The organism is Streptomyces sp. NPDC045967, from assembly GCF_056430495.1.
In genome coordinates this window covers 27,184-142,526 of record NZ_JBWKLE010000014.1, presented here as the reverse complement: position 1 = coordinate 142,526, position 115,343 = coordinate 27,184, and the positions used below count along the sequence as shown (strand labels likewise).

The 115,343-nt window shown below is 74.3% G+C and carries 68 protein-coding genes and 3 pseudogenes (1 of these 71 running past the window's edge); 57 read left to right on the top strand and 14 right to left on the bottom strand.

Annotated features, from left to right (window positions below):
• From AC07FY_RS24525 to AC07FY_RS24515, 3 genes are all read left to right on the top strand, one after another.
• Positions 1–178, top strand: partial view of a hypothetical protein gene (locus AC07FY_RS24525; protein ID WP_479009686.1) — the 3' portion only. The gene continues 68 nt to the left of window position 1, outside the view; 178 of the gene's 246 nt are visible here — the last part of the coding sequence; its start codon lies off the left edge, out of view; the stop codon is at positions 176–178.
• Complete coding sequence (gene rsgA / locus AC07FY_RS24520; RefSeq protein ID WP_479009683.1) at positions 178–1,278, top strand: ribosome small subunit-dependent GTPase A; 1,101 nt, start codon at positions 178–180, stop codon at positions 1,276–1,278. The genes AC07FY_RS24525 and rsgA overlap by 1 nt, the downstream gene beginning before the upstream one ends.
• 113 nt (positions 1,279–1,391) lie before the next feature.
• On the top strand, positions 1,392–3,719 hold the full coding sequence (locus tag AC07FY_RS24515; protein WP_479009681.1) for a helix-turn-helix transcriptional regulator: 2,328 nt from the start codon (positions 1,392–1,394) through the stop codon (positions 3,717–3,719).
• Positions 3,720–3,728: 9 nt separating this feature from the next.
• On the opposite strand, the gene AC07FY_RS24510 is transcribed toward AC07FY_RS24515, so the two are convergent.
• On the bottom strand, positions 3,729–5,468 hold the full coding sequence (locus AC07FY_RS24510) for a 3-hydroxyacyl-CoA dehydrogenase family protein (protein ID WP_479009678.1): 1,740 nt from the start codon (positions 5,466–5,468) through the stop codon (positions 3,729–3,731).
• Positions 5,465–6,823, bottom strand: a complete 1,359-nt coding sequence (ccrA, locus tag AC07FY_RS24505; RefSeq protein ID WP_479009675.1) for a crotonyl-CoA carboxylase/reductase — start codon at positions 6,821–6,823, stop codon at positions 5,465–5,467. Before ccrA ends, AC07FY_RS24510 begins: the two co-directional genes overlap by 4 nt.
• Positions 6,824–7,007: 184 nt before the next feature.
• Here ccrA and AC07FY_RS24500 point away from each other — a divergent pair, with 184 nt between their 5' ends.
• From AC07FY_RS24500 to AC07FY_RS24405, 20 genes are all read left to right on the top strand, one after another.
• A complete protein-coding gene (locus AC07FY_RS24500) occupies positions 7,008–7,775 on the top strand; it encodes a thioesterase II family protein (protein ID WP_479009672.1) in 768 nt (255 codons plus the stop codon).
• Positions 7,772–8,794: a 3-oxoacyl-ACP synthase III family protein gene (locus tag AC07FY_RS24495; RefSeq protein WP_479009669.1), complete on the top strand. Its 1,023-nt coding sequence runs from the start codon at positions 7,772–7,774 to the stop codon at positions 8,792–8,794. Before AC07FY_RS24500 ends, AC07FY_RS24495 begins: the two co-directional genes overlap by 4 nt.
• 141 nt (positions 8,795–8,935) lie before the next feature.
• Positions 8,936–10,201: a beta-ketoacyl-[acyl-carrier-protein] synthase family protein gene (locus AC07FY_RS24490; protein WP_479009666.1), complete on the top strand. Its 1,266-nt coding sequence runs from the start codon at positions 8,936–8,938 to the stop codon at positions 10,199–10,201.
• The gene (locus AC07FY_RS24485) at positions 10,198–11,442 is read left to right on the top strand and encodes a ketosynthase chain-length factor (RefSeq protein WP_479009664.1); all 1,245 of its coding nucleotides are present in this window, start codon (positions 10,198–10,200) and stop codon (positions 11,440–11,442) included. The genes AC07FY_RS24490 and AC07FY_RS24485 overlap by 4 nt, the downstream gene beginning before the upstream one ends.
• A 94-nt stretch (positions 11,443–11,536) precedes the next feature.
• Positions 11,537–11,803, top strand: coding sequence for an acyl carrier protein (locus tag AC07FY_RS24480; RefSeq protein WP_479009662.1), 267 nt, complete (start codon positions 11,537–11,539; stop codon positions 11,801–11,803).
• Positions 11,804–11,939: 136 nt separating this feature from the next.
• Entirely contained in the window at positions 11,940–13,595 is a 1,656-nt protein-coding gene (locus AC07FY_RS24475; protein WP_479009659.1) for an FAD-binding oxidoreductase, read from the top strand.
• An 18-nt stretch (positions 13,596–13,613) separates the two neighbouring features.
• Positions 13,614–13,907, top strand: coding sequence for an antibiotic biosynthesis monooxygenase family protein (locus AC07FY_RS24470; protein ID WP_479009657.1), 294 nt, complete (start codon positions 13,614–13,616; stop codon positions 13,905–13,907).
• 159 nt (positions 13,908–14,066) lie between these two features.
• A complete protein-coding gene (locus AC07FY_RS24465; protein ID WP_479009654.1) occupies positions 14,067–15,065 on the top strand; it encodes an ATP-binding cassette domain-containing protein in 999 nt (332 codons plus the stop codon).
• Positions 15,062–15,910 carry an ABC transporter permease gene (locus AC07FY_RS24460; RefSeq protein ID WP_479009651.1) on the top strand — a complete coding sequence of 283 codons (849 nt, stop codon included), beginning with the start codon at positions 15,062–15,064 and terminating at the stop codon, positions 15,908–15,910. The genes AC07FY_RS24465 and AC07FY_RS24460 overlap by 4 nt, the downstream gene beginning before the upstream one ends.
• A 45-nt stretch (positions 15,911–15,955) precedes the next feature.
• Positions 15,956–18,814 (top strand): DEAD/DEAH box helicase, encoded by a 2,859-nt coding sequence (locus AC07FY_RS24455; RefSeq protein ID WP_479009648.1) that lies wholly within the window; start codon positions 15,956–15,958, stop codon positions 18,812–18,814.
• Positions 18,814–20,139: an SWIM zinc finger family protein gene (locus tag AC07FY_RS24450; protein WP_479009645.1), complete on the top strand. Its 1,326-nt coding sequence runs from the start codon at positions 18,814–18,816 to the stop codon at positions 20,137–20,139. Before AC07FY_RS24455 ends, AC07FY_RS24450 begins: the two co-directional genes overlap by 1 nt.
• A gap of 101 nt (positions 20,140–20,240) precedes the next feature.
• Entirely contained in the window at positions 20,241–21,764 is a 1,524-nt protein-coding gene (locus AC07FY_RS24445) for an AMP-binding protein (protein ID WP_479009643.1), read from the top strand.
• Position 21,765: 1 nt separating this feature from the next.
• On the top strand, positions 21,766–22,029 hold the full coding sequence (locus AC07FY_RS24440; protein ID WP_479009641.1) for an acyl carrier protein: 264 nt from the start codon (positions 21,766–21,768) through the stop codon (positions 22,027–22,029).
• Positions 22,030–22,031: 2 nt separating this feature from the next.
• Complete coding sequence (locus AC07FY_RS24435; RefSeq protein WP_479009638.1) at positions 22,032–23,102, top strand: anthranilate phosphoribosyltransferase; 1,071 nt, start codon at positions 22,032–22,034, stop codon at positions 23,100–23,102.
• Positions 23,095–23,943, top strand: coding sequence for a tryptophan synthase subunit alpha (trpA, locus tag AC07FY_RS24430; protein ID WP_479009635.1), 849 nt, complete (start codon positions 23,095–23,097; stop codon positions 23,941–23,943). The genes AC07FY_RS24435 and trpA overlap by 8 nt, the downstream gene beginning before the upstream one ends.
• A complete protein-coding gene (locus tag AC07FY_RS24425; RefSeq protein WP_479009633.1) occupies positions 23,940–24,314 on the top strand; it encodes an ectoine synthase in 375 nt (124 codons plus the stop codon). The genes trpA and AC07FY_RS24425 overlap by 4 nt, the downstream gene beginning before the upstream one ends.
• A 9-nt stretch (positions 24,315–24,323) precedes the next feature.
• On the top strand, positions 24,324–25,463 hold the full coding sequence (locus AC07FY_RS24420) for an acyl-CoA dehydrogenase family protein (protein ID WP_479009631.1): 1,140 nt from the start codon (positions 24,324–24,326) through the stop codon (positions 25,461–25,463).
• A gap of 59 nt (positions 25,464–25,522) precedes the next feature.
• On the top strand, positions 25,523–26,218 hold the full coding sequence (locus tag AC07FY_RS24415; protein ID WP_479009628.1) for a transglutaminase-like domain-containing protein: 696 nt from the start codon (positions 25,523–25,525) through the stop codon (positions 26,216–26,218).
• Entirely contained in the window at positions 26,218–26,880 is a 663-nt protein-coding gene (trpF, locus tag AC07FY_RS24410) for a phosphoribosylanthranilate isomerase (protein ID WP_479009625.1), read from the top strand. The genes AC07FY_RS24415 and trpF overlap by 1 nt, the downstream gene beginning before the upstream one ends.
• Positions 26,880–27,581 (top strand): beta/alpha barrel domain-containing protein, encoded by a 702-nt coding sequence (locus AC07FY_RS24405; RefSeq protein WP_479009622.1) that lies wholly within the window; start codon positions 26,880–26,882, stop codon positions 27,579–27,581. The genes trpF and AC07FY_RS24405 overlap by 1 nt, the downstream gene beginning before the upstream one ends.
• A 17-nt stretch (positions 27,582–27,598) precedes the next feature.
• On the opposite strand, the gene AC07FY_RS24400 is transcribed toward AC07FY_RS24405, so the two are convergent.
• On the bottom strand, positions 27,599–28,207 hold the full coding sequence (locus tag AC07FY_RS24400; protein ID WP_479009619.1) for a hypothetical protein: 609 nt from the start codon (positions 28,205–28,207) through the stop codon (positions 27,599–27,601).
• A 170-nt stretch (positions 28,208–28,377) separates the two neighbouring features.
• On the opposite strand from AC07FY_RS24400, the gene AC07FY_RS24395 reads away from it, so the two are divergent.
• From AC07FY_RS24395 to AC07FY_RS24375, 5 genes are all read left to right on the top strand, one after another.
• Entirely contained in the window at positions 28,378–29,193 is an 816-nt protein-coding gene (locus tag AC07FY_RS24395) for a TetR/AcrR family transcriptional regulator (protein WP_479009617.1), read from the top strand.
• A 97-nt stretch (positions 29,194–29,290) separates the two neighbouring features.
• On the top strand, positions 29,291–30,175 hold the full coding sequence (locus tag AC07FY_RS24390) for an NAD(P)H-binding protein (protein WP_479009614.1): 885 nt from the start codon (positions 29,291–29,293) through the stop codon (positions 30,173–30,175).
• Entirely contained in the window at positions 30,172–31,233 is a 1,062-nt protein-coding gene (locus AC07FY_RS24385) for a zinc-binding dehydrogenase (protein WP_479009612.1), read from the top strand. Before AC07FY_RS24390 ends, AC07FY_RS24385 begins: the two co-directional genes overlap by 4 nt.
• 38 nt (positions 31,234–31,271) lie before the next feature.
• Positions 31,272–31,739 (top strand): ester cyclase, encoded by a 468-nt coding sequence (locus AC07FY_RS24380; RefSeq protein ID WP_479009609.1) that lies wholly within the window; start codon positions 31,272–31,274, stop codon positions 31,737–31,739.
• Positions 31,736–32,677, top strand: a complete 942-nt coding sequence (locus AC07FY_RS24375; RefSeq protein WP_479009606.1) for an MBL fold metallo-hydrolase — start codon at positions 31,736–31,738, stop codon at positions 32,675–32,677. The genes AC07FY_RS24380 and AC07FY_RS24375 overlap by 4 nt, the downstream gene beginning before the upstream one ends.
• 81 nt (positions 32,678–32,758) lie before the next feature.
• On the opposite strand, the gene AC07FY_RS24370 is transcribed toward AC07FY_RS24375, so the two are convergent.
• From AC07FY_RS24370 to AC07FY_RS24360, 3 genes are read right to left on the bottom strand one after another with little or no spacing between them, the layout of a single operon-like run.
• A complete protein-coding gene (locus AC07FY_RS24370) occupies positions 32,759–33,628 on the bottom strand; it encodes an NmrA/HSCARG family protein (protein WP_479009604.1) in 870 nt (289 codons plus the stop codon).
• 33 nt (positions 33,629–33,661) lie between these two features.
• A complete protein-coding gene (locus tag AC07FY_RS24365) occupies positions 33,662–34,501 on the bottom strand; it encodes an SDR family oxidoreductase (RefSeq protein WP_479009602.1) in 840 nt (279 codons plus the stop codon).
• A 1-nt stretch (position 34,502) separates the two neighbouring features.
• The gene (locus tag AC07FY_RS24360) at positions 34,503–34,937 is read right to left on the bottom strand and encodes a SnoaL/DnrD family polyketide biosynthesis methyl ester cyclase (RefSeq protein ID WP_479009599.1); all 435 of its coding nucleotides are present in this window, start codon (positions 34,935–34,937) and stop codon (positions 34,503–34,505) included.
• A gap of 256 nt (positions 34,938–35,193) precedes the next feature.
• On the opposite strand from AC07FY_RS24360, the gene AC07FY_RS24355 reads away from it, so the two are divergent.
• Positions 35,194–36,069 carry a class I SAM-dependent methyltransferase gene (locus tag AC07FY_RS24355; protein WP_479009596.1) on the top strand — a complete coding sequence of 292 codons (876 nt, stop codon included), beginning with the start codon at positions 35,194–35,196 and terminating at the stop codon, positions 36,067–36,069.
• A gap of 84 nt (positions 36,070–36,153) precedes the next feature.
• Here AC07FY_RS24355 and AC07FY_RS24350 read toward each other — a convergent pair whose 3' ends face one another.
• The 3 genes from AC07FY_RS24350 to AC07FY_RS24340 form a co-directional block, all read right to left on the bottom strand.
• Complete coding sequence (locus tag AC07FY_RS24350) at positions 36,154–36,921, bottom strand: SDR family NAD(P)-dependent oxidoreductase (RefSeq protein ID WP_479009594.1); 768 nt, start codon at positions 36,919–36,921, stop codon at positions 36,154–36,156.
• 4 nt (positions 36,922–36,925) lie between these two features.
• Positions 36,926–38,002: a serine hydrolase domain-containing protein gene (locus tag AC07FY_RS24345; protein ID WP_479009591.1), complete on the bottom strand. Its 1,077-nt coding sequence runs from the start codon at positions 38,000–38,002 to the stop codon at positions 36,926–36,928.
• A 130-nt stretch (positions 38,003–38,132) separates the two neighbouring features.
• Positions 38,133–38,585: a nuclear transport factor 2 family protein gene (locus tag AC07FY_RS24340; RefSeq protein WP_479009588.1), complete on the bottom strand. Its 453-nt coding sequence runs from the start codon at positions 38,583–38,585 to the stop codon at positions 38,133–38,135.
• 182 nt (positions 38,586–38,767) lie between these two features.
• Here AC07FY_RS24340 and fabG point away from each other — a divergent pair, with 182 nt between their 5' ends.
• From fabG to AC07FY_RS24230, 22 genes and pseudogenes are all read left to right on the top strand, one after another.
• Entirely contained in the window at positions 38,768–39,553 is a 786-nt protein-coding gene (gene fabG / locus AC07FY_RS24335; RefSeq protein ID WP_479009585.1) for a 3-oxoacyl-ACP reductase FabG, read from the top strand.
• A gap of 23 nt (positions 39,554–39,576) precedes the next feature.
• Positions 39,577–40,539: an aromatase/cyclase gene (locus AC07FY_RS24330; protein ID WP_479009583.1), complete on the top strand. Its 963-nt coding sequence runs from the start codon at positions 39,577–39,579 to the stop codon at positions 40,537–40,539.
• A gap of 235 nt (positions 40,540–40,774) precedes the next feature.
• Positions 40,775–43,270, top strand: coding sequence for an FkbM family methyltransferase (locus tag AC07FY_RS24325; RefSeq protein ID WP_479009581.1), 2,496 nt, complete (start codon positions 40,775–40,777; stop codon positions 43,268–43,270).
• Positions 43,271–43,285: 15 nt separating this feature from the next.
• Positions 43,286–44,137, top strand: a complete 852-nt coding sequence (locus tag AC07FY_RS24320; RefSeq protein ID WP_479009579.1) for a 3-hydroxyacyl-CoA dehydrogenase family protein — start codon at positions 43,286–43,288, stop codon at positions 44,135–44,137.
• 76 nt (positions 44,138–44,213) lie between these two features.
• On the top strand, positions 44,214–44,468 hold the full coding sequence (locus AC07FY_RS24315) for an acyl carrier protein (RefSeq protein ID WP_069924400.1): 255 nt from the start codon (positions 44,214–44,216) through the stop codon (positions 44,466–44,468).
• A gap of 21 nt (positions 44,469–44,489) precedes the next feature.
• On the top strand, positions 44,490–45,671 hold the full coding sequence (locus tag AC07FY_RS24310) for an acyl-CoA dehydrogenase family protein (protein ID WP_479009577.1): 1,182 nt from the start codon (positions 44,490–44,492) through the stop codon (positions 45,669–45,671).
• 3 nt (positions 45,672–45,674) lie between these two features.
• The gene (locus AC07FY_RS24305; RefSeq protein ID WP_479009574.1) at positions 45,675–46,814 is read left to right on the top strand and encodes an HAD-IIIC family phosphatase; all 1,140 of its coding nucleotides are present in this window, start codon (positions 45,675–45,677) and stop codon (positions 46,812–46,814) included.
• An 82-nt stretch (positions 46,815–46,896) separates the two neighbouring features.
• Positions 46,897–58,680, top strand: a complete 11,784-nt coding sequence (locus AC07FY_RS24300; RefSeq protein WP_479009571.1) for an amino acid adenylation domain-containing protein — start codon at positions 46,897–46,899, stop codon at positions 58,678–58,680.
• The gene (locus tag AC07FY_RS24295; RefSeq protein ID WP_479009569.1) at positions 58,673–59,533 is read left to right on the top strand and encodes an alpha/beta fold hydrolase; all 861 of its coding nucleotides are present in this window, start codon (positions 58,673–58,675) and stop codon (positions 59,531–59,533) included. The genes AC07FY_RS24300 and AC07FY_RS24295 overlap by 8 nt, the downstream gene beginning before the upstream one ends.
• 15 nt (positions 59,534–59,548) lie before the next feature.
• Positions 59,549–60,844: a cytochrome P450 gene (locus AC07FY_RS24290; RefSeq protein WP_479009566.1), complete on the top strand. Its 1,296-nt coding sequence runs from the start codon at positions 59,549–59,551 to the stop codon at positions 60,842–60,844.
• 7 nt (positions 60,845–60,851) lie between these two features.
• Positions 60,852–61,415, top strand: a complete 564-nt coding sequence (locus AC07FY_RS24285; protein ID WP_479009563.1) for an antibiotic biosynthesis monooxygenase — start codon at positions 60,852–60,854, stop codon at positions 61,413–61,415.
• 67 nt (positions 61,416–61,482) lie between these two features.
• The gene (locus AC07FY_RS24280) at positions 61,483–61,995 is read left to right on the top strand and encodes a DinB family protein (protein ID WP_479009560.1); all 513 of its coding nucleotides are present in this window, start codon (positions 61,483–61,485) and stop codon (positions 61,993–61,995) included.
• A 125-nt stretch (positions 61,996–62,120) separates the two neighbouring features.
• On the top strand, positions 62,121–63,305 hold the full coding sequence (locus AC07FY_RS24275) for a macrolide family glycosyltransferase (protein ID WP_479009557.1): 1,185 nt from the start codon (positions 62,121–62,123) through the stop codon (positions 63,303–63,305).
• Positions 63,306–63,515: 210 nt separating this feature from the next.
• Positions 63,516–65,153, top strand: a complete 1,638-nt coding sequence (locus AC07FY_RS24270; RefSeq protein WP_479009554.1) for a glycoside hydrolase family 1 protein — start codon at positions 63,516–63,518, stop codon at positions 65,151–65,153.
• Positions 65,154–65,239: 86 nt separating this feature from the next.
• A complete protein-coding gene (locus AC07FY_RS24265; protein WP_479009551.1) occupies positions 65,240–77,158 on the top strand; it encodes an SDR family NAD(P)-dependent oxidoreductase in 11,919 nt (3,972 codons plus the stop codon).
• A gap of 222 nt (positions 77,159–77,380) precedes the next feature.
• A pseudogene (locus AC07FY_RS24260) lies at positions 77,381–88,207 on the top strand (type I polyketide synthase); the annotation flags it as partial.
• Entirely contained in the window at positions 88,204–100,386 is a 12,183-nt protein-coding gene (locus AC07FY_RS24255; RefSeq protein ID WP_479009548.1) for an SDR family NAD(P)-dependent oxidoreductase, read from the top strand. The pseudogene AC07FY_RS24260 and the gene AC07FY_RS24255, both read left to right, overlap by 4 nt.
• A gap of 160 nt (positions 100,387–100,546) precedes the next feature.
• Positions 100,547–102,133, top strand: a complete 1,587-nt coding sequence (locus AC07FY_RS24250; protein WP_479009546.1) for an MFS transporter — start codon at positions 100,547–100,549, stop codon at positions 102,131–102,133.
• Between the two features lie 104 nt (positions 102,134–102,237).
• Complete coding sequence (locus AC07FY_RS24245; RefSeq protein ID WP_479009543.1) at positions 102,238–102,420, top strand: DUF5302 domain-containing protein; 183 nt, start codon at positions 102,238–102,240, stop codon at positions 102,418–102,420.
• Positions 102,421–102,754: 334 nt separating this feature from the next.
• Positions 102,755–103,189: an acyl-CoA carboxylase epsilon subunit gene (locus tag AC07FY_RS24240; RefSeq protein ID WP_479009541.1), complete on the top strand. Its 435-nt coding sequence runs from the start codon at positions 102,755–102,757 to the stop codon at positions 103,187–103,189.
• A gap of 228 nt (positions 103,190–103,417) precedes the next feature.
• Entirely contained in the window at positions 103,418–104,083 is a 666-nt protein-coding gene (locus AC07FY_RS24235) for a DUF4097 family beta strand repeat-containing protein (protein ID WP_479009538.1), read from the top strand.
• 316 nt (positions 104,084–104,399) lie between these two features.
• Positions 104,400–104,564: a hypothetical protein gene (locus tag AC07FY_RS24230; RefSeq protein WP_479009535.1), complete on the top strand. Its 165-nt coding sequence runs from the start codon at positions 104,400–104,402 to the stop codon at positions 104,562–104,564.
• A 125-nt stretch (positions 104,565–104,689) separates the two neighbouring features.
• On the opposite strand, the gene AC07FY_RS24225 is transcribed toward AC07FY_RS24230, so the two are convergent.
• Positions 104,690–106,120: an MFS transporter gene (locus AC07FY_RS24225; RefSeq protein WP_479009532.1), complete on the bottom strand. Its 1,431-nt coding sequence runs from the start codon at positions 106,118–106,120 to the stop codon at positions 104,690–104,692.
• Positions 106,121–106,268: 148 nt separating this feature from the next.
• Between AC07FY_RS24225 and AC07FY_RS24220 the strand changes: the two are divergent.
• From AC07FY_RS24220 to AC07FY_RS24200, 5 genes and pseudogenes are all read left to right on the top strand, one after another.
• A pseudogene (locus AC07FY_RS24220) lies at positions 106,269–107,297 on the top strand (DMT family transporter); the annotation flags it as partial.
• A 48-nt stretch (positions 107,298–107,345) separates the two neighbouring features.
• Positions 107,346–107,780: a VOC family protein gene (locus AC07FY_RS24215; protein WP_479009748.1), complete on the top strand. Its 435-nt coding sequence runs from the start codon at positions 107,346–107,348 to the stop codon at positions 107,778–107,780.
• 189 nt (positions 107,781–107,969) lie between these two features.
• Positions 107,970–108,545: a hypothetical protein gene (locus AC07FY_RS24210; protein WP_479009530.1), complete on the top strand. Its 576-nt coding sequence runs from the start codon at positions 107,970–107,972 to the stop codon at positions 108,543–108,545.
• Positions 108,546–108,745: 200 nt separating this feature from the next.
• The gene (locus tag AC07FY_RS24205; protein WP_479009527.1) at positions 108,746–109,675 is read left to right on the top strand and encodes a M15 family metallopeptidase; all 930 of its coding nucleotides are present in this window, start codon (positions 108,746–108,748) and stop codon (positions 109,673–109,675) included.
• A gap of 191 nt (positions 109,676–109,866) precedes the next feature.
• Positions 109,867–110,790 carry a hypothetical protein gene (locus AC07FY_RS24200; protein WP_479009524.1) on the top strand — a complete coding sequence of 308 codons (924 nt, stop codon included), beginning with the start codon at positions 109,867–109,869 and terminating at the stop codon, positions 110,788–110,790.
• A gap of 158 nt (positions 110,791–110,948) precedes the next feature.
• Here the strand turns inward: AC07FY_RS24200 and AC07FY_RS24195 are convergent, their stop codons facing one another.
• From AC07FY_RS24195 to AC07FY_RS24185, 3 genes are all read right to left on the bottom strand, one after another.
• Positions 110,949–111,659: an AAA family ATPase gene (locus tag AC07FY_RS24195; RefSeq protein ID WP_479009521.1), complete on the bottom strand. Its 711-nt coding sequence runs from the start codon at positions 111,657–111,659 to the stop codon at positions 110,949–110,951.
• A 54-nt stretch (positions 111,660–111,713) separates the two neighbouring features.
• Positions 111,714–112,004 (bottom strand): hypothetical protein, encoded by a 291-nt coding sequence (locus AC07FY_RS24190; protein ID WP_479009518.1) that lies wholly within the window; start codon positions 112,002–112,004, stop codon positions 111,714–111,716.
• A 387-nt stretch (positions 112,005–112,391) separates the two neighbouring features.
• The gene (locus AC07FY_RS24185; RefSeq protein ID WP_479009745.1) at positions 112,392–113,435 is read right to left on the bottom strand and encodes an aldo/keto reductase; all 1,044 of its coding nucleotides are present in this window, start codon (positions 113,433–113,435) and stop codon (positions 112,392–112,394) included.
• A 475-nt stretch (positions 113,436–113,910) separates the two neighbouring features.
• Here AC07FY_RS24185 and AC07FY_RS24180 point away from each other — a divergent pair.
• Positions 113,911–114,212: pseudogene (locus AC07FY_RS24180) on the top strand (dienelactone hydrolase family protein); the annotation flags it as partial.
• 146 nt (positions 114,213–114,358) lie between these two features.
• Here the strand turns inward: AC07FY_RS24180 and AC07FY_RS24175 are convergent.
• On the bottom strand, positions 114,359–114,769 hold the full coding sequence (locus tag AC07FY_RS24175; protein WP_479009515.1) for a hypothetical protein: 411 nt from the start codon (positions 114,767–114,769) through the stop codon (positions 114,359–114,361).
• Between the last annotated feature and the right edge of the window lie 574 nt (positions 114,770–115,343).

Genomic DNA, 115,343 nt, shown 5'->3' with positions numbered 1-115,343 from the left:
CGCCGGGACCAGCGCCGCCCCGGCCGCGGCTGCCGCGCCGCGTCGCCGGTTCACCGTGCAGCGCGGTGGCTGCGGCTGCGAGGGCAAGCCCTCCCCGACCGCCGCTTCCACGGCCACGACGGTGTCCGCTCCCGCGGCCGCGTCCACGTCCGTGCCCGCGTCCACGGAGAACAGCTGATGCCGTCGGAGCCCGACTCCGCCGCCCTCGCCCCGCTCGGCTGGCGGGCCGACCTGGCCGGGGCCTGGCCCGAGCACCTGGCGGACCTCGGCGGGCACACGCCCGGCGAGACCCGCTTCCCCGGCCGCGTCGGGCAGGTCGACCGCGGCGCCGCGACCGTCCTGACACCGGACGGCGAGGTCCGCGCCCAACTCGGCCCCCGGCTCTTCAAGGAGGGTGAACCACCGCTCGGCGGAGCCCATTTGGCCACCGGCGACTGGGTCGTCGTGGGCGGCCCCGCACCCCACCTCATCCTCGACGTGCTGCCGCGCCGCTCGGCCTTCGTCCGCGGCAGCGCCGGCCGCAGGACCGAGTCGCAGATCGTCGCCACCAACGTCGACACCGTCTTCGTCGTCGCCGCCCTCACCGGTGAGCAGCGGCTGCGCCGCATCGAGCGCTACCTGGCCGTCGCCTGGCAGAGCGGCGCCCAGCCCGTCGTCATCCTCAGCAAGGCCGACCTGCACCCCGATCCGGCCGGCGCGGCCGAGGAGGTGGAGCGCATCGCGCTCGGCACCCCCGTCCACACCGTGTCCTCCCGTACCGGTGAGGGCCTCGACGCCCTGGACCGGTACGTCGGACCGGGCCGCACCGTCGCCCTGGTGGGCCTGTCCGGCGTGGGCAAGTCCACGCTCACCAACCGGCTGCGCGGCGAGGAGGTGCTCTCCACCCAGGAGGTCCGCTCCGACTTCAAGGGCCGGCACACGACCACGCACCGCGAGCTCGTCCCGCTGCCCGGCGGCGGCCTGCTCATCGACACCCCCGGGATGCGGGCGCTCGCCGTGTGGGACGCCGAGGAGGGCATCGACAAGGCGTTCGCCGACGTGGAATCCCTGACCGGCGGATGCCAGTTCCGCGACTGCCGCCACCAGGACGAGCCGGGCTGCGCCGTCCGGGACGCGGTCGTCACCGGCTCCCTGGACGCCGACCGGCTCGGCAACTGGGAGAAGCTCCGGCGCGAGCAGCGGATGCTCGAACTGCGCCAGGACGCCCGCGCCCGCTCCGAGGACAAGCAGCGCATCCGCACCCGCGCCCGCGCCCTGAAGAAGCGCCCGCACCGCTGACCCGGCCCCGCACCCCCCGGTGCGGGCTCGAGCGGGCCTCAGGCGGTCCACCAGCGGCATTTCCCCGGACCCCGGCACACTGCCGGGAGCGGCACCGCACACGGGGAGGGCCGATGACACCAAGGCCGCGGGAACTGGTGCGGCGGGACCGGGAACTGGGCAGGCTCCGGGAGCTGCTCGCGGTGACCCGGCGCGGCGAGGGCCGGGCCGCGCTGGTCACCGGCAGCCCCGGCACCGGCAAGACCGCGCTCGTGCGGGCCTTCGCCGCCGAGGCGGCGGCATCCGGCGCGCTCGTCCTGCACGCCTGCGCCTCTCCGGCGGAACAGGGCATCGCGCTCGGCGTCGCCGGGCAGCTGCTGAGCGCCGTACCGGGATTCACCGGGCCCGAACCCGACCCGGCCGCCGCGCTGCCGGCCGTCCGGGACGTCCTCACGGAACTGGCGGCCACCGCCCCGGTCGTCGTCGCCGTCGACGACATCGAGTACACCGACGAGCTCTCCGCGCGCTGCCTGCTGTACCTGTGCGGACGGATCGGAGCCGCCCGCATCATGCTGCTCGGCACGGGCTCCGCCCACCAGCCGCCGCACCCGCCCGCCGCGCTTCCGGTCGCCGAACTCGCCCGCCACCCCCGGTGCGCGGCCCTCGCCCTCACCACCCTCGACGAGGACGGCGTCGCCGCGTTCCTGCGCGCCCCCTACGGCGGGGCGGCCGACCCGGCCGAGGCCCGCCGGCTCGCCCCCGCCTGGCACCGGGCCACCGGCGGGAACCCCCGCCTGCTGCACGCCCTCGCCGAGGACCGGTGGCAGCGCGGACCGCTGCGCTCGGACCTGCCGGTGGCCGCCGCCGCCTTCAAACGGGCCGTCACCGGCTGCCTGCGCCCCGGTGGGACCCTGGAGGCGGCCCGGGCACTGGCCGTACTGGGACCCAGTGCCACCCTCACGACCCTCGCCCGGCTGCTCGGCGTCCACGAACGGGCCGCGGGGCCGCTGATGGACGTGCTCACCGACACCGGGCTGCTCGCATCCGGCCGGTTCCGCCACGAGGCGGCGCGGGCCGCGGTACTGGAGGAGCTCCCGCCGGGGGAGAGCGCCCGGTTGCACACCGAGGCCGTCGCGCTGCTGCGCGCCGGCGGCGCCCCGGCCGAGACCGTCGCCCGCCACCTGGTCGCCGCCGGCGGGCCGGTCCCGGCGGCGGAGCGGTGGGCCGTCGACGTCCTGGCCGAGGCGGCCGGACAGGCCCTGCGGACCGCCCGGCCCAAGGCGGCCGCCCGATTCCTCGACGCCGCGCACCGCCGCTGCCCCGACCCGGTACGCCGGGCGGCGCTGCTCGACGCGCTGGCCGGCGCCGAGTGGGAGGACGACCCGGCAGCCGTGACCCGCCATCTGCCCGCCCTGGAACAGGCCCTGCTGGCGGGGCGGTTCACGGTGGAGCGGGCCGCGGGCCCGCTCGGGGCGCTGCTGTGGCACGGCCGCCCGGCAGCCGCGGCCCGCGTGCTCGCCGCGCTCTCCCCGCAGCCGGCCACCGCCCCCGCCGACGGGGGCGCCGCTTCCGCCGACGGGGCCGACGGCCCCGGCGGAGGGCGGGCCGGCCGGCTGCTGCGAGCCGAAGCGGCGTACGTCTACCCGGAGCTGGGCTCCCCGCGCGGCGCGGCGGACCGGTCGGAAGGCCGCACGGCCGCCGTGGAGCGGGCGGCGGCGGCCCTGGTGTCACGCCAGCACCCGGCTCCCGGTGTGACGGCAACCCTGTGCGCCCTGCTGCACGTGGCCGAGAGCGACCGGACCGAGCACTGGCACGCGCTGCTGCGCGAGACGCGGACCACGCCGGGCGCCCTGGACACCTCCGCCCGCCGCGCCGTGGCCGCGGCGGCCGCCGCCCTGGTGCACGGCCGCCTGGACCGGCACGCCGAGGCTGCCGCGGAGGCGGAACGGGCGCTGGCCCTGCTGACGCCGGAGGGCTGGGGGATCGCCGTCGGCATTCCGCTGGCCGCAGCCGTGCGCGCCGCGACCGGACGCGGCGCGCACGAAGAGGCGGCGCGGCTGCTGCGCGTACCCGTGCCGGAGGCGATGTTCCGCAGCCGGGTCGCTCCCCACTACCTGCTGGCCCGCGGCCGTTTCCGGCTGGCCGCGAACCAGCCGGTGGCCGCCCTCGGCGACCTGCACGCCTGCCGCGACCTGCTGGCCCGCTGGGACATCGCCCCGTGCGAGGCCCTGGACTGGAGCACCCCGGCGGACCACTGCCGGGACCCGGCGGCACGGCTGAGCCGGGCGGAGCGGCGGGTGGCACTGCTGGCCGCCCAGGGCTGCACCAACCAGGTCATCGCAGCCCGCCTGTTCGTGACCCCGAGCACGGTCGAGCAGCACCTGACCAAGGTCTACCGCAAACTCCGCGTCCGCTCCCGCACGGACCTCGCCGAACTGGTCGGCGAGGTCCGATCCTCCTAGGCCCTGTCGTCACGTGCGGGGTTCGCCCGTGCGGAGGCCGCGTTGGTTCTTGCGGCCCAGGGCGCCCGACGCGACCAGTTCGGCCAGGGCGGGGGAGGGGGCCAGCTCCGGGAGGTGGAAGGCCGCGAAGAGGCGTTGCTGGATGGCGAGCGAGACGTCCAGGCCGATCGTGTCCAGCAGGGCGAACGGGCCCATCGGGTAGCCGTAGCCCCGCTCGACCGCCGCGTCCGTCGCCGCGATGTCCGTGTCCGGCCGCTCCAGCAGGGCCAGGGCGTCGCCGAGGTAGGGGAACAGCAGCCGGTTGACGATGAACCCGGTGCGGTCCGGGCACTCCACGGCCGTCTTGCCCAGGTCGCGGCAGAGCCGCCGGGCGGTGGCCAGCGCGTCGGGGTGCGCCTCGGCCGTGTACGCCAGCTCCACCAGCCGCATCACCGGGGCCGGGTTGAAGAAGTGCAGGCCGATCACGTCGGCCGGGCGGCCCGAGGCCGCGGCGCAGGCGGCGACGGACAGGCTCGAGGTGGTGGTGGCCAGGACCGTGCCCGGTGCGCAGACCTCCCCGAGGCGGGCGAACAGCGCCCGCTTCGCGTCGAGGTCCTCGACGACGGCCTCCACGACCAGGTCGCGGTCGCCGAGCGACGCCATGTCGTGGGAGGTCTCCAGCAGGGCCAGGGCCGCCTCCCGCTGCGCGGGAGTGATCCGGCCCCTGCGCACCCGGCGGGTCAGCGAGTCGCCGATGGCCGCCAGGGCCCGCTCCGCCTGCTCCGCTCCGCGCGCCACGAGCAGTGTGCCGCGGCCGCCGACCGCCATGACCTCCGCGATGCCGCGGGCCATGGCCCCCGAGCCGACCACGCCGACGCGGGTGACCGGCCGGGCCGTGCCCGGCTCCGGTCCGCCGGCCGGCGCGACCACGGCGGCGCCCAGTTCGTCGTACGTGGCGAAGCCCTCGCCGCTCTTGCGGCCCAGGCGGCCGGCCGTGACCATCCGGCTGAGCAGCGGCGCCGGTTCGAAGGCGCAGTCCCCGGTGCGCCGCCAGCGGGCGAGCAGCGCCGCGTGGACCGAGTCGACGCCCATGAGGTCGAGCGTCTCCAGCGGGCCGAGCGGCAGACCGCAGCCCAGCCGCATCGCGGTGTCGATGTCGCGGGCGCTCGCGTGGCCCTCGTCGCACAGGATCGCGGCCCGGTTGAGGTAGGCCAGCACCAGGTCGTCGGCGTCGGCGGCCGAGGCGGCGGTGACGGCGGCGGGCCGCAGGCCGAGCTGCGCCACCAGGGTGTCCAGGGCCGCCGCGGTGGCGGCCGAGGCCAGCGGGGAGTGGATGGGCAGGACCGGTCCGCCGGCGGCGGGCGGCGTGAAGAACCGCAGGCCCGCGACGGATCCGGGAGCGCCGGAGGCGATGGCCAGCCGCGGCACGGACAGGGTCGTGGTGGTGGTCAGCACGGGCACGCCCGGCGCCCACCGCGTGACGAGCTCGCCCAGCACGGCCCGCTTGACGGCCGCGTCCTCCGTGACCGCCTCGATCACCAGCTCCGCCCGGGACAGGGCGGCCGGGTCCGTGGTCAGGGTGACGGCCGGACCGGCGGAGCCCGTGGCCGCGTCGGCCGCCTTGAGCCGGCGGGCGGTGCGGTCCAGCGCGTCCAGGGCGGTGTCGACCGCGATGACCTCGTGCCCCGCTTCACGGGCCAGCCGCAGCAGGGCCTCGCCGAGCGTGCCCAGTCCGACGATCCCGGTGACCGGGGTGCGGCGCGCGGTCACCGGCCGGCCTCCTGCCCGCCGTCGCCGCGGAAGCGGTTGATGGCGTCGAGGTGCGTGGCGCGCAGTTCGTGGTCCCGGACGCCGAGGCCCTCCTCGGGCGCCAGGGCGAGCACGCCCACCTTGCCCTGGTGCAGGTTCTGGTGGACGTCGTAGGCGGCCTGGCCGGTCTCCTCCAGGGAGTAGACCTTCGACAGGGTGGGGTGGATCCTGCCCTTGGCGATGAGGCGGTTGGCCTCCCACGCCTCGCGGTAGTTCGCGAAGTGCGAGCCGATGATCCGCTTCAGCGACATCCACAGGTAGCGGTTGTCGTACTCGTGCCGGAAGCCGGAGGTCGAGGCGCAGGTGACGATGGTGCCGCCCTTGCGGGCGACGTAGACGCTGGCGCCGAACGTCTCGCGGCCGGGGTGCTCGAAGACGATGTCCACGTCCTCGCCGCCGGTCAGCTCGCGGATGCGCTTGCCGAAGCGCTTCCACTCCCTCGGGTCCTGGGTGTCCTCGTCCTTCCAGAACCGGTAGCCCTCGGCGCTGCGGTCGATGACGGCGCTCGCGCCCATCCGCCGGCAGATCTCGGCCTTCTGCGGGCTGGAGACCACGCACACGGGGTTGGCGCCGCCGGCCAGGGCCAGCTGCGTGGCGTAGGAGCCGAGGCCGCCGCTGGCGCCCCAGATCAGGACGTTGTCGCCCTGCTTCATGCCGGCGCCGTTGCGGGAGACCAGCTGGCGGTAGGCGGTGGAGTTGACCAGGCCCGGGGAGGCGGCCTCCTCCCACGTCAGGTGCTCGGGCTTGGGCATCAGCTGGTTGGACTTCACCAGGGCCAGCTCGGCCAGGCCGCCGAAGTTCGTCTCGAAGCCCCAGATGCGCTGCTCGGGGTCGAGCATCGTGTCGTCGTGGCCCTCGGCGGACTCCAGTTCCACCGACAGGCAGTGCGCCACCACCCGGTCGCCGGGCCGCCAGCGGTTGACGCCCGGACCGGTGCGCAGCACCACACCGCACAGGTCGGAACCCAGCACGTGGTAGGGGAGGTCGTGGCGCCGGGTCAGCTCGCTGAGCCGGCCGTAGCGCTCGAGGAACCCGAAGGTCGCCAGCGGCTCGAAGATCGAGGACCAGACGGTGTTGTAGTTGACGGCGCTCGCCATGACGGCGATCAGGGCCTCGCCGGGGCCCGGTTCGGGGGTCGGCACGTCCTGCAGGTGCAGGGACTTGCGGGGGTCCTTGTCCGCCGTCGCCATGCCCTCGAACATGCCGGTGTCCTCTTTGCGGACCACGTTGCCGCGGTAGCTCTCCGGCAGCCGGAGGTGCTGGACGTCACCCGGGGCCGCGTCCTCCGAGAGCAGAGCACTGATGATCTCTTCCACGTGATGTCCCTTGAAAGTCGAGGAGCGCCTCAGCCAAACGTAGGAACGGCCCGCCCCTCCGCGGCACCCCAGACGCTCCCCTAGGCGCGGGCGGACCGGGGCCAGGGGGGTGCCAGGGGATCCGGACCGGGCCGCCCCGCCCGCAGGCTGGGTTTCGAGCTCTGCCCTGGAATGAGGAGATCCGATGACGCGAACGACCGACCGCAGTGCCTGGTTCAGGAACTACCGGCTCGCCCCCCGGGCGCCCGTCCGGCTGTTCGCGCTGCCGCACGCGGGCGGGTCCGCCAGCTACTTCCACCCGCTGGCCACCGCGCTCTCCCCGGCCGTGGACGTGTACGGGGTCCAGTACCCGGGCCGCCAGGACCGCCGGGCCGAACCCGGCGAGACCTCCCTGGAGCGGCTCGCCGACCGGATCACCGCCGAGCTCCTCGCGCTCGACGACGGCCGCCCCTACGCCCTGTTCGGGCACAGCATGGGGGCGATGCTGTCCTTCGAGGTGGCCCGCAGGACGGAGGCGGCCGGGCGGGGCCCGGCCCACCTGTTCGTCTCCGGCCGCCCCGCCCCCTGCCAGGACGAGTACGAGGCGTGGCTCCCCCGCACCGACGAGGAAGTCGTCGCCGAGCTGCGCGCGTTGAACGCCACGGACGACGGGCTGCTCGACGACCCGGAGGTGCGGAGCATGCTGCTGCCGCCGCTGCGCACCGACTACCGTGCGGTGCGCGAGTACCGCTTCCGGCCCGGCCCGCCGCTGCGCACCCCCGTCACCGCCCTCACCGGCGACGCCGACCACATGGCCGAGGTCGGCAAGGTGGACCGGTGGCGCGACCACACCCGGGGCGGCTTCGAGCTGTGGGTGCTGCCGGGCGGCCACTTCTTCCTCAGCGACCGCCTGGAGGAGGTCGCGGCCGCCGTCACCGACGCGCTCACCCGCCCCGCGGCGGTGGCCGCATGAGCGTCCACTCGCCCGCACTGGGATCCGTCGGCGTCCTGGGCACCGGCTCCTACCTGCCCGAGCGGGTCGTGCCCAACGAGACGATCGCCGCCCGCGTCGGTGTGACCCCGGCATGGATCGAGCGGAAGACGGGCATCAGGGAACGGCGGTACGCGGCCCCGCACGAGGCCGCCTCCGACCTGGCCTCCGAGGCCGCCCGGCGGGCCCTGGAGGACTCCGGCACCGACCCCGCGGACCTCGCCTGGATCGTGGTCGCCACCTCCACCCCCGACCACACCCAGCCGGCCACCGCGGCGCTCGTGCAGCACCGGCTCGGCGCCCGGCACGCGGCGGCCTTCGACGTCAACGCCGTATGCAGCGGCTTCGCCGCGGCCCTGCACACCGGCGCCCGGCTGCTGGCGGCCCCCGAGGCGGACGGCCGGCGCCGCCCCGTGGTGGTCGTGGGCACCGACGTCTACTCGCGCATCGTCGACCCCGCCGACCGCCGCACCGCCCCCCTGTTCGGCGACGGCGCCGGGGCGGTCGTCCTCGGCCCGGTCCGCGAGGGCCACGGGCTGCTCGGCACCGGCCTGCGCACCGACGGCAGCCTGCACGGCCTGATCGGCGTGGGCGCGGGCGGCAGCCGCAGGCCGGCCGCCCTGGGGACGGTGACCCGCGGCGAGCACTACTTCGCGATGCGCGGGCGCGAGGTGCGCGAGTTCGTGGAACGGGAACTACCCGGCGCCGTCGAAGAGGTCCTGCGCGCCTTCGGGGCCGCCCCCGAGGACGTGGCCCACTTCGTACCGCACCAGGCCAACGGGGAGATGCTCCGCGCCCTTCTGGAGCCGCTCGGCCTGACCCGGGCCACCGTCCACCTGCCGGTGGAGTTCCACGGCAACACCGGCGCCGCCTCCATCCCGCTGGCCCTGGACCACGCCGTGCGCGGCGGGAACGGACCGGCCGACGGCGACCTCGTCCTGCTGGCCGGATTCGGCGGCGGCATGAGCATGGGGACGGCGCTGATGCGCTGGGGTGGCTGATCGCCCCCTTGCACGGATCTTCTAGCCGTGCTCCAGACCGAGCGGCCAGGCTCGCAGTACCGAAGCCGTCCTGCGGTGCAGCCGCCGCGCGGCGCGAGCCCGCCCGGCCCCGGCCTGGAGGAGAACAGTGGGGGACAGTCGATGAGACGGGTAGTCATCACCGGTATAGGGGTCGTCGCCCCGGGAGGAGTGGGCACCAAGGAGTTCTGGGAGCTGCTCACCGCCGGCCGTACGGCGACCCGGGCCATCACGCTGTTCGACGCCTCCTCCTTCCGCTCGCGGATCGCCGCCGAGGCCGACTTCCACCCCGCCGCCCACGGATTCGACGCCGAGGAGGCCGCCCGCCTCGACCGGGCCGCCCTGTTCGCACTGACCAGCGCCCGCGAGGCCATCGCCGACAGCGGGGTCGCCGACGGGCTGGACCCGCTGCGCACCGGTGTCAGCCTCGGCAGCGCCGTCGGCTGCACCACGGGGCTGGACAACGAGTACGCGGCCGTCAGCGAGCTGGGCGGCCTGTGGAACGTGGACCACTCCCGGGCCGTCGCCCACCTCTACGACTACTTCACCCCCAGCTCCCTGGCCGCCGAGGTGGCCCGGGACAGCGGCGCGCAGGGACCGGTCGCGCTCGTCTCCACCGGCTGCACCTCCGGACTCGACTCCATCGGCCACGCCGTCGAGCTGATCCGCGAGGGCGCCGCCGACGTGATGGTCACCGGCGCCACCGAGGCGCCGATCTCCCCGATCACCGTGGCCTGCTTCGACGCGATCCGCGCCACCTCCACCCGCAACGACGACCCGGCGACCGCCTCGCGGCCCTTCGACCGCACCCGCAACGGCTTCGTCCTCGGCGAGGGCTCCGCCGTCCTGGTCGTCGAGGAGCTCCAGCGGGCCCGCCGCCGCGGCGCCCGGATCTACGCCGAGATCTCCGGCTTCGCCAGCCGCAGCAACGCCTACCACATGACGGGACTGCGCTCCGACGGCGCGGAGATGGCGGCGGCCATCACCGCCGCCCTGGACGAGGCCCGGCTGGACCCCTCCGCCGTCGACTACGTCAACGCCCACGGCTCGGGCACCAAGCAGAACGACAAGCACGAGACCGCGGCCTTCAAGCGCAGTCTGGGACAGCGCGCCTACGAGGTGCCGGTCAGCTCCATCAAGTCGATGATCGGCCACTCGCTCGGCGCCATCGGCGCCCTGGAGGTCGCCGCCAGCGCCCTGGCCATCGCGCACAACACCGTGCCGCCCACCGCCAACCTGCACGAGGCGGACCCGGCCTGCGACCTGGACTACACCCCGCTCACCGCCCGCGAGCAGCGCACCGACGCCGTCGTCAGCGTCGGGAGCGGTTTCGGCGGGTTCCAGAGCGCCATGGTCCTCAACCGCCCGAGCCTGAAGGAAGCCGCATGACCGCGCCCACGCTCGACCCGTCCGGCGCCCCGGCGCGGGCCGCCACCGCCGTCTTCACGGGCGTCGGCGTCACCGCTCCCAACGGGCTGGGCGCCGAGGCGTGGTGGGGCGCCGTCCTGCGCGGCGAGAGCGGCATCCGGCCGCTGACCCGGTTCGACGCGAGCGGGTATCCCGTACGCCTGGCCGGCGAGATCCCCGGCTTCGTCGACGCGGACCACGTCCCCAGCCGGCTGCTGCCGCAGACCGACCGCGTCACTCGGCTCTCCCTCGCCGCCGCCCAGGAGGCCCTGCACGACGCGGGCGCCGACCCGGCCCGGCTGCCGGAGTACGGCGCGGGCGTGGTCACCGCTTCCTCCGCGGGCGGCTACGAGTTCGGCCAGCGCGAGCTGGAGGCCCTGTGGAGCAAGGGCGGCCAGCACGTCAGCGCCTACCAGTCCTTCGCCTGGTTCTACGCCGTCAACTCGGGCCAGATCTCCATCCGCCACGGGCTGCGCGGCCCCAGCGGCGTCATCGTCACCGAGGGCGCTGGCGGTCTGGACGCCGTCGCCCAGGCCCGGCGCCAGCTCCGCAAGGGCGCCACCCTGATGGTGACCGGCGCCGTCGATGCCTCGCTGTGCCCGTGGGGCTGGGCCGCGCACCTGGCCGAGGGCCGGATGAGCACGGTCGCCGACCCGGCCCGCGCCTACCTGCCCTTCGACGCCGAGGCCGCCGGCCACGTCGTCGGCGAGGGCGGCGCCCTGCTCGTCCTGGAGGACGCCGAGAGCGCCCGCGCCCGCGGCGCCCGCGCCTACGGCTCCTTCGCCGGATACGCGGCCACCTTCGACGGCCCGGGCACCCCCCGGCTCGCCGACGCGGCGCGCCTCGCGCTCGCCGACGCGGGCGCGGACGCCGCCGAGGTCGACGTGGTCTTCGCCGACGCCGCGGGCGAACGCGCCGCGGACCGCGCGGAGGCCGAGGCGATCACCGCCGTGTTCGGCCCGCGCGGGGTCCCGGTCACCGCGCCCAAGTCGATGACCGGACGGCTGCTGTCGGGCGGGGCCTCCCTCGACCTGGCCGCCGCCCTGTTCACCCTGCGCGACCAGGTGATCCCGCCGACCACCGGCACCGTGCGCCCCGCCGACGACTGCCCGCTCGACCTGGTCACCGGCGGCCCGCGCCGCGGCGCCGCCCTGCGCACCGCCCTCGTGCTGGCCCGCGGCCGGGGCGGCTTCAACGCCGCCGCCGTCATCCGCGCCGCCTGAGGCGGCGCACCGCGCACCGAACCGCGCACCGCCCACTGGACCGCACCCGCCCGCCCGTCCCAGACCCGAACCCGAACCGCCAAGAGGAGATCCCATGCGGCACCTGGAGCTGACCGACCTGACCCGCCTGCTGCGCGAGTGCGCCGGTGAGGACGAGGGCGTGGACCTGGACGGCGCCGACGTCCTCGACACCCTCTTCCTCGACCTCGGCTACGACTCGCTGGCGCTGCTGCAGACCACCGGGCTCATCGAGCGCGAGTACGAGATCGCGCTCGACGAGGAGGCCATCGACGAGGCGGAGACCCCCCGCCAGTACCTCGAGCTCGTCAACCGGGTGCTTTCCGCCCGCGTCACCGCCTGAGCCCGCGTCACCGCCTGAGCCCGCGTCACCGCCTGAGCCCGCTCCCGGCCCCCCGGCCCCCCGGCCTTCCGGCCGCCCCCGCCCCGCTCTGCCCCGCGCCCTGTCGCCACCGGGTCCGCACCGAAAAGGAAGCATCATGACCGCTCCAAGCCGTCGGCGCTTTGTCGCCGGGACGATCACGGCCGGCGCCGTCGCCGGGCTCGCCGCGGCGGGTGTGACGCCCGCCCAGGCCGCCCCGAGGCGGCCCGCGGGCACGGCCGGCGCCACCGCCGGCGGCGGTGCGGACGCGGCCGCGGACATCACCCCCGCCGATCCCCGCTACGAGGACCTGGCCACCCGCGGCAGCAACAAGCGCTTCACCGCCCGGCCCACCGCCTTCCGCCTCGCGACCACCACCGAGCAGGTCGTCCAGGCCGTCGGTGAGGCCGCGCGGTCGGGCCGCCGCGTCGCCGTGCGCAGCGGCGGCCACTGCTACGAGAACTTCGTCGGCGACACGGCCGTCCGCCTGGTCATCGACCTCGGCGGGATGAACGCCGTCCGCTTCGACGAGGACAAGCGCGCCTTCATGGTCGAGGCCGGCGCCCGCCTGATGGACGTGTACAAGACGCTGTACCACGGCTGGGGCGTCACCCTGCCCGGCGGCGCCAGCGCCACCGTGGGCCTGGGCGGCCACATCACCGGCGGAGGCTACGGCGCCCTCTCCCGCCGCTTCGGCCTCGCCGCCGACCACCTGTACGCCGTCGAGGTCGTCGTCGCCGACCGGGCCGGCCGCGCCCGCGCGGTCGTCGCCACCCGGGAGCCGAACGACCCGCACCGCGAACTGTGGTGGGCGCACACCGGGGGCGGCGGCGGCAACTTCGGCGTCGTCACCCGCTACTGGTTCCGCACCCCGGGCGCCACCGGCAGCGACCCGGGCCGGCTGCTGCCCCGCCCGCCCGCCACCGTCCTGAGCAGCGCCGTCCTCTTCCCCCGCGAGGGCATGGACAAGGCCGCCTTCCGCCGCCTGGTGCGCAACCACGGCCAGTGGCACGAGCGCAACAGCTGCGCCGACTCCCCGTACGCGGGCCTCTACGGCGGCCTGGTGCTGTTCGGCCGGCTGAAGGAGAACGACCCCGGTCAGAGCGCCATCAGCTTCGCCCACATGGACGGCACGCGCCCGGACGCCGAGAAGCTGCTCGCCGACTACACCGCCGCGCTCACCGAGGGCGTCCCCGTCACCCCGTACGACATGGGCATCACCCGCGACTCGTGGCTGAACGCCACCGTGGCGCTGGGCGAGTCCCAGGACATGGACAAGGGCCGGCAGAAGATCAAGTCGGCGTACCTGCGGCGGGCCTGGACCGACGCGCAGACCGACGCGCTGTACGCTCACCTGAACAGCACCGACCACAGCTACGAGTCGGCGTCCGTCTCGCTGCAGTCCTACGGCGGCCGGGTCAACACCCCGCACGCGTCGGCCACCGCCACCGCGCACCGCGACGCCGTCCTCAACGTGATCTTCATGAACACCTGGCAGGACGCGGCGGGCGACGCCGAGAACATCGGCTGGCTGCGCCGCGCCTACCGCGACGTGTTCGCCGGCACCGGCGGTGTCCCGGTGCCCGGCCGCGGCAGCGACGGGTGCTACATCAACTACCCGGACGTCGACATGGCCGATCCGGCCTGGAACACCTCCGGCGTGCCCTGGCACCGCCTCTACTACAAGGACAACTACCCGCGCCTGCAGCGGGTGAAGTCGGCCTGGGACCCGCGCGGCGTCTTCGGCCACGAGCTGGGCATCAGCCCCGCCTAGGGAGAGGGAGACACCGGCGTGATCGCCTTCATCAACCGTTTCGAGGTCACCGGCTCCCGCGCGGAGTTCGAGGAGGCCTTCGACCGGACCTCCGCGTTCTTCGCCGCGCAGCCCGGCTTCATCCGCCACCGGCTGCTGCACCACGTCAACGACCCCGACCTGTACGTCAACGTCGCGGACTGGGAGGACGAGGACTGCTTCCGCCGGGCCCTGGCGCAGCCGCAGTTCGCGGAGCACCGCACCGCGCTGCGCGCGCTGAGCAGCAGCGACCCCAACCTGTACACCCCGTTGCTGGAGCGCGTCGCGCGCTGAGCGGCGGCTCCACCACGGCTCGAGGAGCGCTGCGGGAGGGACTGCCAGGATCGAGCGGTCTGCGGGAAGTGGAGCGGAAACGCACCCCACTTCCCGCAGACCGCTTACCGGGCGGGCCTGACCGTCCGACTCCCGCACGCACCACAGAAGGAAGCTGACGTGGACTCGACCAGGCCGGCAGTGATCGCTGAAGGGCTGCGCAAACGGTACGGCAAGCGGTACGTGCTCGACGGTTTCGACCTCACCGTCGAACAGGGCACGGTGCACGGGCTCCTCGGCCCCAACGGTGCGGGCAAGACCACCTCCGTGGGGATCCTGTCCACCCTCATCCGGCCCGACGAGGGCCGTGCCCGGGTGGCGGGGTTCGACGTGGTGTCCCAGTCGGCCGAGGTCCGCTCCTCCATCGGCATGGTCGGCCAGTACGCCGCCGTCGACGAGGTCCTCAGCGGCCGCCAGAACCTGGTGATGTTCGGCCGCCTGCACCACCTCTCGCCGCGCGGCGCCCGCCGCCGCGCCGACGAGCTGCTGGAGCGCTTCCGGCTCCACGACACCGGCGGCAAGCCGGTGAAGAACTTCTCCGGCGGCATGCGCCGGCGCCTCGACCTCGCGGCCAGCATGGTCCTCGCCCCGCCGGTCCTCTTCCTGGACGAGCCCACCACCGGCCTGGACCCGCGCAGCCGCAACGAGGTCTGGGAGGCCGTACGGGATCTCGTCGGCGGCGGTACCTCGGTCCTGCTCACCACGCAGTACCTGGAGGAGGCCGACCAGCTCGCCCACGGCATCTCCGTGATCGACAGCGGCAAGGTCATCGCCAAGGGCACCCCCGACCAGCTCAAGAGCCAGGTCGGCGGCGACCGCATCGACGTCGTGGTGCGCCGCGCCGAGGACCTGTCCGCCGCCGCCGGCGCGCTGGGCCGGATCGCCGAGGCCGCGCCCGACGTGGACCCCGACACCCGGCGGGTCAGCGTCCGCGTCACCGAACGCACCAGCGCCCTGGGCGAGACGGTGCGCGCCCTGGACCACGCGGGCATCGAGGCGGAGGACATCGCCCTGCGCCGCCCCACCCTGGACGAGGTGTTCCTGCACCTCACCGGCCGCACGGCCCACCCGGCCGCCGACGCGGCCGCCGAACCCGGCCGAAAGGCAGTCGCAGCATGAGCGCCACCACCCCGCTCCAGCTCCCCCAGATGCCGGCCATCCCGCGCGGCCCGCTCGCGCGGCTGCGCTGGGCCGCCGCCGACGGCTGGACGGTCACCCTGCGCGGGATGACGCACTGGGTGCGCGAACCGGGCACCCTGGTCGGCGCGCTGACCTTCCCCATCCTGATGGTCCTGATGTTCGGCTACTTCTTCGGTGGCGCGATGCAGGTGCCGGGCGGCGGCGACTACAAGGAGTTCCTCGTCCCCGGCATGTTCGTGATGACGATGGTCTTCGGCATGGGCGAGACGGTCACCGCCGTCGCCGCCGACAAGAACCGCGGCATCACCTCCCGCTTCCGCACCCTGCCGATGTCCCCCTCCGCGGTGGTCGTCGGACGCGCCGTCACCGACATGATCAGCTCGGTGCTCGCGCTGGCCGTCCTGATGGGCGTCGGCCTGCTGATGGGCTGGCAGGCCCACGGCAGCGTCGGCGACACCGCCCTGGCCGTCGGCCTGCTGCTGCTCCTGCGCTTCGCGCTGGTGTGGGCGGGCGTCTACCTCGGCCTGCTCATGAGCGGACCCGAGGGCATCACCATGGTGCAGACTCTGGAATTCCCGATCGGCTTCCTCACCAGCGCCTTCGTGGCCCCCTCCACGATGCCGGGCTGGCTCGGCACGATCGCCGAGTGGAACCCGCTGTCCTCGACCGTGCTCGCCACGCGTGAGCTGTTCGGCAATCCCGGCTTCGGCGGGGACTCCTGGATCGCCCAGCACTCCCTGCTGATGGCGGTGGTGTGGCCGGTGGTCCTGTGCGCCGTCTTCTTCCCCCTGTCCGTACGCCGGTTCAGGAATCTGACAACCTGATCACCGACGGGGACGGCGGACCGGACGACCGAGGAAAGCGGACGCATGGTGTGGATTGCTGAACAGGCCGGCCTCCTGGCGCGATGCGCCGCCGTCTTCGAGCCGGGGGACCCGGCCAGGACCGGCGCCGTCCTGCTGTGGAACCCGGACGGCTCCCCACCGCCGGACGTGCCCGGGGGCCGGACCGGGGAGGCCGTCCTGCTGACCGCGGACGGACCGCGCACCCTGCCGGTGCTGCGCCTGGACCTGGCGGACGCGCTGCCCGTGCTCGCCCACGCCCGCCGGACCCACGAGCAGGCCGCCCGGCCGACCGCGGCCGCGGACGGTGACGCCGACGCCGGAGCCGTCCACCCGGCCGCCGCCTTCTGGGGCGGAGCCCTCGCCCTCGCGCTGCACCTCGCCGCCCGCGAACGCCTCCTGCCGGGCGTCTCCCCCGGCGGCTACGACGCCTGGCGCACCGGCCCCTACGACCCCGAGGACGTGCTGCGGCTGCGCGAACTGGCCGCCGCCGCGCCCCCCGAGGCCCTGGCCCTGCCCGCCGCCCCGGGCAGCGGGCTCCTGCCCGAGGCCGACACCGCCCTGCGGGCCTTCCTCGACGCCGTCGCCGACGTGCTGCCGCGCACCCCGGCCGCCGAGGCCGCCACCGGACGCGCCGCGTTCGCCGCGACCGCCCCCCAGCACGTGCCCCGGCTGCGCGCCTGGGCCGAGGAGATCTCCCAGGGCGTCGACTCGGGCGTCCGGGTCTCCCTGCGCGTGGTCGTCGGCGACGGGGACGCCGAGCCGAGCGTCCGGATCGAGCCGCGGGTCGCGAGCCTCGCCGACCCCACCGTGGCCATGGCCGCCGCCGAACTCTTCGACGGCGCGCCGCACGCGCTGGGCCCCCGCGCCCAGGCCGACACCGTCCTCGCCGTACGCCGCGCCGCCGGCGTCTGGGAGCCCCTGCAGCGGCTGCTCCCCGTGCCCCGCGAGATCGTGCTCGACGACCGCGAGACCACCGCCCTGCTCGGCGAGGCCGGAGCCCGGCTGCGCGCCCACGGCGTCGACGTGCACTGGCCGCAGGGCGCGGCCCGGGCCCTGAGCGGCGCCCACGCCCTGGTCGGCTCCGACCGCGAACCCCCCGCCGACCTGCGCGCGTTCATGGGCGACGGCACCGTGGACCTGCGCTGGCAGCTGCGTCTGGACGGCGAGCCGCTCACCGAGGCGGAGACCGCCCGGATCGCCGACGAGGGCCGCCCGGTGCTGCGGCTGCGCGACCGCTGGGTCTTCGTACCGGCCGAGCTGGCCCGCAAGGCCCGTACCCGCGAGCTGAAGCCGCTCACGGCCATCGAGGCCCTCTCCGTCGCCCTCGGCGGCTTCGCCGAGATCGCCGGCGAGCGGGTCCCCGTCGTACCCGGCCCCTGGCTGGTGGCCCTGCGCGCCCGCCTCGCCGAACCCGACGGCGGCGACGAGCCGATGGCCGCCCCCGCCGCCCTCCGGGCCACCCTGCGCGACTACCAGCTGCGCGGACTGCGCTGGCTGGACCGGATGACCTCGCTCGGCCTCGGCGGCTGCCTGGCCGACGACATGGGTTTGGGCAAGACCGTCCAGCTGATCTCGCTGCACCTGCTGCGCCAGGAGGACCCCCGCAGCCAGGGCCCCACCCTCGTGGTCTGCCCGGCCTCGCTGCTGGGCAACTGGGAGCGGGAGGTGGGCCGGTTCGCGCCCGGCACCCCCGTCCGCCGCTTCCACGGCCCCGGGCGCACCCTGGACGGCGCCGAAACCGGCTTCGTCCTCACCACGTACGGCACGATGCGCCTGGACGCCGAGCTGCTCGCCGCCCACTACTGGGGCATGGCCGTCGCCGACGAGGCCCAGCACGTCAAGAACCCCGCCTCGGCCACCGCCCGGGCCCTGCGGCGGATCCCGGCCGGCGCCAAGGTCGCCCTGACCGGCACCCCCGTCGAGAACAGCCTCTCCGAGCTGTGGGCCGTCCTCGACTGGACCACCCCCGGACTCCTCGGCGGCTACGCGCACTTCCGCCGCCGCTGGATGGCCCCGATCGAGGCCGAGCGCACCGGCGCCGCCGAAGCCCCGGGAGGGACGGACACCGCGACCCGGCTCGCCGGACTCGTACGGCCCTTCCTGCTGCGCCGCCGCAAGTCCGACCCGGGCGTCGCCCCCGAGCTGCCGCCCAAGACGGAGACCGACCGTCCGGTCGCGCTGACCGCCGAGCAGACCGCCCTGTACGAGAAGCTCGTGGGGGAGGTCATGGCCGAGATCCGCGCCACGGACGGCATCGCCCGCTCCGGCCTGGTCCTGAAGCTCCTCACCGGGCTCAAGCAGATCTGCAACCACCCCGCCCAGTACCTGAAGGAGGGCGAGGGGGCGCGGCTCACCGGCCGCTCCGGAAAGCTGGAGCTGCTCGACGAACTGCTCGACACCATCACGGCGGAGGACGGGGCCGTCCTCGTCTTCACCCAGTACGTCGCCATGGCCCGGCTGCTCGAGGCGCACCTGCGCGACCGCGGCGTACCGGCCCAGCTGCTGCACGGCGGAACGCCCGTGCCCAAGCGCGAGGAGCTGGTCCGCCGCTTCCAGGAGGGCCGGGTGCCGGTGTTCCTGCTCTCGCTCAAGGCGGCGGGCACCGGGCTCAACCTGACCCGCGCCGACCACGTGGTGCACTTCGACCGCTGGTGGAACCCGGCGGTCGAGGCGCAGGCCACCGACCGCGCCCACCGGATCGGGCAGACCCGCCCCGTGCAGGTCCACCGGCTGATCGCCGAGGGCACCGTCGAGGACCGGATCGCCGCGATGCTGGCGTCCAAGCAGGAACTCGCCGACGCCGTGCTCGGCTCGGGCGAGCAGGCGCTGAGCACGCTCGGCAACGATGAGCTGGCGAACCTGGTCGAGCTGAGGAGCACGTGATGGCCGAAGGACACGACAGCGCACGGGGGTTCCCCGCCTTCGCCGCGCGGAAGGGCGGCCGGGCGCGCGGCCGGTCCTGGTGGGGCGGGGAGTTCGGGCAGGCCGTGGAGGACCTCTGGCCGGAGGAGGACCCGCTCAAGCGGGGCCGGACCCTGGCCCGCTCCGGCCGGATCGGACCGCTCACCGTCAGCCCCGGCCGGATCGCCGCGCAGGTCCACGGGGGCGAGGACGGCCCCTACAGCGCCGAACTGACCTTGCGGGTGTTCGAGGACGAGGACTGGGACGCGCTGTGGGAGAAGACCGCGGACCGGCCCGCCGAGACGGAGGCGCTCCTCGCGGGTGACCTCCCGCCCGACCTGCTGGAGGCGGCCGAGGACGCCCGGCTCGGCCTGCTGCCCGGCTACGGCGACATGGAGCCGGACTGCGACTGCGACGATCCCGACCACCCTTGCGCGCACGCGGTCGCGCTGGCCTACCAGTTCTCGTGGCTGCTGGACGAGGAGCCGGCGCTGCTGCTGCTCGTGCGCGGCCGCGACGCCGAGGAGGCCGCGCAGGAGCTGGGGTCGGTGGTGATGCTGCGGGCCATGATGGCGATGGACGGCTCCGACGCCGGGGACGACGACCCCGAGGAGGCGGAGCCGGCCGGGGACGCCGGCCCGCCGCGCGCCGACGCCGGCGCGCAGCCGCGCGGCACCCCCGCCGCGGTGGCCTACGCCCGCCCGGCCGCGCCGCTGCCCCCGCTGCCGCCGCTGCCCGCGGCCGCCGCGCCGCCGCAGGAGCCCGAGCAGGTCACCGGGCTCGCCGCGGACCCGCTGGAGCGCCTGGTCGCCGACGCGGCCGTCCGGGCCCGCGCCCTGCTCGCGTACACCCACGGCATCACCGGGGAGCCGCCCGCCCCCCTGGACCTGTGGCAGGACACCGTACGGCTCGCCGCCACCCACCCCGACCCGAGGGTCCCCGAGCGGCTGCGCGCGGCCTGCGACCGGGCGGCCGAACTGGACCGTGCCGCGCAGGCCTGGCGCCACGGCGGCGCCGAGGGGCTGCGCACGCTCGAGGAGTCCTGGGAGCCGCCGGCCCAGGAGACCGCACGGGCCCGTACGGCCCTGGCGGCCGCCTGGGAGGGCGACGAGCTGCCCGGGCTGGAGGTGTCCGGCAACCACTGGACGCTGACCGGTCGCGGCCTGCAGCTGCGGCGCGGCCGGGACGGGCGCTGGTACCCCTACCGCGAACGCGCGGGCCACTGGTGGCCGGCCGGGCCGCCCGACACCGACCAGGCCCTCGTCCTCGCCGGACTCCTGGAGAACGAAGGCGCGTTCTTCAGCTAGCCGGGCTCGGGCCGCCAGCGGGACTCCGATGATCCTCCAGTCGCCGAAACCACGATCGGGACGAGAGTTTCGACCGCGAGGACCGGAAGGAGTCCAGGCCCGTGAAGAGCGCCGGTACCACGGCCGACCTTGCAGCCCGCTCCCTCGCCGACGCCGTCTTGGACCGGGCCCGGCGCAGTCCCGGGGCGCCCGCGCTGGTGTGGCGCGAGCAGGAGATCGGCTACGGCGCGCTGCTGCACCGGGCGGACGCGGAGCGGGCCCGGCTCGCCCGCCTCCCGGGGGACGCGCCGCTGGGCGTGCCCGCCGCCACCTCGCCCGCCGTCATCGCCCTGGTGCTGGCCGCCCTGCTGGAGCGGCGGCCCGTGCTGCTGTCCTCGCCGGGGCTCGGCGCGGACGTCACCGGGCGGCTGTACGCCCGGGCGGGCGTCGAGCACGTCCTCACCCCGCTCGACACCCCCTTCGAGGAGCCCGGGGCGGCGGCCCGGTTCGCCGACGCCGCGCCGCCCGCCACCGGGTGCGGCGCGCACACCGCCCCCGCGCTGCTGCTGACCACCTCCGGCTCCACCGGCACGCCCAAGGTCGTGCCGCTGCGGGCGGACGCCGTCGACCGGTTCACCCGGTGGGCCGCCGGCCGCTTCGGGATCGGACCCGCCACCACGGTCCTGAGCTACGCCCCGCTCAACTTCGACCTCTGCCTGCTCGACGTCTGGACCACGCTCGCCCACGGCGGCCGGGTCGTGCTCACCGACACCGACCGGGCGGCCCAGGGCGGCTACCTGCTGGACCTGCTGCTGCGCCACCGGCCCGAGGTCGTCCAGGCCGTCCCCATGTTCTACCGGCTGCTCGCCGACGCCGCCCGCGAGCGCGGCGCGGCCGTCCCCGGCGTCCGCCACGCCCTGTTCACCGGCGACGCCCTGCCCGCCCCGCTGCGCGCGGAGCTGCCCGGTCTGCTCCCCGGCTCCCGGCTGTACAACCTCTACGGCTGCACGGAGACCAACGACAGCTTCCTGTACGAACTGACCGGCGCCGAGGACCCCGCCCTGCCGCTGCCGCTCGGCTCCCCGCTGCCCGGCGTCGGCGCCCTGCTCGTCGACCCGGAGCGCCGCGTGCTCGAGGGCCCCGGCACCGGCGAGCTCTACGTCACCACCCCCTTCCAGACCGAGGGGTACCTGGGCGCCGCGGCCGGCCCGCCCGTGTTCACGGACCATCCGGCCGGGGACGCCGGCGACGGCCGGCGCTGGTTCCGCAGCGGCGACCTCGTCACCCGCTCAGCGGACGGCACGCTGCGGCTGGCCGGGCGCAGCGACTTCCAGGTGAAGGTGCGCGGGGTGCGGATCAACCCGCAGGAGACCGAGCACGTCCTGCTCCAGCACCCCGGCGTCCTCGAAGCGGCCGTCGTGGCGCTGCCCGACCCGCTGGCCGGCCGGCTGCTGCACGCGGTGGCCCGACGGGCGCCCGGCTCCGGCCTCAACAGCCTCACCCTGCGCGGGCACCTGGCCCGGGGCCTGCCCCGGGCCGCCGTCCCCTCGGTCCTGCGGATCACCGACGGCCCGCTGCCCCGGACCTCGACCGGCAAGGTCGACCGCGACCAGGTCGTCCGAACCCACTTCACCAAGGAGAACTGACATGTCACGGATCCAGGCCATCAAGGAGTTCATGGTCCGCGAGTTCCTGCCGGACGTACCCGCCGGTGAGCTGGACGCGGACCTCGACCTCCTGGAGAACGGCGTCGTCGACAGCCTCGGCCTGCTCAAGGTGATCGCGTGGCTGGAGGACGTCCACCACATCAACACCGACGAGTTCGACCTGGACCCGGAGTTCTTCCGCTCGGTCGCGGCCATCGACGAGTTCATCACGGACGCGTCCCGGCAGCAGGCGGAGGCCGCGTAGCCATGCACGACGCCGTCGCCGCCGTCATCGGGCAGGACCGGCCGGTGGACCTGCCCGTGTGGCGCTCGTTCTGGGACGCGCTGCACGAGCGCGGTCCGCAGAGCGAGCGGGCGCTGCGCCGGGGCGAGGCCGTCGCCCTGCTCGCCTCGCTCTCCACCGAGCTGCCCGGCCGCACCACCCTCACCGCCCTGCTCGACTCGCTCGCCGAACGCCGCCCCGCGCACGGGGGCCGCTCGGCGGGCGGCCCCGGTGCCTTCGACGGCGCGGTCAACATCGTCGGCACCGGTGGCGGACCGGGCACCTTCAACATCTCCACCGCGAGCGCCCTGGTCGCCGCCGCGATGGGCACCCCCGTCGTCAAGACCGGCTCCCGCGCGTACACCTCCGCGCTGGGCTCCGTGGACCTGCTGGAGCGCCTCGGGATCCCGCTCACCCGGTCGTACGAGGAGACCCACGAGACGCTGGAGGACTGCGGCATCGCCTTCGCCGGGCCCTTCGTCTACCCGGCGGAACTGGCCCTGCTGGCCCGCGCCGTGCTGCCCCTGGACATCCGCGCGCTCGGCCGCTGCGTCAACGCGCTCGGCCCCTTCCTCGCCGACATGCCGGTCTCCGCGCAGGTCACCGGGGTCTCCGACGCGCGCCTGCGGCCGGCGCTGCGCACCGCCGCGGCGCACACCGCCCGCCGCACCCGGCGCCGGGTGTGGCTGGCCGCCAACGACCCGGGCGCCGACGAGCTCCTGTCCTGCGCCGTCAACCGGGTGCACTCCTACGAGCCCGGCGGCGAGGACGAGTTCACCCTCGACCCGGCCCCGCTCGGGCTGCGGCCCGGCACCCTGGAGGGCCTGCGCCCGCGCGGCGCCGACCCGGTGGCGTACTTCCGCGCCGTCCTCGGCGGCGGGGGGACCCGCGACGCCGAGGACACCGTCTGCCTCAACGCCGCCGCCCTCGCCGTCGCCGGCCGCACCACCGGCGACTGGCACGAGGCACTGGCCGGCGCCCGGGCGGTGATCCACGACGGAGGCGCGCTGGCCCTGCTGGAGCGGCTGCGGACCCGGGCGGCCGTCCATGCCTGAGCCGGACGCCTTCTTCGCCCGGCGCCGGCCCGGCCGCCCCGGCCTCGCGGTCTTCCTCAACGCCGGGGACCCGCCGCTGGAGCGGCTGGCCGACCTCGCGGCGATGCTCGACGAGAACGAGGTCGACTGCCTCGAACTCGCCGTGCCGTTCCCCGACTCCGTCACCGACGGCCCCGTCGTGCGCCGCTCCGCCGACCGGGCGCTGGCCGCCGGCGCCGACCTGGAGCAGACCCTGGCCGCGGTCGCCCGGATCCGCCCTGCCCTGCGCCGGCTGCGGATCGCGCTGCTCGCCGACTGGAGCCACACCGTGCGGGGCACCACCCCCGCCGACTTCGCGGCCGCCGTGCGCGACGCCGGCTGCGACGGGCTGCTGCTGCACGGCGTGCCGCCGCGGCTGCGCACCGAGCACTACGAGGCCGCGCACCGGGCCGGGCTGCCCCTGGTGACCACCTGCTACGCCGTCTCGGGTCCCGAGGCCGTCGCCGAGGCGGCCCGGCACGCCACCGCCTACCTCTACCTGGTCGCCCACTACGGACGCAGCGGAACCTCCGCCGCACCCGACGACGCCCGGCTCGCCCGGGTGCTCACCACCCTGCGCGGCGCCGCCTCCGCGCCCGTCGCCGTCGGCTTCGGGGTCAGGACGGCCGGGGACATCGCCCACCTGGCCGGCCTGGGCGCCGACGCCGCCGTCGTCGGCAGCGCCGGGGTGGCCCGTATCGAAGCGGCCCTCACCCAGGGCCGTGATCCCGTCGAGGAGTTCGCCTCCTTCGTACGGGAGCTGCGCACGGCCGGCGGGCCCGTCCGCCTGCCCCCACCAGACGCAAAGGAGTCCCACTCATGATCGTCCGCAAGCTTGACGAGGTTCCCGCCGTCGACTGGGGCAACGGCCTCAGCCGCCGCTTCCTCACCCAGCAGGACGGCGTCGGCTACACCGTCACCGACACCATCGTCCGGGCGGGCACCAAGTCCCGCCTGGAGTACCGCAACCACATGGAGAGCTGCTACTGCATCGAGGGCAGCGGCGAGGTCATCGACACCGCCGGCAACTCCCACCCGATCACCCCGGGCACCCTCTACGCGCTCGACCGCCACGACGCCCACTGGCTGGTCGCCTCCCCGCACGAGGACCTGCGCCTGGTCTGCATGTTCACGCCCGCCCTGCGCGGCGACGAGGTCCACGACCTGGACTCCGCCGAGTACTCCCACTACTGAGCCGAGCCGATGACCCACTGGACCGCGGACCAGCAGGCCCTGCGCGACGGCCTGGCGCCCTGGCTGGAGAAGCTGAGCGCCGGGCACGTCGAGCGGGACGCCGAGGCGTCCTTCTCCCGGGAGAACTGGGCCGCCGTGGCGGCGACCGGCATCCTGGGCCTGCCCTTCGACGAGCGGTGGGGAGGGCTCGGCCAGTCCCTGCCCACCACCATGTACGTGCTGGAAGGGCTCGGCGAGGGTTGCCGGGACGCCGGCCTGAACTTCTCGGTGTGCACGCACATCGTCTCCACCGGGGTGCCGCTGCACCGCTTCGGCTCCCCCGAGCTCAAGGACCGCTTCCTGCCGGGCATCTGCTCGGGCGAGCTGATCGGCGCGCACGCCATCAGCGAGCCCGAGAGCGGCTCCGACGCGCTGGCCATGCGCACCCGCGCGGTGCGCGACGGCGACCACTTCGTGCTGAACGGCAGCAAGGCCTTCGTGAGCAACGGGCCGGTCGCCGACCTGCTCACCGTGTACGCCCGCACCAGCGACCGCCCCGGCCCGCTCAGCATCACCGCGTTCTTGGTGGAGCGCGACACCCCGGGCCTGACCGTCGGCGGCCCCATCGCCAAGATGGGCCTGCGCACCTCGCCCCTGAGCGAGCTGTACTTCGACGACTGCCGGGTGCCCGCCTCGCACGTCGTCGGCCGGGTCGGCGGCGGCTTCCTGGTCCTGGACCACGTGATGCGCTGGGAGATCCTGTGCTCCTTCGTCATCAACGCGGGGGAGATGCGCCACCGGGTGGCGCGCTGCGTGGAGTACGCCCGCTCCCGCACCCAGTACGGGCAGCCGATCGGCTCCTACCAGGCCGTGTCCCACAAGATCGTGGACATGGAGGTCGGGGTGGAGACGGCCCGCCACTGGCTGTACGCGACCGCCGCGAAGATGGCGGCGGGTGAAAACGTCACGCGGGACATCGCCATGGCCAAGCTGGTCACCAGCGAGGCCAACGTCGCCTCCGCGCTGAATGCCGTGCAGATCTTCGGCGGCAACGGCTACATGGCCGAGTACGGCATCGAGAAGGAACTGCGCAACGCGGTCGCCGGGACCATCTACTCCGGCACCTCCGAGGTTCAGCGCAACCGCATCGCCTCGCTGCTCGGCCTGTGACCCGGGCCGTCCCCGGCGCGGCCGTCCTCGCCCCCGAAACGAAAAAGCGGAGTCCACCCATGAGCACCACCACGACGACCGGGCACGCCACGCTGGCCGCCACCGAGTTCATCGACCACGGCTCGCCCGAGGTCCGGGAGTTCGTGGCGCGGGCCGTGCCGGCCGACGCCACCACCGCGACGGCCCGCGCGGTCGCCCTGTACTACGCGGTGCGCGACACGATCCGCTACGAGGTGTACGGGGCGGACCTGTCCCGCACCGGGCTGCGGGCCGGCAGCGTGGCCACCGCCCGCTCCGGCATGTGCCTGCACAAGTCGGTGCTGTACACGGCGGGGCTGCGCGCCCTCGGGATCCCCGCGCGCCTGGTGCTGACCGACGTGCGCAACCACCTGGCGTCCGACCGCCTGAAGGAACTGCTGGGCGGCGACGTCTTCCACCAGCACTGCCTGACCTCGATGCGGCTGGAGAACGGCTGGGTGAAGGCCACCCCGGTGTTCAACAAGACGCTGTGCCGGCTCTACGGGATGGCGCCCCTCGACTTCGACGGGACCGCCGACAGCCTGCACCACCCCTTCGACCTCCGGGGCAGGCGCCAGATGGAGTTCCTGCGCTTCCACGGGGAGTTCGACGACCTGCCCTACGAGGCGGTGCTGGCCGACCTGCGGGCCGCCCACCCCGGGCTGATCGGCCCCGACGGCACGGCGTTCACCGCCGGTTCGCTCGTCCGCGACGCCCGGCGCACGGCGGCGGCGTAGTGCTCGTCAAGTTCTGCGGGGCCACCACGGCCGCCGAGGTCGCCGCCATGGCCGAGGCCGGGGCGGACCTGGTGGGGCTCTGGTACCGGGTGCCGGGCGGCCCCGCCGAGCTGACCTCCGGGCAGCTGGCCGGGCTGGCCGCCGCGGCCCTGGAGCGGGGCGTCGCCCCGGTGCTGGTCACCTTCGCCGCCGAGCCCGCGCCGCTGCTGGCGGCGGTCGAGGCCGCCTCGATCCCGTGGGTGCAGCTGCACGGCTACCAGCCGCCGTCCGTGGTGCGGGCGCTGCGCCGCGGCGGCCCGCCCGGCCTGCGGATCGCCAAGGTGCTCCACCTCAAGGACGGCGCGTGCGCCGAGGACGGACTGACCGCCGCCTACGAACGCGCCGGTGCCGACTGCTTCCTGTACGACGCGGTCGCGCCCGACGGCCGGATCGGCAGTACCGCCCGCACCCTGGACGACGGCGCCGTCACCGCGCTCGCCGACCGCACCGGACTGCCGTTCCTCCTCGCCGGAGGGCTGCACGCGGGCAACCGGGACGCCTTCGCGGGCGCCGTGGCGCACCCCCGCTTCCTCGGCATCGACGTCGACTCGGCGGCCCGGGGCACCGACGGGATGCTGCACGCGCGCGGCGCCGCCGCGATCACCCGAGCCTGGAGAGCGTGATGACCGCCTTCACCGCCGCCCTCGCCGCGGCCCGCCGCCCGCTGATCATGGAGGTCAAACGGCAGGACGCCGACGGCCGCGACCTGACCGGGGGCCGGACGGCCGCCGAGATCGTGCGCGGCTACGAGGAGGCGGGCGCGCCCTGCGTCTCCGTCGTCACCGGCCGCTGGTTCGGCGGCAGCGAGGAGCTGCTGGCGGAGGTCGCCGGGCTCACCGGCCTGCCGCTGCTGCGCAAGGACTTCCTCACCAGCCGCCGCCAGCTGGAGCGCAGCCGGGCCCTCGGCGCCTCGGCCGTGCTGCTGACCGCCAAGGTGCTCCCGGCGGGCTCGCTGGCCCGCCTCACCGACCACGCCCTGGACTGCGGCCTGACCCCGTTCGTGGAGGTCGCCGACGCCGCCGAGGCGGCCGCGGTGCACCGGGGCGCCGAGTGCGTCGTCGCCGTCAACAACAAGGACATCGCCACCCGCGAGCGCCTGCCGGGCGACGTGGAGCGCGGCACGTCCCTGCTGCCGGGCCTGCGCCGCACGGGCACCCGCTTCCCGGTCAGCGCCAGCGCCATCGACACCCCGGCCCGCGCGGCCGGCCTCCTGCACGCGGGCTTCACCGCCCTCCTGATGGGCACGACCCTCCTGACCGCCCCGAGCCTCCCGGCGTGGTGCGCCGAGTTCGACGCGGCCCGCGCCGCGGTGCCCGCGCCCTGACGGCACGGGCACCGGGGTCAGGCGCTCTTCGGGCGGCGGCCCGCCGGCTGGGCGGACTTGCCTCGGGAGGTGCGGCCCCAGGGCTTGTAGACCGAGACCACCGCGGCCACCGTGAGCAGGACGAACAGGGCGGGCACGCTCCACAGCAGGAAGTCGCCGGCCGCGCCCGGGTCCGGTGCGGCGCCGCCGGCGGTTGCGGTGCGCTCGCTGGCCTCCATGACCGTCGGGTGGATCACGAACCAGGCGAAGAAGGTCATGAACAGGGTGATGACCCACTTGACGATGATCCACCAGTGCAGCAGCAGGCCCCACTTGGTCCCGCAGGACAGCAGGATGCCGGTGATCGCGGCGGTCAGGCTGAAGACGGTCACGCTGGTGTCGTCGAAGACGTACATCGCGTAGTAGACGCCCTTGGCGATCGCCGCGTCCTTTGTGGTCACGCCCATGACGGCGAGCACGACCATGGACAGCGAGAGGCCGACCCAGCCGACCGAGGTCACCACGTGGACGGCCAGGGTCAGCTTGCGGGCGCCCCGGCCGAGTTCGAACTTCTTGCCCTTGGGGCGGGGGGCGGTCTCGCGCGCCGTACGGGGGGCAGCGGCGCCGTGGTCGGTGGTGGAGGACAAGGCGGCTCTCTCTCTGCTGCGTATGGGAAAGTCACTGCCGCGGCCGCCGCGGGGGAGTGACCACCGCGGCAGTGACTCTGTACACCGTACAGAGTCAATCTGTACGGTGTACAGAGTTACCTCGTCGGAAAGGGGCTGAATCAGCCATGGGCCGAGAAGTTGGCCGAAAGATGGACCCCGCACGGACGTTGGCCCTGCTGTGGCGCCCCCGCGGCACCGACCCGGCGGCCGCGCCCGCCCGGACGGCCCCCGGCCCGCGGCAGCAGCTGACCGTCGACCGCGTCGTACGCGCCGCGATCGAGCTGGCCGACGCGCAGGGCCTGGCGGCGCTCTCGATGCGCAAGGTGGCCGAGCCGCTCGGCGTCTCCACCATGTCGCTCTACACCTACGTCCCCGGCCGCGCCGAACTGGTCAACTGCATGCTCGACGAAGTGCTCGGCGAATCGCCCTCCCTCGCCGGCGCCGCCCACTGGCGCCAGGCCCTGGAGACCTACGCCCGCGGCAGCCGGGACATCGCCCGGCGCCACCCCTGGGTGCCGCCGCTGTTCTCCTCGCGCATGCTGATGGGCCCGCACGAGACCGCCGTGTGGGACGCGGTGCTCGGCGCGGTCGCCCCCACCGGCCTGCCCGAGAAGGACCTGCTCACGGTCGTCCACCTGGTCAACGGCTACGTCCGCGGCGCCGCCCAGCAGTCGGCCGACGCCGAGGGCGACGAGCGCCGCTCCGGGCTCAGCTACGAAGAGTGGTACGAGCAGAGCGGCCCGCTGCTGGAGCGGCTGATCCCCTTCTCCCACTACCCCCACCTCACCCGCGTGTGGCAGTCCGGCGTCTTCGAGGAACCCGGCGCCGGCCTCGGCGCCGACGACGGCTTCGAGTTCGGGCTGCAACGCGTCCTCGACGGCATCGAACAGTACGTCGACCAGCGCGCGCCGCGGGGTCCGCGGCGCCGTGGCGACCGGCGTGAAGCCACCCTAACCACCGGCTGACACACCGCCCGGTCGTCCTCGACCCGCCCTCCAAGCCCCCTCCAGAACCCCGCCCGAGGCTGGCAGCACAACCGACCGAGACATCCGGGGCGACCGGGTGCGAGCAGGGTGGAGCAGCCGAGTGACAGTTCTGGTGACAGGAGCCACGGGTTCCGTGGGCCGCCACGTGGTCGACCGCCTCCTCTCCGCGGGGGTTGCCGTACGCGCGCTCACCCGCACGCCGGCCACCGCGGGACTGCCGGACGCCGTCGAGGTCTTCGAGGGCGACCTCGACCGGCCCGAGACGCTGCGCGCCGCGCTCACCGGGGTCGAGCGCCTCTACCTCTTCCCGGTCCCCGAGACCGCGCGCGAGGTCGTGGCCGCGGCCAAGGAGGCCGGGGTCCGCCGGATCGTCGTGCTCTCCTCCTCCTCGGTGCTCGACACCTCCGGCGACAACCACAGCGGTGAGCACCACCGCGCCGTGGAGCGCGCCGTGGAGGAGTCGGGCATCGAGTGGACCTTCGTGCGCCCGGACGAGTTCGCCACCAACGTGCTCTGGAAGTGGGCGCACTCCATCCGCACCGAGGACGTGGTCCGCGCCCCCTACGGCAACGCCCCGCGCGTGCTGATCCACGAGGCCGACGTCGCCGCCGTCGCCGCGACCGCGCTGCTCGGGGACGGCCACGCCGGCCAGGCGTACGTGCTCACCGGCCCCGAGGCCGTCACCCAGGCCGAGCAGGTCGCGCAGATCGCCGAGGCCATCGGCCGCCCGGTCGCCTTCCAGGAGATCACCCCCGACCAGGCCCGCCACTTCATGGGCCAGGCCATGCCCGCCCCGGTCGTCGAGATGGTCCTCGGCTACCTCGCCGACGCCGTCGCCCACCCGCCCGTGCCGGTGGACACCGTCGAGAAGGTCACCGGCCGCCCCGCCCTGACCTTCGCGCGCTGGGCCGCCGACCACGCCGCCGACTTCGCGCCGCTCGCCCAGGAGGCGGCCGCGTGAGCACCACCTCCGCCGAGCGCGCCGCCGACGCACAGCGCGCCGCCGCGGCCAACGCGCTGGTGCGGATGACCGGCAGCGGCGCGCCCGAGCAGCACGTCGTCACGGCGAGCGGCCCCCGCCCCACCGCGGGCAAGGGCAAGGTCGTCGTCGAGGTGCAGGCCGCCGGCGTCTCCTTCGCCGAGGTGCAGATGCTCCAGCACCTGCACCCGTTCCCGCCCAAGTTCCCCTTCGTGCCCGGCTACGACCTCGTCGGCACGATCACCCAGGTCGGCCCCGGCGTCACCGGCTGGAAGGAGGGCGACCGGATCGCGGCCATGCCGCGGCAGGGCGCCTGGCAGCGGTACGTCGAACTGCCCGCGAAGTCCCTCGCCGCGGTCCCCGCGGAACTGGACGCGGCCGTGGCCGTCTCGCTGGTGACCAACGGCGTCACCGCCTACCAGATGCTGCACCGCCTGACGAAGCTCACCGCCGGCCAGACCGTCCTCGTGCACGGCGCCAGCGGCGGGGTCGGCGCGCTGCTCACCCAGCTCGCCGTCCACCACGGCCTGCGCGTCATCGGCACCGCCTCGCCCGCCAAGCACGAGACGGTACGGATGTTCGGCGCCGAGCCGCTCGACTACCGCACCCCCGACCTCGCCGCGGCCGTCCGCCGGCTCGCGCCGGGCGGCGTCGACGCCGTCTTCGACCACATCGGCGGCTCCGGACTGGACGCGGCCTGGCAGGTGCTCGCCGAGGGCGGCACGCTCGTCTCCTTCGACTCCTCCGTCGCCGGCTACCGGCCCGGCCAGTGGTTCCGCCCGCACGTCCCGGCCCTGCGCCGCACGGTGGCCCGCTGGTTCGCCCGCCACCTCGGCCTGACCGGCGGCCGCCGCATGACGATGTACTACGTCAAGCCCGGCGCGGACTTCGACGCCGACTTCGCCGAGCTGTGCCGGCTGACGGCCGAGGGCGTCCTGCGTCCGCAGATCGCCGGCCGCCACCCGCTGGACGGGGCCGCCGCCGCCGTCCGGGCCCTTCTCGACGGCGCCACCGTCGGCAAGCACGTCCTGCTCCCCTGACCAGCCCCCGCACGCGTACCCAGAGAAGGAATCCGGCCATGTCCCTCACCCTGACCGAGCCCGCCGACGGCTCCACCGCCACGCAGAGCGTCCAGGAGCGCAACAAGCGGATCGCGCTCGACTGCGCCGCCGCCTGGAACCGCTGGGACCTGGACGGCATCCTGAAGCACTGGTCCCCGGACATCCGGCACTTCTCCGAGGACCGCCCCGTCGACACCCAGCAGATGATCGGCGCCATGCGGGGCGGCCTCGCCGCGTTCCCCGACCTCCACCTGGACGTCAAGAGCGCCGTCTCCGAGGGCGACCGCGTCATCCTGCGCATCACGGTCACCGCGACCCACCTCGGCCAGTTCTTCGACAAGGCCCCCACCGGCAAGAAGGTGACCTGGTTCATGCTCGAGGAGCTCCGCTTCGACGAGGAGGGCCGGATCATCGAGCACTACGACGTCTTCAACTACCTTCCGATGCTGAAGGAGCTGGAGTTCGTCCCCGCGGACGTGATGTGACCGCGCTCGCCGCGGCTCCCCCCGCCACCGTCGCGGACGCCGTCACCCGGGAGATCGCCGACGGCGTGTACGCCTACGTCCAGGGCGACGGGGGCTGGTGCCTGAACAACGCGGGCCTGGTCACCGGCGAGAACGGCCAGAGCCTGCTCGTCGACACCGTCGCCACCGAGCGGCGCGCCCGCGCCCTGCGCGCCGAGGTCCTGCGGCTGGCCCCCGGGCCTCCGCGCGCCCTGGTCAACACGCACTTCCACGGCGACCACACCTTCGGCAACCACCTCTTCCCCGAGGCCGTGGTGATCGCCCACGAGCAGACCCGCACCATGATGGACCTGGCCGGACTGCACCTGACCGGCCTGTGGCCGGACGTCTGCTGGGGCGACCTGGAGCTCGCGCTGCCCGACGTCACCTACCGCGACGCGCTGACCCTGCACATCGGCGGCGTACGGGCAGAACTGCTGCACCTGGGGCCCGCCGCGCACACCACCAACGACACGGCCGTGTGGCTGCCCGAGCAGCGGGTGCTGTTCGCCGGCGACCTGGTGATGTCGCACACGGCCCCGTTCTGCCTGATGGGTTCGGTCTCGGGGTCGCTGGCCGCGATGGAGCGGCTGCGCGCCCTGGGCGCCGAGACCGTGGTCCCCGGCCACGGACCGGTCGGCGGACCGGAGCTGATCGACGCCAACGAGTCCTATTTCCGGTGGATCTCAGGGCTCGCCGAGCGCGGGGCGGCGGCCGGGCTGACTCCGCTGGAGCTCGCCGCCGAAGCCGACCCCCCGGCGCCGTTCGCGGACCTGCTCGACGCGGAACGCCTCGTGCCGAACCTGCACCGGGCGTACGCCGAGCTCGCCGGTGCGGCCCCCGGTGCCCCGCTCGACGTGGGCGCCCTCTTCGCCGAGATGGCCGAGTTCAACGGCGGGCTGCCCGCCTGCCACGCCTGATCCCCGCCCACGGGAACACGCCCGCGGGGCCGCGCCCACTGCTCGTGGTCGCGGCCCCGCGGCTTTGCGCCGTCCGCCCGCTCAAGCGGAGGGGACCTCGATGCCCTTCAGGTACGTCGCGAAGGACTGCAGCCCCGGGTGCTCGGCCCGCAGCGCCGGGATGTCCGCCTCGTACCCGTGGTACTGGAACCACTCGAACATCAGGGCGATCTCCGGCCCGTTGGGGATGTACGGGTTGTTCGCGACCGCGTCCAGCGGCACCTCCTCGAAGCGCGCCGGCAGCCCGCTGCGCTCCGCGAACGCCTGCGCCACCTCGTCCGCGGTCAGCTCGTCGCCCGCGATCTCCACCGCGCGGCCGGCGTACTGCTCGGGCTTGTCGAAGGCCTCGGCGGCGAAGAAGCCGATGTCGTCGACCGCGATGAACTGCACCCGGGTGTCGGGCTTCAGCGCGAGCGCCACCACCAGCGTGCCGTCGACCACCTGCGGGCCGTGCGCCGTGAAGTTGTCCATGAAGAACGCCGGGCGCAGCACCGTCAGCGCCATGCCCTTGCTCTCCAGGTACCGCTCGATGCCCCGCTTGGAGTCGAAGTGCGGGATGCCGCTGTGCCGGTCGGCGCCGCCCACCGAGCTGTAGACCACGTGGCCGATGCCGGCCGCCTTCGCGGCCCGGGCCAGCGCGCGGCCCTGGCGGACCTCCCCGCCGAGCCCGGCCGGCGTCATGAAGGTCTGCACGGAGAACAGCCCGTGGAAGCCCTCCAGCGCCGGACGCAGCGAGGCCTCGTCGTCGAGGTCGCCGCGGACCAGGTTCACGCCCAGGTCCGCCAGCGCCCGCGCCGGCCCGGACTCCGGGTCGCGCACCAGCGCCGACACGGACCGGCCGCGCCGCACCAGCTCGCGGGCCACGGCGCCGCCCTGCAGACCGGTGGCACCGGTCACCAGGATGTCAGTCATCTCAAATCCCCCTGAGGTTCGGTTCCGGCCGTGTCAGCCGAAGAGGGCCGCGTTCTCCACGGCCCATTCGCGGAAGGAGCGCGGCTCGCGCCCGGTCAGATCGCGCACCGCGGTCGTGGGCTTGGCCCACGGCACCTCGGGGCTGTGCAGCGCCGCGACGTTGGTCTCGGCGGCCGGGCGGTCCCCGGTGATCCCGGTGAAGACCTCCACGACCTCCTCGGCCGGCGCCACCGAGAAGTCCAGCTCCCGGCCCAGCACCTCGCCCAGGATCCGCGCCTGCTCCTCGGAGCTCAGCGTCTCGGGGCCGGTGAGCAGGTACGACCTGCCGGTGTGGCCCTCCTCGGTCAGCGCGACCACGGCGACCGAGGCGATGTCGTACTCGTCGATGGGGGCGCCGGGGTTGTTGCCGATCCAGCAGCGCACCGCGCTGTCCTCGCGCACCGTCCTGATCCACCAGGAGGTGTTGGCGTGGAACGGGCCCGGCCGCAGGAAGGTCCACGGCACGCCGGACTCCTCGATCGCCACCTCGGCGGCCCGGTGCTCATCGGCGATGCCGTGCGGCAGCGGGTGCTCGATGCCGCCCGAGGAGAGCAGCACGACCTTGGAGGTGCCGGCCGCGCGGGCCGCGGCGGCGACGTTGGCCGCCTCACCGCCCACGTCGCCCGAGAGCACCACCAGGGCGGCGCGCACGCCCTCGAAGGCGGCGGTGAGCGAGTCGGGGTCCGCGGGGCTGCCCGCGACGACCTCGACGCCCTCGGGCAGGTTCGCCTCCTCGGGCTTGCGGCTCAGCGCGCGGACCGGGTGGCCCAGCGCGAGCAGTTGGCCGACGGCCTCGCGGCCGACCTTGCCGGTGGCTCCGGTGATCAGGAACACGTCAGGCCCTCCAGCCCTGCGGCTCGGGCCACGGGGAACCGAGCTGACGGTAGGTGCCCTGGTAGTCGGGCCAGTCGCGGTGGTCGCGGATCTTGCCGTCGACGAAGCGGATCAGGTGGATCTGCTCCCCGGAGAACACCCGCCCGGTGGGGGCCATGCCGACCAGCTCGCCCACGTGGCGGCCGTACAGCACGAGGTTGGCGCGCACCCAGTCGCCCTTCTCCTCCAGCAGCACCGTCTCCAGGCGCGCCTCCTCGGAGAAGGTCATCCGCAGCCACTTGACGGCCATCGCGAACGAATCGGGGCCGCGCAGGTCCATGTGCTCCATGGTCGCCGGATTGAGGTAATCCGCGTGAATGTATTCCGCCACGTCCGCGGTGTTCCCGGTGTTGTACGCCTCGATCATCCGGCGTACCGCGTCTATTTGGGCGCTCATCGAATTCCCTTCACGGATTTCCTCCAGCTGTGCGGGTCCCGCGCCATCCTGCTGCGCAAGGCGGTGGCCGGACAAGCTCTGGAATTCCGAAAAGTCCCTGCCACCACCGGAATTCGACGCGTTCCATGGAATTCCTGGGCACGGTCCGTGCCGTGCGTCGAGCCGGTCTCGAAGACAGCTCCACCGCCACCCGGGGCGCCGCCCCCACGATGGGTGCGCACGGCCCTACGGCCACCCGACCACCCCGGAGCTGAATGTGGACACCGCCCCCGCCACCGACACCTACAAGACGAAGGTCACCGCCGCCTTCAACGGGGCGGCGGCCACCTACGACCGCCTCGGCGTGGAGTTCTTCACCCCCATGGGCCGCCGCCTGGTCGACCTGGCCGCGCCCGGCCCGGGGGAGCGGGTGCTGGACATCGGCTGCGGCCTGGGCGCCACCCTGCTGCCCGCCGCCGAGAGGATCGCCCCGGCCGGCACCGCACTCGGCATCGACATCGCCGACGCGATGATCGAGGAGGCGGGGCGCGAGGCGGAGCGCCAGGGCATCACCAACGTCGAACTGCGCGTGATGGACGGCGAGCACCCCGACCTGCCGGCCCGCTCCTTCGACCTGGCGCTCGGCAGCTACAGCGTCATCTTCCTGCCCGACGCGCGCGCCGCCCTCGCCCGCTACGCGGACCTGCTCGCCGACGGCGGCCGGATCGCCTTCACCAGCCCGGTCTTCACCCGCGACACCTTCCCCTTCCTGCCGCCGCTGTTCACGCCGCTGATCCCGTTCGAGCTGCTGGAGTACCTGCCGGAGTCCTGGCACCCCGAGCAGCTCCACCGCCAGCTGCACTCCTGGCTCGAGGACCCCGCGGACCTCACCGCGGCGCTGGAGAAGGCCGGGTTCACCGACGTGGAGATCACCGACGAGCCGGTGCTGATGACGGCCGAGTCCGGCGAGGCGTGGGTCGACTGGTCCCACACCCAGGGCATGCGGCTGCTGTGGCAGCACCTGCCGCAGGAGGAGGCCGCGACCCTGCGCGCGCGCCTGATCACCGCCCTGGACGCGCTGCGCACCGCCGACGGCGGCCCGGTCGTCATCGAGGTGCCCGTCCGCTACGTCACCGCTGCCGTCGCCCGCTGACCCGCGCGGCGCCGCAGCCGCACGCGAAAGGGGCCGCCCGCGCAACGCGCGGGCGGCCCCTTCCCGTCTCCTCGCCGGTGCCCGTCAGGTCACCGACAGGGCGCCGTCCACCGCCAGGACCGTCCCGTTGGCGTACGCCGCCTCCGGACGGGTCAGCTGGACGATCCACCAGGCGATGTCCTCGGGGCGGCCGACCCGGCCCGAGGGGATCCGCCCGGCCACCTGCTCCAGGAAGCCGCGGTAAGCCTCCTCGGGCATCCCGGCCCGGACGCCGACACCGGTGTCCACCACGCCCGGCGCGATGCCCACCGAGCGGATGCCGCGCGGCGCGAGCTCCACGGCCCAGGTGCGGGTGAGGAAGTCGAGCGCCACCTTGGCCATGCCGTACACGGAGTTCTCCGGCCAGGCCCGGCGGCCCAGTGAGCCCGCCGAACTGACGTTGACGACCACGCCCTTGGCCGCCTCCAGGGCGTCCAGGGCGGCCTGGGTCAGGAACACGGGCGCGATCAGGTTCGTCCCCAGCTGGGCGCGCACGGAGTCCCGCTCCAGCCCGTCCAGTGCGGCGAAGCCCGTCACGGCCGCGTTGTTGACCAGCACGTCGAGCCGGCCGAATGCGCGCAGCGCGGTCTCGACGATGAGTCGCGGCGCGTCGTGGTCGTGGACGTCCGCGACGAGCACGCGGATGCGCTCGTGGCCGTCCGCGGTCTCCTTCAGCGTGGCCTCGCTGCGGCCGACGACCAGCACGTGCGCGCCGTCCTCGGCGAAGGCGCGGGCGGTGGCCGCGCCGATGCCCGTACCGCCGCCCGTGACGACGACGGCCTTCGTGACGGACGCGTGGATGTCCCCGGTCACCGGCTCAGAAGCCCAGCGCGATGTTGACGCCGCGGATGACGGCCTGCTCCGCCTCGTGGCCGAAGTCCTTGTCGCCGATGGTGAACGACAGCTGGACGCGGTGCTCGAGGTCGCGGGTGGTGGCCGCGAAGGTGGCGTAGCCGGGGATGCCCGCGCCGTGGCCCCACAGGTCGAGGTCGCCGTCGTTCTCCAGCTTCATGATGCCGAGGCCGTAGCCGATGCCCATCGGCAGGTTCTCGATCATCTCCGGCGGCAGCGGGGTGGTCATCTCGGTGAACTCCGCCTCCGCCAGCAGCTTGCCGCTGAACAGGGCGGAGAAGAAGGTGTCGAGGTCGCGGGTGGTCGAGATGATCTCGCCCGCGCAGCCGGCCTCGGAGGGGTTCATCAGCGTGACGTCCTCGGGACGGCCACCGATCTGCATGTAGCCGCGGGCGTGCGGCTCCGGGATGTTCGGGTCGTCGCCCGGCAGGACCGTCTCGGTCAGCTCCAGCGGCTCCAGCACCCGCTCGGTGATCTCCGTGCGGTACGAGCGGCCGGTGACCTTCTCGATCAGCAGGCCGATGATGAAGTAGTTCGTGTTGCAGTACGCGAACTTGGTGCCCGGCTCGAACTCCAGCGGCTTGGCGGCCGCGATGGCGATCAGGTCGGTCGGCTCGTAGTGCTTGTAGCGCTCGGTCAGGAAGCGGTCGCCCGGCTTCTGGAACGAGTCCATGTAGTTGTACAGACCGCTGGTGTGCTGCAGGAGGTTGCGGATGGTGATCTTCTCGCCGTACGGCAGCAGGCCCGGCAGGTGGCTCTCCACCGTGTCGTCGAGGACGATTTTGCCCTCGGCGACGAGCTGGAGGACCACCACCGAGACGAACGGCTTGGTGATGCAGGAGATGCGGAAGCGGCCGTTCTCCGGCACCGGGCGGTCGGAGCCGAGCTCGGCGATGCCCGACGTCACCACGAAGGCGTCGTCCCCCTTGGCGACCCTGAACTGGACTCCCGCGGCACCGGCCGCGACCAGCCGGTCCGCTGCGCCCTGCACGGCCTCCTGAAGGGCCGAGACCTCCGGCCGGGCGATCGTCGTCTGCGACATTTCGGCAAACCTCCACGGGTGGCACTTCATCGGTGAGCGGTGGTCATGGGATGCGGTGACGCGGCCCACGTACGCCCCAGAGCCTGCTCATGGGGGATGGAGGTACGGCGGGGCGCCGGTGGAGCGGAGGTCAGGCCAGGTCGTCGCGGGTCACCCGGCGGGTCGCGACCTGCAGGGCGCCGCCGACGCGGACCAGGACGTCCTCGCAGACGCACACCCGGTGCACCTGGGAGTCGCCGCCGATCGAGGAGGCGTAGACGATCGCGTAGGAGCGGACGTCCACGGCGCCGTCGGGGCGCTCGGAGACGTCGAACATGCCGATGAAGTGGCGGTGGCGCTGGCCGGCCTCGGCGAGCTGGGCCGCGGTGCGGCTGGTCGCGGCGACCAGGCCCGGCCTGCCGCGCACCGGCTCCGGCAGCGTCGGCACGTCGAAAGTGGCGTCCTCGGTGAACGTCTCGGCCCAGCGCTGCGACTCGCCGAGGTCCAGCAGCTGCATCTGGTGGGCGTAGAACTGCTGGACCTCGGCGTACAGGGCGCCGAAGGCCGCGGCGGCCTGCTGTCCGATGCCGGCCTGGAGGGTCATGGAGGACTCCGATCTGGTGGGTGCCCCCAGCCTCGCCGCACCGGGTCGAGCGGGATTCGAAGACGTCTCGAACCGCCGCCGGGCCGCCGGCCGCCGCGACCCCTCCTCCAGCGGGGTTCGTGCGGGCGTCAAGGACGTACCGACACGGTCGGACCATCAACGCCGTTTTTGGAGGTACACCGATGACGACCAAGACGAAGCGGGTAGCCCTGGTCACCGGGGGTACGAGCGGGATCGGCCTGGCAGTGGTCCGCGATCTCGCCCGCCGCGGACACCGCGTCTTCCTCTGCGCCCGCACCGAGCAGCAGGTGAAGCAGACGGTCGAGGACCTGCGGGCCGAGGGCCTGGAGGTCGAGGGCGCCGCCGCCGACGTCCGCGACGGCGAGTCCGTCAAGGCGCTGGTCGCCGCCGCCGTCGCGGCCTTCGGACCGATCTCCGTCCTGGTCAACAACGCCGGCCGCAGCGGCGGCGGTCCCACCGCCGACCTGACCGACGAGCTGTGGGACGACGTCATCGCCACCAACCTCACGAGCGTCTTCCTGCTGACCCGCGAGGTGCTCAAGAACGGCGGCCTCCAGGGCGCCGCCTACGGCCGGATCATCAACATCGCCTCCACCGCGGGCAAGCAGGGCGTGGTGCTCGGCGCCCCCTACTCCGCCTCCAAGCACGGTGTCGTCGGCTTCACCAAGTCCCTCGGCAACGAGCTCGCCCCCACCGGCATCACCGTCAACGCCGTCTGCCCCGGATACGTCGAGACCCCGATGGCCCAGCGCGTGCGCACCGGCTACGCGGCCGCGTACGACACCTCCGAGGAGCAGATCATGCAGAAGTTCACCTCGAAGATCCCGCTCGGCCGCTACTCCACGCCCGAGGAGGTGGCCGGCCTGGTCGGCTACCTGACCACCGACACCGCCTCCTCCATCACCTCGCAGGCGCTCAACGTCTGCGGCGGCCTCGGCAACTTCTGATCCGGAAAGCAGGAACCCACACGATGTCCGCTGAGCGTGTGCACCGCACGACGCACGAGGTGACCGTCGCCGCCCCCGCCGGGGTGGTCTACGGCCTGATCGCCGACGCGGCCAAGTGGCCGCTGTACTTCCCGCCCAACGTGCACGTGGAGCAGCTGGAGTCCGACGGCTCCCGCGAGCGCCTGCGCATGTGGGCCACCGCCAACGGCCAGGTCAAGTCCTGGACCTCGCGGCGCACCCTGGACGTGGCGCAGCGCCGCATCGAGTTCCGCCAGGAGGTGCCCGCCTCCCCGCTGGAGTCGATGGGCGGCACCTGGATCGTCGAACCGCGCGGATCCGCCGCCTGCCGGCTGGTCCTGCTGCACGACTTCACCGTCGCCGGTGACGACGCCGGCTCCGTCGCCTGGGTCGAGAGCGCCACCGACACCAACAGCCGCGCCGAACTGGGCAACATCAAGCAGCTCGCCGAGGGCTGGGAGCGCCTGGACGACCTGGTGATGTCCTTCGAGGACTCGGTGCGCGTCGAGGGCCCGGCCGAGCGGGTCTACGACTTCCTCCACCGCGTCCAGGACTGGCCCACGCTGGTCCCGCACGTCTCGCGCCTGGACCTGACCGAGCCGGAGCCGGGCGTGCAGATCATGTCCATGGACACCCTCACCGCCGACGGCAGCTCCCACACCACCGAGTCGGTCCGGGTCTGCTTCCCGCACGCCCGGCGCATCGTCTACAAGCAGACGGCGACGCCCCTGCTGATGTCGGCCCACACCGGCGAGTGGTCGCTCGTCGAGGACGCGACCGGCGTGACCGTCACCTCGCAGCACAGCGTCGTGCTGCGCGAGGAGAACATCACCCGCGTCCTGGGCCCCGAGGCCGGCATCGCCGAATGCCGCCGCTACGTCCGCGAGGCGCTCGGCCGCAACAGCACGGCGACCCTCAACCTCGCCAAGGCCCACGCCGAGTCCGCGGTCCCGACCGGCGCGGCCTGACGGCTCGTGGCCGCGTCCACCGCTGCTCCGGCCCTGCTCGAGCAGTCCTGACCACGCTGGTCACGACGGAATCCTCGGACAGACACCAGGGCGGCAACGCGGGCGCTCCTCACACATGCGCACCCCGGTCACCCAGGCCGGGGTTGCTTTGCGTGCACCTGCGCCACCCGCTGCTCCGGCCCGGCCGGCTCCGCGCCGGCCCCCGCCGGGTTTTCCGACACACCCAAGGAGAGGTATGACCCCCAACACGATCACCGCCGAGGAGAGGCACGAAGCGGCGGGTCCGCCGACCGGTCCGCTCCCGTACCACCTCGACCTGGTCAGCGGGACCAACGGTGCCTCCCTCGACGCGGGACTCGCCGCCCTCAAGAGCGCCGCCGCCGTCCCGGCCGCCCCCGTCACCCGGCGCGCCGCCGGCGCGGGCGCGCACCGCGGCGCCGTCCTGACGGGCCCCGAGGGCCCGGCCGAACTGGGTGCCAAGGAGACCGGCGCCACCGCCGCCCCGCTGGCCTTCCTCTTCCCGGGCCTGGGCGACCACTACCTCGGCATGGGCCGCGACCTCTGCCGCGACTTCCCCGTCTTCCGCGCCGAGGTCGACCGCTGCGCCGAGCTGCTCGCCCCCGACCTCGGCCTGGACATCCGCGAAGTGATCTTCCCGGAAGGCACCGGTCAGGACGCCGGCCTGGCCGCCGCGCAGCCGGCGGGCGGCGCCGCGCAGGCGCCCGCCATGGACCTGCGCCGGATGCTCGGCCGCGACAGCGGACCGGTCAGCGCCGAGGAGCGCCGGCTGAACACCACCAGGCTGGCCCAGCCCGCCCTCTTCGTCATCGAGTACGCCCTCGCCGGCCTGTGGCGCAGTTGGGGCGCCCGCCCCGCCGTCCTGACCGGCTACAGCCTGGGCGAGTACGTGGCCGCGACCCTGGCCGGGGTGCTCTCCCTCAAGGACGCCCTCACCCTGGTCGCCCGCCGCGCCGCGCTCATCGACGCGCTGCCGCAGGGCGCCATGCTCGCCGTCATGCTGCCCGAGCAGGACGTCACGGCCCTGCTCGGCCCGAACCTCTCGCTGTCCGCCGTCAACGGCGACGCGTTCTGCGTCGTCGCGGGCCCCGAGGAGGACGTCGCCGCGCTGGAGGCCGCCTTGCGCACGCGTGAGGTCGTCAACCGCCGCGTGGCCACCACGCACGCCTTCCACTCCACGATGATGGAGCCGGCCGCGGAGGAGCTGACCGCGCTCGCGCGGACCCTGACGCTCAACCCGCCGACCATCCCGTACGTCTCGAACGTCACCGGCCGGCTCATCACCGACGAGCAGGCCACCGACCCGCGCTACTGGGCCCGCCACCTCGTCGGCACCGTCCGCTTCGCCGACGGCCTGCGCGCCATCGGCGAGGAGCACGTGCTGCTCGAGGCCGGCCCCGGCCAGACCCTCGCCAGCCTCGCCACCGAGGTCCGCGGCGTCGGCAACGGCTCCGTCATCGCCTCGATGCGCCACCCGCTGGAGCGGCGCTCCGACACCGCCGTCGCCCTCAAGGCGCTGGGCCGGGTGTGGCTGGCCGGCGGCGCCGCGGACTGGTCGGTCCACCCCGCCCAGGACCTCCCGGCCGGCGGCGCCACCGCTCCGGCCGCCACCGGCGGCACGGACGAGCCGGGCGCCACCGAGCGGGAGCTGCACGCCCTGTGGGCCCGGCTGCTGAAGACCGAGGAGCAGCTCCCGCGGGACGTCTCCTTCTTCGAGCTCGGCGGCAACTCGCTGCTGGCCACCCGCCTGATCCTGCGCATCAGCCGCGCCTTCTCCGTCGAGCCGACGCTGCGCCAGGTCTACGAGTGGGCCACCCTCGCGCGGACCGCGACCGCCGTCGACGCGCTGCGCGCCGGCCGCGACCCGCAGGAGGCGCTGGCCGGGGACGGCTCGGGCTCCTCGCACACCGGCAGCTCCCTCGCCCGCTTCCGGCTGCCCAACGGCCTGATGGTCTCGCACCAGAATGAGGCGGAGACCCTCCACTTCTACGAGGACATCTTCGACCACCGCGTCTACGCCAAGAACGGCATCACCCTCCCCGACGGCGCGACCGTCGTCGACGTCGGCGGCAACATCGGCCTCTTCACGCTCTTCGCGCACTACGAGGCCAAGGACGTGACGGTCTACACCTTCGAGCCGGCCCCGCCGCTGTTCGAGCTGCTCAGCCGCAACGTCGCCGAACACGGGGCGGACGCCCGGCTGTTCAACATCGGCATCTCCGACACCGAGTCCGAGGCCCGGTTCACCTTCTACCCGCGCAGCTCCGGCATGTCCTCCTTCCACCCCGACGAGGCGGAGGAGAAGCACAACCTGCGCACCATCATCGCCAACCAGCGCGAGGCCGGCGGGGACGAGGCGGCCGACCAGCTCGCCGCGTACACCGAAGAACTGATGGACGTGCGCTTCGAGGCGATCGAGTTCACCGCGAAGCTGCGCCCGCTGAGCGCGGTCATCCGCGAGCAGGGCATCGAGCGCATCGACCTCATCAAGATCGACGTGCAGAAGAGCGAGCGCCAGGTCATCGACGGCATCGCCGACGAGGACTGGCCCAAGATCCAGCAGATGGTGCTGGAGGCGCACGACGCCGACGGCGAGGTCGCCCGCCTGGTGGCGCTCCTGGAGAGCCGCGGCTTCACCGCGCACGCCGAGCAGGACGAGCTGTACGCCGGCACGGACATCCACAACATCTACGCCGTACGCGGCGCACGCTAACGGAGTCGACCACCAATGGAATTCACGACAGCAGGAGTCGTCGGAGCCGGCGTCATGGGCGTCGGCGTCGCGCAGAACCTCGCCCAGACCGGCCACCGGGTCGTCCTGGTCGACGTCTCCGAGGAGATCCTGGACAACGCGCGCAAGGAGCTGCGCAGCAGCCTGCGGGCCTATGCGATGTTCAACCGCAAGGCCGCGGTCGATCCCGCCGCGGTCTTCGATAAGATCGAGTTCACCACCGACTACGAGCTGCTCGCCAAGGCCGACTTCGTGGTCGAGAACGTGACCGAGGAGTGGGCGGTCAAGGAGAAGGTCTACAAGGAGCTCGACCGGATCTGCCGGCCCGAGGTCGTCTTCGCCGTCAACACCTCCGCCATCTCCATCACCCGGGTCGGCTCCGTCACCAGCCGCCCCGAGCGCGTCGTCGGCATGCACTTCATGAACCCGGTGCCGCTCAAGCCCATGGTCGAGGTCATCCGCGGCCACCACACCACGCCCGAGACGATCGACACCGCCCGCCGCTTCCTCGCGGAGCTGGGCAAGGAGTGCATCGTCGTCGAGGACGTGCCGGGCTTCGTCTCCAACCGCGTCCTGATGCTCACCATCAACGAGGCCGTCTTCCTGGTGCAGGACGGCGTCGCGCCCCCGGCCGACGTCGACCGCATCTTCAAGACCTGCTTCGACCACAAGATGGGCCCGCTGGAGACCGCCGACCTCATCGGTCTCGACACCATCCTGAAGTCCGTCGAGGTGCTCTACGAGAGCTTCAACGACAGCAAGTACCGGCCGGCGCCCCTGCTCAAGAAGATGGTCGCCGCCGGCCTGCTGGGCCGGAAGAGCGGCCAGGGCTTCCACACCTACCGCTGACCGGGCCCGCGCCCGCAGCCGCGCCCGCCCCCTTCCCCGCACCGAGACGTACCGAAGACGACAGGACGGACACGAGATGAGCACGGACAACAAGGCCAGGATCGCGGAGTACCTCTCCCGCTTCATCCCGGTGCAGGACCTCAAGGACGACCAGGACATCTTCGAGCTCAGCTTCGTCAGCTCGATGTTCGCGATGCAGCTCGTCTCCTTCGTGGAGCACGAGTTCGGCATCACCGTCGAGAACGAGGACCTGGAGCTGGAGTACTTCCGCTCCATCAGCGCCCTCGACGCGTTCGTCAGCCGCAAGCTGGCCGCGTCGGTCCCCCAGTAGGCCGAGCGGAGCCGACCCCAGATGACGACGATGCTCACCGCGGAGCAGGCGCAGGCCCAGAAGGAGTTCCGGGCCTTCGCCGACACCCGCGTCGCCCCGTACGCCGACGCCTGGCACCGGGCCCAGCGCACCCCGCCGGAGGCCGTCCGGCTGCTCGCCGACGAGGGCCTGCTCGGGCTGCCGGTCCCCGCCGAGTACGGCGGCGGCGGCCGCGACGCGGTGACGCTCGGCCTGCTCGCGGCCGAACTCGGCCGCGCCTGCTCCTCGCTGCGCAGTCTGCTGACCGTGCACACGATGGTGGCGCACGCCGTCGCCCGCTGGGGCACCCGCGCCCAGAAGGACACCTGGCTGCCCCGGCTCGCCCGCGGGGAGCGCGTCGCCGCGCTCGCCGTGTCCGAGCCGGGCACCGGCAGCGACGCCTCCGCCGTCACCACGCGGGTCACCCGCGACGGCGAGGACTGGATCCTCGACGGCCGCAAGCGGTGGATCACCTACGGCGAGAGCGCCGACCTGTTCCTCGTCGTCGGGCGCGGCGAGCAGGGCCCCACCGCCCTGCTGGTCGAGCGCGACACCCCGGGCCTGCGCACCGAGCTGATCGAGGACATGATCGGCATCCGGGCCTCGATGACCGCGGACGTGCACTTCGACCAGTGCCGCGTCCCCGGCGGGAACCTGCTGGCCCGGCCGGGCCTGGGCGTCTCCCACGTGACCGGCGCGGCCCTGGACCTCGGCCGGTACACGGTGGGCTGGGGGTGCGTCGGCATCCTCGACGCCTGCCTGGACGCCAGCACCGACTACGCGGCGGAGCGGGTGCAGTTCGGCGTACCCATCCGGGAGCACCAGCTGGTCCGCCGCATGATCACCGAGATGTACACCTCCGCCCGGGCGGCCCGGCTGCTGTGCCTGGAGGCGGGCCGGCTGCGCGACGCCCGCGATCCGGGGGCACTGGCCGCCACCTCGACCGCCAAGTACTTCGCCTCCACGGCCGCCGCCCGCGCCGCCACCGACGCCGTGCAGATCCACGGCGCGAACGGCTGCGGCCCCGACTACCCCGTACAGCGCCTGCTCGGTGACACCAAGGTCATGGAGGTCATCGAGGGAAGCACCCAGCTGCACCAGACCGGCCTGGCCGAGTACGCCTTCCAGGAGCGGGCCCCGTTCCGCCGCAACCCCGCCGCCGCGGCGGCCCGTGGAAGTGAGTGACCGATGACGACGACCACCGAGACGACGACCGAGACGACCACCGCCGAGACGACCAGCGCCGGTACGACCACCGGGGCGGCGGCGGCCGGCGCGACCCCCGCCGGCGCGCCCGCCCCGGCGGCCACCGTCAAGTGCGTGGTGTGGGACCTGGACAACACCGTCTGGGACGGCGTCCTGCTGGAGGACGCCGAGGTCACCCTGCGCCCCGAGGTCGTCCGCACCCTGCGGATCCTGGACGAGCGCGGCATCCTGCACTCCGTCGCCAGCCGCAACGACCACGCCGCGGCCATGGCCAAGCTGGAGGAGTTCGGCATCGCCGAGTACTTCCTCCACCCGCAGATCAACTGGGGCAACAAGTCCGACTCGGTGCGGGCCGTCGCCCGGGCCATCAACATCGGCGTCGACACGCTCGCCTTCGTCGACGACCAGCCCTTCGAACGCGACGAGGTCGCCTTCGCCCACCCGCAGGTGCGCTGCATCGACGCGCTCGACGCCGCCGGCATCCCGGACCGCCCCGAGATGCACCCCCGGTTCGTCACCGCCGACTCCCGCGAGCGCCGTCACCTCTACCGGGCCGACGCGCAGCGCAACGCCGCCGAGGAGTCCCACGAGGGCACCTCGGAGGAGTTCCTCGCCTCGCTCGGCATGCGCTTCACCATCAACCCCGCCGAGGAGCGCGACCTCCAGCGCGCCGAGGAGCTGACGGTCCGTACCAACCAGCTCAACGCCACCGGCTACACCTACTCCTACGAGGAGCTGGACGCCTTCCGCCGCTCCCCGGACCATGACCTGCTGGTCGCCGGGCTGGAGGACAGGTACGGCACCTACGGCAAGATCGGCCTCTCGCTCGTCGAGCGCGGCGAGGACGTCTGGACCGTCAAGCTGCTGCTGATGTCGTGCCGCGTCATGTCCCGCGGCGTCGGGTCCGTCCTGCTCGGCCACCTGATCCGCGAGGCCCACCGGGCCGGGGTCCGCCTCCGCGCGGAGTTCGTACCCACCGACCGCAACCGGACGATGTACGTCACCTACAAGTTCGCCGGCTTCCGCGAGATCGCCAAGAAGGGCGAGGTGTCGGTGCTGGAGCACGACTTCGCCCGGATCCCGCAGTTCCCGCCGTACATGGACGTCACGGTCGGCGGCTGACCCGCCCCGGGTCCGCCCGGCCCCTTCCGGACCCTCCCCTCCCTCCCCCTTTCCCAGACGGCAGTGCCACAGAACGAGACGGATGGCCAAGATGAGCGCCCAGGCGAACGAGGACCGGCTCCGGCGGGCCATGGCTGCGGTGATCCAGCTGCAGCAGCGCAACGCCGAGCTGGAGAACGAGCGGCACGAGCCGGTGGCGGTCGTCGCCATGGCCTGCCGGCTCCCCGGCGGCATCACCACGCCCGAGGAGTTCTGGGAGCTGCTGGCCTCCGGCCGTGACGCCATCGGCCCGCTGCCCGCGCGCTGGCACGGACTGGACCTCTACGACCCGGACCCCACCGCGACCGGCAAGAGCTACGCGCGGGAGGGCGGGTTCCTCGACGGGCTGGAGGAGTTCGACGCCGGCTTCTTCGGCATCTCCCGGCGCGAGGCCGTCTCCATGGACCCGCAGCAGCGGCTGGTCCTGGAGGCGTCCTGGGAGGCGCTGGAGCGGGCCGGGCTGCGCCCCGACACCCTGGCCGGCAGCCGCACCGGCGTCTACCTGGGCGCCATGCGCTCCGACTACGACACCGGCAACGCCCCCCTGGAGGTCCTCGACGGCTACCAGGGCACCGGCATCTCCGGCAGTGTCGTCTCCGGCCGGATCAGCTACGCGCTCGGCCTGCAGGGCCCGGCCCTGACCATCGACACCGCCTGCTCCTCCTCGCTCGTCGCCCTCCACTCGGCGGTCGCGGCGCTGCGCGGCGGCGACTGCGAACTCGCGCTGGCCGGCGGCGTCACCGTGATGAGCTCGCCCGCCATGTACGTGGAGTCCAGCCGGCTCGGCGCGATGGCCCCCGACGGGCGCTGCAAGAGCTTCTCCGCCCAGGCCGACGGCGCCATCTGGTCCGAGGGCGTCGGCATCCTCGTCCTGAAGAAGCTCGCGGCGGCCCGGCGCGACGGCGACCCGGTGCTCGCGGTGATCCGCGGCTCGGCCGTCAACCAGGACGGCCGCAGCCAGGGCCTGACCGCGCCCAACGGTCCCGCGCAGCAGCGGGTGATCCGCGACGCCCTCGACTCCGGCCGCCTGACGCCCGCCGACATCGACGCGGTCGACGCGCACGGCACCGGCACCCCGCTCGGCGACCCGATCGAAGCCGGCGCCCTGGCCGAGGTCTTCGGCGCCGGCCGCGACGCCGCGCGGCCGGTGTGGCTGGGCTCCTCCAAGTCCAACCTCGGCCACACCCAGGCCGCCGCCGGTGTCGTCGGCGTGATGAAGATGATCCTCGCGCTGCAGCACGAGGCACTGCCCCCGACCCTGCACGCCGCCGAGCCGAGCCCGCAGATCCCCTGGGAGGACAGCGGCCTGCGGCTCGTGCAGGAGCTGCGGCCGTGGCGCCGCGGCGAGCGGGTGCGCCGGGCCGGCGTCTCCTCCTTCGGCATCAGCGGCACCAACGCCCACGTCATCGTGGAGGAGGCCCCGGCCCCCGCCGAGGCGGCCGAAGCCCCCGGTGCCGCACCGGCCGCAGCGGCCGAGCCCGCCCCGGCGGGCGTCCCCGCCGGCCCCCGCCCGCTGCTGCTCTCCGGCTTCGACACGGCCGCGCTGCGCGCCCAGGCCGGCCGCTGGGCCGCCTGGCTCACCGCCCGCCCCGACGCCCGCTGGCCGGACGTCCTGCGCACCGCCGCCCTGCACCGGACCCCAATGGAAGCCCGCGCCAGCGTCCTCGCGGCCGGAGCGCAGGAGGCCGCCGAGGCGCTCACCGCCCTCGCCGAGGGCCTGCCGCACCCGGCCGTCACCTCCGGGACCGCGCGCGAGCGCGGCAAGGCGGTCTTCGTCTTCCCCGGGCAGGGCTCCCAGTGGCTCGGCATGGGCCGCGAACTCATCGAGCAGAGCCCGGTGTTCCGCGACGCCGTCCAGGAGTGCGACGAGGCCCTCGCCCCGTGGACGGGCTGGTCCGTCGCCGAGGTCCTGCGCGGCGAGGCCGACCCCGACCTCACCCTGGAGCGCATCGACGTGCTCCAGCCCGCCCTGTTCGCCGTGATGATCGGCCTGGTCGCCGTATGGCGTTCGCTCGGCGTGGAGCCGGCCGCCGTGGTGGGCTCCAGCCAGGGCGAGGTCCCCGCCGCCGTGGTCAGCGGCGCCCTGACTCTCGCCGACGGCGCCCGGCTGACCGCGCTGCGCTCGCAGGGCCAACTGCGCGAGTGCAGCGGCCGGGGCGCGATGGCGCTGGTCGAGCTGCCCGTGGCGCGCACCCGCGAGCTCATCGAGCCCTACGGGACCACCCTGTCGGTGGCCGTGGTCAACACCGCCGGCTCCACCGTGGTCTCCGGCGACGTGGACGCCGTGGAACGGCTGCTGGCGGAGCTGGAGGGCGGCGACGTCTTCTGCCGCCGCATCCAGTCGGACACCGCCGGGCACAGCGCGCACATCGACCCCATGCTGCCCTGGCTCGCCGAACAGCTCGCCGACCTGCGCCCCGGCCCGTCGGCCGTGCCGTTCTACTCCACGGTGACCGGCGCCGTCGTGGAGGGGACCGGTCTCGACGGCGCCTACTGGTGCCGCAACGTGCGCGAGACCGTCCGGATGGACCTCGCCCTCGCGCGGCTCGTCGCCGACGGCCACGGCGTCTTCGTCGAGATATCCCCGCACCCCGTCCTCGGCATGCCCCTGACCAGCGCCACCGCCGACAGCGACGGCGCCGTCGTCGGCAGCCTGCGCCGCGACCACGGCGGCCTGGACCAGCTGCTGCGGTCGCTGGGAGCCCTGCACACCCAGGGCTACGAGGTGGACTGGACGCGGGTGTTCGCCCCGGCCGACGGCTCCGCGGCCCGGCTCGCGGACCTGCCGACCTACGCCTTCCAGCGCACCTCCTACTGGACCGACGTCCCCGGCTACCGCCGCCTCGACCCGGCCGAGGCCGCCGCCCTGGCCCGGCCCGCCCAGGACCCCGACGGCGAGGACGCCACCGGCCCCGCCGCGCTGCGCGCCCGCCTCGCCGCCCTCGGCGAGGACGAGCGCCTCGAAGCCCTCACCGGGCTCGTCCGCCGCGAGGCGGCCGCCGTCCTCGGCGCCACCGAGCCGGTCCCGGCCGGCAAGCGGCTCCAGGAGCTCGGCCTGGACTCGATCATGGCGCTCCAGCTGCGCAACCGGCTGACCGAGCTGACCGGCGCCACCCTGCCGGCGAACCTCGCCTTCCAGCACCCCACCGCCCGTGACATCGCCGGCCACCTGCTCGCCCACGCCCTCGGCGCACTGGCGAGCGCGCCCGCCACCGCCCTCCAGCGCTCCGGGGAACGCGGCGAGCACCCCGCGACCGACGGCCAGCGCCGGCTGTGGTTCCTGGAGCAGCTGCGCCCCGGCAGCGCCGAGTACCACACCCCCCTGATCCTGCGCACCGGGGAACGGCTCGACCCCGCCGCACTGCGCTCCGCCCTGACCTGGGTGACCGCGCGCCACGAGGCGCTGCGGACGGCGCTGGAGCCGCGCGACGGGACACTGGTCCAGGTCGTACGGCCCGACAGCGAGCCGCAGTTCACCCATGAGGACCTCAGCCACCTCGACGCGGCGGCGCTCGACGCCCGGATGCGCGAGGAGGAGCGCCGGCCGCTGCGGCTCGACGGCCCCGGCCTGCTGCGCTGCCTGCTCGCCGACACCCACGACGGCGGCCAGCTGATCGGCATCTTCCTGCACCACGCCGTCACCGACGGCTGGTCCCTGTCCGTCCTCACCCAGGAGCTGTACGCCGCCTACACCGCCTATGCGGACGGCGGCGCCCCCGGGGCCCCCGAACCCGCTTTCCAGCTCGGCGACTTCGCCGCCTGGGAGCAGCGCGCCCTGGAGGAGGGCCACTTCGCCCGGGGCCTGCGCGTGATCGGCGACCGCCTCATCGGCATGGGCCGCCTGGAACTGCCGGCCTGCGACGATGCGGGCGACGCGGGCGACGGCGGCACCATCGGATTCGCCCTCCCCGCCGGCGTGCGCACCCGGGTGGAGGAACTGGCCGCCCGCACCGGCGTCACGCCGTACACCGTGTACGCGAGCGCCTTCGCGGTCCTGCTGGCCCGCACCACCGGCGCGTACGACTTCGGGCTCGGCACCGTCTGGGCCAACCGCCAGCTCGCCGGCACCGAGGGCCTGCTCGGTTTCCTCGTCACCACCCTGCCGCTGCGCTGCGAGCTGGCCGGCGACCCCAGCTTCGAGCAGGTCCTGACCCGGACCGCGCCGCGTGTCCTGGAACTGATGGAGCACCAGGACCTGCCGCTGACCGAGCTCGTCAAGGCCGTCGGAGGCGAGCGCACCGGCGAGGACAACCCGCTGTTCAGCGCCGTCTTCAACTACCGCGCGAGCGCCCTGCCGGCGCTCGGCGAGGGACGCTCGGCCTGGCTGCCGTCCCCCGGCGCCGCCGTGGGCGGCGGCCCGCGCGGCGTGGCGAAGTCGGCCGTCGGCCTCACCCTCGCCCCCGACGGCGAGGGTCTGGCCGGCGAGGTGGAGTTCCTGCCCGGCGTCCTCGGCGCCGAGGCGGCCGCCCGCCTCGCCGACAACTTCCGGACCCTGCTGGAATCGGCCGTCGCCGACCCGGCCCTGCCCATCGCCGACCTGGAGCTGATCTCCGCGCCGGAGCTGGCCTGGCTGGAGGAGCGCGGCGGCCGGGTGACCGGCCCGGCCGCCGGCCCCACCGCCCTGGAGCGGATCCTCACCCAGGCCCGCCGCACCCCCGACGCGCCGGCGCTGGTCGACGGCGAGCGCACCTCCACCTACCGCCAGGTGGTGGCGCGGGCGTCGGCGATGGCCGGGCACCTGCGCTCCGCCGGAGCGGGCCCCGGCACGCTGGTCGGCATCCACCTGCCGCGCTCCGCGGACCTGGTGGTGTCGGTGCTGGCCGGCTGGCTCGCGGGCGCCGCGTACGTTCCGCTGGACCCGGAGTACCCCAAGGCCCGCCTGGAGCACGTGATCCGCGACAGCGGCCTGTCCCTGGTGGTCTCCACCCGCGACGGCTCGCCCGAGGTCGCCGCCGACGGCGTGGCCGTCCTGCTGGCCGACGCGCTCGAGGCGGACGCGGACGCGGAGGCGGACGTGGACGTGGACGCGGACGTGGACCGGTACGGCGCCGGGGACGACCCGCGGTCGCTCCCCGGGCTGTCCGACCTCGCCTACGTCATCTACACCTCCGGCTCCACCGGCCTGCCCAAGGGCGTGCAGCTGGAGCACGCCCAGTTCGCCACCTTCTGCACGGCGATGGACGAGCGGGTCGGCGGCGGCCCCGGCGACACCTGGCTCGCCGTCACCAGCCTGTCCTTCGACATCTCCACGCTGGAGCTGCTGTGGACCCTGACCCGGGGCTACCGGGTCGTCGTCGGCCGGGGCGGCCCGGCCGGCTGGGCGGACTACCTCCCGTACGCCCCCACCCACCTGCAGTGCACCCCGTCCCTGGCGCGCATGCTGCTGGCCGACGCCGACGGCCGCTCGCTCGTCCAGGGCCTGACCCGGATGCTCGTCGGCGGCGAGGCCCTGGACCGCGGCCTCGCCCGCAAGCTGGACCGGCTGTGCCCCGGCCGGCTGATGAACATGTACGGGCCGACGGAGACCACCGTGTGGTCGGCGGCCTGGGACGCCGTACCGGGCGAGGTCTCGCTCGGCACGCCCCTGCACGGCAATGTGCTGTACGTGCTGGACGCGGCCGGGCGCCGGGTGCCGCGCGGCGCCCGCGGGGAGCTGTTCATCGGCGGCCTCGCCGTCGCACGCGGCTACCTGAACCGGCCCGCGCTGGACGCCGAACGCTTCCTCGACGACCCGTACGCCGGGGGCGGCGCCCGCATGTACCGCACCGGGGACGTCGTGCGCTACCGGGCCGACGGCTCCCTGGAGTTCTGCGGCCGCGCCGACGCGCAGGTCAAGCTGCGCGGCCACCGCATCGAACTCGGCGAGATCGAGGCCGTCGCCGCCGAGCACCCCGGCGTCGCCGAGGCGGCCGCGGTGGTCCGCGAGGACGTGCCGGGCGACCCCCGGCTGTGCCTCTACCTCACCACCGCCGCGGGCCGGACCGTCGCCGAGGAGGACCTGCTCGCCGCGCTCGCCGCACGGCTGCCCGCCTACATGGTCCCCTCCCGCCTGGTGCGCCTCGACGAACTCCCGCACACCCCCAACAAGAAGGTCGACCGGGGCGCCCTGCTGCGCCTGGAGGCACCCGCGCCGGCCGCCGCGGCCGCCCGCGCGGCCGAGGGCCGCGAGGCCGCCGGCGGGGACGGCATCGAGACCCTGGTGTCCGGCGCCTGGGCCGAGGTGCTCGGCATCACCGCCGTCGACCCCGACAAGGGGATCTTCGACCTCGGCGCCAACTCCATGAGCGCGCTGGAAGCCCACAAGATCATCTGCGCGGGGCTGGGCCGCGAGTTCCCGCTCTCCACCCTCTTCCGCCACCCCACCGTCCGCCGGCTCGCCGCCTACCTGCGCGACGGCGCGCACGGCACGGCCGCCCGGCCCGGACGGTCCGCGGCCCGCCGCGACCGCTCCGGCGAGGACGCCGTCGCCGTCGTCGGCATGGCCTGCAAGCTCCCCGGCGCGCCCGACATCGACACCTTCTGGCGCAACCTGCGCGGCGGCGTGGAGTCGATCACCCACTTCACCGACGAGGAACTGCGCGCTGCCGGCGCCACCGAGGAGGAACTGGCCCACCCGGCCTACGTCCGCTCCCGCGGCCTGGTCGACGGCGCCGACCTCTTCGACGCGGCCTTCTTCGGCTACTCGCCCGCCGAGGCCGAGGTCATGGACCCCCAGCACCGCCTGTTCCTGGAGGCCGCCTGGCAGGCACTGGAACACGCCGGCATCGTCCCGGCGTCGTTCGACGGCAACGTGTCCGTCTTCGGCGGCACCGGCTTCGGCGGCTACCACCAGGACGCCTCGGGCGACCTCTCGTCCTTCTACCGTTCGATGATCGGCAACAAGAACGACTACCTGGCCACCCGCGTCGCCCACAAGCTCGACCTGCGCGGGCCCGCCCTCTCCGTCCAGACCGCCTGCTCCACCGGCCTGGTCGCCGCCCACCTGGCCCGCGAGAGCCTGCTGCGCGGCGAGTCCGACGTCGCCCTGGTCGGCGCCTCCTCGCTGACCATCCCGCTCAAGCGCGGCTTCGTCCACCAGCCCGGCCTGGTCGTCTCCCCCGACGGCAAGTGCCGCGCCTTCGACGAGAAGGGCGCGGGCACCGTCTTCGGCAGCGGCGTCGGCATGCTCGTGCTGCGCCGGCTGTCCGACGCCGTCGAGGCCGGCGACACCGTGTACGCCGTGCTGCGCGGCAGCGCCGTCAACAACGACGGAGCCGAGAAGGCCGGGTTCACCGCGCCCAGCGTGCAGGGCCAGGCGTACGTGATCGCCGAGGCGCAGGCGGCGGCCGGGGTCACCCCGGACAGCGTCGGCTTCGTCGAGGCACACGGCACCGCCACCTCGCTCGGCGACCCCATCGAGGTCCAGGCCCTGCAGCAGGTCTTCGGCTCCGTCGAGCGCGCCGAACCCTGCGCGATCGGCTCGGTGAAGACCAACATCGGGCACGCGGACGCCACCGCCGGCATCGCGGGCCTGATCAAGGCCGTGCTCGCCGTCCACCACGCGGAGCTGGTGCCCAGCCTCAACTACGAGCACCCCAACCCCGAGATGGGCCTCGACCCGAATCTCTTCTACGTCAACACCGAGACCAAGCCCTGGTCCTGCGACGGACCGCGCCGGGCCGGGGTCTCCTCCTTCGGCATCGGCGGCACCAACGCCCACGTCGTCCTCGAACAGGCCCCCGACACCGCCCCCGCTCCCGCCCCGCAGGAGCACCCCGCGGGCGCGGTCCCGGTGGTGCTGTCCGCCCGCACCGAAGCCGCGCTGCGCGACCAGGCCGGCCGCTGGGCGCACTGGCTGGAGGAGCACCGCGACGTCCCGCTCGCGGACGTCGCCCGCACCGCGGCCCTGCGCCGCACCCACTTCGGCCACCGCGCCGCGGTCACCGCGGCCACCGCCGACGGGGCCGCCGCCGCCCTGCGCGCCCTCGCCGAGGACCGCGGCCACGCGGACGCCACCCGGGCCACCGCCCGCGGCCGCGGCCGCACCGTCTTCGTCTTCCCCGGCCAGGGCAGCCAGTGGGACGGCATGGGAGCCGCCCTCCTGGAGCAGTCGCCCGCCTTCGCGCGGACCGTCCGCGACTGCGACGAGGTGCTGGCACCGCGGCTCGGCTGGTCGGTCACCGACGTGCTGCGCGGCGCCGGCGGGCCCGAACTCTCCGCCCGCCGCCTGGACGTCGTCCAGCCCGTCATGTTCACCATGTACGTGGCCCTCGCCGCCGCCTGGCGCGAGCTGGGCATCGAGCCCGACGCCGTCACCGGGCACAGCCAGGGCGAAGTCGCCGCCGCCGTCGTGGCCGGCGCGCTCACCCTGGACGAGGGCGCCCGGATCATGGCCGTCCGCAGCCGCGCCCTCCAGGCCGTCGCCGGGGTCGGCGCCATGGCCGTCGTCGAACTCCCGCTGGACCAGGTCCGCGAGCGCATCGCGCCCTACGGGGACGCCGTCTCCGTCGCCGCCGTCAACACCCCCACCTCCGTCGCCCTGTCCGGCGACGCCGACGCCCTGGAAGAGCTGCTGTTCGCCCTCGACGACGAGGACGTCGTCTGCGGGAAGCTGGAGGCGCCCGTCGCCTCGCACAGCCACTGGATGGACTCCCTGCTCCCCGCCCTGGAGGCCGACCTCGCGGACCTGGCACCCGTCAGCGGCCGGCTGCCGTTCTACTCCACCGTCACCGGCACCCTCCTCGACGGCCGCGAACTGGGCGCCTCGTACTGGTGCCGCAACCTGCGCGAACCCGTCCGCCTCGACCTCGCCCAGCAGCAGCTGACCGACTCCGGCCACGACGTGTTCATCGAGGTCAGCCCGCACCCCGTGCTCGCCATGCCGCTCACCGAGGGCAGCGCGGACGCCCTGGTGGCGGGAACCCTGCGGCGCGGCCACGGCGACCGCGGGGAACTCCTGCGCACCCTCGGCGCACTGCACACCCACGGCCACCGCGTGCCCTGGGAGCGGGTCTGGGCCGCCGCCGCCCCCGCCGCGAAGGTCGCCGAACTGCCCTCCTACGCCTTCCAGCGACGCTCCTACTGGATCGACCCGCCGGCGCCCGAGGACACCCCCCGCGCCGCCGCCGACCAGGCGTTCTGGGAGGCCGTCGGCGAGCAGGACCCGGCCCGGCTCGCCGAGCTGCTCGACGCGCCCGACCGCCTGCGCGAGGGCATCGGGGAACTGCTCCCGCTGCTCACCACCTGGTGGCAGGGCCAGGAGGCCCGCGAGACCGTCGCGGGCTGGCTGTACGAGGACGCCTGGGAGCTCTCCCCGGTCCCCGCCGGGCGGGCCGCCTCCGCGGCCGGGCCCTGGGCCCTGGTGACCACCATCGCGGAGGCGGCGACCGCCGACGCGGTCGAGGACGCCCTGCGCGCCGCCGGAGCCACCCCGCACCGCATCACGGCCGGCGCCGACCGGGCAGCGCTCGGCGCCGCCCTGCGCGCCCTGCCCGAGCCGCCCGCCGCCGTCCTCACCCTGGGCTCCCTCGACGCCACCCCCGACGGCTCCGGCTCCACGGCCGGCTTCGCCGGCACCCTCGCCCTGCTCCAGGCCCTCGGCGACCTCGGGCTCGACGCCCCGCTGTGGGCGCTGACCCGCGGCGCGGCCGACACCGACGGCGCCGGCGCCCCCGCACCGCTGCAGGCGCTCGTCACCGGCCTCGGCCGGGTCGCCGCCCTGGAGGACCCGCTGCGCTGGGGCGGCACCGTCGACCTGCCCGCCGAGCCCCACCCCGGCTGGGCCGGCGCACTGGTGGCCTGCCTCACCGCGGGCGACCACGAGGACCAGGTGGCGCTGCGCGCCGACGGCCGCCACGTACGCCGCCTGCGCCGCACCACCCCCCGGCCGGCCGGGCAGCGGCACCCCGCGGCGTGGTCCACCCGCGGCACCGCGCTGATCACCGGCGGCCAGGGAGCCCTCGGGCTGCACCTGGCCCGGCGGCTCGCCGCCCGCGGAGCCGAGCACATCGTGCTGGCCTCCCGCCGCGCGGCGGCCACCCCCGAAACGGAGCAGTTGCGCACCGAACTCGCTGCCCGCGGCGTCGAACTCAGCCTGGAGCAGGCCGACGTCAGCGACCGCGAACAGGTCGAGGCGCTGCTCGCCCGCACCGGTGACCCGCGCCGCCCGCTGCGCACCGTCGCCCACCTGGCGGGCCTGTCCCGCCCGGCCGCGCTCACCGCCCTCACCCCCGCGGCGGCCGCCGAGGAGAACGCGGCCAAGGTCCACGGGGCCTGGCACCTGCACGAGGCCCTCGCCGGCCACGAACTCGACGCGTTCGTGCTGTACGGCAGCGGCGCCAGCCTGTGGGGCGGCGCCGGGCAGGCCGCGTACGGGGCGGCCAACACCGCGCTCGACGCGCTCGCCCGCCACCGCAGGGGCAAGGGGCTGCCCGCCACCGTCGTGCACTGGGGCGGGTGGGCCGGCGGCGGCATGGTCACCGCCGACGCCGAACGCGCCGCCCGCTCCCGCGGCCTTCGCACCATGGCACCCGAACTCGCCCTGGACGCCCTCGACATCGCCCTCACCACCGGACTCACCGCGCTCGGCGTCGCCGACATCGACTGGACGGCGTTCGCACCCGCCTACCGGGCGGCCCGCCCGCGCCCGTTGCTGGACACCCTGCCCGAGGCCCGCGAGCCGGAAGCCGAGGAGGCACCGGACGCGTCCGCCGGAGCGGAGCTGCGCACCGCCCTGGCCGGGCGCAGCGCCGGCGAACGCCAGGAGGCGCTGACGGCCCTGGTCAAGGGCGAGGTCGCCCCCGTCCTCGGCCTGGACGAGGCCGAACTGGACACGGGCCGGCCGCTGCAGCAGCTGGGCCTGGACTCGCTGATGGCCGTGAAGGTCCGGGGGGAGCTGACCCGCCGCACCGGCCTCGCCCTCACCACCGAGGCGATCCTGCGGCACGCCACCTGCGAGGGCATCGCCGCCCACCTCGCCCGCAAACTCGATCCCGAGGGCGCCGCCCCCGAAGCCCCCGCCGCCGGACACGGCCGGGACAACCCCTGGCTGCGCGTCCTCAAGCCCGCCCAGAACCCGCGGGCCCGGATCGTCTGCGTCGCCGGCATGGGCGGCACCACCGGCGGCCACGTCCCGCTGGTGCGCCACCTGCCCGACGACGTCGAACTCCTCGGCGTGCAGCTGCCCGGCCGCGAGGGCCGCGCCGACGAGGCACCCGTCACCGACATGATGGCCCTCGCCGACCAGGTCGTCGCCGCCCTCGCCGACCGGCTCGCCCCGGCCGCGGGCGGGGCGCCCGTCGTCCTGTACGGGCACAGCCAGGGCTCCTGGCTGGCCTGGGAGGTGGCCCACCGGCTCGCCCACCGGCCCGCCGTCCCGCCCCTCGCGCTCGTCGCCGCCTGCGCGCTGCCGCCGCTCGCGCCCCTCACCCCCGGTCTCGACCGGCTCGGCGAGCTCACCGGCGACCTGGACGGCGCCGACCCCCGCGAACTGGCCGCCCTCCTGGAGGGCCTGCTGCCCGACGAGGTCCTCGCCAGCGGGGAACTGCTCGCCGAGTACGTCCAGCGGCTGCGCACCGACACGGTCCTGGCCGAGAACCACCGGGCGGTGCTGCGCGGCAGCGACCGCCCCGCCCTGGACGTACCGCTCTTCGCGGTGTCCGGCACCACCGACCCGGTCCTGCCCGAAGGGTCCATGGAGGTGTGGCGCGAGCTGACCGGCGCCCTGTACGTACCCCGCTCCATCGAGGGCTCCCACGCGGCGCCGATCACCAACCCCGAGGCCATGGCGGCCGAACTCATGAACGCGATCACCACGATCGCCCCCAGCCTGGAGGAGAACCATGCCTGAGACCGTGCGCCCGGACGGGGCGCGGATCCACTACGAGGTGCGCGGCACCGGCTTCCCCGTCCTGCTCATCGGCCCCGGCGAGATCCCCGGCCAGTGCGACACCGAGCGGGCCGCCTTCACCGAGACCGCCGACGCCCTCGCCGGGCGGTTCCAGGTGATCACCGTCGACGCCCGCCACCAGGGCCGGAGCACCGGCGACTCCGCCGAGCCGTTCTGCTACGGCCGCACCGCCGCCGACCTGGTCGCCGTCCTGGACGAACTCGGCGTCGAGCGCGCCCACGTCGCGGCCTCCGGCGCCGGCACCGCCCAGCTCTGGCGGCTGGTGCGGGACGCCCCCGACCGCATCGGCGCCGTCGTCGCCCACGCGCCCGTCGGACTCGCCGAGGGCAACGGCTTCGGCGACTTCCTGGCGACCTTCGACGAGCCGATGCGCCTGCCCCGCGCCGAGGGCCTCGACGGCGTGATCGAGGAGGCCGGCCGGGGCGGCGGCTTCGCCGCGCGGCCCGGCGCCGGACCGTACGCCCGGCAGCTGGAGGGCTCGCCCGCGTTCCGCGAGGAGGTCCGCGCCCTGCGCCGCGAGCGCTACATCGTGCGCCTGGTCCGCTTCCGCGACGGGCTGTGGCCGCAGGGCTCCGCCTACTTCTCCGTACCGGAGGAGTGGATGACGTCCTTCCCCGCGCCGTTGCTGGTCCTGCCGGGCGACAGCCGGCTGGCCCCCGCCGCGTTCGCCAAGCGGCTCGCCGCCGACGTGCCCGGCGCCCGCCTGCTCGACGGCGCCGCCGACACCGCCGACCGCCGGACGGAGACCCTCGCGTCGGTCGTCTCCTTCCTCCTCGAGACCACCGCAGGCTGAAAGGGACGTACCGTCATGCTCACGCCCGACACGCTCGACATCACCGATGAGACCGCGTACGCCGCGAACGGCGGCTACCCCCATGCCGAGTTCGACCTGCTCCGCCGCGAGCAGCCGGTGTTCTGGTACCGGCGCCCCGGCTTCGAGCCGTTCTGGGTGCTGACCCGGCACGAGGACATCGCCTACGTCTCGCGCAACCCCAAGCTCTTCTCCAGCGCCCAGCGCGTCACCCTCGACACCCCCGAGGCCGTGGAGATGTTCGAGGCGCAGCTGGAGGCGCGGGCCGAGATGTTCGGGCACGCCCCGGACATGCCGCCGGCCCTGTCGTACATGGACGCGCCGCGCCACCGCCACCTGCGCCAGGTCATGGCGCCCTGCTTCACGCCCAAGGCGATCAAGGAGCTGGAGGAGCGGTTCCACGAGCTCGCGGGTGAGTACGCGCAGGCGTTCGCCCGCCTCCTCGACGACAACGGCAGCGCGGACGTGGCCAAGAGCCTGTCCGCGCGGCTGCCCGTCGCGGCGATCTGCGAACTGGTCGGGGCGCCCCTGAAGGACTGGGACGACATCTTCGAGTGGACCGAGGGCACCACGGCTCCCGGCGACCCGGACAACCAGCGCGACGGCGAGGACGCCGAGGCCGCCTTCGCCCGGAACATGGGCGCCCTCAACGGCTACGTCGCGGGCCTGGTCCAGCAGCGCATGGCCGACATCGACGGCACCGGCACCGACGTCCTCAGCCGGCTGGCCCGGGCGCGGATCGACGGCGAGGCACTGTCCTTCCACGAGATCCTCTACACCATCTTCAACCTGCTGGTCGCGGGCATCGGCACCACCCGCAACGCCACGACCGGCGGCATCCAGGCTCTCCTGGAACACCCCGACCAGGTGCAGAAGCTCATCGAGGACCCGTCGCTGATCGACGGAGCCGTCGAGGAGATCCTGCGCTGGACATCGATCGCGGTGAACTTCGTGCGCACCGCCACCCAGGACACCGAGATCGGCGGCACGCCCATCCGCAAGGGCGAGACCGTCTCGATGTGGTATCCGGCGGGCAACCGCGACGAGGTGGTCTTCGCGGACCCCCACCGCTTCGACGTCACCCGCGACGCGCGCGAGCAGATCGCGTTCGGCGGACACGGCGAGCACGTCTGCCTGGGCCACCACCTGGCCCGACTGGAGCTGCGGGCCGTGCTGCGCGCCGTGCTGCCGCTGCTCACGGAGCTGGAAATCGAGCGCGAGCCCGAGTTCGGTGTGCTCCACCTCCAGGCCGCTGAGATCAAGCGGCTTGTCGTACGACGCAAGGAACGGTGAACCACCCATGTCCGAGAACCCGAGCCCGCAGGCACAGCCGCAGCCGGAGCCGCCGCGGAAGGTGCCGGCCAGTCTGCGTGAATTCGCGGCGGGGGACGAGTCCGACCTCAACGTGGTCGCGCCGTGGGTGGGTCCCGCGGTCGACGCGGAGACCGGCCGGCTGAAGGAGCCGCTGCGCGGACGGCACCTGGTCGCCACGTCCGTCGGCTGGCCCAAGCCCGGGCACGAGCCCGCCGCCATCGCCCTGAACGAGGCCATCCTCGCCGAGCTGTACACACGGCCCGGTCTGCTGGCCGTGACGCTCGCGATATCCGAGAAGAACTTCAACAGCACGCGGAGTCTCAGCATCTGGGAAGACGAAGAGGCGCTGAAGGGATTTCTGAAATCCGGTCCGCACATGGCGGCGGCCCGCCGGGTGAAAGAGCTCATGTACGACTGGGAAGGCGCGAACTGGGTTTCCGAGGAAACCCTGGAACTGCCGACCTTCGACGACGCGAAGGCGAAACTCGACGCCGTCCGGGCGCCCGGCCCGAGCGCGTTCGAGTCGTACGACGGGGACCGTTCCGCCTGACCCCGCCGAGGACCGCTCGAGAATGCCTCGAGGCCCGCTCGAGAACCACATGACGAGGAGCAACCGCATGACCGTGACCGCCGACGCCCCGGCTCAGCCGCTCACCACCCATTTCCTGCACCACTTCGACCTCGCCTACGGCATGGTGCTCGAACTCGCCGAGGACTTCGACGACGAGACCGCGCGGCTGGCCCCCGCCCCGCACAAGCCGCTGGTCTGGTTCCTCGGCCACCTCATCTGCGCCACCGACTACTTCTCCACCCTGCACCAGGGCACCGAGTCGCTGGTCACCGAGGAGTTCTCCCGGCACTACGCGGGCAACGACAACAACGACTGGTCGTGGGGCCCTTCGCTGGCGGAGATGATCGAGCTCTACCGCCAGGTCCACGCCCGGATGCGGGCCTTCGTGGCGGGCCTGCGCCCGGAGGACCTCGACGGCGAGTCCCCGCTGGAGCCGTTCGGCGACGACCGGTTGAAGAACCTCGGAAAGGCGCTGTCGATCATCCAGATGCACGACGCCTACCACTGCGGCCAGATCGGCTGCCTGCGCGTCGCGCTCGGCAAGTCGGTGCCTTTCTAGCCACATCCCCGCAGGCTGGCCGAAATTCCCCGGTATCCCGGATCCGTGCGGATTCGGGATACCGGAGCCGCTGCTACCGTGGCACACGGTTCGCCCGTACAGCGGTTCCAGGAAGAGGGGTTTCCATGCCTTCGCACATTGCGTTCTTCAATTTCCCGGCCATCGGCCACGTGAATCCGACACTCGGAGTCGTCGAAGAACTGGTCAAGCGGGGGCATCGGGTCACCTGCACGGTCACCGACCATTTCGCCCCCGCAATAGAGGCGATCGGCGCCGAGGCCGTCCGCTACGACTCCGTATTCGGCGAGTTCTACCGCTCCCCTTACACGGAGGAGGCCAACGCGGGCGAGGGAATGCGCTGCCTCGACGACGCGACCGGCCTCATCGAGCAGGTCGGCCCGTTCTACGAGAAGAACCGCCCCGACGTCATCGTCCACGACTTCATGGCGTGGGGTGCGCGCTTCTACGGCGCCAAGCACGACATCCCGCTCGTGCGGCTCTACCCCACCTACGGAGCCAACGAGCACTTCTCCATCCAGGAGAAGTTCCCGCTCGCCGAGTACTCCGACCCGCAGGTCATGGAGATGATCGGCAAGCTCGCCGGCCTGCTCCCCGAGTTCAACCTGCCGGCCGACCCCATGGCCTTCTTCCAGGGCATCGAGAAGCTCGGCATCATCTTCCTGCCGCGCGACTTCCACTACGACGGCGACACCTTCGACGACCGCTTCGTCTTCGCCGGGCCCTGCCTGGGCGACCGCTCCTTCCAGGGCGCGTGGGAGCCCGCTTCCGCGGACCGCCCGGTCCTGCTGATCTCGCTCGGCACCGCCGCCACCGGCTGGGCGGAGTTCTTCCGCACGGCCGTCTCGGCGTTCGGCGACAGCGAGTGGGACGTCGTCATGGCCGTCGGCGACCACATCGACGCCGCCGACCTCGGCCCGCTGCCCGCCAACTTCGACGTGCGCCGCCACGTGCCGCAGCTCGAAGTCCTGCGCCACGCCAAGCTGTTCGTCACCCACGGCGGAATGAACAGCGTCATGGAGTCCCTGTACAACGGCGTGCCGATGGTCGTCATCCCCCAGATGAACGAGCAGAAGGCCAACGCCCTGCGCGTCGACGAGCTGGGCCTGGGCCGCCACCTCCCCAAGGAGGACACCACCGTCGACACCCTGCGCGAGGCCGTCGCGGCCGTGGCCGCCGACAGCGGGACCACCGGCCGCGTGGAGCGCATGGGCGAGGCCATGCGCACGGTCGACGGCCCGGCCGTGGCCGCCGACGCCATCGAGAAGTCCCTCACGCAGAACGCCGGCTGACCCGCCACCCCACCCGCCCCGCCCCAGCCCCCGGCCCGACGGCCGGGGGCCGGGTCGTTTCCGCTCCGCCGGGCGCCGACGGCCCGGGGCGGGGGCTGCGGGACGGTGGGGGAGGGGGTGCGGGCTGTACGGGGCCTCCAGCGGCCTTCGAGACGGGCTCACGAAGGTGGGGGCGGACGACTCAGCCCTCGGCCCCCTCTGGAAGGCATCGTGAAACGACTGTTGCAGACCGCTGCGGCGGTGATCCTCACCGCAGGACTCCTGGCCCCCACAGCGGCCGCCCAGGAGGCCACCTCCCCGACCCAGCGACCGGCACGGTTCGCCCAGCCGGGTTCGCTCTCCTCGCCGTTCGGCAAGGGCAGCTTCCGGTTCGGGGTCTCCAGCTCCGCCACCCAGATCGAGGACCAGAACACCCACACCGACTGGTACAAGTGGACCCAGCCCGTCGCCGAAGGCGGCATGGGCAAGAGCCCCGCCGTCGGCGAGGGAGTCGACGGCTACACCCTGGCCATCGAGGACATCGACCTCATCGCCGCCCTCAAGGTGGACTCCTACCGCTTCGGCATCGAGTGGGCGCGCATCGAGCCCCGCCGCGGCCAGCTCGACGAGCAGGCCATCGCCCACTACAACAGGGTGATCGACGCCCTCGTCGCCCGCGGCATCCGCCCGGTCGTCACCATCCACCACTTCGCCAACCCGGTGTGGGTGGACAACCCCGAGGACCTCGCCTGCGCGGCCGGCCCCTCCGACGGCAACCTCTGCGGACTGGACCACCCCCAGGGCGGGCCGCTCGTCGTCAAGGCGATGGCCGACCACTCCACGCTGCTCGCCCAGCGGTTCGGCGACCGGGTCCGCGACTGGGTGACCCTCAACGAGCCCGGCGTCTACATGATGTTCTCGCACGCCTTCGGCGCCGGCCCGCCCGGCAAGGCCAACCTGCCCACGCACTTCGACACCAGGTTCGCGCCGGCCGTGCGCACGTACATCGACGCCCACGCCGCCATGTACAAGGCGATCAAGAAGGTGGACCCGGGCGCCTCCGTCGGCCTCACCGCCAGCGTCAAGCAGTACGAGGCCGTCCGCGACGGCAAGATCAGCACCGAGCCCCGCGACATCGCCGCCCGCGACCGCTTCCGCCGCTTCTTCGAGCTGAACTTCCTCGACTCGCTGCGCAACGGCACCTTCGACGCGAACTACGACGGCACGCCCGACGAGCAGCGCCCCGAGTGGAAGAACACCCTGGACTGGCTCGGCATCCAGCTCTACGACCGCACCGGCGTCACCGACCCGACCACCCCCGGGCCGACGACCCTGCCCGTCATCAACGTCGACGTCTGCGGCGCGCCGCCCTGCTTCCCGCTCAAGGACCCGACCTACTTCATCCCCGACATGGGCTACGAGTCGGACCCGCAGGGCCTCTACCCGGTCCTGAAGGACTTCAGCAGCCGCTACAAGGGCCTGCCCCTGCTGGTCTCCGAATCCGGCCTGGCCACCGCCTCGGGCACCCGCCGCGCCGAGTTCATCGTCCGCGCCCTGGAGCAGATCCAGCGGGCCCGCGCCGAAGGCGTCGACGTCCGCGGCTACTACCACTGGAGCCTGATGGACAACTTCGAGTGGCTCGGCGGCTACAAGCCGCGCTTCGGCCTCTACGCCGTCGACCGCACCACCATGAAGCGCACCCCGACCGAAGCGGTCGGCGTCTACGCCCAGATCGCCGGGTCCCGGAACCTGAGCCCCGCCCTGCGCGCCCAGTACGGCGGCAGCGGCCCCCTCACCCCGGAGCCCGGCAACGCACCCGCCGCGCCGCCCGCCACCTCCACCCCGGCCGTCACCGGCCGCCGGGACTGACCCTTAACGGCCGGGCGCGCCCCGCGCCCGGCCGGCCCCCCTCCTTCTGCCGAGGCCCCGGTTCAACGATCTCCAAGGATGCCCAGATGAGCAACGCCCAGGTGAACAGTGGCAGCGCTGCCGCACCCGTGCCCGTCGCCGCGGACATAGCCGCCCGGCTGCGCGAGACGATCGCCGGACTCCTCGAGATCGGCCCCGGCTCGGTGGACGACAACCGCTCCCTGCGCGACCTGGGCATGACCTCGGTGGGGATCGTCGCGATGCTGGAGAGCACCGCCGCGTGGCTCGGCCGCCCCGTCCCCGCCTGGGCCGCCTGGAAGTACCCCACCGTGGCCGCCCTCGCCGGCCACCTCGCCGGCGACGAACTCCCCGCGCCGCCTGAGGCCGCGGCCGCCCGCCCGCGCGGTCGCGCGCACGCGCGCGAACCCATCGCCGTCGTCGGCCTCGGCTGCCGCCTGCCCGGCGGCATCGAGACCCCCGACGCCCTGTGGCAGAGCCTCCTCGACGGCGTCGACGCCGTCCGCGAGGTCCCGCGCGAACGCTGGAACGCCGACGAGTGGCTCGACCCCGACCCCCGCGCCCCGGGCCGGATGACCACCCGGTGGGGCGGCTTCCTCGACGACGTCGCCGGCTTCGACGCCGAACTGTTCCGCATCTCACCCGCCGAAGCCCGCCAGATGGACCCCCAGCAGCGCATGGCCCTGGAAAGCGCCTGGGCCGCCATCGAGGACGCCCGCATCGTCCACGGCGACCTCGAAGGCACCCGCACCGGCGTGTTCATGGGCACCATGGCGCAGGAGTACCACCTGGCCACCGGCGCCGACGCGCAGGACATCGACACCCACTCCGCCACCGGCTGGGACAACTCGATCATCCCGGCCCGCATCGCCTACACCCTCGGCCTGCACGGCCCCGCCCTCGCCGTCGCCACCGCGTGCAGCTCCTCCCTGACCGCCACCCACCTCGCCGTGCAGAGCCTGCGCTCCGGCGAGACCGACCTCGCCCTCGCGGGCGGCGTCAACGTCCTGCTCAGCCCGCACACCACCGTCGCCATGACCAAGTTCGGCGGGATGAACCCCGACGGCCAGTGCCGCGCCTTCGACGCCGGCGCCGGCGGCTACGTACGCGGCGAGGGCTGCGGCGTCGTCGTCCTGCGCCGGCTGTCCGACGCCCTCGCCGAAGGCGACCGGATCTACGCCGTCATCCGAGGCAGCGCCGTCAACAACGACGGAGCCTCCAACGGCCTCACCGCGCCCAATCCCCGCGCCCAGGCCGAGGTCCTGCGCGCCGCCTGGCAGGACGCCGCCGTGGCCCCCCGGCACGTCTCCTACGTCGAAGCCCACGGCACCGGCACCCTCCTCGGCGACCCCATCGAAGCCGAGGCCCTGGGCACCGTCTTCGCCGACGGCCGCGAGGAACCCCTGCGCATCGGCTCCGCCAAGACCAACTTCGGCCACCTGGAACCCGCCGCCGGCGTCCTCGGCCTGATGAAGACCGCCCTGGCCCTGCACCACGGCGAACTCCCCGCCAGCCTCCACTTCGACACCCCGAACCCGCACATCGACTTCGAGGCCGGACGCCTCGAGGTCGTCGCCGAGCGCCGCCCCTGGCCGCGACGCGGCCGCCGGTACGCGGGCGTCAGCAGCTTCGGCTTCGGCGGCACCAACGCCCACATCGCCCTCGAAGAGGCCCCCTACCGCCGCCGCCACCTCGTCCCCCTCGCCGCCGACACCGACGAGGAACTGCGCGAGGCCGCCGACGCCGTGGCCGCCCGCGCCCGCGCCGGACACGGCTGGTACGCCCCCGAACTCCTGGCCCGCGCCACCGGCGCCCAGCGCGTCGTCGCCGCCGTCGACCACGCGGACGAGCTCGCCGACACCCTGCGCGAACAGCTCGACGCCCGCACCCCGCGCACCCCGGGCAGCCGCCCCTCCCTGGCCTTCTTCTTCTCCGGCCACGGCTCCCAATGGCTCGGCATGGGCCGCGACCTGCTCGCCGAACCCGCCTTCCGCACCGCCCTCGACGCCTGCGACACCGCGATCCGCGCGACCACCGGCTGGTCCGTCCTCGACGAACTGCTCGCCGGACCCGACACCTCCCGGCTGGAGCGCACCGACGTCGTCCAGCCCGTCCTGTTCGCCGTGCAGGTCTCCCTCGCCCGCACCCTCGAAGCCTGGGGCCTGGAGCCGTGCACCGTCTTCGGCCAGAGCATCGGCGAGGTCGCCGCCGCCGTCGTCGCCGGCGCCCTGCCGCTGGCCGAAGGCGCCCGGCTCATCGGCACTTGGTCCCAGCTCATCGCCGAACGCGCCGCCGGGCAGGGCGGCCTGCTGCTGTGCGAACTGCCGCTGGAGCGCGCCGACGAACTCGTCGCCCGCCACCCCGGCCGGATCTCCCTCGCCGGCCACCTCGCCCCCGGCCAGACCGCCCTGTCCGGGCCGCTGGACGCCGTGGCCGCCGTGGAACGCGAACTCACCGAGTCCGGGGTGCGCTGCCAGCGCGTCCACATCGACTACGCCTCCCACAGCGAGCAGCTCACCGAGCTCGCCCCCGAACTCGAACGCCGGCTGGGCACCCTGCGCACCGCCCCGGCCGCCGTCCCCTTCTGGTCCACCGTCACCAACGGCTTCACCGACGGCACCACCCTGGACGCCGCCTACTGGGCCCGCAACATGTGCGCCCCCATGCTCATCGCCGAGGCCGTCACCGCCCTCGCCGACGAACGGGGCCTCGCGATCGTCGAGATCGCCCCGCACCCCGTCGCCCGGCACTCCCTCAAGCGCACCCTGACCGCACTGGCCGAAGCCGGCCCGGACACGGCCAAGGCCGCCGCCGGACCCTCCTCGGTGCTGGTCACCGGCCGCCGCGACCGCCCCGCCCGCCGCTCGCTGGAGGACGTCGCCGTCCGCCTGTGGTGCGAGGGCTACGACGTCGACTGGGGCGCCGTCACCGGCCGCCCCCAGCGCCCCGCCCCCACCGCGCCCGTCGCCGTGACCGTCTCCGGCAAGAGCGCCGCCGCCCTCGCCGCGAACGCCGCCGCCCTCGCCGACCACCTGGCCGGCGCCTCCGCGGCCACCCTGCTCGACACCGCGTACACCGCCGCCGGCCGCCGCTCGCACCTGGAGCACCGGGCCGTCGCCGTCGCCACCACCGCCGACGAGGCGGCGCAGGCCCTGCGCGCCCTGGCCCAGGGGGCACCGCACCACGCCCTGACCGAGGGCACCGCCCGCGAGGGCGACCTGGCGGTGCTGTTCACCGGACAGGGCAGCCAGCGCCTCGCCATGGGCCGCGCCCTGTACGGGGCCCTGCCCGCCTTCCGCCAGGCCTTCGACGACGTGTGCGCGGAGCTCGACCGCCACCTGCGGATCCCGCTCGTCGCCGTGCTGTTCGCCGACCCCGACGGCGCCGACGGCGCGCTCGTGCACGAGACCGAGTTCACCCAGCCCGCCCTGTTCGCCGTCGAGGTCGCCCTGTTCCGGCAGTGGGAGGCCTGGGGCGTGCGGCCGCGCGTCCTGGCCGGCCACTCCGTCGGAGAAGTCGCGGCCGCGCACGCGGCGGGCGTGCTCGGCCTGGCCGACGCGGCCCGCCTGGTGGCTGCCCGGGGCCGCCTCATGCAGGCGTGCGAGCCGGGCGGCGCCATGGCCTCCGTCGAGGCGTCCGAGGCCGAGGTGCGGGAGGTCCTCGCGGACGTACCCGGCCGGATCGCCGTCGGCGGGCTCAACGGGCCCGCGCAGACCGTCGTCAGCGGCGACGCCGACGCCGTCACCGCCGTCATCGCCCGCTTCGCGGCCCAGGGCCGGCGCACGCGCAGACTGGAGGTGTCCCACGCCTTCCACAGCCCGCACATGGACGCGATGCTCGACGCCTACCGCGCCGTCGCGCAGCAGTGCGCCTTCGACGCACCGCGGATCCCGCTGGTCTCCACCGTCACCGGAGCGTGGGCCGACGCCGGCCTCGCACCGGGCGAGGGCATGCGCTCCGCGGAGTACTGGGTCCGCCAGGTCCGCGAACCCGTCCGCTTCCTCGACGCCATGGCCACCCTGGAGCAGGCCGGCATCGCCCGCTACCTCGAATGCGGGCCCGCCGCCGTGCTGTCCGCGACGGGCGCGGGCTGCGTGAGCCGCGAGGTCCCCTTCATCGCCTCCCAGCGTGCCGACGAGAGCGACGAGGCCCGCATCCTCGTGCAGGCCCTCGGCGCGCTGCACGTCAGCGGCCAGCACGTCGACTGGTGCAAGGTGTTCGCGGGCACCGCCGCCACCGTCACCGACCTGCCCACGTACGCCTTCCAGCGCGAGCACCACTGGATCGACGCCCCCGACCGGCCCCGCGGCGACCGGTCCGCCGCGGAGGACGCGCTGTGGCAGGCCGTCGGGAGCGGCGCGCCCGAGCGCGTCGCCGAACTCCTCGGCGTCGGCGGCAGCGCCCCCGACAGCACCGCCGTGGCCGCCCTGCTGCCTCACCTGGCCGCCTGGCACGAACGCCGGACCCAGGCCGACACCGTCAGCTCCTGGCTGTACGAACAGACCTGGCAGCCGGCCCGCCCCCTGACCCCGGCCCCCGGGATCCAGGGCCACTGGCTCCTCGCCACCCCCGGCGAACCGGCTCCGACGGCCGCCACCTCGGCGGTGACGGTCCGGGCACTCGTCGACGCCGTTGCCGCAGCGCTCACCGCCGCCGGGGCGACCGTCCACCTCCTGCCCGCCCACGACGACCGCACCGCGTACGGGGCCGCCCTGGCCGCGCTCGGCGCGGAGCTCGGCGACCGGCAGCCGTCCGGCGTGCTCGCCCTCACCCCCACCGAGACCGGCGCCCACCCCGCCCATCCGGCCACCACCACGGGCGCCGCCCGGACGCTGGCCCTGGTCCAGGCGCTCGGCGACGCCGCCGTCCGCGCCCCGCTGTGGCTCGTCACCCAGGGCGCGGTGCACGCCGCCCCCGCCGACCCGGCGCCCCGCCCCGACCAGGCGCTCGCCTGGGGTCTGGGCCACGTCGTCGCCCTGGAGCACGGCGCCCGCTGGGGCGGCCTCGTCGACCTCCCGGCCGACGACGCCCAGGCGCTGGCCGCGGCCCCGCGCCTCGCCGCAACCGTCAACCGTGCCACCGCCGTTAACGGCGTTAACGGCGTTAACGCCGTTAACACCGCCGGCCCCACCGCACCCGCCGGAGGCGAGGAGCACCTCGCCCTGCGCCCCACCGGCGCGTATGTGCGCCGACTGCGCCCGGCCACCGTGCCCCCGGCCGCCCCCTGGACCCCGCGCGGGACGATCCTGGTCACCGGCGGCAGCGGCGCCCTCGCCGGCCACCTCGCGCTGTGGCTCGCCGAGCGCGGCGCCGAGCACCTGGTGCTCGTCTCCCGGCGCGGCGCCTCGGCCGACGGCGCCGCCGAACTCACCGCCCGCCTCGAAGCCGCCGGGGCCCGCGTCACCTTCGCCGCCTGTGACCTCACCGACCGCGACCAGACGCAGCGGCTCCTGGCCGGCCTCGACGCACAGCAGCCGCCGCTGCGCGCCGTCTTCCACACCGCGGGCGTCCTCGACGACCGCCTCCTGGACCGCCTCGACACCGAGGCCCTGGCCACCGCGGCGGCGCCCAAACTCGCCGCCGCCCGCCTGCTGGCCGAGCTCACCCGGGACCACGACCTCGACGCGTTCGTCCTGTACTCCTCCGTCGTCGGAGTCCTCGGCAACCTCGGCCAGGCCAACTACGCCATGGCCAACGCCGCGCTCGACGCCCTCGCCGAGACCCTGCGCGCCGACGGCGTCCCCGCCCTCAGCCTCGCCTGGGGCCCCTGGGCGGACGGCGGCATGACGCACGGCGCCGCCGAAGCCCAGCTGCGCGCCGCGGGACTCGCCCCCATGGCCGTGGACCGCGCCCTGACGGCCCTGGACCGCGCCCTGACCTCCGGCCGCTCCCTCGTCGTCGCCGACATCGACTGGCCGAAGGCGGCCGCCGGCTACGGCGAAGCCCGCCCGCGCCACTTCCTCGACGAGATCGCGCAGGCCCGTACCGCCCCGGCCGCCCCCGAGACGGGCGGCGCCGCGAACCCGTTCCTGAGCAGCGTCCTGGCGCTGCCCGAGGCCGACCGCGCGGCCCACGTCACGGCCGTACTCGCCGCCGAGGCCGCCGCCGTCCTCGGCGTCAAGGACCCGCAGTCGCTCGACCCGGACCGCGGCTTCAAGGACCTCGGCTTCGGCTCGATGATGTCCATCGACTTCGCCGCCGGCGTCCAGAAGCGCACCGGTGTCCCCACCCCCAAGACGCTGGCCTTCGACTGCCCCGACCTGACCGCCGCCACCGCGTGGCTGCTCGCCAAACTCGCCCCCGCGACCCCCGCCGCGCCCACCACCGTGGCGCCGGCGGACTCCCGCCCCGCCCGCGGCGACGAGCCGCTCGCCATCGTCGGCGTCGGCCTGCGCATGCCCGGCGGCGCCCACGACCTCGACAGCCTCTGGACCGTCCTCGCCGAGGGCCGCGACACCGTCACCACCGTGCCGGCGGACCGCTTCGACATCGACGCCTTCTACGACGCCGACCCGGACGCGGAGGGCCGCACGTACGCCCGCCACGCCTCCTTCCTCGACGACGTGTCCCGCTTCGACGCCGCCTTCTTCGGCATCAGCCCGCGCGAGGCCGAGCCGATGGATCCCCAGCACCGCCTGCTCCTCGAGGCGGCCTGGACCTCCCTGGAGGACGCCGGGATCCGGCCCCGCGAGCTGCGGGACTCCCGTACGGGCGTGTTCGTCGGCGCGGGCGTCGGCGAGTACGGCAAGTACCGCCAAGGCGGCGCCCCCGACACCTACACCCTGACCGGCACCCTGCCCAGCTTCAACGCCGGCCGCCTCTCCTACCACCTCGGCCTCCAGGGCCCGGCGCTGTCCGTGGACACCGCCTGCTCGTCCTCCCTGGTCGCCCTGCACCTCGCGTGCGAGGCCCTGCGCGGCGACGAGTGCGAACTCGCCCTGGCCGGCGGGGTGCAGGTCCTCGCCGACCCGGGCGCGTTCATCGCGCTCAGCCGCTCGCACGCCCTGGCCCCGGACGGCCGCAGCAAGACCTTCTCCGCCGAGGCCGACGGCTACGGCCGCGGCGAGGGCGTCGGCGTGCTGGCCCTCATGCGGCTCTCCGACGCGCAGGCGCAGAACCGCACCGTCCTCGGCGTCATCCGGGCGACCGCCATCAACCACGACGGCGCCAGCAGCGGCATCACCGCCCCCAACGGCACCTCGCAGCAGAAGGTCATCCGCACCGCCCTCGCCTCGGCCGGCCTGGCGCCCGCCGACGTCGACTACGTCGAATGCCACGGCACAGGCACCTCGCTGGGCGACCCCATCGAGGTGCAGGCACTGGCCGCGGTCTACGGAGAAGGCCGCACGCCGGGCCGCGAGCTCGGGCTGGGCACCGCCAAGAGCGTCATCGGCCACCTGGAGTCGGCGGCCGGTGTCGCGGGCGTCTGCAAGATGCTCGCCTCCTTCCGGCAGGACGCCCTCCCGGCGACCGCGCACAGCTCCCCGCGCAACCCGAACATCGCCTGGGACGAACTCCCCGTCCGGGTCGTGGACTCGCTCACCCCGTGGGAGCGGGACCCGTCGCGCCCGCGCCGGGCGGGCGTCTCCTCCTTCGGACTGAGCGGGACGAACGCCCACGTGGTGCTCGAAGAGCCCCCGGCCGCCGCACCGCCCGCCGCCGTCCCGACCGGCACGGCCGCCTCCGCGTACCCGGTGGCCGTGTCGGGCCGCGACCAGGCCGCGCTGCGCGAGCAGGCGGCCCGCTGGGCGGAGTGGGCCGCGCGGCACCCCGAGGTCCCGGTCTGCGATGTTGCGGTGACGGCTGCCCGGCACCGTTCGCACTTCGCGTCGCGGGCGAGTGTGGTGGCCTCGGATGCGGCCGGTCTGGTGGAGGCGTTGCGGGCGTTGTCGGAGGGCACGTCGCACGACGCGGTGGTGACGGGTTCGGCCGCGCGCCGCGGGAAGGTCGTCTTCGTCTATCCCGGCCAGGGTTCGCAGTGGGTCGGGATGGGCCGTGCCCTGCTCGCGCAGAACGAGACCTTCCGGCAGACGGTCGACGCGTGTGATGCGGCGTTGCGTCCGTTCACGGGGTGGTCGGTGCGTGAGGTGCTGGCGGGGGAGGAGGGTGATCATCCGCCGTTCGACCGGGTGGACGTGGTTCAGCCGGCCCTGTTCGCGATGGGTGTCGGTCTTTCCGCCGTCTGGCGTTCCCTGGGTGTCGAGCCGTCGGCGGTGGTGGGCCATTCGCAGGGTGAGGTGGTCGCGGCGGTGGTGAGCGGTGCTCTGACTTTGGAGCAGGGCTCGCAGATCGTCGCTCAGCGCTCCCAGGCCGTTCTCGCGTGCGCGGGTCAGGGCGGTATGGCGCTGATCGAACGCCCGGTGGCGGAGGTCGAGGAGTTCATCGCCCCGTACGGCGACGCCCTGTCGATCGCGGCGGTCAACACGGCCGGTTCCACCGTGATCTCCGGTCAGGCGGACGCCATCGTCCGCATCGTCGCGGAGCTGTCGGAGCAGAACGTCTACGCCCGCAAGATCAAGGTCGATTACGCCTCCCACAACGCCCAGATGGACCCGTTGCTGCCGTCCCTGGCGGAGGGCTTCGAGGGGATCATCCCGTCTGGTACGGACATCGCCTTCTACTCCACCGTCACCGGCCAGGTAGCGGACGGCACGGCGCTGGACGGCGGCTACTGGTGCCGCAACCTGCGCGAGCCGGTCCGATTCGACCGAGCCCTGAACCAGCTTCTGGACGACGGCCACGGCGTGTTCGTGGAGATCTCCGCGCACCCGGTCCTGTCCATGCCGCTGACCGACGGCAGCGCGGAGCGCGGCGGCATCGTCGTCGGCTCGCTCAGCCGCCGCGACGGCACCCCCGCCCAGCTGCTGCGCAACCTCGGCCTGCTCCACGTGCAGGGCCACGACCTCGACTGGGACCGCGTCCTCGGCGCCGGCCACCTGGTCCCCCTGCCCTCGTACGCCTTCCAGCGCGAGCGCTTCTGGCTGCCCGTCGCCCAGGCCGCCGGCGACGCCGGTTCCCTGGGCCTGGAAGCCTCCCGGCACCCCTGGCTCGGCGCGGCCCTCGAACTCGCCGACGCCGACGGCCACGTCTTCACCGGCCGCCTCTCCCTCACCGACCACCCGTGGCTGCGCGAGCACTCCGTGTTCGGCTCGGTCATCGTCCCCGGCACCGGTCTGCTCGAGCTGGCCACGGCCGCGGCCCACGAGGCGGGGGCCGTCGGCATCGCCGAACTGACCCTTGCCGAGCCGCTGGTGATCGAGGACGCGGTGCGCCTCCAGATCACCGTGGGCGCCCCGCGCGACGGCCGCCGCCCGATCACCCTGCACAGCCGCCCCGACGGCCCCGGCCGCACCTGGACCCGCCACGCGAGCGGCGAGCTGCTGCTCGACCCGGCCCCGGCCGGCCACGGCGCCCCGGACGGGTTCGCCGACCTCCGCGGCTGGCCGGTCGCCGGCGCCGACCGGGTCGACCTCGACGGGTTCTACGACCGCTTCGCCGCCCAGGGCATCGACTACGGCCCCGCCTTCCGCGGCCTGACCGAACTGTGGCGCAAGGGCAGCACGGCCTACGGGCTCGTCCGCCTCCCCGACCCGGCCGCGGGCGCCGAGTACAACGTGCACCCGGCCCTGCTCGACACCGCCCTGCACGTGATGAAGGGCGCGACGGCCGGAGAGGACGAACCCGAGGGCGCGCTCCTGCCGTTCGAGTGGACGGACGTCGAACTGCTCGCGGCCGGCAGCGGCGAGCTCCGCGTCCGCATCGACGTCGAACGGTCCGCCGACGGCCAGTCCGTGCAGGTCTGGGCCGCCGACGCGGCCGGCTCGCCCGTCGTCCGCGTCGGCGCGCTCCACCTGCGGCGGGCCACCGCCGACCAGCTGCGCGCCGCCCGGTCCACCACCTCCCGCGACCTGCACCGGCTGGCCTTCCAGCCCCTGCCGGCCAGCGCCACGCCCACCGGCCGCCGCACGGCGGACGTCGTACTCGGCGGCACCGGGGAGCTCGCCGCACTGCTCGGCGCCGAGACGCTGCCCGGCGTCGACGCCCTGTCCGCCCGGCTGGACGCAGGCGTCCCCGCGCCGGCCAGGATCGTCGTGGACACGACCGGGCGGGCCCCCGCTATGGGCGCGTCCGAGGCCGTGTTCCGCGGCGGCGAGTACGCCCTCGCCCTGCTCCAGGCCCTGCTGGCCGACGAGCGGCTCACCGGCAGCGAACTCGTCTTCACCACCCGCGGCAGCATCGGCGCGGTGGAGGGCGACCTGCTCGACGGACTGGCCTACGCACCCCTCTGGGGCCTGGTCAGATCCGCCCGCGCGGAACACCCGGGCCAGAGCCTGCGCCTGCTGGACCTGGACCGGGACAGCACCGCGGAGGCCGTCGAGACCGCCCTGGCCCACGTGGACGAGCCGGAACTCGCCCTGCGCGGCGACCAGGTGCTCGCGGCCCGCCTGGTGGCGGCCGACCGGCCCACCGGACCCGCGACCGGCACCGGCACCGGCACCGGCACCGGCACGGGCACCGGTTCCGGCGGGGTGCGCACCCTCGATCCGCAGGGCACCGTCCTGATCACGGGCGGTGTCGGCGAGCTCGGCCGCGAGGTGGCCCGCCACCTGGTCCGCCGACACGGCGTCCGGCACCTCGTCCTCACCTCACGGCGCGGCGCGCAGGCGCCCGGAGCCGCGGAACTCATACACCAGCTCAGGGAAGAAGGCGCGGAATGCGTGCGGGTAGAGGCCTGTGATGTCGGTCGTCGCGATGACGTGGAGAAGGTGCTCGGTCTGGCTGAGGAGGGTCGGCCCTGGACGGCCGTCCTGCACCTCGCGGGCGTCCTGGACGACGGTGTACTCCTCGGCCAGGACGCACAGCGGCTCGCTCATGTGATGCGGCCCAAGACGACCGGCGCCGTGCTCCTCGACGAGGTGACCGCCGATCTGGGCCTGGACCTCGCCGCCTTCGTGTTCTTCTCCTCCGCCGCCGGCACCGTCGGCACCGCGGGCCAGGGCATCTACGGCGCGGCCAACGCCTGCCTCGACGCGTACGCGGTCCGCCGCCGCTCCGAGGGGCGCCCGGTCACCAGCCTCGCCTGGGGTCTGTGGCACCAGGCCGGGGTCGGCATGACCTCCCACCTCGGCACGGCGGAACTGGACCGGATGCGCCGCCAGGGCATCGCCCCGCTCAGCTTCGAGCACGGCCTGGACCTGCTGGACGCGGCACTCGCCCGCCCGGCCGGCAACTTCGTCCCCCTGCGGCTCGACCTGCGGGCCGCCCAGGCCGAGGTGGACCAGGGCCGGGCCGCGCCCGCCCTGTTCCGCTCCCTCGTACGGACCCGGCCGCGCCGGGCCGAGACCCCGGCCTCCGCCGCATCAGCCGGCCCGGCCGGTCTGCGCGAGCGGCTGCTGGCGGAGCCCGAGGACCAGCGGACCGACCTGGTGACGGAACTGGTGCTGCGCGAGGTGGCCGCCGTACTGGGCCTGACCTCGACCGGCTCGCTGTCCCCGCAGGAGGTGCTCAAGGGGCTCGGCCTGGACTCCCTGATGGCGGTGGAGCTGCGCCGGCGGCTGGCGGCGGAGAGCGGGGTGCCGCTGCCCGCCACCCTCGCCTTCGACCACCCGACGCCCGAGCACATCGCCCGGCTGATCCTCAGCCGCCTGGCCCTCCCGGCCGCGACCCCGCCCCCGGCCCGGACCCCGACTCCGGCCACGGCGGCGACCTCGGTGCCGGCCTCGGTCCTGGCCGCGGCGGCCGGGACCGCGGTGGCGGCCGCCGCCCTCGCGGACCTCGGCTTCCCGGCCTCCGGGACGGACGCCGAAACCGCCTTCGGGACGAACGCCGGGGCGGAGGCCGGGACGGCCACCGGGGCGGACGCCGGGGCCGAGGACGGGGCCGAGGGAGCCGCGGACGGCGATGCCGACGCGGGTGAACGGTCCGTCGAGGACCTCAACGCCGAGCTCGACGCCCTGTTCGCCGCGGAGGGGTTCGGCCTCGACTAGCCCCGACGGGCGGCCCCCTCCGCGGCCTTCGCCACCGGGCACACCAGGTCACGTTGACCCGGGCTCAAGTGTTCGCCGATTGGCTGGTCCGGTACCCGTGTTGTGTCCACGGGGACCGGATCAGCTCGCGGTGGCCGCGCAGAGAGGCGCTCGATGGTGTCGAATACAAACCAGGACCGGATGCAGGCTGCCCTACCGGCGATCCGCGCACTGCAAAAGCGCGCGGCGGAGCTCGAGGCGAAGCAGTCCGAGCCGATCGCGGTCGTGTCGATGGCCTGCCGCCTCCCTGGCGGGATCGACACCCCGGAGGGCTTCTGGGAACTCCTCGCCTCCGGCGGTGACGCCGTCGGCGGCCTGCCCTCGCGCTGGACCGGCCTCGACCTGTACGACGCGGATCCCGAGGCCGTCGGCAAGACGTACTCCCAGAACGGCGGATTCCTCGACGGCGCCGAGGACTTCGACGCCGCCTTCTTCGGCATCTCGCCGCGCGAGGCCCTGTCCATGGACCCGCAGCAGCGCCTGGTCCTGGAAACCTCCTGGGAGGCCCTGGAACGGGCCGGGATCCGCCCGGACGCGCTGATGGAGAGCCGTACCGGCGTCTACCTCGGCACGATGAGCTCCGACTACGGCCACCTGGGCCGCGACCTGGACGCCCTCGACGGCTACGTGAGCACCGGCAAGGCCTCCAGCGTGGTGTCCGGCCGCGTCTCCTACACCCTCGGCCTCCAGGGCCCGGCCGTCACCGTCGACACCGCCTGCTCCTCCTCGCTCGTCGCCCTGCACCTGGCCGTGCAGGCCCTGCGGCAGGGCGAGTGCGAACTCGCCCTCGCGGGCGGCGTCACCATCATGAGCGCCCCCTCCCTCTTCGTGGAGTTCTCCCGCCTGAAGGGCATGGCGGCCGACGGCCGCTGCAAGTCGTTCTCGGCGCAGGCCGACGGCGCCGGCTGGGCGGAAGGCGTCGGCGTGCTCGCCCTCAAGCGGCTCTCGGCCGCGCAGCGCGACGGCGACCGGGTCCTGGCCGTGATCCGCGGCTCGGCCGTCAACCAGGACGGCCGCAGCCAGGGCCTCACCGCCCCCAACGGACCCTCCCAGCAGCGCGTGATCCAGGACGCCCTCGCCGCCGCGCGCCTGACCCCCGCGGACATCGACGCGGTCGAGGCGCACGGCACGGGCACGTCTCTGGGCGACCCCATCGAGGCGGGCGCGCTGGCCGAGGTGTTCGGCCCCGGACGCGAGGCGGACCGGCCCGTTTACCTGGGGTCCTCGAAGTCGAACATCGGGCACGCGCAGGCCGCGGCCGGTGTCATCGGCGTGATCAAGATGGTGCTGGCGCTGGAGCACGGCATGCTCCCGAAGACCCTGCACGCCGAGGAGCCGACCCCGCTGATCGAGTGGGACACCAGCGGCCTGGAGCTGCTGAACGAGGCGCGTGCGTGGGAGCGGGGGGCGGAGCGCGTCCGCCGCGCGGGCGTCTCCTCCTTCGGCCTGAGCGGGACGAACGCCCACGTGGTGCTGGAGGAGCCCCCGGCGGGGGAGGCCGCCGAACCGGCCGCCGACGTGCTGACCGGGACGCCGCTTCCGGTGGTGGTGTCGGGGCGTGACGAGACCGCGCTGCGGGAGCAGGCGGGCCGGTGGGCGGACTGGCTGTCGGGACGTTCCGAGGCTGCGCCGCTCGCCGATGTCGCGGTGACGGCTGCCCGGCACCGTTCGCACTTCGCGTCGCGGGCGAGTGTGGTGGCCTCGGATGCGGCCGGTCTGGTGGAGGCGTTGCGGGCGTTGTCGGAGGGCACGTCGCACGACGCGGTGGTGACGGGTTCGGCCGCGCGCCGCGGGAAGGTCGTCTTCGTCTATCCCGGCCAGGGTTCGCAGTGGGTGGGCATGGGCCGCGAACTCCTGGCGTCCAACGCGGTGTTCGCGGCTGCGGTCGACGCGTGTGATGCGGCGTTGCGTCCGTTCACGGGGTGGTCGGTGCGTGAGGTGCTGGCGGGGGAGGAGGGTGATCATCCGCCGTTCGACCGGGTGGACGTGGTCCAGCCGGCCCTGTTCGCGATGGGTGTCGGTCTTTCCGCCGTCTGGCGTTCCCTGGGCGTCGAGCCGTCGGCGGTGGTGGGCCATTCGCAGGGTGAGGTGGTCGCGGCGGTGGTGAGCGGTGCTCTGACTTTGGAGCAGGGCTCGCAGATCGTCGCTCAGCGCTCCCAGGCCGTCCTCGCGTGCGCGGGTCAGGGCGGTATGGCGCTGATCGAACGCCCGGTGGCGGAAGTCGAGGAGTTCATCGCCCCGTACGGCGACGCCCTGTCGATCGCGGCGGTCAACACGGCCGGTTCGACCGTGATCTCCGGTCAGGCGGATGCAATCGTCCGGATCGTGGCGGAGCTGTCGGAGCAGAACGTCTACGCCCGCAAGATCAAGGTGGACTACGCGTCCCACAACGCCCAGATGGACCCCCTGCTGCCCGGCCTCGCCGAAGGCTTCGAGGGGATCGCTCCGACCGGTACGGACATCGCCTTCTACTCCACCGTCACCGGCCAGGCAGCGGACGGCACGGCGCTGGACGGCGGCTACTGGTGCCGCAACCTGCGCGAGCCGGTCCGTTTCGACCGTGCCCTGAACCAGCTTCTGGACGACGGCCACGGCGTGTTCGTGGAGATCTCCGCGCACCCGGTCCTGTCCATGCCGCTGACCGACGGCAGCGCGGAGCGCGGCGGCATCGTCATCGGCTCCCTCGCCCGGCAGCACGGCACCCCCGCCCAGCTGCTGCGCAACCTCGGACTGCTCCACGTCCAGGGCCACGCCCTGAACTGGGACCGCGTCCTCGGCTCCGGCACCGCCTCCCGTACCGGAGACCTGGTGCCGCTCCCCACCTACCCCTTCCAGCGCGAGCGGTACTGGCTGGAGTCCGACGAGCGGGCGGGCGACGTCCGTTCGCTGGGACTCACCGCCTCGGCGCACCCCTGGCTCGGCGCCGTCACCGCGCTGGCCGACGGCGAGGGGTACCTCTTCACCGGCCGGCTCTCCTCCGCGCAGCACCCCTGGCTCCGTGAGCACGCGGCCTTCGGCACGCCCCTCGTCCCCGGTACCGGCCTGCTCGAACTCGTCCTCACCGCCGCCCACCACGTCGGCGCACCCGGCGTGGCCGAACTCGCCCTGACCGAGCCGCTGCTGCTCGGCACCGACGGCGCCGTCCGCCTCCAGGTCGCCGTCGGCGCGCCCGACAGCACGGGCCGACGCCCCGTCGCGGTCTACAGCCTCCCCGAGAACGCGGCCGACGACGCCCCGTGGCGCCGCCACGCGGCGGGCTCCCTCGCGTCCGCCCCGACCGCCGACAGCGCCACGTTCGCCGAGCTGGCCCAGTGGCCGGTCCCCGGCACCCAGCCCGTCGACCTCGACGGCTTCTACGACCGCCTCCGCGCCCGCGGCCTCGACTACGGCCCCGCCTTCCAGGGCCTGACCGCGCTCCACCGCGCAGGCGACACCGCGTATGCGCAGGTCCGGCTGCCCGAGGGGCTGAAGGCCGACGAGTTCGGCATCCATCCCGCCCTCCTCGACGCGGCCCTGCACGCCCTGGTCGGCGTCCAGGACGCGAACACCGGGACCGACGCCTCGCAGGTGCTCCTCCCGTTCGAATGGACCGGTGTCGAGCTCCTCGGCGCCGGCGCCACCGAGCTGCGCGTACGCGTCGAGCTCGACTCCCGGCAGAACAGCGTGCGCGTCACCGCCACCGACCCGGCCGGTCGGCCCGTCGCCCACGCAGACGGACTCCAGCTGCGCGCCGCGGGCGCCGAGCAGCTCAAGGTCACCGAAACCGTCGACCACCTCTACCAGGTGGTCTTCCAAGCCCCGCCCGTCCGGGAGGAGCACCCGCAGGACGGTCTGACCTGGGTCCTGGGCGAGGAAACGCTCGGCTTCGACGCCGCCCACCGGGACGCGGACGCGCTGCTCGCCGCCGTCTCCGGTCTCGGCGGTGACACGGACGCCCCCGACCGCCTCGTCATCGACGCCACCCGCCCGACCGGCGCCACGGCCCTCCACGAGGCCACCGCCGGGCTGGAACTGCTGCAACGCCTGCTCGCCGAACCCCGCCTCGAACAGACCGAGCTGATCTGGCTGACCCGGGGCGCGGTGCACGCCGACGGCCCCGTACGCGATCTCGCGCGCGCGGGCCTGTGGGGACTCCTGCGCACGGCGCGCAGCGAGCACGCCGACCGGGTGATCCGCCTCGTCGACATCGACACCGAGCCGTCCGTCACGGCGGCGGACGTGGCGCGCGCCCTGTCCGTCACCGGTGAGCCGGAGCTGGCGGTGCGCGGCGGCGAGATCCGGGTGGCGCGTCTGGTGCGTGCGGAGACCGGCGGGGAGCTGCCGGAGTTCGCGGCGGACGGATCCGTTCTGGTGACGGGTGGTACCGGTGAGCTGGGTCGGGCGGTTGCCCGTCATCTGGTGTCGGTGCACGGCGTACGTCATCTCGTACTGACCTCCCGGCGCGGCATGGAGGCTCCGGGGGCCGGCGAGCTGGTGGCCGAGCTGGAGTCGGCCGGCGCCGAGACCGTACGGATCGTCGCGGCCGACGTCTCCGACCGCAACCAGGCGCAGGCCCTCCTGGCGGCGCCCGAGCGCCCCTGGACGGCCGTGTTCCACCTGGCCGCCGTGCTCGACGACGGTCTGCTGGTCTCGCAGGACGCGGAGCGTCTGGCGCGGGTCTGGCAGCCGAAGGCCGAAGCCGCGCTCCTCCTCCACGAGCTGACGCGGGGCCTTGACCTGGCGGCCTTCGTGCTCTTCTCCTCCGCCGCCGGTGTCCTCGGTGGCGCGGGCCAGAGCAACTACGCGGCGGCGAACACCTTCCTGGACGCCCTGGCCGCCCACCGCCGGGCGAACGGACTTCCCGCGACGAGCCTGTCCTGGGGACTGTGGCAGCAGGCCGGTCAGGGGCTGACCGCGACCCTCGGCCAGGCCGAACTCGCCCGGCTCCGTCGCCAGGGTGTCGCCGCGCTCAGCGAAGCACAGGGCCTGGCGGCCCTGGACGCGGCCCTGGCATCGGACCGACCGCACCTGGTCCCCGTACGCCTCGAACTCACCTCCCTCCAGCGGGAACTGGACGGCGACGGCGCCGTTCCGGCCCTGTTCCGGAGCCTGCTGCGCGCCCCGCGTCAGCGGGCCGGGCAGTCCGGCGGCACGCCGACCGGCCTGCGCGACCAGCTGGCCGCCCAGCCCGAGGCCGAGCGGCTCACGTCGCTGATCCGGTTGGTGCAGCGCGAGGCCGCGGTGGTCCTCGGTGTCGCGACCGCCGACGGGATCGGCGCGCAACAGGTGCTGAAGGAACTCGGCATCGACTCCCTGATGGCCGTGGAGCTTCGCCGTCGCCTGTCGTCCGAGACCGGGGTCACGCTGCCCTCGACGCTCGCCTTCGACTACCCCACGCCGACCGCCATCGCCGGCCTGCTCCTCGACAAGCTGGACCTGACCACCGGCAAGGCCAAGGCGAAGGCCAACGCGCTGCGCCACACCGCGACCGCCCCCGCCGCCGACGACCCCATCGCCGTCGTCTCGATGGCCTGCCGCCTCCCCGGCGGCATCGACACCCCCGAAGGCTTCTGGGAACTCCTCGCCTCCGGCGGGGACGCGGTCGGCGGCCTGCCCTCCCGCTGGGACAGCCTCGGCGTCTACGACCCCGACCCCGAAGCCGTCGGCAAGAGCTACTCGCGCGAAGGCGGCTTCATCCAGGACATCGAGCGCTTCGACGCCTCGTTCTTCGGCATCTCGCGGCGCGAGGCCGTATCGATGGACCCGCAGCAGCGCCTGGTCCTGGAAACCTCCTGGGAGGCCCTGGAACGGGCCGGGATCCGCCCCGACTCGCTCAGCGAAAGCCGTACGGGTGTCTACCTCGGCGCCATGACCTCCGACTACGGGCACATGGGCCACGACCTCGATGCCCTCGACGGCTACACCAGCACGGGCTACGCCTCCAGCGTCGTCTCCGGCCGCGTCTCGTACGCACTGGGCCTCCAGGGCCCGGCCGTCACCGTCGACACCGCCTGCTCCTCCTCGCTGGTGGCCCTCCACCTGGCGGCGAGTGCCCTGCGCCAGGGCGAGTGCGAGCTCGCGCTCGTCGGCGGCGTCACCGTGATGAACAGTCCCGCCCTCTTCGTGGAGTTCTCCCGCCTCAAGGGCATGGCGCCCGACGGCCGCTGCAAGTCCTTCTCGGCGCAGGCCGACGGCGCCGGCTGGGCCGAGGGCGTCGGCATCCTGGTCCTGAAGCGGCTGTCCGCCGCCGAACGCGACGGTGACCGGGTCCTGGCCGTGATCCGCGGCTCGGCCGTCAATCAGGACGGCCGCAGCCAGGGCCTCACCGCCCCCAACGGACCCTCCCAGCAGCGCGTGGTCCAGGAAGCACTCGAAGCGGCGCGGCTGACGCCCGCCGACATCGACGCGATCGAGGCGCACGGCACGGGCACCTCTCTGGGCGACCCGATCGAAGCGAACGCGCTGGCCGAGGTCTTCGGCCCCGACCGCGCCGAGGACCGGCCGGTCTACCTCGGCTCCTCCAAGTCGAACATCGGGCACGCGCAGGCAGCCGCCGGTGTGGTCGGTGTCATGAAGATGATCCTCGCCCTCCAGCACGAGACCCTGCCCAAGACCCTCCACGTCGACGAGCCCAGCCCGCACATCGCCTGGGAGGGCAGCGGCCTGGAGCTGCTGAATGAGGCGCGGCCGTGGGAGCGGGGCGCGCGGCGCACCCGCCGGGCGGGTGTCTCGTCCTTCGGCCTGAGCGGGACGAACGCCCACGTGATCGTGGAGGAGCCGCCCGCGGCCACCCCCGCACAGGGCGCCGTGGCTGCCGCGGACGCACCGCTTCCGGTGGTGGTGTCGGGGCGTGACGAGGCCGCGCTGTGCGAGCAGGCGGGTCGGTGGGCGGACTGGCTGTCCGCGCGCACCGAGGTCCCGGCGGCCGATGTGGCGATCACCGCCGCCCGGCACCGTTCGCACTTCGAGTCCCGGGCCAGTGTCGTGGCCGCGGACTCCGCCGGTCTGGTGGAGGCGCTGCGCGCGCTGGCCGAGGGCGGTTCCCCCGACGCGGTGGTGACCGGAACCGCGCGCGAGCGCGGCAAGGTCGTCTTCGTCTACCCGGGCCAGGGTTCGCAGTGGGTCGGGATGGGCCGTGAACTCCTCTCCTCCAGCATCGTGTTCGCGGAGGCCGTGGACGCCTGTGATGCCGCGCTGCGGCCGCACACGGGCTGGTCGGTGCGCGAGGTCCTCGCCGGTGAGGAGGGCGATCACCCGCCGTTCGACCGGGTGGACGTGGTCCAGCCGGCCCTGTTCGCCATGGGAGTGGGCCTGTCCGCCGTCTGGCGCTCTCTCGGTGTCGAGCCCTCTGCGGTCGTCGGCCACTCGCAGGGCGAGGTCGTCGCCGCTGTGGTGAGCGGTGCTCTGACTCTGGAGCAGGGCTCGCAGATCGTCGCCCAGCGCTCGCAGGCGGTTCTCGCCTGCGCCGGGCAGGGCGGTATGGCCCTGATCGAGCGCCCGCTGGCCGACGTGGAAGGGTTCCTCGCCCCCTACGGCGACGCCCTGTCCGTCGCCGCGGTCAACACCACCGGCTCGACGATCATCTCCGGTGCGGCGGACGCGATCACCGAGATCGTCGCGGTGCTCTCCGACCAGAACGTCTACGCCCGCAAGATCAATGTGGACTACGCCTCCCACAACGCCCAGATGGACCCCCTCCTCCCCGGTCTCGCCGCCGGCTTCGAGGGCCTGGTCCCGTCCCGGACGGACATCGCCCTCTACTCGACGGTGACCGGCCGGATCGCCGAAGGCACCGAGCTGGACGGCACCTACTGGTGCCGCAACCTGCGCGAGCCCGTCCGCTTCGACCGTGCCCTCGACCGGCTCCTGGAGGACGGCCACGGCGTGTTCGTCGAGATCAGCGCCCACCCGGTGCTGGCCATGCCGTTGACCGACGGCAGTGCGGAGCGCGGCGGCATCGTCGTCGGCTCCCTCGCCCGGCAGCACGGCGAGCCCGCCCAGCTGCTGCGCAACCTCGGCCTCCTCCACGTCCAGGGCCACGACCTGAACTGGGACCGCGTCCTCGGCACCGGCACGGGCAGCCTCGTACCGCTCCCCACCTACGCCTTCCAGCGCGAGCACTACTGGCTCGAGACCGCCAAGCCCACCAGCGACGTCCGTTCCGTCGGCCTGGACGTTCCCGAGCACCCCTGGCTCGGCGCGGTCACCGCGCTGGCCGACGGCGAGGGGCACGTCTTCACCGGGCGGATCTCGCTCGCCGAGCACCCCTGGCTGGCGCAGCACGCGGCCTTCGGTTCGGTGCTCGTCCCCGGTACCGGCCTGCTCGAACTGGCCCTCACCGCCGGCCACCACGTCGGCGCGCAGTCGGTCGAGGAACTCACCCTGCTGGAGCCGCTGACCCTGGCCGAGGATGCGGTCCTGCGCCTCCAGGTGGTCGTGGGCGCGCCCGACTCCACCGGCCGCCGCCCCGTCACGGTCTACAGCCGCCCCGACGACGTCTCCGACTCCGGCTGGCGCCGTCACGCCACGGGTGAGCTGGCGGAGTCCGCAGAGGCACTCACCCCCGCCGACGGTGACACGTTCGCGGAGCTGGCCCAGTGGCCGGTCCCGGGCGCGCAGCCGGTGGATCTGGACGGTTTCCACGACGGCTTCCGTGAGCGCGGTCTCGACTACGGTCCCGCCTTCCGCGGCCTGACCGAGCTGTGGCGCAAGGGCGACACGGCCTATGGACTGATCCGTCTCCCCGAGGGCCTGGCCGCCGACGACTTCGGTGTCCACCCCGCCCTCCTCGACGCCGCGCTGCACACCCTCATGGGCGTACGTGGCCAGGACCCGGACGACCGCCAGGTGCTGCTCCCGTTCGAGTGGACCGGCGTCGAGCTCCTCGCCTCCGGCGCCACCGAGCTGCGCGTGCGCATCGACCTCGACGACACCCGCACCAACACCCGCATCTGGGCCGCGGACCCGGCCGGGCAGCCCGTCGTCCGCGCCCGCGGCCTCGCGATCCGCGAGGCGAGCGCCGAGCAGGTCCGCGCCGGCGAGCGCGCCGAGCACCTCTACCGCGTCGACTTCGCCGCCCGCGGCGCGCTGGCGCACGAGGACGTCCCGGCGGGCGGCACATGGATTCTCGGCGACCACGCCGGGATGTTCGCACCATTGGAGGCCGACTATGTGGCTGATGTGGATGTACTCCTTGCCCAAATCGATGAACGGGCCGAACTACCCCTTCGACTGGTTGTGGATGCGACGCGAGGAATAGGGCACGGCGCGCAGCAGCAGACCGCGAACGCCCTCGCAACGCTCCGGCGTCTGCTCGCGGAACCCCGGCTCGCCCCGACCGAGCTGGTCTGGTTGACCCGCTCGGCCGTGGACACGGGCGACGGTGTAGCCGACCTGGCCCACGCCCCGCTGTGGGGTCTGGTCCGGGCGGCCCGCGCCGAGCACGCCGACCGTACGATCCGCCTGATCGACCTCGACCTCGGCCCTGAGGGCGGAGCCGATGACGTGCTGCTGCCGGAGGCTCTGTCGGTGGTGGGTGAGCCGGAGTTGGCGGTGCGTGGTGGTGAGGTCCGGGTGGCGCGTCTGGTGCGTGCGGAGTCGGGTGGGGAGTTGCCGCGGTTCGCGCCGGGTGGGTCTGTGCTGCTCACCGGTGGTACGGGTGAGTTGGGTCGGTCGGTGGCCCGTCATCTGGTCGCGGTGCACGGTGTACGGCATCTGGTTCTGACGTCGCGGCGCGGCATGGAGGCTCCGGGGGCCGGTGAGCTGGTGGCGGAGCTGGAGGCGGCGGGTGCGGAGTCGGTCCGGATCGTGGCGGCCGATGTCGCCGACCGCCGGCAGGTCGCAACGCTTCTCGCGGGTGCGACCCGTCCGTGGACGGCGGTGTTCCATCTCGCGGCCGTCTTGGACGACGGTCTGCTGGTCTCCCAGGACGCGGAGCGTCTGGCGCGTGTGTGGGGGCCGAAGGCTGAGGCCGCGCTGCACCTGCACGAGCTGACGCAGGACATGGACCTGGCGGCGTTCGTGCTGTTCTCCTCGGCTGCCGGTGTGCTCGGTGGTGCGGGTCAGAGCAATTACGCGGCGGCGAACACCTTCCTGGACGCCCTCGCGGCGCACCGCCGGGCCGCCGGCCTTGCCGCGACGAGTCTGTCGTGGGGTCTGTGGCAGCAGGCCGGTCAGGGCCTGACCGCCACCCTCGGCCAGGCCGAACTCGCCCGCATGCGCAGGCGCGGCATCGCGGCGCTCAGCGAAACGCAGGCTCTGGCGGCCCTGGACGCGGCCCTGGCGTCCGACCGGCCGCACCTGGTCCCCGTACGCCTCGAACTCACCCCGCTGCAACGCGAACTGGACAACGGCGGCGACGCCCCCGCCCTGCTGCGCGGTCTCCTGCGCGCCCCGCGCAAGCGCGCGGGCGGTGAGGCGGCGGCCGGCGGGAACGGGCTGCGGGAGCAGCTGACCGTCCTGCCGGAAGGCGAGCGCCTGCCACGGCTCGTCCAACTGGTGCAGCACGAGGCCGCCGTGGTCCTCGGCGCCTCCGGCAGCGCGGGCGTCGGCGCCCAGCAGGTCCTCAAGGAGCTCGGCATGGACAGCCTGATGGCCGTCGAGCTTCGGCGCCGCCTCTCCGCCGAGACCGGTGTCACGCTGCCCTCCACCCTCGCCTTCGACTACCCCACGCCCACCGCCATCGCCGGGCTGCTGCTCGACAAGCTGGCCGTGGGAACCGGGGGAGGGGCACGGCCCGGACGGCGCCCCGGACAGCGCGTGACGAAGAACCAGATCGACAACCTCGTGGAACTCCTGCGTTCCGCGACACCGAAACAACTCGAGGAGCCGGGCCTGGCCGCCGGGCTGCTGGCCCTGCGGGACGACTTGGCCAAGGTCTCCGCCGCAGCCGACGCCGCAGCGGCCGCCGCGTCCGGCACGGCCGACACGGCGGACACGGCCGAAGCCGCCGGGGCCGACGCCGCGCTCGGCGGCGACAGCACCGATGACCTCCTTCAGTTCCTGGATCGCAAGCTTGGAGTGAGCGAATGAGCGCGTCCGAAGTCGAGAAGCTGGCCAAGCTCGAGGCGTACCTGCGGCGCACGGCGAACGCGCTCGTCGAGACCGAGAAGGAACTCGACGCCGAGCGGGCCGCCCGTACCGAACCGATCGCCGTCGTGTCGATGGCCTGCCGCCTCCCCGGCGGGATCGACACCCCCGAAGGCTTCTGGGAACTCCTCGCCTCCGGCGGGGACGCGGTCGGCGGCCTCCCGTCCCGCTGGGACAGCCTGGGCGTCTACGACCCCGACCCCGAGGCCGTCGGCAAGAGCTACGCCCGCGAGGGCGGCTTCATCGACGGAGCCGAAGGCTTCGACGCCGCCTTCTTCGGCATCTCGCCGCGCGAGGCCCTGTCCATGGACCCGCAGCAGCGCCTGGTCCTGGAAACCTCCTGGGAGGCCCTGGAACGGGCCGGCGTCCGCCCCGACTCGCTCAGTGAAAGCCGTACCGGCGTCTACCTCGGCACGATGAGCTCCGACTACGGCAACCAGCAGGGCCATGACCTCAACGCCCTCGACGGCTACAGCACCGGCAACGCGAGCAGCGTCGTCTCCGGCCGCGTCTCCTACACGCTCGGCCTCCAAGGTCCGGCCGTCACCGTCGACACCGCCTGCTCCTCCTCACTCGTCTCCATCCACCTGGCCGTGCAGGCCCTGCGGCAGGGCGAATGCGACCTCGCCCTCGCCGGCGGCGTGACCGTGATGAGCACCCCGGCCCTGTTCGTGGAGTTCTCCCGCCTGAAGGGCATGGCGGCCGACGGCCGCTGCAAGTCGTTCTCGGCCGCAGCGGACGGCGCGGGCTGGGCCGAGGGCGCCGGCGTGCTCGTGCTGAAGAAGCTGTCCGCCGCCCAGCGCGACGGCGACCGGGTCCTGGCCGTCATCCGGGGCTCGGCCGTCAACCAGGACGGCCGCAGCCAGGGCCTCACCGCCCCCAACGGACCCTCCCAGCAGCGCGTCATCCACGACGCCCTGGAAGCGGCCCAGCTGACGCCCGCCGACATCGACGCGATCGAGGCGCACGGCACCGGCACCCCGCTGGGGGACCCGATCGAAGCGAACGCGCTGGCCGAGGTCTTCGGCCCCGACCGCACCGTGGACCGGCCCGTCTATCTCGGGTCCTCGAAGTCGAACATCGGGCACGCGCAGGCCGCCGCCGGTGTCATCGGCGTGATCAAGATGGTGCTGGCGCTGGAGCACGGGACGCTCCCGAAGACCCTGCACGCCGAGGCACCCAGCCCGCACATCGAGTGGAAGAGCAGCGGCCTGGAGCTGCTGAACGAGGCGCGGGCGTGGGAGCGGGGCGCGGAGCGCGTCCGCCGCGCGGGCGTCTCCTCCTTCGGCCTGAGCGGTACGAACGCGCACATCCTCCTCGAGGAACCCCCGGCCGTCGCTCCGTCGGCGTCGGCGTCGGCCGAGCCGACCGGAGCGGCGCCGCTTCCGGTGGTGGTGTCGGGGCGCGACGAGGCCGCGCTGCGCGAGCAGGCGGGCCGGTGGGCGGACTGGATCGCGCGGCACCCGGACGTCCCGGTCTGCGATGTGGCGGTGACGGCTGCCCGGCACCGTTCGCACTTCGCGTCGCGGGCGAGTGTGGTCGCCTCGGATTCGGCTGGTCTGGTGGAGGCGTTGCGGACGCTGTCCGACGGCGCGCCGCACGACGCGGTGGTCACCGGGACGGCGACCGAGCGTGGAAAGGTCGTCTTCGTCTACCCGGGGCAGGGTTCGCAGTGGGTCGGGATGGGCCGTGCCCTGCTCGCGCAGAACGAGACCTTCCGGCAGACGGTCGACGCGTGTGATGCGGCGTTGCGTCCGTTCACGGGGTGGTCGGTGCGTGAGGTGCTGGCGGGGGAGGAGGGTGACCATCCGCCGTTCGACCGGGTGGACGTGGTCCAGCCGGCCCTGTTCGCGATGGGTGTCGGCCTCTCCGCCGTCTGGCGCTCCCTGGGCGTCGAGCCGTCGGCGGTGGTCGGCCACTCGCAGGGTGAGGTGGTCGCGGCGGTGGTGAGCGGTGCTCTGACTTTGGAGCAGGGCTCGCAGATCGTCGCTCAGCGCTCCCAGGCCGTCCTCGCGTGCGCCGGCCAAGGCGGTATGGCGCTGATCGAACGCCCGGTGGCGGAGGTCGAGGAGTTCATCGCCCCGTACGGCGACGCCCTGTCGGTCGCGGCGGTGAACACGGCCGGTTCGACCGTGATCTCCGGTCAGGCGGATGCGATCGTCCGTATCGTGGCGGAGCTGTCGGAGCAGAACGTCTACGCCCGCAAGATCAATGTGGACTACGCCTCCCACAACGCCCAGATGGACCCCCTGCTGCCCGGTCTCGCCGAAGGCTTCGAGGGGATTGCTCCGACCGGTACGGACATCACCTTCTACTCCACCGTCACCGGCCAGGTAGCGGACGGCACGGCGCTGGACGGCGGCTACTGGTGCCGCAACCTGCGTGAGCCGGTCCGTTTCGACCGTGCCCTCGACCGGCTTCTGGACGACGGCCACGGCGTGTTCGTGGAGATCTCCGCGCACCCGGTCCTGTCCATGCCGCTGACCGACGGCAGTGCCGAACGCGGCGGCATCGTCGTCGGCTCCCTCGCCCGGCAGCACGGCGAGCCCGCCCAGCTGCTGCGCAACCTCGGACTCCTCCACGTCCAGGGCCACGACCTTGGCTGGGACTTCCTGGGCTCCGGAAACCTCCTACCGCTCCCCACCTACGCCTTCCAGCGCGAGCACTACTGGATGGACGCCCCGAAGACCTCCGGCGACGTGCGCCGGGTCGGTCTCGATGTCTCCGAGCACCCCTGGCTCGGGGCCGTCCTCTCCCTCGCCGACGGCGAAGGGCACCTGTTCACCGGGCGGATCTCGCTCGCCGAGCACCCCTGGCTGGCCGGTCACGCGGCCTTCGGTTCGGTGCTCGTCCCCGGTACCGGCCTGCTCGAACTGGCCCTCACCGCCGCCCACCACGTCGGCGCACCCGGCGTGGCCGAACTCGCCCTGACCGAGCCGCTGCTGCTCGGCACCGACGGCGCCGTCCGCCTCCAGGTCGCCGTCGGCGCCCCCGAGAGCACCGGCCGCCGCCCCGTCACCATCTACACCCGCCCCGAGGGCAGCGACGAGGAATGGCGCCGTCACGCCACGGGTGAGCTGGCGGAGTCCGCAGAGGCACTCGCCCCCGCCGACGGTGACACGTTCGCGGAGCTGGCCCAGTGGCCGGTCCCGGGCGCGCAGCCGGTGGATCTGGACGGTTTCTACGACGGCTTCCGTGAGCGCGGTCTCGACTACGGTCCCGCGTTCCAGGGCTTGACCGAGCTGTGGCGCAAGGGCGACACGGCCTACGGACTGATCCGTCTCCCCGAGGGATTGGCCGCCGACGACTTCGGTGTCCACCCCGCCCTCCTCGACGCCGCGCTGCACACCCTCATGGGCGTACGCGACGAAGAAGCACGCCAGCGCGTGTTCATGCCGTTCGAGTGGACCGGTGTCGAGCTCCTCGCCGCCGGCGCCACCGAGCTGCGCGTGCGCGTCGAGGTCGGATCCGGCGCCGACGAACACCTCAGCCTCACGGTCGCCGACGGCACCGGCCGCCCCGTCGTCCGGACGCGCGGCCTCGCGATCCGCGAGGCGAGCGCCGAGCAGATCCGGGCCGGTGAGCGCGCCGAACACCTGTACCACGTCGAGTTCCGCCCCACGCGGACGCCGGCCGACACGGAGCCGACCGGCGAGACCTGGGCCCTCGACGGTGACGCCGGGATCGCCGCCGCCCTCGGGGCGCGGGTGTTCGCCGACGCCGAGGTGCTCCTCGCGCACCTCGGCGAAGGAGCCGACGCCCCCGCCCGCGTCCTCGTGGACGCCACCGGCGAAGCTCCTGCCACCGACGCCCGCTCGCTGACCGCTGCCGCGCTCCGGACCCTCCAACTCCTGCTGGCAGAACCGCGCCTGGAACAGTCCGAGCTGATCTGGCTGACCCGCTCTGCCGTCAACGGCGTTAACGCCGTTAACGCTGTCGACGACGTTCGTGACGATGGCACCGCCCATGCGGCCCGTGACCGTAACGGTGACGGTGACGGTGACGGCGTGGCCGGATTGGCCCACGCCGCACTGTGGGGCCTGCTCCGCGCAGCGCGCGCCGAGCACCCCGACCGTACGATCCGCCTCATCGACCTCGGCGCCGACCGTGCTCAGGACGACCTCGTACTGGCCCCCGCCCTCACCCTCACCGGCGAGCCCGAACTCGCCCTCCGCGGTGGGGAGATCCGCACCGCCCGCCTCGTCCGTACGGCCAAGACCTCCGGCGCCCCGCGCCTGGACCCCGACGGATCCGTGCTGGTCACGGGTGGTACGGGTGAGTTGGGTCGGTCGGTGGCCCGTCATCTGGTCGCGGTGCACGGTGTACGGCATCTGGTTCTGACGTCGCGGCGCGGCATGGAGGCTCCGGGGGCCGGTGAGCTGGTGGCGGAGCTGGAGGCGGCGGGTGCGGAGTCGGTCCGGATCGTGGCGGCCGATGTCGCCGACCGCCGGCAGGTCGCAACGCTTCTCGCGGGTGCGACCCGTCCGTGGACGGCGGTGTTCCATCTCGCGGCGGTGTTGGACGACGGTCTGCTGGTGTCGCAGGACGCGGAGCGTCTGGCGCGTGTGTGGGGGCCGAAGGCTGAGGCCGCGCTGCACCTGCACGAGCTGACGCAGGACATGGACCTGGCGGCGTTCGTGCTGTTCTCCTCGGCTGCCGGTGTGCTCGGTGGTGCGGGTCAGAGCAATTACGCGGCAGCGAACACCTTCCTGGACGCCCTCGCGGCGCACCGCCGGGCCGCCGGCCTTGCCGCGACGAGTCTGTCGTGGGGTCTGTGGCAGCAGGCCGGTCAGGGCCTGACCGCCACCCTCGGCCAGGCCGAACTCGCCCGCATGCGCCGCATGGGCATCGGCGCGCTCACCGAGCAGCAGGGCCTCGCGGCCCTGGACGCGGCCCTCGGCTCGACGCACCCGCACCTGGTCCCGGTCAAGCTCGACCTGGTCACCCTGCAACGGCGCCCGGACGAGCTGCCCGCCCTGCTGCGGGCCCTCGTCCGCGCGCCGAAGACGCGCGTCGGCAGCGGCCCGGCCGCTCCGTCGGGTCTGCGGGAGCAGCTGGCGGCGCAGCCGGCGGCCGAGCGGCTGCCGTCGCTGGTCCGGCTGGTGCAGCGCGAGGCGGCCGTGGTCCTGGGCGTGGCGAGCGCCGACGGGATCGGAGCGCAGCAGGTGCTGAAGGAACTCGGCATCGACTCCCTCATGGCCGTCGAACTGCGCCGCCGCCTCTCCGCCGAGACCGGCGTCACCCTGCCCTCCACCCTCGCCTTCGACTACCCGACCCCCACCGCCATCGCCGGCCTGCTCCTGGACAAGCTGGACCTGACGTCCGCCCACTCCCGGACCAAGCCGCACACCTCCCGGCGGCCCACCGGATCCGCGCCCGCCGCCGACGACCCCATCGCCGTCGTGTCGATGGCCTGCCGCCTCCCCGGCGGCATCGACACCCCCGAGGCCTACTGGCACCTCCTCGCCACGGGCGGTGACGCGATCGGTGAACTGCCCTCGCGCTGGGAGAACCTCGGCGTCTACGACCCCGACCCCGAAGCGGTCGGCAAGAGCTATGCCCGCGAGGGCGGCTTCATCGAGGCCGCCGCCGACTTCGACGCCGCCTTCTTCGGCATCTCGCAGCGCGAGGCCCTGTCCATGGACCCGCAGCAGCGCCTCGTCCTGGAGACCGCCTGGGAGGCCCTCGAGCGCGCGGGCATCCGTCCCGGCTCGCTGAGCGAGAGCCGTACGGGCGTCTACCTCGGCGCCATGAGCTCCGACTACGGCGAGCAGGGCCGCGAACTCGACGCCTTCGACGGGTACGTGAGCACCGGCAACGCGAGCAGCGTCGTCTCCGGCCGCGTTTCCTATGCGCTGGGCCTCCAGGGACCGGCCGTCACCGTCGACACCGCCTGCTCCTCCTCGCTCGTCTCCCTGCACCTCGCCGCGAGCGCCCTGCGCCAGGGCGAGTGCGACCTCGCGCTCGTCGGCGGCGTCACCGTCATGAGCACGCCCCGCCTGTTCGTGGAGTTCTCCCGCCTCAAGGGCATGGCCCCCGACGGCCGCTGCAAGTCGTTCTCCGCCCTGGCCGACGGCGCCGGCTGGTCCGACGGAGTCGGCATCCTGGTCCTGAAGCGGCTGTCGGCCGCGCAGCGCGACGGCGACCGGGTCCTGGCCGTCGTCCGTGGCTCGGCCGTCAACCAGGACGGCCGCAGCCAGGGTCTCACCGCGCCGAACGGGCCCGCGCAGCAGCGCGTGATCCTCGACGCGCTGGAAGCGGCGCGGCTGACGCCCGCCGACATCGACGCCGTCGAGGCGCACGGCACCGGCACCCCGCTCGGCGACCCGATCGAAGCCGGCGCGCTCGCCGAGGTGTTCGGCCCCGACCGCGCCGAGGACCGGCCCGTCTACCTCGGCTCCTCCAAGTCGAACATCGGGCACGCGCAGGCCGCCGCCGGTGTCGCGGGCGTCATGAAGATGATCCTCGCCCTCCAGCACGAGACCCTGCCCAAGACCCTCTACGTCGACGAGCCCAGCCCGCACATCGCCTGGGACGGCAGCGGTCTGGAACTCCTGCGGGACGCCCGCCCCTGGGCCCGGGAAGCGACGCGCACCCGCCGCGCGGGGGTCTCCTCCTTCGGCCTGAGCGGTACGAACGCCCACGTCGTCCTCGAAGAGCCCCCGGCGCCTGCCCCGGCCCCTGCCCCTGCCCCGGCCGCGGCCGCGCCGACACCCGGCGTGACCGCCGCAACCGCCCCGACCGCCCCGCCCGCAGCGACTGAAGCGACCGAAGCGACCGAAGCGACCGGAGCGACGGAGTCCGCCCAGCCGACCGAAGCCGCGCCCGTCCCCGCCTCTTCTGCCCCCGCTCCCGCTCCCGTCCCCCTGGTCCTCTCCGGCCGTGACGAGTCCGCCCTGCGCACCCAGGCCGCCCGCTGGGCCGACTGGCTCGAAGGCCGGCCCGAAGTCCCGGTCGCCGACCTCGCGTACACCGCGGCCCGCCACCGCACCCCCTTCGAGCACCGGGCCGCCCTCACGGTGACCACCACGGCCGAAGCGGTCACCGCGCTGCGCGCCCTCGCCGAGGGCCGCACCCCGGCGGGCGCCGCCGAGGGCGCCGCGGGCGACGGCCCCCTCGCCGTCCTTTTCACCGGACAGGGCAGCCAGCGCCCCGGCATGGGCCGCGCCCTGCACGCCGCCTTCCCGGCCTTCCGGCGGGCCTTCGACGCGGTCTGCGCCGCGCTCGACCCGCACCTGGACCGGCCGCTGGCCGAGCTCGTCCTCGGCGGCTCCGCACTCGTCCACGAGACGCAGTACGCCCAGCCCGCCCTCTTCGCCGTCGAGACCGCGCTGTTCCGGCAGTGGGAGGCGTGGGGCGTGCGCCCCGCCGCGGTCGCCGGCCACTCCGTCGGTGAACTCGCCGCGGCCCACGTCGCCGGGGTCCTCACCCTGGACGACGCGGCCCGCCTGGTCGCCGCCCGCGGCCGGCTGATGCAGGCGTGCGAGCGCGGCGGAGCCATGGCGTCGGTGGAGGCATCCGAATCCGAGGTCCTCGACGCCCTGGGAGCCCTCGCAGCCGAGGTGGCGGGCCGCGTGTCGATCGCCGGCGTCAACGGGCCCGCGCAGACCGTCGTCAGCGGCGACGAGGCCGCCGTGGCCGCCGTCACCGGCCGCTTCAGCGACCTCGGCCGCCGCACCCGCCGCCTGACGGTCTCGCACGCGTTCCACTCGCCGCACATGGACGCCATGCTCGACGCCTACCGGCAGGTGGCCGAGGAAACCGACTTCGCGGCCCCGCGGATCCCGGTCGTCTCCACCGTCACCGGCACCCGGATGGGCCCCGACCTCGCGCCCGGCGACGGTCTGCGCGCCGCCGGGTACTGGGTGCGCCAGGTCCGTGACGCCGTCCGCTTCCTGGACGCCGTACGGACCCTCGAAGCCGACGGCATCGGCCGGCACCTCGAATGCGGGCCGGCCGCCGTGCTGGCCGCGATGGGCGCCCACTGCGTCACCGCTCCCGCCGTGTTCGTCGCCTCCCAGCGCGCGCCCAAGGACCCCGACCAGGCCCCGGACGAGGTCCGCGCCCTCGTCGAGGCCCTCGGCGCGCTCCACGTCAGCGGCTCGGAACCGGAGTGGGAGCAGGTCTTCACCGACCGGCCCGCGTCCGCGGGCGCCCGCGCCGCCGAACTGGCCGCGGACCTGCCCACGTACGCCTTCCAGCGCGAGCGCTACTGGCTGGAGCCCGCCCGCGGCGGCGCCCGCGGCGCCCGCGACACCGGTCTCGTCGCGGCCGGGCACCCCTGGCTCGCCGCCGTGCTGACGCTCGCCGACGGCGAGGGCCAGCTGCTCTCCGGCCGGCTCTCGCTCGCCGACCACCCGTGGCTCGCCGACCACGCCGTCTTCGGCAGCGTCCTGGTGCCGGGCACCGGGCTGCTGGACCTCGCGCTGGCCGCGGCCCGGTCCGTCGGCTCCGAGCGGGTCGCCGAACTCACCCTCGCCCAGCCGCTCGTCCTGGCCCCCGGCGCACCCCTGCGGCTCCAGGTCAAGGTCGGCGCCCCGGACGCGGAGGGACGGCGGAAGATCGCCGTCCACAGCCAGCCCGAGGCATCCGCCGATCCGGCCGCCTGGACCCTGCACGCCTCCGGCGAACTCGCCGACGAACCCGACCCCCGGACCCCCGGGGGCCTCGCCGAACTGGCCCAGTGGCCCGTGCCGGGCGCCGAGCCCGTCGGACTCGACGGCTTCTACGAGCGTCTCGGCGGCGAGGGCCTCGCCTACGGCCCGGCCTTCCGGGGCCTGACCGCCCTCGCCCGCCGCGGCGACGTCGCCTACGGCCACGTCGTCCTGCCCGAGCCGCTGCGCCAGGGCGTCGACGGCCACGGCGTGCACCCCGCGCTGCTGGACGCCGCCCTGCACGTCCTGGCCGGCGTCACCCCCGAAGGGGAGCGACCGGACGGCACGGTCCTGCTGCCCTTCGCCTGGACCGACGTCACCCTGTACGCCACCGACAGCACCGAACTGCGCGTCCGCATCACCCTCGACCCCGCCGACGGCCAACACCCCGGCGACGGCCAGGGCCCCGCCGACGCCGACGCTGACGCCGACGGCCACGGCGCCGCCCGGCAGGCGCGGTCCGCGCCCGACGCCCTGCGCGCCACCGTGCTCGTCACCGACGCCACCGGCGAGCCCGTGCTGTCCGGGGCCCTGCAGATCCGGCAGGCATCCGCCGAACAGCTGCGGCCCGCCCGCTCCGAGGCCGAGCACCTCTACCGCGTCGACTTCCAGCCGGTGACCGAACCCGCCCAGGACGCCCCGAGCCCCGCCACCACCCTGGTCATCGGCGGCAGCGGAGCCCTCGCGCAGACCCTCGGCGCCACCTGGTCGGCGGGCCCCGAGCCGCTGACCGCCGGCGGGCCCGCCCCCGAGCGCATCGTCATCGACGCGACGGGGACCGGCCCGGCCGGCTCGGCCGAGCCGTACACCGCGGACGCGCTGGGGCTCCTGCAGCACCTGCTCGCCTCGGCGGGCGCGGAGTCCGAGCTGGTCTGGATCACCCGCGACGCCGTCGCGGCCCGGCCCGAGGACACCGTCGCCGACCTCGCCCACGCCCCGCTGTGGGGCCTGGTGCGGGCCGTCCGCGGCGAGGTCCCCGACCGCACCCTGCGCCTGGTCGACCTCGACACCCCCGACCCCGACCCGGCGGCCCTGGCCGCCGCCCTCGCCACCCCCGACGAGCCCGAACTGGCGCTGCGCGGCGGCGCCCTGTTCGCCCCCCGCCTCGTGCGCGCCGTCCGCGCCGCGGCGGCGGACGGCGGCCAGGCGCTCACCGCGCCCGCCGGCGAGGGGCCCTGGCACCTGGACATCCGGGAGAAGGGCAGCATCGACAGCCTCGAACTCGTGCCCGTCCCGGCCGGCGGCCCGCTCGGCCCCGACGAGGTCCGCGTCGCCGTCCGCGCCGCGGGCATGAACTTCCGCGACGTGCTCAACGCGCTCGGCATGGTCGCCACGCCCAAGCTGGGCCTGGAGTTCGCCGGCACCGTCCTGGAGACCGGATCCGCGGTCACCCACCTGCGTCCGGGCGACCGGGCCATGGGCCTGGCCCTGGGCGCCTTCGGCACCGAGGTCCGCGGCGACGGCCACCTGATGGCCCGGCTGCCCGACACCCTCACCTTCGAGGAGGGCGCGACGATCCCGCTCGCCTTCCTCACCGCGTACTACGCCCTCACCGACCTCGGAGCGCTGTGCCCCGGCGAGAAGCTCCTCGTCCACGCGGCCGCCGGCGGCGTCGGCATGGCCGCCGTCCAGCTCGCCCACCACCTGGGCGCCGAGGTCTACGGAACGGCCAGCCACCCCAAATGGGACGCGGTGCGCGCCCTCGGCCTGCCCGACGAGCGCATCGCCTCCTCCCGCGACACCGCCTTCGAGCAGCGGTGGCTGACCGCCACCGGCGGCGCCGGCTTCGACGCCGTACTGAACTCCCTCGCGGGGGAGTTCACCGACGCCTCACTGCGCCTGCTGCCCCGCGGCGGACGCTTCCTGGAGATGGGCAAGACCGACATCCGCGACGCCGGCGCCGTCGCCGCCGCCCACCCGGGCGTCGCCTACAGCGCCTTCGACCTGATGTCGCTGGAGCCCGCGCACCTGCACCGGATGCTCACCGACCTGTCCGGCCTGCTCGCCGACCGGGTGATCACCCCGCTGCCGTACCTCGCCTACGACGTACGGGAGGCCCCCGCGGCCTTCCGCCACATGGCGCAGGGCCGCCACACCGGCAAACTGGTCCTGACCGTCGGCCGGGCGCTCGACCCGGAGGGCGTGGTCCTGCTCACCGGCGGCACCGGCGACCTCGGCCGCGGCCTGGCCGCGCACCTGGTGGCCGAGTACGGCGTCCGCCACCTCGTCCTGACCTCCCGCCAGGGCATGGCCGCTCCGGGCGCGCCGGAGCTGGTGGCCGCCCTGGAAGCCGCCGGCGCCGCCGAGGTGCGCGTCGTGGCCTGCGACGTCTCGGACCGCGACGCGGTGGCCCGGCTGCTTGCCGAGGCGGGCGAGGAGCGCCCGCTGACGGGCGTGGTGCACCTGGCGGCCGTCATCGACGACGGCGTCGTGCAGCACCAGACGCCCGAGCGCTTCGCCCGCGTCCTTGCCCCCAAGCTGGCGGGCGCCCGGCACCTGCACGAGCTCACCCGCGGGCTGGACCTGGCCGCGTTCGTGCTGTTCTCCTCGGTGGCCGGCACCCTTGGTTCGCCCGGCCAGTCCAACTACGGGGCCGCCAACGCCTTCCTGGACGCGCTCGCCGCCCACCGCCACAAGCTCGGCCTGCCCGCCACCAGCCTCGCCTGGGGCCTGTGGGACCAGGGCGGCGCCGGGATGACCGCGGGGCTCGGCGAGGCCGAACTCGCCCGGATGCGCCGCCAGGGCGCCCGGGCGCTGACCGCCGCCGAGGGCCTGGCCCTCTTCGACACGGCCCTGGCCCGCCCCGAACCGCACCTGGTCCCGCTCAAGCTCGACACCGCCCGGCTCGCGTCCGCCGACTCCGCGGCGCGGCCTCCGGCGCTGCTGCGGGCCCTGGTGCGCGCGCGACCCGGGAAGGCCAAGGAGGCCGCCGAGCGCGGCTCGGCCTTCCGGGACCGGCTGGCGGCCCTGCCCGGGGAGGCACGCGAGGCGGAACTGCGCACGTTCGTCCAGCAGGAGGTGACCGCGGTCCTCGGCCTGTCCGGCAGCGTCCCGCTCGACAAGCCCATGCGGGAGTTCGGCTGGGACTCCCTGATGGCCGTGGAGCTCAAGAACCGCCTGGCCCGCCACACGCAGGTGGCCGTGCCGAACACGCTCGCCTTCGACTACCCGACACCGCGCGCCATCGCCGGATACCTGCTCGGCAAGCTCTCCTTCGACGGCGCACCGCAGGTCGCGGCCGTCGCCGCCGACACCCCGCCCGAGGACCCGGCGCAGGCCGCGCAGTGGGCGGTGGCCCGGATCGGCGCCGAACGGCTGCGCCAGAGCGGCCTGCTGGAGCGGCTGCTGGAGCTCGCCGCGCCGGCCACCGCCACGGCCGGTGCACCGGCTGACGCACTGCAGACCGCCCAGGAGCTGACCGACGACGAGATGGACGCGGCCCTGGACGCCGTCCTCGGCGGCATCTGACCGACCCCCGGCGGCCGGCCTCCCCCCGGGCCGGCCGCCGGGCCCACCCCCGCCCACGGCAACCGACCTCCCTGCGACCGCCCACGATCCCGTTCCGCCCCCCGAACGCTCCCGCCCCGCCCCCTGACCGCTCCCGCCCCCGCTCCCAGGAGTTGATCACGTGTCATCGTCCACCCCGCCGGAGCCCGTGGCGGCCGCCACGGCCGCCCCGACGCCCCCCGCAACCGCGTCCCGGCGCCGGTGGGTCGCGCTCGCCGTCGTCCTCCTCGCCGCCTTCCTCGACAACGTCGACGCGACGATCGTCACGGTCGCCCTGCCGGCGATCCAGGAAGACCTGCACGCCGAGTTCGCCACCGCCCAGTGGACGCTGGCCGGCTACGCCCTCGCCTTCGCCGTCTTCCTCATCACCGGCGGCCGGCTCGGCGACATCTACGGCCGCAAGCGGCTGTTCATCACCGGCGTGCTCGGCTTCACCCTCGCCTCCACCGTGTGCGGCCTGGCCACCACCCCGGGCATGCTCGTCGGCGGCCGCCTCATGCAGGGCCTGACGGCGGCCCTCATGGTGCCCCAGGTGATGTCCGTCATCATGACGATGTTCGACCAGAAGGAATGGGTCGTCGCCTTCTCCCTGATGGGCGCGGTCCTCGGACTGGGCGGCGTCAGCGGCCCCCTGCTCGGCGGCGTCCTGACCGACCTCGACCTCTTCGGCCTGGGCTGGCGCTCGATCTTCTTCGTCAACATCCCCTTCGGGATCCTCGCCATCGCCCTGGCCGCCTGGACGATGCCCGAGAGCAGGTCCGACCGGTCACCACGGCTGGACATCACCGGCGTCGTCCTCGTCACGCTGGCCTCGCTGGGCCTGATGTACCCGCTGGTCCAGGGCCGCGAAGAAGGCTGGCCGACCTGGATGTTCGCGCTGGCCGCCGCCTCCGCGCTGCTCTTCGTCGCCTTCGGCGTCCAGCAGGGCCGCCGGCACCGCCGCGACGCGTCCGCGCTGGTCCCGCCGACGCTCTTCGCCCACCGCTCGTTCCGGGTCGGCGTGGTCGTCGTCATGCTGGCCTTCTCCGGCATCACCTCGTTCTTCCTGGTGCTCACCTACCACATGCAGCTCGGGCTCGACTGGTCCGCGCTGCGCACCGCGCTGGTCACGGTGGCGTTCCCGATCGGCATCATGGCGACCTTCCAGATCGCCTGGCGCAAGGGCACCGCCAACGGCCGCGCGTTCGTCGCGATCGGCACCTCGGTCATGACGCTCGGCACCCTCGCCATGATCCTCGCGGTGTCCGGCCGGGGCGCGGACATCGCCTGGTACCACGTCGCCGGAGCCGAACTCGTCGTCGGCCTCGGCATGGGCCTGTGCTCGCCGATCCTGACCAACGTGGTGCTCGGCGACATCCCGCCCCAGGACGCGGGAGCCGGCTCCGGCGTGGTCAACGCCGTCATCCAGTTCGGCACGGCGGCGGGCATCGCCATCGTCGGCGTCATCTTCTTCAGCCTCACGGACGACGGGGCCACGGGCGCCGGCCGCGCCGACACCTTCAGCCACGCGACCTCCGTGACGCTCTGGTACAACGTCGCCGTCTTCGCGCTCGTCGCCCTCCTCAGCCCCCTCCTGCCCGCCTCGAAGACCCCTCGGGACGCGGCGGAGGAGACCACCGCGGAGACCGCCCCGGGGGCCGCACCGCAGCCCTCCGCGCAGACGCCGCCGCCCGCCGCGAAGGACCGGCTGCTCCTTGACTCTCCCTGATCCGCGCATTGGCCAATTCCCTTGCGCGGGAGCGCGAATGCGGGGTCGTCATTCCGGGAATTCTATGTCAGACTTTTTCTGTCGATTGATTGCAGGAGGTATGTATGACTGACAAGTCGTTCGACAGTGGCGTTGCAGAAGATGCCAAGGAAAGGTTTCGCGCTGCACTGGAGCGCAAGTCCAACGCATCGCGCGCCCGCACGGCTCACGAAGAGGGCCGTATGAAGGTGAAGAACATGAGCGGTTCCTCCGGTCAGAAGCGGTATTTCCGCAGGAAGACCGGCTGAACCAGTCTGTCTCATCTCTCCGGGTCGCCGCGGTCCATTCCACTGGAATGGACCGCGGCGACCTTTTGCGTTTCCTGCTCCATTCGTTCGACTATTCACTTGAGTATCGCTCGCGGCTCGCTCGCGTGGTGCTCGGATATCTCTGGTTTCCAGCTTGTGTTTCACTGGGGCAATTGACCCGGAGTGTTGCATTCCGGCCATGATCACATGCGGTTTCGGGGCGGTCCGCAGGCATTCCCGTGCGGAATCCGAGCCGGGCTGTAGCGCCCGGGCCGAACCTGGAGTGTCCGGCGCCGGGTGCTTCCCGGCGCGACCGCGTCGAAAGGGGTTGCCCGTGATCATCGTCGAGGAACGTCCGCTGTTGACCGCCCCCGCGGTGGGCGGCACCCCGGCGGGGGACCGTCCCGCTCCGCCGCCCGCCGCAGACGGTCCGGCCGCCGCCGACGGCCCGGTCGGCGTGGGCGTGGACCGCCCGAACCGCCAGGAGCCAGGCCGGGCGTCGGATCAGGATGCAGGCCGGGAGCCGCGCCGGGGGCCTCGCCGGGCCGCCGCCGTCGAGGACTCCTCGCTGGCCCTCGCGATGGCCTCCATCCGGATCTCCCGGGGCAATCCCACGGTCGAGGAGACCGCCGCCCTCGCCGTCCTGCTCACGGCCCGGCTCCGCCGGCTCCACGAGGACCGGCAGCCCGAACCCGCCGCCCCGAGCGCCCGCAGGCTCCCGCACGCGCCGTGCCCGCAGTTCCGCCCCCCGGGTGCCTGGGCCTCCTGACGCCACCCGTGCCCCCGTCGCCCCCGGCGGAGCCTTCACGCTGCACTCAATGCAACGGTCGACCGTCGCCTGTTGCATTGAAAGCGCAACCTATTGCAATGAAAAACACGCTTCTACCTGGTCTTATATCCATCTCGTGCAACGAAGTTGTTGCCGAAGACGGAAAGGCTACGTAGCTTTTCTCCTGTCGGAAACAGTCCGGCAGTCAGTCGTAGCCAGGAGAAGACCATGCAGAAGTTCGACACCCCCGCCCCCGTCTCCGCCGTCCTCGACATCCCCGCCGGCCTTATCCGGTTCATCGCGGCCGACCGGTCCGACACCACGGTCGAGGTCCTCCCCGCGGACGCCTCGAAGGCCCGCGACGTGAAGGCGGCGGAGCGGACCGAGGTGGCGTACGCCGATCAGGTGCTGCGGATCGCGGTCCCGGCGGGCCACCAGCTCCTCGGCAGCTCCGGCGCCGTCGAGGTGACCGTCCGGCTGCCCGCCGGCTCCCGCGTCGAGGCCCGGGCGTCCGCCGCCGAACTGCGCGGCGTCGGACGCCTCGGCGACGTCACCTTCGAGGGCTCCCAGGGCTCGGTCAAGCTCGACGAGACCGCGAGCGCCCACCTCACCCTCCTCGCCGGTGACATCGCGGTCGGCCGCCTCGGCGGCCCCGCGGAGGTCAGCACCGCCCAGGGCGACATCCGGATCACCGAGGCCGTCCGCGGCACGCTCGTACTGCGCACCGAGGCCGGTGACGTGTCGGTCGGCGCCGCCCGCGGAGTCAGCGCCTCCCTGGACGCCGCCACCGCCCTCGGCCGGATCGACAACGCCCTCATGAACACCGCGGGCACCGCCGACCTGACCATCCACGCCACCACCACCCAGGGCGACATCACCGCCCGCAGCCTCTGACCCGGCGTCCGAACCGGGAAGGGGAACGCGCACGAGCACCTCGGCGAACTCGTCAGCGGACCGGGCCGGTGCCGTACTGGTGGTCGGGGGCGCCCGGTTCCGGTACTCCGTGAGGGACGGCGCCGGCAGCCGGTTCGTACGGTCGACCCGGCGGCGGGCACCCGCGAGCCGGCCTTCGACCACCACCGGCCGGCCGCCGCGCCGGCCGCCACCTCCGGACGGCACGTCGACCCCGGCGCCCTGCCGCTCGCGGCCTTCGAACGGCCCAGGACGGTCTGGAGTCCCACGCGTCCGCCGCGTTCGACGCGCACTGGCGGTGCCCCTCATAGCCGCCGGCAAGGACTTCGAACCGCTCGTCGTCCCCGGCGCCGAGCACACGTTCATCGACTGTCTGGGCTGCGTCCGGGGACACTGCCGGGACTTTCTGGTGCGCGAGCTGACCGGCACGCAGCCCTCCGGTCACCGCCCGGCCCCCTGGTGATCGGCTCCGAACTGCTCGCCGAACTGTTCGCCCGCACCCCGCACTACCGCCCCCGTACCGCGCCTACCGCGCCCGGCAGTTGCGCATGCCCGTACAGAGCGCACGGGCCCCGAGGGCCCGGGGCGTCAGACCCCGGCCCCGACCCCAGCCACCGAACCTGTACCGGCACCCGCACCCGCACCGGGCCGGATCATCAGCGCGGCCACCAGCGCGAGACCCGCGCACACCGCGCCCGCCGTGAAGCCCAGGGACATCCCCGAGCGCGAGGCCACCGCCACCAGCATCGCCAGACCCAGCGAACCGCCCAGCGTCTGCACGGCGTTGAGCATGCTGGAGGCCGCACCGGCCTCCCCCCGCCGCAGCCCCGACGTCGCCAGCACCGTCGGCGGGATCACGCAGCACGCCATGCCCGCGCCCAGCAGGAGCAGCGGCGGCAGGATCCCCTCAGCGTAGGAGGAGCCCGGCGCCAGCCGCGACAGCCACAGGTTGCCGGTCAGCAGCAGGGCGGCGCCCCCGGCCATCAGGTAGCGCGGCCCCAGCAGGCGCTCCAGCCGTACCGCCGCCCACGCCATGACCGCCATCGTCACCGCGAGCGGCGTCAGCGCGACCGCGGCGCCCAGCGGGCCGTAGCCCGCCTCCTGCTGGAAGTAGCGGTTCAGGAAGAAGTACGCGCCCATGACCGAACCCGGCACGGCCAGCGTCCCCACGTACGCGAGGACCCGGTTGCGGGACCGGAACAGGTGCAGCGAGACGATCGGACGCTCGGCCCGCCGTTCGACCCCCGCGAACACCGCGAACAGCCCCACGGCGCACGCCACGCACACCAGCGCCCGCACGTCGCCCAGGCCCTGCTCGGCCGCTCGCGCCAGCCCGTACACCAGGGCGGCCGCGCCCACCGCCGACAGCAGCGCGCCCGCCACGTCGAACCGGCCCGGATTGCGGCGCGTCTCGGTGATCGCGACCGGCCCGAGCACCAGGATCAGCAACCCGAGCGGAACGTTCAGCAGCAGTTCCCAGCGCCAGGAACTCAGACTGGACAGCGTTCCGGCCAGCAGCAGGCCGCCGGCCGTACTGACCGCCCCGGCCGCCGTGCACACGGCGATGGCCCGCTTGCGCGGCGCCCCCTCCTCGAACATGCTCAGCACCAGGGCGAGTCCGCTCGGCGCGGCCAGCGCCGCCCCGATCCCCTGCACCACCCGGATCGCGGTCAGCACCTCCACACCGGAGGCGAGCCCGCGCACCGCGGCCGCCGCGGTGAACAGGGCCACGCCGGTGAGGAACACCCGGCGGCGCCCGAGGATGTCCCCGGCCCTCCCGCCGAGCAGCAGCAGACCGCCGAAGGCGAGCAGGTAGGCGTTGAGCACCCAGGACGAGCCGACGTCCGACAGCCCGAGGTCGGCGCGCATGCCGGGCAGGGCGATGTTCACGATGGCGTCGTCGAGCTGGATCATCGCGTTGCAGGAGGCGATGACGGCGAGGGCGAGGCCCGGCCGGGGCCGCCGGGTCCTGGGCACGGGCGGTGCCGCCACGCGCGGTTCGAGCACGGGCGCGGACATGGCCAGCCTCCTGAACACGGCAAACGGATTGCCGACAGTGTCCCGCCACCCCCTCGAGAGCCCACGGAGCCGGACCGGAGGCGACCGCCGTCGGCGGGCCCCGAAAACGCGGTGGGCAGCCGCGGGGGGCGGTGAGTACGTTGCGCTCATGGATCACCAGGCCGGCCCCCCGCCCACCACCCCGCCCCCCACCGACGGCCCGGGCAGTCCGCCCCGCGGCGACGGCCCGGGCGCCGCGCACCCGACCACCCGCCCGGCGACGGCCCCCGCCGCCGACCACCGGGCCCCGGACGGTCGCGTCCCCGACCGCCGTGCCCTCGCCGCCGCGGCCGTCACGGTGCTGCTGTGGGCCTCGGCGTTCGTCTCCATCCGCGCGGCCGCCCCGCACTACGCCCCCGGAGCACTCGCCCTCGGACGCCTTCTCACGGCCTCCCTCGCCCTCGCGGCCGTCCTGGCCGTCAAACGCGTTCCGCTCCCACCCCGGCGGGCATGGCCCGGCATCCTCACCTCCGGAGTCCTGTGGTTCGGCCTGTACATGGTGGCGCTGAACTGGGGCGAGCAGGGCGTGGACGCCGGCACCGCGGCCATGGTCGTGAACATCGGCCCGCTGGTGATCGCCCTGCTCAGCGGATGGCTGCTCAAGGAGGGCTTCCCGCCGATGCTGCTCGCCGGCATGGCCGTGTCCTTCACCGGCGCCGTCCTCGTGGGCCTGTCCACCTCCGACGGCGGCGGCGCCTCCCTCGGCGGCGTCCTGCTCTGCCTGCTGGCCGCGCTCGCCTACGGCGCCGGGGTGGTCGCGCAGAAGCCCGCCCTGACGCACGCGACGCCGCTGCAGGTGACCTCGTACGGCTGCTTCGTCGGCACCGCCGTCACCCTCCCCTTCGCCTGGCAGCTGCTGACCCGGCTCCCCGAAGCACCGCTGACCGCCACCCTGAACATGGTCTACCTGGGCCTCTTCCCGACCGCGCTGGCCTTCAGCACCTGGACGTACGCCCTCTCCAGGACGACCGCGGGCCGGATGGGCGCGACCACCTACGCCGTGCCCGCCCTTGTCGTCCTCATCGCCTGGCCGGTTCTGGGCGAGGTGCCGGCCGCGCTCACCCTCCTCGGCGGCGCGATCTGCCTGGCCGGCGTCGCCCTCTCCCGCAGACGCCCCGCCCCCGGACGCGGCCCGGGCCCCCACCTCTCCCACCTCTCCCACCCTTCCCACCCCTACGATGGACCCATGGCGTCGATCAGGCAGGTCCAGATCACCTTCGACTGCGCGAACCCCGAGCGCGTCGCCCGCTTCTGGTGCGAGGTGCTGGGGTACGTCGTCCCACCGCCCCCCGAGGGCTACGCCAGTTGGGACGACTTCGACCGCGCCCTGCCCCCCGACCGCCAGGGTTCGGCGTTCGCCTGCGTCGACCCCACGGGCGCGGGCCCTCGCCTGTTCTTCCAGCGCGTCCCCGAGGGCAAGACCGTCAAGAACCGGCTCCACCTCGACGTACGGGTCGCCGCCGGGCTCGTGGGCGAGGAGCGCCTGGCCGCACTCGAAGCCGAATGCACCCGCCTGACCGCGCTCGGCGCCACTCGCGTACGCCTCCTGCCCGCCGACGACCACAACGAGTCCTGCCTGGTGATGCAGGACGTCGAGGGCAACGAATTCTGCCTCGACTGACGCCCCCGCCGCCCCGCCGCCCCGATGCCCCGCCGCCCCGGCCGACGGCCGGGGCGGCCCTGCCGAGGGAGCACGCGCACCGACGCCGACGGTGCCCCCCTGTCCCCGTTCGCGGCGGCTGATGATCACCTGAAGGCCGTTCACTCGTTCTCTCCGTGTCATCGCCGCCGAGGAAAGGACGGGACGCGGATGAGCCGCCGTCAGAAGGGCCGCAAGCACCGCGAGGTGAACCGGACACCGCGGCCGGTGGGCCGGACGCCCCTGCGCCTGCCCGGCACCTCCCCCCGCACCCACCGGACGGCTGCGCCACCTGCCGCGCGCACCGCGGAACCGCTCCGGGCCCCGGACGAGATCTGGCGCCGGTACGAGCCCCCGCGCCACGGAGCGGAACAGGAGACGGCGCGCGTCGCCGGCACCCCCCGCCCCTCCGCGGCACCGGAGCCGTCCCCCGCAGGTCTGGCCCCGGCGTCGGCCACCGCCGTACCGCAGGCCCGTCAGATGCAGCCGCCCGCCCCGCTGTTCGCCCTCCCGGTGCGCTCCGGCGGCCTCGGCCTGCCCGCGGCGCGCACCTGGCAGGCCCTGCGGGAGTCGGGACCGGCCGGTGCGTCCGTGGCGGACCTGAGCACGCGGGCCGGTTTCACGACCCCCACCGTCGTCCGGCACCTGCGCGCCCTCGCCGGCGCCGGCCTGGCCCGCGCCGCGGGCGACGCCTGGCACCCCACGGAGGCCGACCCGGCGCACCTGCCCGCGCCGGCTCGCCGCTGACGGGGGCGGACCTGCCCGGGGGAGGAGGAGCCGCGGCCGGACGGCGCACCGGCCGCGGCTCAGCGCTCACCGGTAGGGGCCCCGCAAGGCCCCGCGTTCGGGCGGCGCACGCCGGACGGCACGGCCACGCCGGCCGGAACCCGACCCGGAACCGGGGGGTCGACTGGCCAAGTCCCGCCGCCGCGAGGCTCAATGGAAGGATGCCCGCCCCCTTGACGCCCGCCCCCTTCCTGCCCGCCCTTGCCCGTGCCGCACGCGCGGCCGCCCTGTCCGCCGCGGTCGCCCTCACGGTGTCCGCCGCGGCCCCCGCGTCCACGCCGCCCACGCCGCCCGCCCCGCCCACGGCGTTCGTCGCACTGCGCGACATCGACCCGACCATCCGCCAGGAGATCCGCTACCACACACCGAACAACTTCGTCGGCGAGCCGATCAACGGCTACCTGCAGCCCACCTGCGTCCTCACCCGGCCCGCGGCCCGCGCCCTGCACCGCGCCCAGCGCACCCTCCTGCGCCAGGGGTACTCCCTCAAGGTCTACGACTGCTACCGCCCGCAGCGCTCCGTCGACCACTTCGTCACCTGGGCCAAGGACCTCGACGACCAGGTCATGAAGGACGAGTTCTACCCGCGGGTCGACAAGGCCCGGCTCTTCGAGGACGGCTACATCGCCGAGCGCTCCGGCCACAGCCGGGGCAGCACCGTCGACCTCACCCTGGTCGAGCTCCCCGCCCGCCCCACGCCGCCCTACGACCCGGACCGGCCGCTCACCCCTTGCTACGCCGCCCAGGCCGACCGCGCGCCCGACGACTCCGTGGACATGGGCACCGGCTACGACTGCTTCGACACCCTCTCCCACACCCTCGACCCGCGCATCCGGGGCGAGCAGAGGTCGCACCGCCTGCTCCTGAAGAGCACCCTCGAAGCGGCCGGGTTCACGAACCTGCCGCAGGAGTGGTGGCACTACACCCTGCGCGACGAACCCTTCCCGGACGCCTACTTCGACTTCCCCGTCCGCAGGCCCGGCCCGCACCGGGGCGGCATTCCATCAGACGAGCGAGCTGCCGACGCCGGCGCCGGCCCCGCACTCACCGGCCTTGTCGATGCCGACCGTGAGGATGCGTCTCACCGGTAGCGAGCAGCACGAGAGCCAGTCCGAGCGGCAGCAGGAGAAGCAACAGAAGGGTCATGCCCCTCTCGTGCCCACCCCGCCGGGACCGACACGGTCGAACATCCGGCCGTACCTCCACCCGATGGCACGCCAGGGCACCGGTACCATTCGTCTCTTCGGGTGCCGTTGGGGCTTGGAGTCCAAAAGGTGTGCCGATGACGCCCGGCGATCTGCCTGTCGTGTGGAGCCTGCCCCCCGAGGACGCCCGAGCCGGATGGCGGGCCCTGTGGTGGACCGTCGGACCGAGCGGTGAACTCGCGGTGATGCTCGTCCACCAGCGGAACCTCCACCGTTCCCCGTACGTCAGGGGTTGGGTCGGATGGCGCGTGGTGGCTCCGTGCGACGGCGTCCTGGTGGTGGTCTCGGACGGGGTGGAACACCGCACCCGGGTAACCGGCATCACCGCGAGCACCGGCCACCTGGCCCTGCTCTCGTGGTCACGGTTCCTGCTGGTGTCATCCCGGACACGCCAGGACGAGACCGGGGCCTGGGAGAGCAACGCGGTGGTGTACTCCCCCGGGGGATATCCGATGAGTCACATCTGCATCGGCGTCGACATCGACTACGTCATCACCGACCGTGACGGCGGCATCTGGACCTCGCACGGCGACGAAGGCGTGCATGGAAGCCACCCCGCGTCCAGTGAGGGTGTGGCCCGCTGGGACACCGACGGCACCTGGACCTGGGGCCCCCTGGGACGGGGACGGCTCCCCGTACTGCCCCTCGGCGGGATCGCGGGCACCACCGAGGAGGACGTGGCCTGGCTCGGCTGGTACAGCCACGAAGGCTCCTTCCTGTCCCGGGTCGATCCCGCCACCGGCGGCATCACCAGCTACCGCCACCCCTCGAGGGACACCGACGGCATCGCCGTCCGCGGCACCCGGATGCTCCTCAGCCACCGGTTCCGGGGCCGTCCCGGTGTCGAACTGAACCACGCGGAGCTCGTCGACGATGTCTGGGTGATCACCGCTCGTGAACAGCTGCGACTGCCGGAGCCGGTGACCATGCGCTGCGTACAGGGCCGCGACGGTGTTCTCTGGATCCGCGGCGGCGACACCTGGATACGGATCGAAGCTTGAGCGGATCGAAGCCTGAGCCGATCGAAGCCTGAGCCACGAGCCCGACCCGTCCCCGGCGATCCGGCGGGCGACCGGCGACACGCCCCGCGCCGCCGCCACCCGCGCCCCCGCCACCCGCGTCGACGGCCGCCCCCGTCAGCCGGCGCAGGCCGTCCCCGTCAGTCCTCCAGGACGTGCCGCAGATAGGACTGCGGATCGGCGAGGTAGCGGCGCCAGTGGTCGACCAGGGCGAGCTCGCGCCACGCCACCCGGCGCATGCCGTGCTCGCCGACCTCGATGATGTCCGCTCCCGGCAGGGCGGTCAGCAGCGGGGAGTGGGTGGCGCAGACGACCTGGCCGCCGTTCTTGACCAGCTGGTCGATATGGCCGAGCAGCTCCAGGCACGAAGCGAACGACAGCGCGGCCTCGGGCTCGTCCATCACGTACAGGCCCGGCCGGAGGAACTTGCCCCGAAACGCGGCGAGGAAGCCTTCGCCGTGACTGACCGAGTCCGGCGCGAACCCTTCCCGCTCCAGGGCGTTCAGCGCCGTCTCGGCGCGCAGGAAGAAACCCCGGCGGGCTGCCCAGTCGGCCATCATGTGCCGCCCGCGCGCGGCCGCGTCGAAGCGGATCCGCTCACCCAGTTCCGACTTCTGCCGGTGGCTCGCATACCGCCAGTCGTGCGAACCGCCCCAGGAGTCCAGCCCGAAGCCCTCCGCCAGGGCCTCGACCAGGGTGGACTTGCCCGAACCGTTCTCCCCGACCACGAAGGTGACGGGAGCGGTGAACCGCAGCCCGTCCTCCAGCAGCGCTTGCACGCAGGGCACGGACCAGGGCCACTCGGCCCGTTCGCCGGAGGCCGCGTGTGCGTACGCACGTTCGATGATCATTGCCCCGAGTCTCCCACAGGCCGGCACTCGGCGAACCGCAGCGGGGGAGCGCCCCTACTGCCAGAAGACGTTTTCGATCACGATCTGCGGCTCGGCGGCGCGCCGGATGAAGGTGTAGCGGAGCCAGCCGCGGTTGTGGTCGAAGTTCAGGACGTGCGGGCCGCGCGGCTGCGTGGAGCGGGGTTCGACCGTGACCTTCGACGTGTCGAGGTCGTGGTCCCGGTACGGGTGGCGGGAGGACAGCAGCTCGACCACCGCCTCGACGACCAGGTCCCTGAGGGACCGGGGGAGGCTGTCGCGGTACCCCGAGGCGGTCTTGGCGGGCCAGGAACGCGGGCGCGGCACCGATGTCGTAGGTGTCGGCGACCTTGGCCCGCCACCCGGCCTCGAAGTCGGGCAGCAGATCGGGGGTGTGCGCGGCGATGGCGGCACGCAACACCGGAATGCTGCGCTCGGGCATCGGGGGCACTCCGCAGGGGGGCCCCGGGGCGGTCGTCACGGTGGTCCCTCCTGGGTCGGTACGCCCCTCCCCACCAGGGCGCTGCCCGCCCCGCGGGAGCGCCGACGGCGAGATCGTGCCCGCCGGTGGCGCATCACGGTGCGTACGGGCGCCCGGAGCAGCACGGCGTGCACCACGGCGCCGGCCAGGACCACCGTGTGGAGACCGAGCGCCCTCCACCCATCCGGCTGCGCGCTGGGCGACGCCCGTGAGCCCGCCGGGACGGGCCGGACTCAGCGCTCCGCGACGGGCCGGCGGCGCAAGGCCGGATCGGTCAGGGCGACGGGCCGCCACACGCCGTCGGGGTGGTACAGGTTGGTGCCCGGCGGCACGATCGCGTCGATCCGGTCCAGGGTCGCGTCGTCGGGCACCACCGACACCCCCTTCACCAGGGACTCCAGCTGCTCCAGGGTTCGCGGCCCGATGATCACCGAGGTGACCGCCGGGTGCACCAGCGGAAACGCCACCGCCAGCTCCGGCAGCGTGCAGCCGAACTCCTCCGCCACCTCGATCAGTTCACCGGCGGCCGCCAGCTTCGCCGCGTTCCCCGGCACCGCCGGATCGAACCGCGCCGGCGTCAGCGCCGCCCGGCCGCGTGTCAGGTCGACCTCCCGGCCGTCCCGGTACCTCCCGCTGAGGAACCCCGAGGCGAGCGGACTCCAGGTCAGCACCCCCATGCCGTACCGCCGGGCCACCGGCAGCACGTCCTTCTCCACCCCACGCGCCAGGATCGAATACGGCGGCTGCTCGGTCCGGAACCGCGCCAGGCCGCGCCGCTCGGACACGTGGTGCGCCTCGGCGATCTCCTCGGCCGGGAAGGTGGAGCAGCCGAAGGCCCGGATCTTGCCCGCCCGCACCAGGTCCCCCAGCACACCGAGGGTCTCCTCGATATCCGTCCGCGGGTCCGGCCGGTGCACCTGGTAGAGGTCGATCACGTCGGTGCCCAGCCGGGTCAGGCTGTCCTCCACCGCCCGGGTCAGCCAACGCCGCGAGTTGCCACCGCGGCCCCGCCCCTCACCCATCGGGAAGTGCCCCTTGGTTGCGAGCACGACCTCCTCCCGCCGCCTTCCGCGCAGCGCCTTCCCCACGATGACCTCGGACTCACCGGCCGAGTACATGTCCGCGGTGTCCACGAAGTTGATGCCGGCGTCCAACGCCGCGTGGATGATCCGTACGCAATCCTCGTGGTCGGGATTCCCCACCGCCCCGAACATCATCGTGCCCAGGCACTGCACGCTCACCTCGAGGCCCGTGCCCCCCAGGAACCTGTATCGCATCGTCATACCGCCGGACCCTACGACTTCGAGCGCACTCCAGCACAAGCCCCACCACCGCCGTGCAAGGAGCGCACCGAGGGGCTACGCGAGGCGGCCGACGGCAGCGGGGCGGACGCGCGCACCTCAGGCGCCGATCCCTTTGCGATCGGCTGGGTCGGGCGGTGATGACCACCGGGACGGCCTCGCGCCACACACGGATCGGCGACCCGGCGCTCCTCTGAGCGCCGCACGGGCGGGAGTCCGCCCGCTGCCGGGCACAAGTACCGGCACCGCCCCACGGGCTCCGCCTCCTGTCGTGTCGACCGCAGTTCGATACGACCACCACGACAGGAGACCCATGCCCACCACGATGCTCCACATCCCCACCGCGTCCGGCCGTGCCGACGCCTTCGCCGCCTTCCCCGAGGGGGACGGGCGGCACCCGGGGGTACTGACGTAAGCCGGCGGCTTCGGCATCCGGCCCGTGCTGCGGGAGATGGCCCGCGAACTGGCCGGGCACGGCTACTACGTCCTCGTCCCCAACTTCTCTACCGGCACGGCCCGGCCCCCGTCGTCGAGCTTCCCGACCACATCGGAGCAGAAGCCCGGCCCGCGATCCTCGCCCGGCTGATGCCCTTGATCCAGGCGCACACCACCGCACGGCCCCTGAGCGACGCCGACGCCTACCTCGACTTCCTCACCACCCGGCCCGAGGTCGCCGCCGGAGCGGTCGCCGTGACCGGCTACTGCGTGAGCGGCCTCCTGGCGACCCGCACCGCCGCGGCCCTGCCCGGCGAGCCGCCCTCCGGCGAGCCGACACCGGCGCGCGCCGACGTCGACGCGGGCCGACACCGACGCGAGCCGTCCGGGGGCGGTGGCCGACTCGCTCGCCATGGTCACCGACGACGGCGCCGAGGACGAGCCGACGACGGCGCCGGCGTCGGCTAATCCGGCAGGGTCGGCGAGATCTTCGCGGCGTGCACGGTGAGCCGCGTGATGCGCGTCTCGTGGTTGGACGCCGTCGTGCTCGGCTCGGCCACGGCGTCCGCCCTGACATCGTGGAGGTACCACGTCGTGCGGGGCGTCGTCTCCCCGACCGTCATCTCCTCGATCTTGACGTGGTCCGCCACGGCCGCGTCGTCCGCCGGCGCCGCCGGGTCCTGCGTCGACAGGGCCCACGCGTGCGCCCGCGGGACATCGGTCAGCACGCAGTCGTCCAGGGTGAGCGTCAGCTCCTGCCCCGGCAGCCCGAGGTCACCCTGGGGACCCAGGCCGGTCACCTCCGCACAGGTGAACCGCTCTCCGTGGACGGTGACGTAGTAGCTACTCGTTGTGTTCGCAGCGAAATCGGTCATGCCCCGCACCTGCCCCCCGCGCTCCGCCCCAGACACCCGTCCCACTCCCCGGACCACCCCACCCGGCCGGTCCACTCCGCGACGGCGCTCGGCCCGACGGCGTTCGGCCCCCGGCGGCGGGTGTTCCCGGTGAGCGTGCTGCCGGCGCGGCCGTGACGGTGCCCAAGGGGATAGCGAGGAACTGCTGCCCGGAGCAGCGCACGGACTGGTGGACGGTGGAGCGTACGAGGAGCTCCGCGGACCAAGGCGCCATGATCGCCATCGGCGCCTCCCACCACCAGCCGGCGACGGCCCAGGCCGGGACGGCCGCCCCAGCGGCCTTCAGCGCCTGGATCGCGTGCAGGCGCTCCGTCCCGGGCGCGCGCAGTGCGCTGACGGCGGGCCGCCCGGGCTTCGCGAGCCTCCCGCACCGCCCACCGCCACCACCGCATGCGGGATGTCTCCTCTCGTCGCCCTGCGGGTCGGGGGGGGGGGGGGGGGGGGGGGGGGGGGGGGGGGGGGGGAGGGGGGGGGAGGGGGGGGAGGGGGTGGGGGTACACTTAGTTGTCCTCGTACGGGTTCCAGTTGCTGTCCG

What these genes read in the sequence shown, in the direction of transcription:
- rsgA (WP_479009683.1), top strand. Translation starts at nt 178, where the DNA reads ATGCCGTCGGAGCCCGACTCCGCCGCCCTCGCCCCGCTCGGCTGGCGG.
- AC07FY_RS24515 (WP_479009681.1), top strand. Translation starts at nt 1,392, where the DNA reads ATGACACCAAGGCCGCGGGAACTGGTGCGGCGGGACCGGGAACTGGGC.
- AC07FY_RS24500 (WP_479009672.1), top strand. Translation starts at nt 7,008, where the DNA reads ATGACGCGAACGACCGACCGCAGTGCCTGGTTCAGGAACTACCGGCTC.
- AC07FY_RS24495 (WP_479009669.1), top strand. Translation starts at nt 7,772, where the DNA reads ATGAGCGTCCACTCGCCCGCACTGGGATCCGTCGGCGTCCTGGGCACC.
- AC07FY_RS24490 (WP_479009666.1), top strand. Translation starts at nt 8,936, where the DNA reads ATGAGACGGGTAGTCATCACCGGTATAGGGGTCGTCGCCCCGGGAGGA.
- AC07FY_RS24485 (WP_479009664.1), top strand. Translation starts at nt 10,198, where the DNA reads ATGACCGCGCCCACGCTCGACCCGTCCGGCGCCCCGGCGCGGGCCGCC.
- AC07FY_RS24480 (WP_479009662.1), top strand. Translation starts at nt 11,537, where the DNA reads ATGCGGCACCTGGAGCTGACCGACCTGACCCGCCTGCTGCGCGAGTGC.
- AC07FY_RS24475 (WP_479009659.1), top strand. Translation starts at nt 11,940, where the DNA reads ATGACCGCTCCAAGCCGTCGGCGCTTTGTCGCCGGGACGATCACGGCC.
- AC07FY_RS24460 (WP_479009651.1), top strand. Translation starts at nt 15,062, where the DNA reads ATGAGCGCCACCACCCCGCTCCAGCTCCCCCAGATGCCGGCCATCCCG.
- AC07FY_RS24455 (WP_479009648.1), top strand. Translation starts at nt 15,956, where the DNA reads ATGGTGTGGATTGCTGAACAGGCCGGCCTCCTGGCGCGATGCGCCGCC.
- AC07FY_RS24450 (WP_479009645.1), top strand. Translation starts at nt 18,814, where the DNA reads ATGGCCGAAGGACACGACAGCGCACGGGGGTTCCCCGCCTTCGCCGCG.
- AC07FY_RS24440 (WP_479009641.1), top strand. Translation starts at nt 21,766, where the DNA reads ATGTCACGGATCCAGGCCATCAAGGAGTTCATGGTCCGCGAGTTCCTG.
- AC07FY_RS24435 (WP_479009638.1), top strand. Translation starts at nt 22,032, where the DNA reads ATGCACGACGCCGTCGCCGCCGTCATCGGGCAGGACCGGCCGGTGGAC.
- trpA (WP_479009635.1), top strand. Translation starts at nt 23,095, where the DNA reads ATGCCTGAGCCGGACGCCTTCTTCGCCCGGCGCCGGCCCGGCCGCCCC.
- AC07FY_RS24425 (WP_479009633.1), top strand. Translation starts at nt 23,940, where the DNA reads ATGATCGTCCGCAAGCTTGACGAGGTTCCCGCCGTCGACTGGGGCAAC.
- AC07FY_RS24420 (WP_479009631.1), top strand. Translation starts at nt 24,324, where the DNA reads ATGACCCACTGGACCGCGGACCAGCAGGCCCTGCGCGACGGCCTGGCG.
- AC07FY_RS24415 (WP_479009628.1), top strand. Translation starts at nt 25,523, where the DNA reads ATGAGCACCACCACGACGACCGGGCACGCCACGCTGGCCGCCACCGAG.
- AC07FY_RS24405 (WP_479009622.1), top strand. Translation starts at nt 26,880, where the DNA reads ATGACCGCCTTCACCGCCGCCCTCGCCGCGGCCCGCCGCCCGCTGATC.
- AC07FY_RS24395 (WP_479009617.1), top strand. Translation starts at nt 28,378, where the DNA reads ATGGACCCCGCACGGACGTTGGCCCTGCTGTGGCGCCCCCGCGGCACC.
- AC07FY_RS24380 (WP_479009609.1), top strand. Translation starts at nt 31,272, where the DNA reads ATGTCCCTCACCCTGACCGAGCCCGCCGACGGCTCCACCGCCACGCAG.
- AC07FY_RS24370 (WP_479009604.1), bottom strand. Translation starts at nt 33,628, where the DNA reads ATGACTGACATCCTGGTGACCGGTGCCACCGGTCTGCAGGGCGGCGCC.
- AC07FY_RS24360 (WP_479009599.1), bottom strand. Translation starts at nt 34,937, where the DNA reads ATGAGCGCCCAAATAGACGCGGTACGCCGGATGATCGAGGCGTACAAC.
- AC07FY_RS24345 (WP_479009591.1), bottom strand. Translation starts at nt 38,002, where the DNA reads ATGTCGCAGACGACGATCGCCCGGCCGGAGGTCTCGGCCCTTCAGGAG.
- AC07FY_RS24340 (WP_479009588.1), bottom strand. Translation starts at nt 38,585, where the DNA reads ATGACCCTCCAGGCCGGCATCGGACAGCAGGCCGCCGCGGCCTTCGGC.
- fabG (WP_479009585.1), top strand. Translation starts at nt 38,768, where the DNA reads ATGACGACCAAGACGAAGCGGGTAGCCCTGGTCACCGGGGGTACGAGC.
- AC07FY_RS24330 (WP_479009583.1), top strand. Translation starts at nt 39,577, where the DNA reads ATGTCCGCTGAGCGTGTGCACCGCACGACGCACGAGGTGACCGTCGCC.
- AC07FY_RS24325 (WP_479009581.1), top strand. Translation starts at nt 40,775, where the DNA reads ATGACCCCCAACACGATCACCGCCGAGGAGAGGCACGAAGCGGCGGGT.
- AC07FY_RS24320 (WP_479009579.1), top strand. Translation starts at nt 43,286, where the DNA reads ATGGAATTCACGACAGCAGGAGTCGTCGGAGCCGGCGTCATGGGCGTC.
- AC07FY_RS24315 (WP_069924400.1), top strand. Translation starts at nt 44,214, where the DNA reads ATGAGCACGGACAACAAGGCCAGGATCGCGGAGTACCTCTCCCGCTTC.
- AC07FY_RS24310 (WP_479009577.1), top strand. Translation starts at nt 44,490, where the DNA reads ATGACGACGATGCTCACCGCGGAGCAGGCGCAGGCCCAGAAGGAGTTC.
- AC07FY_RS24305 (WP_479009574.1), top strand. Translation starts at nt 45,675, where the DNA reads ATGACGACGACCACCGAGACGACGACCGAGACGACCACCGCCGAGACG.
- AC07FY_RS24300 (WP_479009571.1), top strand. Translation starts at nt 46,897, where the DNA reads ATGGCCAAGATGAGCGCCCAGGCGAACGAGGACCGGCTCCGGCGGGCC.
- AC07FY_RS24295 (WP_479009569.1), top strand. Translation starts at nt 58,673, where the DNA reads ATGCCTGAGACCGTGCGCCCGGACGGGGCGCGGATCCACTACGAGGTG.
- AC07FY_RS24290 (WP_479009566.1), top strand. Translation starts at nt 59,549, where the DNA reads ATGCTCACGCCCGACACGCTCGACATCACCGATGAGACCGCGTACGCC.
- AC07FY_RS24285 (WP_479009563.1), top strand. Translation starts at nt 60,852, where the DNA reads ATGTCCGAGAACCCGAGCCCGCAGGCACAGCCGCAGCCGGAGCCGCCG.
- AC07FY_RS24280 (WP_479009560.1), top strand. Translation starts at nt 61,483, where the DNA reads ATGACCGTGACCGCCGACGCCCCGGCTCAGCCGCTCACCACCCATTTC.
- AC07FY_RS24275 (WP_479009557.1), top strand. Translation starts at nt 62,121, where the DNA reads ATGCCTTCGCACATTGCGTTCTTCAATTTCCCGGCCATCGGCCACGTG.
- AC07FY_RS24265 (WP_479009551.1), top strand. Translation starts at nt 65,240, where the DNA reads ATGAGCAACGCCCAGGTGAACAGTGGCAGCGCTGCCGCACCCGTGCCC.
- AC07FY_RS24255 (WP_479009548.1), top strand. Translation starts at nt 88,204, where the DNA reads ATGAGCGCGTCCGAAGTCGAGAAGCTGGCCAAGCTCGAGGCGTACCTG.
- AC07FY_RS24245 (WP_479009543.1), top strand. Translation starts at nt 102,238, where the DNA reads ATGACTGACAAGTCGTTCGACAGTGGCGTTGCAGAAGATGCCAAGGAA.
- AC07FY_RS24235 (WP_479009538.1), top strand. Translation starts at nt 103,418, where the DNA reads ATGCAGAAGTTCGACACCCCCGCCCCCGTCTCCGCCGTCCTCGACATC.
- AC07FY_RS24225 (WP_479009532.1), bottom strand. Translation starts at nt 106,120, where the DNA reads ATGTCCGCGCCCGTGCTCGAACCGCGCGTGGCGGCACCGCCCGTGCCC.
- AC07FY_RS24215 (WP_479009748.1), top strand. Translation starts at nt 107,346, where the DNA reads ATGGCGTCGATCAGGCAGGTCCAGATCACCTTCGACTGCGCGAACCCC.
- AC07FY_RS24210 (WP_479009530.1), top strand. Translation starts at nt 107,970, where the DNA reads ATGAGCCGCCGTCAGAAGGGCCGCAAGCACCGCGAGGTGAACCGGACA.
- AC07FY_RS24205 (WP_479009527.1), top strand. Translation starts at nt 108,746, where the DNA reads ATGCCCGCCCCCTTGACGCCCGCCCCCTTCCTGCCCGCCCTTGCCCGT.
- AC07FY_RS24200 (WP_479009524.1), top strand. Translation starts at nt 109,867, where the DNA reads ATGACGCCCGGCGATCTGCCTGTCGTGTGGAGCCTGCCCCCCGAGGAC.
- AC07FY_RS24195 (WP_479009521.1), bottom strand. Translation starts at nt 111,659, where the DNA reads ATGATCATCGAACGTGCGTACGCACACGCGGCCTCCGGCGAACGGGCC.
- AC07FY_RS24185 (WP_479009745.1), bottom strand. Translation starts at nt 113,435, where the DNA reads ATGCGATACAGGTTCCTGGGGGGCACGGGCCTCGAGGTGAGCGTGCAG.
- AC07FY_RS24175 (WP_479009515.1), bottom strand. Translation starts at nt 114,769, where the DNA reads ATGACCGATTTCGCTGCGAACACAACGAGTAGCTACTACGTCACCGTC.